The sequence below is a fragment of the Burkholderia sp. Bp8991 genome, from assembly GCF_003853795.1.
Taxonomy (GTDB): Bacteria; Pseudomonadota; Gammaproteobacteria; order Burkholderiales; family Burkholderiaceae; genus Burkholderia.
Genome location: NZ_QTQJ01000026.1, coordinates 1 through 105,072, shown reverse-complemented (window position 1 = coordinate 105,072; position 105,072 = coordinate 1). Strand labels below are relative to the sequence as shown.

Sequence of the window (105,072 nt, the reverse complement as noted above, 5' to 3'; positions counted from 1 at the left end):
AACGCGCGGCTCGCGCTGCAAGCGGCCGACCGCGGCTACGTGATGGATTCCGGCACGGTCACGATGGAAGGCGACGCCAAGCAGATGCTCGACGATCCGAAGGTGCGGGCTGCGTATCTGGGTGAGTAAATGAGCGGGCCCGGCGCGGCGGCGGATGCCGGCGTGCCGCGCAAGGGCTTTCGAAAGGCTGTCACGGGATACCGTGACAGCCTTTTTTTCGTGCGGCGCGCCCGGCGGCGAACTGCGCACGCGGATGCGACTCCATGCATTCGACCGTGACGCCGACCATGCGGTGCGGGACACGGTAGCACGAACGCCGTCCGCTACCTGCCGTCCACCAACCGTCACGCAGGCTGCGTAGCATGGTCGGTTCATCGGGACACGGAGAGCACCCATGAGTCTGGATTACGGTTTCGTGAAGGCGAAGGTGACGTCGGTGGCGCAGCTGAAAGGCTCGCCACACGGCAGCGAGATCCAGTATCACATCCACCTGACGCTCGCATTGCCGTCCGGCGACTGGGACGTCGCGATCAACGTCGGCACCAACGACGCGGACGACCTGCTGAACTACAAGCTCGTCTACGATTTCCATCATCCGGTCACGGCGACGCTCGCGGCCGCGGCCGAAGGCTATACGGATCTCACCGGGCAAACCGCGCTGCCGGCGCTCGACTATCTGCGCAGCGACATCCTGAACGAGACGGGCGCATGGCGTGCCAGCGCGGTGATGGACGGCACCGAGAACGCGGAGCCGATCCCGTCGCTGCTGCGACTCGTCAATGCCGCGCAGTCGCAGGGGCTCGACGTCGTCGTGTTCGGCCGCACGTATAGGGAGGGCAACGGCATCCACGACACGCACATGAACCAGGGTTCGACAGGCTCGAACTACCTGCATCGCGCGGGCAACGACCACAACGATCACAACGACGTGTGGCAGGACGGCGCGTTGATCGTGCGCGTGAGCGAGTCGCAGTGGGCCGCGTATTTCGCGGCGTTCGAGCAGCAGGCCGTGCCGACCGACGCGCTCGGCAATCCGCTGTCGGACGCGGGGCCGATCACGCGCTGAACGTGGCGGCTACCGGCGGCGTCACGCGGCCGGCAGCGTCTTGCCGAACGAGATGCGTTCCTCGACGCGATAGCCGAGCGCCGCATAGAAGCGGCATGCATCGTCGTTGCCGGGCAGCACCTGCAGGTTGATCTTCAGGCAGCCGCGCGCGGCGAGCGCGCGTTCCGCATGCGCGATCAGCGCGCGGCCGATGCCGAGCCGCCGCGCGTCGTTCGACACGCCGAACGAGTAGAGCCAGCCGCGATGTCCGTCGAACCCCGCCATCAGCGTGCCGACGACCCGCGTGCCGCACGTCGCGACGAAGAACAGCTCCGGCTGCGTCGCGAGCTTCAGCTCGATCGAGCGCAGCGGATCGCGGTGCGGCGGCGCGCCGGCTTCGTCGTACTGCGGGAACGCATCGCGCCACACGGCCAGCACGGCATCGGTGTCGGTGCGTTCGAACGGGCGGATCGCGACAGCATCGGCGGCGGCATTCATCGCGGTGGTTTCCTTAGAGCGTGTCGAGGATCGACCGCAGCATCGCCATCATCTGGTCGATTTCCTCGGTCGTGACGTTCAGCGCGGGCATGAAGCGCAGCAGGTTCGGGCGCGCAGCGTTCAGCAGCAGGCCGTCGGGCTGCATGTCGCGGGCCTTCTCGACGATCTGCGGGCCGATGTCCTTGCCGAGCAGCAGCGCGCGCAGCAGGCCTTCGCCGCGTTCGCCCTCGAAGCCGCGTTCCTCCGACAGTTCGAGCAGCCTGCGCTTCAGGTATTCGGCGCGCTCGCGCACGCCGTCGAGGAAGCCGGGCGCGACGAGCTGCGAGATCACCGAATAGCCGACCGCCGTCATCAGCGGGTTGCCGTTGTACGTGCCGCCCTGGTCGCCGGCCTCGAACACCGCGACGTCGGCCTTCGACAGCAGCGCGCCGAGCGGTGCACCGCCGCCGATGCCCTTCGCGAGCGTCATGATGTCCGGCTCGATACCGGACAGCTCGTACGCGAACAGCGTGCCCGCGCGGCCGCACCCGCTTTGCACTTCGTCGACGATCAGCAGCAGGTCGTGCTGCTTCGTCAGCGCGCGCAGCGCCTGCATGAATTCACGCGTGGCCGGGATCACGCCGCCTTCGCCCTGGATCGGCTCGAGCATCACCGCGACGGTCTTGTCGGTGATCAGCTTCTCGACCGAGTTGATGTCGTTTAGCTCGGCCTTCGGGAAGCCCGGCACCTGCGGTGCGTAGATCGTGTCCCAGCCCGGCTTGCCGCTGGCCGACATCGTCGCGAGCGTGCGGCCGTGGAAGCTGTGGTCGAACGTGATGATCTCGTACGCGCCGTTCTTGAACTTGCGGCCCCACTTGCGCGCGAGCTTGATCGCGCCTTCGTTCGCTTCCGCGCCGCTGTTCGTGAAGAATACCTTGTCGAACACGCTGTGCTGCGTGAGCAGGCCCGCGAGCTTCGCCATCGGTTCGTTGTAGAACGCGGGCGACGGGTTCAGCAGCTTCTCCGCCTGCGTCTTCAGCGCTTCGACGATGCCGTCGTTGCAGTGGCCGAGGCTGTTGACGGCCCAGCCCTGAATGAAGTCCAGATAGCGCTTGCCCGTGTGATCGTAGAGCCACGAACCCTTGCCGTGCGTAAACACGATGTCGGGGCGGTTCGTGATGTACATCAGCGAGTCGATCGGGTAATCGTTCAGGGGCATGGCAGCAGACTCCAGCGGACGTTGAAAGGAAAACGGGCAATAAAAAAGCCACGGAAGGCCGTGGCTGGTGGGTCGAACAGCTTGTGCGTAACCGGTGAAGCGGAGGAGTAGGTTACGCGCGAGTCCGTGACGAGCCGGCGGCATCCGGGCGGAGCGGCGAGCGGCGACGTCGAAGTGCGGACAGGAAGCGGTTCATGTGCGCAAGCATAAGGCATCCCGCGCCCCACTGTAAACCGCCGCGATGCCACGGATGTGACACGGCGGCGCGCAGCGGGGCGCGCGGGCGCGCCCGGGGCTCAGACCGGATGCGCGAGATCGGCGGCGCTCGTGAACGAGTCCGCGTAGAACTCGTCGGCCGGCAGCGCGTGGTGCTGCGTGAAGTCGCGCTGTGCGGATTCGACCATCACCGGCGCGCCGCATGCGTACACCTGGTGGCCCGACAGATCGGGCAGGTCCTCGATCACCGCGCGATGGACGAAGCCGGTGCGGCCGGTCCACTGGTCGGCGTCGTCCGGCTCGGACAGCACCGGCACGTACTTGAAGTTCGGGATCTCGCGCGCCCATTGCTCGGCGAGCTCGCCGAGGTAGATGTCCTTCTTGCGGCGTGCGCCCCAGTAGAGCGTCATCGGGCGCGTGATGCCCCGGTGCTTCACGTGCTCGACGATCGCCTTGATCGGCGCGAAGCCGGTGCCCGATGCGAGCAGCACGATCGGCTTGTCGGAGTCCTCGCGCAGGAAGAACGTGCCGAGCGGGCCTTCGAAGCGCAGGATGTCGCGTTCCTTCATCGCGCCGAACACGTGGTCGGTGAACTTGCCGCCCGGCATGTGGCGGATGTGCAGCTCGATCGGGCCTTCCTCGTGCGGCGCGTTCGCCATCGAGTAGCTGCGGCGCGAGCCGTCCTTCAGGATGAACTCGACGTACTGGCCGGCGAGGTATTGCAGCCGTTCGTTGGCGGGCAGTTGCAGCTTCACGACCATCACGTCGTCGGCCTTGCGTTCGAGCGCTGCGATCCGGCACGGCAGCTTCTTCACCTGCACGCCGTCGACGCCGGCGATTTCACGCACGTCGATCTCGAGGTCGCATTGCGCCTTCGAGCAGCACAGCAGCGCGAGGCCGCGCGTGCGCTCGTCGTTGGACAGTGCCGACGCGGCGTGCGGGCCCTGTTCGATCTGGCCCGACACGATCTGGCCCTTGCAGGAGCCGCACGCGCCGTTCTTGCACCCGTACGGCAGATGGACGTTCTGGCGCAGCGCCGCCGCCAGCACGGTTTCGTCCGACTCGACCTGGAACTGCCGGCCGCTTTGCTTGAGAGTAACGTTGAATGCCATAGAACCAAATAGAACAAAATGTGGGGACCGTGCATATCGCGCACGGCAGCTACAATGCAAACCCGTTGCGCGCCGCGCAACGGTGGCTACTGATTTCGCAACCAACATGATCGCGACTCGAATCCTGCGCCGGCCGTGCGTCCTGATCGTCGGCTGCGGCGACGTCGGCCTGCGCTGCGTCGCGCAATGGCGCGATGCGCGCCGCAACCTGCGCATCGTCGCGCTGACGAGCCATCCGGGCCGCCGCGACGAACTGCGCGCGGCAGGCGCGACGCCGCTCGTCGGCGACCTCGATCGCCGGGCGACGCTCGGACGTATCGCGGGCCTCGCCCGCACGATCCTGCATCTCGCGCCGCCGCAATCCGACGGCCGCGACGATCGCCGCACCCGTGCGCTGATCGCCGCATTGTCCGTGCCTGCACGGCGGCCGTCCGCACCGGCGGTGTCGTCGGTCGGCCGGCTGCGCACGCTGCGCGCCGCGACCCGACAGGCCGGCGTGCCGGTGCGGGAAGCGCGTATTGTACCCGACGCCCTTCGCGCGCCGACGCTCGTCTACGCCAGCACGACGGGCGTCTACGGCGACTGCGGCGGCGCCCGAATCGACGAAACGCAGCCGCTGCGCCCCGCGAATCCGCGCGCGTTCCGGCGCGTCTCGGCCGAGCGTCAACTGCGGGCGGCGACGGTGCGCGGCGTGCTGTCCGCGCGCATCGTGCGCATTCCCGGCATCTACGCGGCGAACCGGTTGCCGCTCGCGCGGCTCGAGCGCGGCACGCCGGCACTCGACGCGGCCGACGACGTCTACACGAACCACATCCACGCCGACGATCTCGCGGCGATCCTGCGTCGCGCGGCCGTGCGCGGCAAGCCGGCGCGCGCCGTGCACGCGTCGGACGACAGCGAACTGCGGATGGGAGAGTATTTCGACCGGGTCGCGCAGGTGTTCGGCCTGCCGCCGCCGCCGCGGATCAGCCGCGCGGACGCCGAGCAGCAACTCGAGCCGGCGCTCCTGTCGTTCATGCGCGAGTCGCGGCGCCTGTCCAATGCGCGGCTCAAGGCCGAATTGTGCGTGACGTTGCGCTATCCGACCGTAGACGAATTCCTTCAAACGCTCGCGCCGCGCGGCGCGTCAGGTCAGCGCCGGTAATGCCTCGATCAGCAGGAAGCACAACAGCGCGCCGATCAGCGCGCCGATCAGGTTCGGATGGTATTTGTGCTTCATGTGCATCATGGCCAGCAGCGCGCCGATCACGATGGCGCCCACGACCGCGAACGCGATCGTCACGTACGACAGTTCGAAAGAATGGTTGAAGTTCATGATGTCTCCCCTGCATTGCTGCTCGTACAGCTTGTGATTTCAGTATAGCGGGGGATCGGGCGGCCGCGACGCGGCCCGACATCGAACGATCGTGCGGATTTTCCCTTACAGGGTTTTGACGGGATTGCGCAGGGCTGAAAGGTCGCTGTCGTTAAGCCAGCGCCACGCGCCCGGCGCCAGGTCGTCCGGCAGCGTGAACCCGCCGATGCTTTCGCGGTGCAGCGCCTCGACGCGATTGCTCGCGGCCGCGACCATGCGTTTCACCTGATGATATTTGCCTTCGAGGACGGTCAGCGCGAGCGCGTGCGTGTCGCGCGCGTCGGCGGCGACCGCCGCGATCGGCTTCGGCTCGCCGTGGAGCTGCACGCCGGCGCGCAGTGCGTCCAGCTGGGCGTCGTCGAGCGGGTGGCGCACGGTGGCGACGTAGGTTTTCGGCACCTTGCGCTTCGGCGACGTGTACGCGTGCACGAACTGGCCGTCGTCGGACAGCAGCAGCAGGCCCGTCGTGTCCTGGTCGAGGCGGCCGACGCATTGCACGCCGCGTGCGACGAGCGGCGCGGGCAGCAGGCTGAACACGCTCGCGTGGTGTTGCGGCTCGCGCGAACACTCGTAGCCGGCCGGCTTGTTGAGCGCGAGATACGCGCGGGCGTGGAACGGCCACGCGGTGTCGTCGACCGTGAACACGAGGCCGGCGGTGTCGAACGACGCGTCGGGGTCGGTTGCGCTCGCGCCCGCGACGGTGACGCGGCCCGTTTCGATCAGGCCGCGGCACTGGCGGCGCGAGCCGAAGCCCTGCGTGTAGAGAATGCTTTCGAGATCCATAGCGCGCGCATTCTATCAAGCCACGCGCCGGCACCGGCACGAACCCGCCCGCGCTGGTAAGCTGCCGGAGCGCCGCGCCGCACGTTTGTTCTTCACGGAAAGTGGACGTCGCATGCAAGGGGCGTACGGCTTCAGCGTGAAGTCGCGCCACGACGGCGGCACGCCCGTACCCGGGCTATCGCCGTCTCCATCCGACACGGAGTTCGCCGCATGAATCCGACGACGCTCGATGCACTCGCCGATTTCCCCCGTCAGCTCGAAGCCCATTTCGCCGCCGTGCCGGACGGCTACGCGCGCTGGACCCCCGACGACTGGAGCGGGATCCCGAGCGAGCATTTCTCGCCGCTCGGGCAGCTCTGCCACGTGCGCGACATCGAAATCGACGGCTACCACGTGCGGCTGCGGCGGATGCTCGACGAAGATCACCCACTGCTCGTGTCGGTCGACGGCGATGCGCTCGCGCTCGAGCGCCGCTACGACGCCGCGTACGCGTCCGACGTGCTCGCGGCGATTCGCGACGCGCGGCGCGAGACGCTCGACCTCGTGTCGCGCCTCACGCCCGCGCAGTTTGCGCGCACCGGGGAGTTCGAAGGCTACGGCGCGCTGACCGTGCGCGGTCTCGTCCATTACCTGTGCAGCCACGACCAGCAGCATCTGGCCGGCATGCAGTGGCTGCTCGGCAAGATCGACGCGGCGCTGTACGCGCGCTGAACCGCACGGCCCGGCGGCCGTGCATCGTGTCGCGTCGAGCGGATTTCGTCGCGTTCGTCGGTGGGGCAGCCCACCGTTCCGGATGCCTGATTGGATCGTTTTTCTGGATAATTCATCCAGCCGTGCCCGGCTGACCGGCACGTCGCGCGTGCCTACACTCCTAGCTTCATTCAACGGAAACAGGAGTCAACCGTGGCTACTCATACGCTCGCAGACAAGGTCGTCCTGATCGCAGGCGGCGCCAAGAATCTCGGCGGGCTGATCGCCCGGGACCTGGCCGGCCACGGCGCGAAGGCGGTGGCGATTCACTACAACAGCGCGGCATCGCAGGCGCAGGCCGAAGAGACGGCCGCTGCCGTGCGCGCGGCCGGCGCGGATGCCGCGACGTTCCAGGCCGACCTGACGACGGCCGCCGCGGTCGAGAAGCTGTTCGGCGATGCGAAGCAGCGCTTCGGCAAGATCGACATCGCGATCAATACCGTCGGCAAGGTGCTGAAGAAGCCGTTCACCGAAATCACCGAGGCCGAGTACGACGAGATGTTCGCGGTGAACAGCAAGTCGGCGTTCTTCTTCATCAAGGAAGCGGGGCGGCACCTCGAGGATCACGGCAAGCTCGTCACGCTCGTGACGTCGCTGCTCGGCGCGTTCACGCCGTTCTATGCGGCCTACGAAGGATCGAAGGCGCCGGTCGAGCACTTCACGCGCGCGGCGTCGAAGGAGTACGGCGCGCGCGGCATCTCGGTGACGGCGGTCGGGCCCGGCCCGATGGATACGCCGTTCTTCTACCCGGCCGAAGGCGCCGACGCGGTCGCGTATCACAAGACGGCCGCCGCGCTGTCGCCGTTCAGCAAGACGGGCCTCACCGACATCGAGGACGTCGTGCCGTTCATCCGTCATCTCGTGACCGACGGCTGGTGGATCACCGGGCAGACGATTCTGATCAACGGCGGCTATACGACCAAGTAACCGACGCGGTAACGGGCCGTGCCGGCGGTCGTCGTGTGCGCGGCGACCCGCAATGGACCGTTTGCATGGACAATGGACGGGCGCGCGGACACAACGCCGCGCGCCCGTTTCATCTGTGCCGCCGGAATCGGCCGCGACGCGCGGCGCCTGCCGGCCGCGGTCGTCCGAACCCACGTTCTCTGCCTGCCGATGGACAAGCTGGATCAGGTCAGAATCTTCCTTCAGGTTGCCGAGATGGGCAGCTTCATCAAGGCCGCCCACGCGCTCGACGTGCCGCGCGCGACCGTGTCGGCCGCCGTCCAGCAGCTCGAGACCGCGCTCGGCACGCGCCTGTTGCACCGTACGACGCGGCAGGTCCAGCTGACTGCGGACGGTGCGCTGCTGCTGGAGCGTGGCCGGCGCCTGCTCGCGGAAGCCGACGAGCTCGACCGGCTGTTCCGGCGTCGCGATCGCGACGTGATCGGGCGGCTGAACGTCGATGCGCCGAGCCGGATCGCGCGCCGCGTGATCGCCCCCGCGCTGCCGTCGCTGTTTCGCCGCTACCCGAAGCTGCAACTGTCGCTCGGCTCGACCGACCGCTCGATCGATCTCGTGCAGGAGGGTGTCGACTGCGCGATCCGGGTCGGGCGGCTCGCGGACAGCAGCCTCGTCGTGCGGCCGCTCGGGCAGTTCGCGCTGATCAACTGCGCGAGCCCCGACTACCTGCGCGAATGCGGCGTGCCCGAGCATCCCGATGCGCTTGCGCACGGGCACTGGGCGATCGGCTATGCGTCGCCGACGACCGGCCGCGAGCTCGGCTGGGAATACTGCGCGGACGGCGGGCGGCATACGCTGACGCTGCCGAGCCGCGTGATCGTCAACAACGCTGAAACCTATATCGCGAGCTGCATCGCAGGCATGGGGCTGATCCAGATTCCGCGCTTCGACGTCGTGCATCTGCTCGACAGCGGGGCGCTGGTCGAGGTGATGCCCGGCCATCGGGCCGCGCCGATGGACGTGTCGGCCGTATATCCGCATCGGCGGCACCGGTCGAGGCGGCTCAACGCATTCGTCGAATGGTTCGGGGCGTTGATGGCGGATGCATTGAACGACACGGGCGCGGCCGGCAGCGGCGACTGAAAGCGGCGTCGTGGCCGCAACTGCGGGCCGCCCGCCATTCGCCGGCCGGTGACGCCGATCGATCGGCGTCGGTGCGACGCGGCATGCGCGGTACGTCCGGCACGTGCGGCCATCGCGTCGCGCACTCAGGCGGCGAACTGCCGCGTGCGCCCGGTCGCCCGCACCGCGTCGATCAGCGCGGCGCAGGCGCCGTCGGGCTTCGACGCGAACGCGTAAAAGCACGCGGCCGGCAACGCCGGCAGGCCGTCATTCACCCCACATGCGCGCAGGCCGTCGCGCAGCTGGCTGCGCGCGAGCGCCGTGACCGCGAAGCCGGCCAGCGCGGCCGATATGCAGCCGGCCATGCTGGCGCTTTCGAACAGCACGCGAAACGGCCGCAGCGCGGCGGCGAGCGAGGACACCGCGGCTTCCCGGTACACGCACGGCTCCGGGAACAGCGCGAGCGGCACATCGCCTTCGGTGTCGATTGCCATATCCGACGCGAACGCCCATACCAGTGGTTCTTCCCACAGCAGTTCGCCCGGCGCGTCGACCTGCCTGCATTGCTTGCCGAACACGACGTCGAGCCGGCCCAGCGTCTGCTCGCGCAGCAGCGCCGCGGTGATCCCGACCTTCAGTTCGATCGATGTGCGCGGATGACTGTCGCGAAACGTGCGCAGCACCTGCGGCAACCATGCGCCCGCGAAATCCTCCGACGCGCCGACCCGCAGCCGGCCATGCGCCGGCGCGCCGCGCAGCCTCGCGCGCACTTCGCGCTCCATGTCGACGATGTTGCGCGCGTACGCGTACAGCGTGTCGCCGGCCGGCGTGAGCGCGATGCGGCGCGTCGTGCGCGCGAGCAGCACCGTGCCGGCCGCCTGCTCGAGCCGCTTGATGTGGCCGCTGACCGCGGACGGCGTCAGCGCGAGGCGCTCCGCGGCCGGCGCGAAGCCGCGGCTGTCGACGACTTCGAGGAAGGTACGCAACAGCGCGATGTCGAGCGCGGTCGACGCGGGATCGGTCAGCGGTTCCATCGGTTGATTCACCACGATACTTGAAGAATGAGTCATGATACGCCGCGAATCGTGATCAGAGACGGGCCTACCATCGGGCATTCAGGCTGACCAACCGGAGTGCACATGACCGCTTACCGCTATGCGACAACCGCGTCGCTCGAACTCGCCTATCTCGAATGGAACCCGCGCGGCGAACGCGTGGCCGTGCTGCTGCACGGCTGGCCGGACAGCCCGGTCGGCTGGGAGGCCGTGGCTCGAACGCTGGCCGCACGCGGCTACCGCGTGCTCGCGCCCGCGCTGCGCGGTTTCGCGCCGACCCGCTTTCGCGATCCCGCGACGCCGCGCAGCGGCCGGCTCGCAGCGCTTGGCCGCGACTTGCTCGAATTCATCGACGCGCTCGGCATCGAGCGGCCCGTGCTGGTCGGGCACGACTGGGGTGCGCGCGCGGTTGCGAACGCGTGCGGGTTGCGCGACGGCGCGGCCTCGCATCTGGTGATGCTGTCGGTGGGATACGGCACGAACGACCCGGCCCAGCCGTTGTCGCTGCCGCAGGCGCGCAACTACTGGTACCACTGGTTCCCCGCGACGCCGCGCGGGGAGCAGGCGCTGCGCGACGATCGCCGGGCGTTCGCGCGCCTGATGTGGGATACGTGGTCGCCGGCCGGCTGGTACGACGCCCGCGACTTCGACGCGGCCGCGACTGCCTTCGACGGCCCGGACTGGATCGACGTGGTGCTGCACTCGTACCGTTATCGCTGGGGATTCGTCGACGGCGGGGCCGCGTATGCGGAAGACGACGCGCAACTGACACCCGCACCGGTGCTGTCGGTGCCGACGCTCGTGCTGCACGGCGGCGCGGACGCCTGCAACGGGCCCGAGACTTCGGCCGGGCGCGAGCGGTTCTTCACCGGCCGCTACGAGCGCGCCGTGCTGGACGGTGTCGGGCACTTTCCGCAGCGTGAGGCGCCGGCGGTCGTTGCCGACGCGATTCTGCGGTTCTGCGAGCGCGGTTGACGGGCCGGCCGGCGCGGCGCGCAAACGGCGCTCAACCGCCGACCCGGGGCGCGAGCAGATCGGCGAGCCCGATATTTCTGAACATTTCGCGGCGGATTCGATCGCCGATGCGGAACACTTCCTCCGCGCCGTCCTGCGACGGATCGACGAATACGCGGTAGGGGCGCTTGCCGGGCTGCGCCGCGACGAGCTCGACAATCGCCGTCGCGACGGCGCCGGCGTCGGCGTCCGCCGGTTCAAGCGCGGCGAGGCCGCTCAACGCCTGATCGGCGACGCCCGCGTACGGCCCGCTGTCGTAGGCAGCCTGCACGGCGGTATCGGCCGGCTTGCCCGCATGGAGGAAGTGATTCGTGCCGCGGGTGAACGCGCCCGGCACGACGATCGATGTTTCGATACCCCAGCGGGCGAGTTCGGCGGCGTAGGACACCGCGAGCGAGTCCATCGCGGCTTTCGCGGCGAAGTAAGGGGCAAGGAATGGCGGGGTGCCGCCGCGCGCCGACGACGACGAAACCCACACGAGCAGACCGCGGCCCTGACGGCGCAGGTGCGGCAGCGCCGCGCGGTTGACGCGCTGGGTCGACACGACGTTGACGTCGTAGAGCTGCGTGAGCTGCTCGGGCGTGAATGCTTCGGCCGGCCCGAACGCCATGTGGCCGGCGTTGTGAATGACGACGTCCAGACGATCGTTGTCGGCGATCACGCGGTCGATTGCTGCGCCGACCGATGCGTCGTCGCCGACGTCGAGTTCGAGGCTGCGCAGGTCGACGCCGTGTTCCTGCGCATAGGCAGCGATGGCGGCGACGCGCGGCGCATTGCGCCCGGCGCTCTCGCGCATCGATGCATAGACCGTGTGACCGGCGCGGGCGAGCGCCTGGGCCGTCAGCAAGCCGAAGCCGCTGGACGCGCCGGTGACGAGGACAACTTGCTTCATGAGCGATCTCCTGGAGGAAAGCGAGGCGGCTGCGAGCGGTCCGTCAGCACATCCCGCCGTTGGCGCGGAGGATCTGGCCGTTGATCCACGCGCCGTCCGGGCTGGCGAGGAAGGCGACGACGCGCGCGATGTCGTCGGGCTGGCCCAGCCGCTCGAGCGGGTTCAGCTTCGCGAGCCGATCGACCAGCTCGGGGCTCTTGCCCTGCAGGAACAGTTCGGTGGCGACCGGCCCCGGCGCGACGGCGTTCACGCGGACACCGCGCCCGCGCATTTCCTGCGCGAGTACCTGCGTGAGGCTTTCGACCGCCGCCTTGCTTGCCACGTACACGCCGTAAGTCGGCATGCGCATGCCGATCACGCTGGTCGACAGGTTGATGATGCGTCCGCCGTCGCGCACGCGCCTTGCCGCTTCGCGGCATACGTTGAACGCGCCTTTCACGTTGATGGCGATTGTTTCGTCGAAGAGCGCATCGTCGCAGTCGGCGATCGCCGCCAGCTTCATCACGCCCGCGGAATTGACCACCACATCCAGGCCGCCGAATGCCTCGTGGGCGGCGTCGAACAGCGCGGCCACGGCCGCCGGGTCGGCGACGTTCGCCTGCACGGCGACGGCATGGCCGCCGTCGGCGAGGATCGCATCGACGACTTCGCGGGCCGGCCCGGCGCCGCCGGCATAGTTGACGACGACCCGGAAGCCGTCCCGGGCGAGCTGGCGGGCGATTTCCGCACCGATGCCGCGCGACGAACCTGTGACGAGGGCGACCTGTTCCGATGTGCTCATTTCCTGCTCCTGATGAGGGTTGAATGCCGTTCCATCCGGCGACAGGACTAATGTAGGCTTCTTCGATCAATAAAAATAATGAATAATGGTCAGTCAATGAATGACTGGAAGTATGTCTTATGGGGTTCGACAGCAGGCTGCTCAGCGGTATCGGCGTGCTCTCCGCGGTGATCGAGGCCGGCACTTTCGCGCGGGCAGGCGAGGCGATGGGACTGACCCAACCGGCAGTGAGCCGCGCCGTCGCCCGACTGGAACAACGCGTCGGCATCCGCATCTTCAACCGGACGGCGCGTGCGATCACGTTGACCGACGAAGGGCGACGCTTTTACGAGGCGGTCGCGCCGCTGCTGGCCGGCATCGAGGAGGCGGCGCTCGACGCCGGCCAGTCGAAGGCGCGCGTGAGGGGGCGGCTGCGCGTGAACGTGGACGGCACGTTCGGCCACTACGTGCTCGCGCCGCGGATGGCGGAATTCCTCGACCGCTTTCCCGACCTGTCGGTCGAGATCAGCGCGCGGGATCGGATGGGCGACCTCGTCGCCGACGGATTCGATGTGGCAGTGCGCTTCGGCATCCCGGAGCCGTCGTCATATCGTGCGCGACTGCTGCTCGAGACGCGCGTGCTGACCTGCGCGTCGGCCGCGTACGTCGCGCGTCATGGCGAACCGCGACACCCGCGGGATCTCGCGGCCGGTCACCGGTGCGTGTTGATTCGCGATCCGGTGACGGGGCGACCGTACGAATGGGAATTTCATCGCGGCAAGGAAGTCGTGCCGGTCGACGTCGCCGGCAGACTGATGGTGAATGACACCGGCGGGTTGCTCGGCGCGTGCGTTGGCGGCGTCGGCATTGCGCAACTGCTGGAACTCTATGCCCGCGACGTCGTGGCCGAAGGGCGGTTGGTCCAGCTGCTGCCGGAATGGGCGGACGAGACGTTCCCGCTTTATGCGTATCACCATGCGTCGAACCTCGTTGCCGCGAAAGTGCGGGTGTTTCTGGAGTTCGTCCGCGAGTTGATGGCCTGAGTGCGTCGGGCGGCGGGGCGCCATCGGTTCACTCGGTGCGGTGCGGGATGCTGTCCGGGAACGGGTAGGGCGCGTGCGGCCCTGGCCAGTCGGGCACGGGCGGCTCGCGCAGCAGGTCGCATCCGCCCAGCATGATCGACAACAGCGCGGCAAGCACGCAGCGGCGGATCGGGCTCGAAAAGAAGACGCGCGTGGACATGAGCGGCCTCCGTGCTTGCGTGTCCTGATGCTTGGACCGCGGGGCAAGGGCGTGCGTTGCGGCGTGCGTGGCGCGCGCAACAAACAAAAAACCAACAAAAAACCCGCGAAGCGGCGAGCTTGCGCGGGTTTCGACAGTGCAGCGCATTGACGCTGCGAAAGACTGGTGCCCAGGGCCGGAATCGAACCGGCACGCCTTGCGGCGGGGGATTTTGAGTCCCCTGCGTCTACCAATTTCACCACCTGGGCTTTGATCCTGGCCGCGCATGCGATTCGTACTGATTGTGCGCGGCGAAACGCGAATTATGGCGGAAAACGGGGCACCGGGCAAGCTGTCCGGCGACCGCCCGTGCGTTACTGGCTCAGATAGACGAATCGGCCCTGCTTCACGATCCCCATCACGCTCGCGCGCTGATCGAGCCCCACGTGATCCTTGTCGCTGGTGTTGACGACGCCGTTCGGCACGACGAGTTCGTGCGCGCGTTCGAGTTCGCGCCGCAGCGCCGCGCGGAAGCCCGGCGTGCCGGGCTGCGCGGCCTTGAGCGCGCGGCCGACCGCGTCGGCGAGGCGCGGGTACACGCCCGCCGCGTCGCCCGCGAACTGGGTGACCGTGCCGGCGCCGTATTTCGCTTCATACGCATCGACGAACGCGAGCGCGGCCTTGCGGGCCGGATGGTCGGCAGGCAGCGTGCGCGCGACGACCACCGGCTGGGTCGGGAACAGCGTCCCGTCGACGTCCTTGCCGCCGAGCTTGATGAATTCCGGCGTGGCGATCCCGTGCGTCTGGTAGATCGCGCCCTTGTAGCCGCGCTTGATCAACGTGCGTTGCGGCAGCACGGCCGGCGTGCCCGAGCCGGCGATCAGGATCGCGTCGGGCTTCGCGGCGATCAGCTTCAGCGCTTGGCCGGTGACGCTCGCGTCGGTGCGGTTGAAGCGTTCCGTCGCGATCACGCGGATCTTGCGGACTTCCGCGAAGCGCGTGAATTCGTTCAGCCAGCTGTCGCCATAGCTGTCCGCGAAGCCGATGAAGCCGACCGTCTTCACACCGTGGTTGGCCATGTAGCGCGTCATCACGTCGGCCATCGCGCTGTCGCTCTGCGCCATCTTGAATGCCCAGGTCCGCGCGCCTTCCTGCGGCTCGACGATCGCGCCGGAGCCGACCAGCGTGATCATCGGCGTCTGGGCGGCGGCTACCGCGTCGAGCGCCGCGAGCGCGGCCGGCGTGATGTTCGGCCCGACCACGACGTCGACGCGATCCTCGTCGACCAGCTTGCGGATGTTGCGCACGGCCGCGCCCGGGTCGGACGCGTCGTCGAGCACCGTCACCTGCACCGGCTGCCCGGCGATCGTCTTCGGCCACATCAGGATTGCGTTCTTGCTGGTGATGCCGATCGCGGCGGCCGGGCCGGTCGACGACAGGTCGACGCCGACCTTCAGGTCGGCATGCGCGGCCGCGCAGGCGAGCACGAGGGCGGCGCCGGCGGCGCGGCGCAACAGGGCGGGAAGCGTCATGCGGAAATCTCCGTCGGGCAATAAAAAGGGGCGCGATTTGCGCCCCTGTCGTTATACCTGTCTGTCAAAGCTCGTACGATTCGGATTCGCCCTTGAGCGCCTGCTCGATCAGCTTGCGGTTCAGCGTCGGCGACAGCAGCTCGACGAGCGTATACACATAGCTGCGCAAATAGGCGCCCTGCTTGAGCGCGACACGCGTCACGTTGCTGCCGAACAGGTGGCCGACCGGAATCAGCCGCAGGTTGCGGTCGCGCTCCGGGTTGAATGCGATGTCGGCCATGATCCCGACGCCCAGGCCGAGTTCGACGTAGGTCTTGATCACGTCGGCGTCGATCGCCTCCAGCACGATGTCCGGCGACAGCCCGCGCAGCGCGAACGCGTGGTTGATCTTCTTGCGGCCGGCGAACGCGTCGTCGTACGTGATCAGCGGGTACTGCGCGAGATCGTCCAGCGTGACCGGCTTGCGTTCGAGCAGCGGATGGTCGGCCGGCACCACGGCCGCGTGATGCCACTGGAAGCAGGGCAGCGACACGAGTTCCTTGTAGTCGGCGATCGCCTCGGTCGCGATCGCGAGATCGGCCTGGTCGTGGATCACCATCTCGGCGACCTGCGTCGGGCTGCCCTGCAGGATCGACAGGTGCACCTTCGGGAAGCGCTTCTTGAACTCGGCGATGGCGGCCGGCAGCGAGTAGCGGGCCTGCGTGTGGGTGGCGGCGATCGTCAGGTTGCCCTGATCCTGTGCCGCGTAATCTTTTCCGACCCTTTTGAGGCTTTCAACTTCCTGCAGGATCCGCTCGACCGATGCGAGGATGATCCTGCCCGGCTCGGTGAGCGAGCGCACGCGCTTGCCGTGCCGCGTGAAGATCTCCACGCCGAGCTCGTCCTCGAGCTCGATGATCGCCTTCGACACCCCCGGTTGCGACGTGTAGAGCGCCTTGGCGGCCTCGGTGAGGTTGAAATTCTGCCGGACGGCCTCGCGCACGAAGCGAAATTGGTGCAGGTTCATTTATAACCCTTCCGCATATCAACAGAATTTTTTAGTCGTTTGAAATATAAGGCGAGTTTATTACGATTCACCGGAGTTTTTCAAATATGGATATCTGTTTTCGTCATTAGCAATCCAGCCGGGCCGCGCAAGGCCGGCGATGGCGGCGGAACGGAGATTCGGGCGCGACGTGGCTAGGACGTCGCGCGGTCACCACGAAAACCCCTGGGGTCCCCGAATGTATCAGTACGACCAATACGACCAGACGATCGTCGACGAGCGTGTCGCGCAGTACCGCGATCAGGTGCGCCGCCGGCTGTCGGGCGAGTTGAGCGAAGAAGAATTCCGTCCGCTGCGCCTGCAGAACGGCCTGTACATGCAGCGCCACGCATACATGCACCGCATCGCGATTCCGTACGGCAACCTGCGCAGCGACCAGTTGCGGATGCTGGCGCGCATCGCCCGCGAACACGACCGCGGCTACGGCCACTTCTCGACCCGCTCGAACATCCAGTTCAACTGGATCCAGCTCGAGGAAACGCCGGAGATCCTCGCGAAGCTCGCGTCGGTGCAGATGCACGGCATCCAGACCTCGGGCAACTGCATCCGCAACATCACGGCGGACCAGTTCGCGGGCGTCGCCCAGGACGAGGAGATCGATCCGCGTCCGTGGTCGGAAATCCTGCGCCAGTGGTCGACGTTCCATCCCGAATTCGCGTGGCTGCCGCGCAAGTTCAAGATCGCGGTGTCGGGCTCGACGCACGACCGCGCGGCCGTGCAGATCCACGATCTCGGCGTGTACCTGAAGAAGAACGCGCAGGGCGAGGTGGTCGCGAGCATCCTCGCGGGCGGCGGCCTCGGCCGTACGCCGATCATCGGCGCGGTGATCAAGGAAGACCTGCCGTGGCAGCACCTGCTCACCTATTGCGAAGCCGTGCTGCGCGTATACAACCGCTACGGCCGCCGCGACAACCTGTACAAGGCGCGTATCAAGATCCTCGTGAAGGCGCTGTCGCCCGCGAAGTTCGCGCAGCAGGTCGAGGAAGAGTGGCAGCACCTGAAGGACGGCCCGTCGACGCTCACGCAGGCGGAAGTCGACCGCGTGTCGCAGTACTTCCAGCCGCCCGTCTACGAGAAGCTGGCCGACACCGACGCGTCGTTCGAACAGCACCTGCTCGAGAACAAGGCGTTCGCGCGCTGGGTCGAGCGCAACGTCGCGCCGCACAAGGTGCCGGGCTATGCCGCGGTCACGCTGTCGCTGAAGGACCACCGCGTCGCCCCGGGCGACGCGACCGACGCGCAGATGGACCTGGTGGCCGACTGGGCAGACGCGTACTCGCTTGGCGAACTGCGCGTGTCGCACGAGCAGAACCTGATCCTCGCGAACGTGAAGAAGCGCGACCTGTTCACGGTGTGGGAAAAGGCGAAGGCGGCCAGCTTCGCGACGCCGAACGTCGGCCTGCTGACCGACATCATCGCGTGCCCGGGCGGCGATTTCTGCTCGCTCGCGAACGCGAAGTCGATCCCGATCGCGCTGGCGATCCAGCAGCGTTTCGAAGATCTGGACTACGTGTACGATCTCGGCGACCTGTCGCTGAACATTTCCGGTTGCATGAACTCGTGCGGTCATCATCACGTGGGCAACATCGGCATCCTCGGCGTCGACAAGGACGGTGCCGAGTGGTACCAGGTGTCGCTCGGCGGCGAGCAGGGCACGGGCCGCAACGGCGCGCGCCTCGGCCGCGTGATCGGGCCGTCGTTCTCCGCGGAGGAAGTGCCGGGCGTGATCGCGAAGCTGATCGACACGTTCGTCGAGGCACGCATCGACGGCGAGCGCTTCATCGACACGTACGACCGCATCGGCATCGCTCCGTTCAAGGAGCGCGTGTATGCGGCGCGCCAGGCAGTCAACGCGTAACCAACCGGGTAGAAGGAATTTGCAGATGGCTTCGATTATCAAGAACCGCGCAGTGATCGACGACGCATGGCAGGTCGTGCGCGCGGCGGACGACGGTGCGCTGCCCGCGGTCGACGCATTGCCGGCCGGCAAGGTGCTGGTGCCGTTCACCCTGTGGCAGGCCGAGCGCGCGGCGCTCGTCGCCGCGAAGACGAAGGACGAACTCGGCGTGTGGCTCGCGCCGGACAGCGAGCCGGCCGATCTCGTGGCCGACTTCGGTGCGATCTCGCTGATCGCCGTCGATTTCCCGCGCTTCGCGGACGGCCGCGGCTACAGCATCGCGCGCCTGCTGCGCGAGCGCCACGGCTGGACCGGCGAGCTGCGCGCGATCGGCGACGTGCTGCGCGACCAGCTGCTGTACATGTCGCGTTGCGGCTTCGACGCGTTCGCGGTGCGTGCCGACAAGGACATCCACGATGCGCTGAACGCGTTCGGCGAATTCACGCAGCGTTACCAGGGCGCATTCGACGAGCCGGCGCCGCTGTTCCGCCGCCGCGCGGCCGCGGCCGACGCGAAGGTGAGCGCATGAGCGCCGCGACCGCACTGACGCCCGAACTGGCCGCGAAGGTCGAGCGCCTCGACGCGCTGCTCGCGCAGATCGGCGCGCGCCACGAGAAGGTGAAGTTCGCGAGCAGCCTCGCCGCGGAAGACATGCTGCTCACGCACGCGATCCTGTCGAAGGGCGTGTCGATCGGCATCTTCTCGCTGAACACCGGCCGCCTGCATGCGGAAACGTTGGGCATGATCGACCGCGTGCGCGAGCGCTACGGCTACGAGATCGAGCAGTTTCATCCGCAGCAGGACGCGGTCGACCAGTACGTCGCCGAGCACGGCCTGAACGCATTCTACGAAAGCGTCGAGCTGCGCAAGTCGTGCTGCCACATCCGCAAGGTCGAGCCGCTGAACCGCGCGCTGGCCGACGTCGGCGCGTGGGTCACAGGCCAGCGTCGCGAGCAGTCGGTCACGCGTGCGGAGCTGCACGAGGAAGAACAGGACGAAGCGCGCGGGATCGCGAAGTACAACCCGCTCGCCGACTGGACGGAAGCCGACGTGTGGGCGTACCTGAAGGCATTCGACGTGCCGGTCAATCCGCTGCACGCGCGCGGCTATCCGAGCATCGGCTGCGAGCCGTGTACGCGCGCGATCCGCCCCGGCGAGGACAGCCGGGCGGGCCGCTGGTGGTGGGAGTCGCGCGACACGAAGGAATGCGGGCTGCACATCACGATCACGCCGATTCCCGCGAACGCCGAAGCCGGCGCCGCGCACTGAAAGCCGACAAGAAACCGAATATTGCGCCGCCCGCGACAGCGGGCGGCACGAACCCAGAAGAGAAGGACTGAAATCATGAGCACGACGCTCGAGCAATCCGCCTTTGCCCCGCCCACCGGTGCCGACGACCGCATGGGCCACCTCGACTGGCTCGAAGCCGAGTCGATCCACATCCTGCGCGAACTCGTTGCCGAATGCAGCAAGCCGGCGCTGTTGTTCTCGGGCGGCAAGGACTCGGTCGTCGTGCTGCACCTCGCGCTGAAGGCGTTCGGCCTCGGCGCGAACCGCAAGACGACGCTGCCGTTCCCGCTCGTGCACATCGACACGGGCCACAACTACGAGGAAGTGATCGACTTCCGCGACCGCCGCGCGCAGGAGCTCGGCGCCGAGCTGGTGGTCGGCCACGTCGAGGATTCGATCAAGCGCGGCACCGTCGTGCTGCGCCGCGAAACCGATTCGCGCAACGCCGCGCAGGCCGTCACGCTGCTCGAGACGATCGAACAGCACGGCTACACGGCGCTGATCGGCGGCGCGCGCCGCGACGAAGAGAAGGCGCGTGCGAAGGAGCGGATCTTCTCGTTCCGCGACGAATTCGGCCAGTGGGATCCGAAGGCGCAGCGCCCGGAACTGTGGAGCCTGTACAACGCACGCCTGCACAACGGCGAGCACCTGCGCGTGTTCCCGATCTCGAACTGGACGGAACTCGACGTGTGGCAGTACATCGCGCGCGAAAACCTCGAACTGCCGTCGATCTACTACGCGCACCAGCGCGAGATCGTGCGTCGCAACGGGCTGCTCGTGCCGGTCACGCCGCTCACGCCGATGCGTGACGGCGAGACGAGCGAACTCGCGCAGGTGCGCTTCCGCACGGTCGGCGACATCAGCTGCACGTGCCCGGTCGAGAGCGACGCGGACGACGTCGAGAAGATCATCGCCGAGACGGCGGTGACCGAGATCACCGAACGCGGCGCGACCCGGATGGACGACCAGGCATCCGAAGCCGCGATGGAACAGCGCAAGAAGCAAGGTTATTTCTGAAGCACACGAGGACATTCACATCATGAGCATCATCGAGAACACCGAAGACCTCGGCGTGTTGCGTTTCATCACGGCGGGCAGCGTCGACGACGGCAAGAGCACGCTGATCGGCCGCCTGCTGTACGACAGCAAGGCCGTGTTGTCGGACCAGCTGTCCGCGCTGTCGCGCGCGAAGAACAAGCGCACGGTCGGCGACGAGATCGACCTCGCGCTGCTGACGGACGGGCTCGAAGCCGAGCGCGAGCAGGGCATCACGATCGACGTCGCCTACCGCTATTTCGCGACCGCGAAGCGCAAGTTCATCATTGCCGACACGCCGGGCCACGAGCAGTACACGCGCAACATGGTGACGGGCGCATCGACCGCGCATGCGGCGATCATCCTGGTCGACGCGACGCGCGTGACGATCGAGAACGGCGTGGCGGAACTGCTGCCGCAAACGAAGCGTCACAGCGCGATCGTGAAGCTGCTCGCGCTGCAGCACGTGATCGTCGCGATCAACAAGATGGACCTGATCGACTACAGCGAAGCACGCTTCAACGAGATCCGCGACGCGTACGTCGCGCTCGCGAAGCAGCTCGGCCTGAAGGACGTGCGTTTCGTGCCGGTGTCGGCGCTGAAGGGCGACAACATCGTCGGCGCGAGCGAGCGCATGCCGTGGTACGCGGGCGAGCCGCTGCTCGACGTGCTCGAATCGCTGCCGGTCGAGACGCAGGCGCATGACGCGCTGCGCTTCCCGGTGCAGTGGGTCGCACGCCAGGACGGCAGCTCGGCCGACGATTTCCGCGGCTACATGGGCCGGATCGAATCGGGCGAGGTGAAGGTCGGTGACGAAATCGTCGTGCTGCCGTCGAACCGCACTGCGACGGTCGCCGAGATCATCGCGCCGGTGCCGGGCGGCACGGCGGCGGTCGCGCACGCGTTCGCGGGCCAGACGGTGACGATTCGCCTCGAACAGGACGTCGACGTGTCGCGCGGCGACATGTTCGTCACGACCGCCGAGACGGTCGCGCCGGCGAAGAAGCTCGAGGCGGACCTGTGCTGGTTCGACGAGACGCCGCTGTCGCCGCAGCGCAAGTACCTGCTGAAGCAGACCACGAGCACGGTGTTCGCGAAGATCGGCGCGGTCAAGGAAGTGCTCGACGTGCATACGCTGTCGCACGCGACCGACCGCCAGGAACTGAAGATGAACGACATCGGCCGCGTCGCGCTGACGCTGCAGAAGCCGATCGTCTGCGACACCTACGATGCGCACCCGGGTACGGGCGCGTTCGTGCTGATCGACGAGGCGACGCACCACACGGTCGCCGCCGGCATGATTCGGGCGTTCTCGGCGTAACCGGCTTAACCGGCGGTCAGCGCCGCCCTCGCGGCGGCGCGGGCCGGCCGCCGTCCGCACGAGCAGGACCCCAAGCGAAGCGACAAACATGGGCAAGGTATATCTGATCGGAGCAGGGCCGGGCGCCGCGGACCTCATCACGGTGCGCGGCATGCGGCTGCTCGAACAAGCCGACGTCGTGCTGCACGACGCGCTCGTCGAGCCGGCGATGCTCGACTACGCACCGAACGCGCGCAAGATCGCGGTCGGCAAGCGTTGCGGGCAGCGTTCGACCGCGCAGCATTTCATCAACAAGCAGATCGTCGACGCGGCGCGCGAGCACGCGTGCGTGGTGCGCCTGAAGGGCGGCGACCCGATGCTGTTCGGTCGCGCCGAAGAGGAAATGCGCGCGCTCGAAGCGGCGGGCATCGATTTCGAGGTCGTGCCGGGCATCACCGCGGCGCTGGCCGGCGCGGCGACGCTGAAGCGCTCGCTGACGTTGCGCGGCGTGTCGCGCAGCGTCGCGTTCGCGACGCACAGCCGCGCACCGGGCAGCGACGAGATTCGCGAGGCCGCGCGCGCCGATTCGATCGTCTACTACATGGGCCGCGACAGTGCGCCGGGCATCGCGCAGGAACTGATCGACGCGGGCCGTGCGAGCGCGACGCCGGTGGCGATCGTCGAGGCTTGCAGCACCGCGCGCGAGCGCACGCTGACGCTGACGCTCGGGCAGATGGCGGCGGGCGGTGCGCAGGCGTGGCTCGACCCGGCGGAACCGAGCCTGCTGATGATCGGCGATGCGTTCGCCGAACGCGTGCGGCACGCGAAAGAGGGCGATGCGTTGCAGGATGCGGCCTGAGTCGAACGTGCGATCCGCAGGCAAAAAAAGCGCCGGCTTTCGAAGCCGGCGCTTTTTCGTTTGGGCTCGCAGCTTCGGCCAGCGATGCGCTTACGCGTCGCGGCCGACCTGGTCGATGCAGTAGCGCGCGATCGCATCGAGCACGCCGTCGTCTTCCCCGACAGCCGTCGCGCAACGGATCTCGACGCCCGGATGCGTGGCCCGGCATGCATCGACGAGCTGCGGCAGGTCGCGGCGGACATGTCCGCCCTGACCGAAGAACACGGGCACCACGGTGATGCGCGTGCAGCCGGCCGCGACTTGCGCGGCGACGGCCGTATCGAGCGACGGCGTCATCAGTTCGAGAAACGCGAGCGACACGTGCGGAGCAGGGGAGCCGGCCCCGCGCAGCCGCGCGGCGAGCCGCTCGAACGGCTCGGCCCAGCGCGGATCGCGTGCGCCGTGGCCGAACAGGACGATGCCGTGCGAACTCATGTCGAAGCCTCCGTCGTGACGGCGCTCAGTGCCGGTCGACCCACTTGAGCGCGAACAGGCCGAGCGCGAGATAGATGAGGCCCGGCGTCGCCGCGGTCAGCGGCGCGGGCCACGTGTTCAGCGTGCCGATGTGCGAGAACAGCGTGTTGAGCAGCTGGAAGCTCATGCCGAGCATGATGCCGCCGAACACCTTCACGCCGACCACGCCGGCACGCGTGTGCAGGTACGCGAACGGCAGCGACAGCACGAGCATCACGAACACCGCGAACGGGTAGAGCAGCTTGCGCCACAGCGCGATGTCGTAGCGCTGCGTGTCCTGCTGGTTTTCGCGCAAGTGCTGGATGTAGCGGAACAGGTTGATGAGCGACATCCGTTCCGGCGACACGAGCAGCACCGACAGGATCTGCGGCGTCAGGTCCGAGCGCAGCCGGTATTCGGGCAGCGTCACCTGCTGTGACCGGTACACGGGGTTCAACGCGTCGGCCGGTTCGCCGCCGATTGGCTTGATCGGCGTCAGTTCGGTTTCCGTGACGCCCTTGAGCAGCCAGTGGCCGGGCGGCTCGTAGCGGCCCGTCTGCGCGATCCGCACGTTCTGCAGCTGGAATTTCGAGTCGAACTCGTAGATGCGCACGTTGCTGATCGTCGAGTCGGGCGACAGGCTGCCGACGTTCACGAAGCGCGTGACCTGCTCGCCGTTCTCGCGGGCCGCGAGCGTGTCCTTCACCCACACGCCCGACTGGAAGTTCGACGACACCGATGCGCCGAGCGCCTGCAGCCGCACGCGTTCGGACAGCTGGTCGGCGTACGGGCCGACGAACTCGCCGATCAGGTAGGTGATGATCACGAGCGGGACGCCGATCTTCAGCAGCGAGCGCAGCGCCTGGTTGGTCGCGAGGCCCGACACGCGGAAGATCGTGAATTCCGAGTTCGCGGCCATCTGCGCGAACACGTAGATCGCGCTGATCAGCGCGGCGACCGGGATGATCTCGTAGAAGCGCGACGGGGTCTGCAGCGCGACGCGCAGCACCGCGTAGCCGAACTTGTAGTTGCCGTGCCCGACCGAGTTCAGTTCGCTGATCAGGTCGAAGAAGAAGAACAGGCCCGAGAACGCGAACAGGATGAAGATGAACGTGACGTAGATCTGCCGCGCGAAGTATTTTTCATAGAGCCGCATCGATCATGCTCCCGAGCGGCCGAACAGCGCGCGTGTAAACAGCGGACGATTGCGCACGCGCAACCAGAAGATGAACGCGACGATCGCCGCGACGACCAGGTGCAGGCCGACGAGGCCGACGCCGAACGACATCTTGCCCTGCTCGATCTGTGCCTGCACGACGTTCAGCAGGTTCGAGTACGTCAGGTAGATCAGCACGGCCATCACGAGGTTGATCGTGCGGCTGCGGCGTGGGTTCTGGTAAGACAGCGGAATGCCGAGCACCATCAGGTTGATCGCGATCAGCGGCAGCCCCGCGCGCCACGCGAATTCCGCGAGGTTGTCGCGCGTCGGGTTGCGCAGCAGGTCCGGTGTCGGCGTGCTGTTGGTGGTCGGCACGTTGGTGACCGGGGTGCTCGTGATCTTCACGCCGTAGCGCTGGAACTCCATGATCTTGAAGTTCGGCTGGCCGGGCGTGCCGTCGTAGCGGCGGCCGTCTTCCAGTACGACGAAGCGATCGCCGTCCTTCGTTTCGGTATGGCCGGTGTGCGACACGACGACGTTGACCTTGCCGTTCTCGGTCGACGTGACGAACACGTTCTGCACCTTGCTCTGGTCCGGCGACATCTTCTCGATGAAGAACACGCGATGGTTCGAGGCCGATTCGCGGAACTGGCCCGGCGCGAGCAGCGAGATCTCGTCGCGCTGCTGGAAGCGCGCCTTGATCATCTTGCTCTGCTGGTTCGACCACGGCCAGCCGACGAACGCGAAGAACGCGATCAGCAGGACGATCGGCGTGGCGAACACGCCGATCGGCTTGATCAGGCGCGTGAGGCTCACGCCGGATGCAAGCCAGACCACCATTTCGGAGTCCCGGTACCACCGGGTCAGCACGAACAGGATCGACACGAACAGCGTGACGACGAGCATCACGGCGAGGTAGCCGATCACGGTCAGGCCGATCAGCACGAGCACGTCGCGCGGATCGATTTCGCCGGACGCGGCATAGCCGACGATGCGGATCATCATCGTCGTGAGCATGATCGTGAGCAGCACCATGAACACGGCGCCAGCCGTATACGCAAGCTCGCGCTGGAGGGAGCGTTCGAAGATCATTCTTGATGAGAAGAGGGCGGGAGGCTGCGCACGCGTGGTGGAGCGCTCGCGCCGCCACGGGAAAAATAGCGGATAATTGCGGCTTTCATCCTTAGCCCAGATTTTATCCGAGGACAAGCGCGATGGACTTTAGCATAAAAGGCTGTGATTGGAGCAAAGGCGAGGCCAAGGGGTTCCTGACCGGGAAGTCCGACTGCATCGTGCTCGGCATCTTCGAGGCGCAGACTCTCTCGGGCGCGGCGCTCGACATCGACACGGCCACCAAGGGGCTGATCTCGCGCGTGGTGAAGGCCGGCGACATGGACGGCAAGCGCGGCAAGACGCTGTTCCTGCACGAAGTGTCGGGCATCGGCGCATCGCGCGTGCTGCTCGTCGGCCTCGGCAAGCAGGATGCTTTCAATCAGAAAGCCTACAACGACGCAGTGACGGCCGCATGGCGCGCGCTGCTCGCGACCAAGGTCAGCCAGGTCACGTTCTCGCTCGCGCAGCTGCCGGTCGACGAGCGCGGCTCCGACTGGGGTGTGCGGGCGGCGATTCTCGCGCTGCGCAACGAGACCTACCGCTTCACGCAGATGAAGAGCAAGCCGGAACCGGCGTCGCACACGCTCAAGCGCGTCGTGTTCAGCGTCGATCCGGCCGATGAGAAGGCCGCCAAGCTGGCGGTCAAGCAGGCCGTCGCGCTGGCGAACGGGATGGATCTCACGCGCGACCTCGGCAACCTGCCGGGCAACGTGTGCACGCCGACCTATCTCGGCAACACCGCGAAGAAGATCGCGAAGGATTGGGGTCTGAAGGTCGAGGTGCTCGGCCTGAAGCAGATCCAGGCGCTCAAGATGGGCTCGTTCCTGTCGGTCGCGCGCGCGTCGGTCGAGCCGCCGCAGTTCATCGTGCTGCACTACCAGGGCGCCGCCGCAAAGGCCGCGCCGGTCGTGCTGGTCGGCAAGGGCATCACGTTCGACACGGGCGGCATCTCGCTGAAGCCGGGCGAGGGCATGGACGAGATGAAGTACGACATGTGCGGCGCGGGTTCGGTGCTCGGCACGATGCGTGCGGTCGCCGAAATGGGCCTGAAGATCAACGTCGTCGCGATCGTGCCGACCTGCGAGAACATGCCGGGCGGCAACGCGACCAAGCCGGGCGACATCGTCACCAGCATGAAGGGGCTGACGATCGAGGTGCTCAACACCGACGCCGAGGGCCGCCTGATCCTGTGCGACGCGCTCACTTATGCGGAGCGCTTCAAGCCTGCCGCGGTGATCGACGTGGCGACGCTCACGGGCGCCTGCGTGATCGCGCTCGGCGCCCACAACAGCGGCCTGTTCTCGAAGGACGACGCACTCGCTGGCGAACTGCTCGACGCATCGCGCGAAGCGAACGATCCGGCATGGCGCATGCCGCTCGACGACGAGTACCAGGATCAGCTGAAGTCGAATTTCGCGGACATCGCGAACATCGGCGGGCGTCCGGCCGGTGCCGTGACGGCGGCGTGCTTCCTGTCGCGCTTCACCGACAGCTATCCGTGGGCGCACCTGGACATCGCGGGCACCGCATGGAAGGGTGGCGCGGCGAAGGGCGCGACCGGCCGTCCGGTGCCGCTGCTCGCGCAGTTCCTGATCGACCGCGCCGGCCAGTGATGGCAGGTCTCACGACGATGCGGGTACGCGGGCAATGACGCGAATCGATTTCCATTCGAACGTCGGCGATTCGCTCGCATACGCATGCCGGCTGCTGCGCAAGGCCTACCAGGCCGGGCAGCCGGTCGTCGTGCTCGCGGAGCCCGCGCGCCTGCGTGCGCTCGACGAGCGGCTCTGGACGTTCTCGCCGCTCGATTTCATTCCGCACTGCGGCGTCGACAGCGCGCACGCGGCCGGCACGCCGATCGTGCTGGCCGCCGATCTCGACCAGGCGCCGCATCATCATGTGCTGCTGAACCTCGGCGCGGCCGTACCCGCGCAGTTCGCCCGCTTCGAGCGCCTGCTCGAAGTGGTCGGCAATGCGCCGGACGAGCTGGCCGCGGGCCGCGACCGCTACCGCTTCTATCGCGATCGCGGCTACGCGCTGAACAACTACAAGCAGGGCAGTTAGCCGAAACCGTCGACGGAGCGTTCCCGTGACACAAGCCGAATCCTCTTCGATCCCGACGCTGACCGACGTGCTGGTGCCGGGCAAACCGGTGCCGGCGCGTTCGTCCGCGGCCGACGCGCCGCCGCACGACGTTGCCGCGGTGCCGGTGCTGTCCGACGTGCTGGTATCAGGCCATCCGGCTCGGGCGTCCGCCGCGCCGGAGCAGCCGGGCACCGACCCCGAGTTCGTGGTGGTCGAGCCGGTGCCGACGCCGGACATCCCGACCGTCGAATTGCCGGGCGACAGCGATGCGCCGGCGCAACCCGGTGCCGCCGGGCACGTCGTCGCCGAGGAGTCGGCCGCGGCGCAGGCGCCGCTGCGCTCCGCGCTGGCCGCCGACGACGCGCGGCAGGCCGGCGTTGCCGCGATGCCGCGCGATGCTGGCGAAGCGATGCTGTCCCACGCGATTGCACCGGCTGCCGGCGGGCTGGCTACCGCTCAACTCACCGGCGCGTCGCAACCGGACGCGCATGTAGCCGCCGCGCTGACGGTGGAGGACACGCAGCATATCGCCGAGCGTCTGCGCAATCGGCTGACGAATTATCTGACCGGGGAAGGGCGCGAGGCCATCGAGGCCCGCTGTCGCGACGCGTTGCACGACCATACGGCCTGGCTCGTCGGCCAGATCACGCGCGAAGTGGCGCTGGCGCTCGAAACCGAAGTGATGGAGTGGGTTCGCGACGCGGTCGATGCGGAGATCGCCCGCCGCCGGACCGGTCATTCAGGCTGAGCCCGCCGCACGTTTCGTGCGCAGGGGCCGCGGGCGCGGCTCCAGTCATCGTCGCTGACGATTGCCGGCCGGTTGCAACGACAAGCGCGGAACGCTGCCGGGCGCAAGGCGCGGCGCGCGGTGCACGCATCCGGTCATCCGGTTCAGCGCAGCGACAGCACCCATTGCGAGAGCGTGTGCGCTTCTGCGCTCGTCAACTGCGTATTGGCGGGCATCGGCACGCCACCCCACACCCCGACGCTGCCTTTCACGATCGATTGCGCGAGGTAATCGACGGCGTCGGTGCGCGCCACGTACTTGCCGGCGATGTCGTGGAACGACGGGCCCATCAGCGGCTTGCCGACCGCATGGCAGGCCATGCAGTTCTTGCGCTGCGCGAGCGCGAACCCGTCGCCGGCCGAGTCGGCGTGTGCCGCCGCCGCGCTGCCGGTCAGCAGCGCCACGAGCAGCGCGCGCAATATCGTCTGTTTCATGCGGTTCTCCGCCGGCGGAGACGGCCGGCTTCACGGTCCGCGCATTATAAAAGCAAAGGGAAAGCGCGTTTTGCGCGTTTCCCCGGCGGCCGTTCGCAATGGGGTCGCATGCCCCGCGCGCCGCATCAGCCGGTGACGGCGCCCTGGTTCGCCGGACGCGCGAGCGCCGCGAACTTGGCGAGCACGCCGCGCGTGTAGCGCGGCGCCGGCTGCTTCCACGCGGCGCGCCGGCGCGCGAGTTCCGCATCGTCGACGTTCAGCTGCAGCACCAGCCGGTGCGCGTCGATCGTGATCGAGTCGCCTTCCTGCACGAGCGCGATCGTGCCGCCGACGAACGCTTCGGGCGCGACGTGCCCGACCACCATCCCCCAGGTGCCGCCCGAGAAGCGGCCGTCGGTGATGAAGCCGACCGATTCGCCGAGCCCTTTGCCGATGATCGCCGACGTCGGCGCGAGCATTTCCGGCATGCCGGGGCCGCCTTGCGGGCCGAGATAGCGCAGCACCAGCACGTCGCCCGCGCGGATCCGGTCGCCGAGGATCGCGTCCATCGCGCTTTGCTCGTCGTCGAACACGCGCGCCGGGCCCGTGATCACCGGGTTCTTCAGACCGGTGATCTTCGCCACCGCGCCGTCTTCCGCGAGATTGCCCTTCAGGATCGCGAGATGGCCTTCCCTGTACAGCGCGCGATCGATCGGGAAGATCACCTTCTGGTCCGCGCGCGGCACGCCCGGCACGTCCTTCAGCTCCTCGGCGATCGTGCGGCCGGTGATCGTCATGCAGTCGCCGTGCAGCAGCCCCGCATCGAGCAGGATCCGCAGCACCTGCGGGATGCCGCCGGCCTGGTGCAGGTCGGTCGCGACGTACTGGCCCGACGGTTTCAGGTCGCAGATCACCGGCACGCGCTTGCGGATGCGCTCGAAGTCGTCGATCGTCCAGTCGACCTCGGCCGCGTGCGCGATCGCGAGATAGTGCAGCACCGCATTGGTCGAGCCGCCGGTCGCCATGATCAGCGATACCGCGTTCTCGATCGACGCCTTGGTGATGATGTCGCGCGGCTTCAGGTCGCGCTTCACGGCCTCGACCAGCACGCGTGCCGATTCGGCGGCCGAATCGACCTTCTCCTGATCGGGGTTCGCCATCGTCGACGAGTACATCAGCGACATGCCGAGCGCCTCGAACGACGAGCTCATCGTGTTCGCGGTGTACATCCCGCCGCACGAGCCCGACGTCGGGCACGCGTTCTTCTCGACCCCTTCGAAGTCTTCCTGCGACATCCGGCCCGCGGTGAACTCGCCGACCGCCTCGAACGACGACACGATCGTCAGGTCGCGGCCCTTCCAGTGGCCGGGGCGGATCGTGCCGCCGTACACGTAGATGCCCGGCACGTTCAGGCGCGCGAGCGCGATCATCCCGCCCGGCATGTTCTTGTCGCAGCCGCCGACCACCACCACGCCGTCCATCCACTGGCCCTGTACGCAGGTCTCGATGCAGTCGGCGATCACCTCGCGCGACACCAGCGAGTACTTCATCCCCTCGGTGCCCATCGACATGCCGTCCGAGATCGTCGGCGTGCCGAAGATCTGCGGGTTGGCATCGGCCGCCTTCACCGCCGCGACGGCGGCATCGGACAGCCGCTGCAGGCCCGAGTTGCACGGCGTGATCGTCGAGTGGCCGTTCGCGATGCCGATCATCGGCTTGTCGAAATCGTCCTTCTGGTAGCCGAGGGCGTAATACATCGAGCGGTTCGGCGAACGGGCCACGCCTTGCGTGATGTGCTTCGAGCGACGGTTGTACGGCATGGGGGACTCCATCGTTGTATTGGCGACGCCCGCGATCGGCGCACCGGTTCGGATCAATCAAGCATGGAGTTTCCGGTTTGGGATGTCCAATATATTATTTGTCGCTTATTAAGTCGTTTTACGAATGAGTGAGACATGGCCGAACCGACGCCGGACCTGCGCCAGTGGCGCTATTTCGTGACCGTGGCCGACGAGCGCCACTTCGGCCGCGCGGCCGAGCGCCTGTCGATGACGCAGCCGCCGCTGTCGCAGGCGATCCGGGCACTGGAGGACACGCTCGGCGTCGCGCTGTTCGCGCGCACCAAGCGCTCGGTCGCGCTGACGGCGGTCGGTGCGGCGCTGTTGCCCGACGTGCGCCGGCTGCTCGCGTCGGCCGACGCGCTGCCGCCGCTCGCACGGCGCCTCGCGCGCGGCGAAGCCGGTTCGCTGTCGCTCGCGTTCGTGTCGACCGCCGATTACGGGCTGCTGCCGTCGCTGCTGCGCGCGTTCGGCGCGCGTTATCCGCAAGTGCGGCTGCAGCTCGCGGAGGCGACGAGCGACGTGCAGATCGACGAACTCGTCGCGGGCCGCATCGACGCGGGGCTCGTGATTCCGCCGGTGCCGCCGCGCCACGCGGCTGGGCTGTCGTACCTGCCGGTCGTGCGCGAGCCGCTGGTGGTCGCGATGCCGGCGGCCGCGGCGCACGGCGTGTCCGAAGACGAACCCGTGCATCTGGCCGACCTGGCCGCGCTGCCGCTCGTGATCTTCCCGCGTCGTTTGGCGCCCGGCTTTTATGACATCATTACGGGCTGCTACGGCGCGGCGGGGGAAACCCCGCGCATCGGCCAGGAGGCGATCCAGATGCAGACGATCGTCAGCCTCGTGTCGGCCGGCATGGGTGTCGCACTGGTGCCGCAGTCGCTGCGTAACCTGCGGCGCACCGGCGTGGTCTACCGGCCGCTCGCCGGCGACGCGCCGGTCGTCGAAACCGGCCTCGTGTGGCGCACGGGCGACGTCAGCCCCGTGCTCGCCGGCTTCATCGACGTCGTGCGCGCGCAGGGGCTGGCCACGTGACGCGAACGATGGCGCGCCGGCGCCGTCCAATGCGCGGTGCGGCGCCGGTGCGAGCGCCGTACCGCATTCGAAAACTTCATCGCTAACCCATGATCATTCACCCGAATTTCGACCCCGTAGCGATCCACCTCGGGCCGCTGGCCGTGCGCTGGTACGGCCTCATGTATCTCGTCGGCTTCATCGCGGCGATCGTCGTCGGCCGGATCCGCCTGAAGCTGCCGCACGTCGCGGCGCAGGGCTGGACCGCGAAGGACATCGACGACATGATGTTCTACGGCGTGCTCGGCACCGTGCTCGGCGGCCGGCTCGGCTACGTGCTGTTCTACAAGGCCGACTTCTACTTCTCGCATCCGCTCGACGTGTTCAAGGTGTGGGAAGGCGGGATGTCGTTCCACGGCGGCTTCCTCGGCGTGACGCTCGCGATGGCGCTGTTCGCATGGCAGCGCAAGCGCCACTGGCTGCAGGTCACCGACTTCGTCGCGCCGATGGTGCCGACCGGGCTCGCGGCCGGGCGGCTCGGCAACTTCATCAACGGCGAGCTGTGGGGCCGCGTGACCGATCCGAACGCGCCGTGGGCGATGCTGTTCCCGGGCGCGATGCGCGATGACGCGGCATGGCTGCCGAAGCATCCGGCGCTCGTCGAGAAGTGGCATCTGGCCGACGTGTTCATGCAGTACCAGATGCTGCCGCGCCATCCTTCGCAGCTCTACGAAATCGCGCTCGAAGGCATTGCGCTGTTCTTCGTGCTGTTCTTCTTCTCGCGCAAGCCGCGGCCGATGGGTGCGATCTCCGCGCTGTTCCTGATCGGCTACGGGCTCGCGCGTTTCACGGTCGAATTCGCGCGCGAACCGGACGACTTCCTCGGCCTGCTCGCGCTCGGCCTGTCGATGGGGCAGTGGCTGTCGTTGCCGATGATCCTCGCGGGCGTCGCGTTGCTGGTGTGGGCGTATCGCCGTCGCGCGGCGAATGCGGTCGCGTGATGTCGTGGCGTGATGCGGTTGCGTCACGCGCGAGTCGTGTGATGCATGGCACGTGATGCGTGATGCCTGATGCGATGCGGACGCGCACGATCGGCGTGCGCGTCGATCGCAGGATCGCAAACGAAAAACGCCGGCCCTCGGGCCGGCGTTTTCACATCTGCCGCGTGTTGCGCAATGCGCGTTACTTCATCTGCACCGAGCCGTTGACCGTGACCGACACGGTCGCCTTGCCGCCTTCGACCGAAATCGGCGCGCTCATCTTCGCGCTGTCCATCGGTGCGGCGGCCATCGCCATCATGCGCGGGTACGGCTGCACGTTGCGGCTGCCGCCGACGTTCACGTCGCGAATCGAGTAGCTGTTGTAGCCGAACGCCTTCGCGGCTTCGTCCGCGCGTGCGCGGAACGACTTGATCGCTTCGGTCGTGAGCTTCTGCTCGGCCGCGCGCTGCGCTTCGGGTGACAACGAGAACTCGACGTTCGCGATCTGCATCTGGTTCGACAACTGGCCCGCGAGCTTCGACGCCGCCGCGAAATCGCGCGATTCGAGCACGACTTCGGTACGACCGCGCCATGCGGAGATCTTCCCGTCGCGATCGGTGCTCGGATAGACGGAGAACGCGCCTGTGTGCGCGGTGACGCCCGACACGCCCTTCGCCTGCGCGAGCGCCGCGTCGGCGCGCTGGTTCAGCGCCGACGTCAGGCTGCCCGGGTCTTTCGCCTGCTGTTCGTAGAACAGCGTGATGTGGATGATGTCCTGCGGCACGTCGGCGCTGGCCTGCGACGACAACGACAGCACGCCCGTCGGCTCCGGGAAGTGCGGGTTCGCGGTCTGCGCGTGCGCGGCGGGCGACGCGAGCGTCAGCGCGACGGGCACGACGGCGGCGAGGGCGAGCGACAGCGCGAGTGCGGATTTCTTGGTCATTGTTGGACTCCTTGTGCGAGGGCGCGCACGCGGATCACGCGTGCGCGACGCGGGCGTACCGCGCGACGAAAAACGGCCGCCGCTCGATCGCGGCGACAGCGGTTGCTTAGGCTGCGCGAACGCGCCGCGAGTTCCGTGGCGGTGGCGCGTGTTGACCGGATTTGACCTTTGGCGTGTGCTTGCTGCGTACGCCTACTTCATCAGCTTTTCGGTGATGAAGCGCCACTCGGCACGCGTGACGGGCGTGATCGACAGCCGGTTGCCGCGTGCGAGCACGCGCATGTCGGCGAGTTCGTCGTGTTCGCGCAGCGCGGCGAGCGGCACGAGCGGCGACTTCTTCACGAAGCGCACGTCGACGAGCAGCCAGCGCGGTGCCTCCTGCGTCGACTTCGGATCGTAATACGGGCTTGCCGGATCGAACTGGGTGGGGTCGGGGTAGGGCGTCGACGAGACTTCGGCGAGGCCCGCGATGCCCGGTTCCGGGCAGCTCGAATGATAGAAGAGCACGCCGTCGCCGATCTTCATCGTGTCGCGCATGAAATTGCGCGCCTGATAGTTGCGCACGCCGGTCCACGGCAGCGAGCGCTGCGGCGCGTGCGCGAGATCGTCGATGCTTGCTTCGTCCGGTTCGGACTTCATCAGCCAGTATTGCATGGATCGTGATCGACGCAGAAAGGGCTGCTGCAAAAGGAAACGGCATCGGGACTTCCCGATGCCGTTGAATAGGCCCCCGCCTTGGCCGCTAGGCCGGCATCCTGAACCTGGGGTTCAGAATTGGTCGCAGTTAGCAGCACTTCGGGTACATCAGACAGAGTGACGCGCGCGCCCGTGCTACAAATTTCCGCAACCGTGCACATGGCATTGGTTCAAGGAATATATGACCTTGGCGAACCAGGCAGGGAAGCTGACTGAACTGTGTTTCGTTGCGCCAATTTGACCACCGTTGATCGCCGAGATCAAGGGGAATCGACGCATCGATCAAACGTTACTGCGTCTCGTGCTGTGCGAGCACCGCGCCGAGTTGTTCGTTCATCTGGTGCATTGTACGACGGATTTCTTCCGCCGGAAATGCTTCACCGTGACGCACGCTCGTTTGCAGCCGCAGCAATTCGGACGCGAGCGACAGCGCGGCCATGACCGCGATGCGGTCGGTGCCGCGCACCGAGCTGTTCGCGCGGATCTTCGACATTTCTGCGTCGACGCGTGCGACGGCCTCGAGCAGCGCCGCTTCGGTCTCGGCCGAACAGGCGAGCCGATAGGGCTGACCGAGAATCGAGACTTCGATCTGCTTGGTGCTCATGCATGTTCTCCGTGGCTGGCCGCGTCGTCGCTGTCCGTGCGCGCCTGCGCATCCAGCAGGTCGAGCTGGTTGTCGGCTTGCTCCGCGCTCTTCGTGCGCGGCAGCTTTTCGAGAATCGCATTCAGTTTGACCTGGGCGTCGTCGATCTTTGCCGACAGCGTGTCGCGCTCGGCCGCGAGCGCATTGCGTTCGTCGCGCAGTTGCGCGAGTTCCGCGCGGACCGTGTCCGCTTCCGCGCGCAATTGCGCGACCTGCTCCTCGAGCGCGAGCCGTTCCGAGTGATAGCGCTTGTTCAGCGAGATCAGACGGCCAATATTTTGAGATAAAGTTTCGAGTTCGTTGAGCATTTGCTGCGTCCTCTAAAGACCCAGCATTTTAGCGCGGAATAACGCGCATTCCGACATCTGTAACGTTTCCAGTCGTAACACCCCCGCTTCTTGCCGCGAATACACGGGTCCGGCACGTGTTCCGCATGCGTCCGGACGCTTCCTTGACGCTCGCGCGGCCCGCTCCTAAACTGGCGCCGCCTCGGTGCTCGCGCGTGCGTCGCGCGGTTAAACGGGAAGCAGGGCGCGTGCTCCGCCCGGAGTTCGCCAACCTGCGCTGCCCCCGCAACGGTAAGCGGCCGCGTCGCATGACGCAGGCCGGCTCGGGCGCGTTTCGCGTGCAGGTCGCACGCTGGCGCGGGCCACTGCGCGTGATACGCGCGGGAAGGCGAGCCGGTACGCCGCCAGCCCGGATACCGGCCGAGGCGAGGAGCCTGCACGGCTTCATGACGCACGGCCCGCGGGGAAGCGGGGCGCGCAGTGCTTCACGGGACTTGTCTTCGATGCTGACCCCAATCGTCCGCACGGCGTGCGGCGCACGCTGCGCAATGTCGCCTGCCGCCATCGCGCGGAGCGCAGCGCACGCCGATTCGTCCGGATCGGCGACGACGCCGGTCGTCGCGGCACCGCGCCCGGTCGCGTGGCGCGACGCTGTCCCCTTGCTGCCGGCCGCCGTGGTTGCCGCACCGAGCGTGCCTGACGGTGACGCAAGCGCGATGCCGATCGACCCGCTGCGGCGGCTTCCACTATATTGCGCAGAACGTGGGCCGCGCGAGGATGCGGCTCGACGGATCGCGCGCGTGTCACGTCGGTGCGACCGGCACACGGCCGGCCGCCGCATCGCGGGTCCCGGGCGACGAAATGCGGAATCCGGGTGCCGATCGTCGCGCGCGGTATGGGGCGTCGCCGGCCGTGAATCATGCGTCATGCCGCGCATGGCATCCTGACCGTGCGTGCGATGACATCACCGGGCACGGTTCGTCCGTGCACGCATCAACAACCTGTTCGACGAGGATGACGAGCTTGCGTATGCCTACGACACGCCGGAGCGCGACGCCGGTGCCGCGCCCGGCCGGCCATGACGGTCAGCGAAAGCGTCACGCGTCATGCGCGATGCCGTGCGGCGCATGAGCGCCGCGCGTGCCGCCGCGATCTGGGTCGCGCTCGCGGCCGTGGTCGCGTTGCTGTTCGTCGCGTCGCTGTCGATCGGCAGCGTGCCGATGTCGCCGTGGCAGGCGCTCGCGTCGCTCGTGCCGCACGGCGGCGACGCACTGCTCGCCGACATCGTGCGCACGTTGCGGCTGCCGCGTGCGCTCGCGGGCTTCGCGTGCGGCGCGCTGCTCGCGCTGGCCGGTGCGCTGCTGCAGGTGCTGTTGCGCAATCCGCTCGCGGAACCGTACGTGCTCGGCGTGTCGGGCGGCGCGGCCGGCTTCGCGCTCGTCGCGATGATCGCGGGCGCCGCGTGGTGGCTCGTCGATGCGGCCGCGTTCGCCGGCGCGCTCGTGTCGGTCGCGCTCGTGCTCGGGCTTGCGCGCCGCGAACTGTGGCGCGGCGATGCGCGCGACGCGTCGCCGCGGCTGCTGCTCACGGGGGTCGTGATCGCGGCCGGGTGGGGCGCGCTCGTCACGCTGCTGCTGTCGCTCGCGCCCGACGCGCGGCTGCGCGGCATCATCTTCTGGCTGACGGGCGATCTGAACGGCGTGACGGCGCCCTGGTTCGCATGGGGCGCGCTGCTGCTGGCCGCCTGCGTCGCGCTGCCGGCCGCGCCGCAGCTCAACGTGCTGCTGCGCGGCGACGCGACCGCGCTCGCGCTCGGCGTGCCGGTCGCGCGGCTGCGCATGCGGATCTACCTCGTCGCGTCGCTGGCCGCCGCGGCCGCGGTGACGACGGCCGGCACGATCGGTTTCGTCGGCCTCGTCGTGCCGCACGCGCTGCGGCTCGCATTCGGCAACGACCAGCGCATGCTGCTGCCCGCCGCGATGCTCGCGGGCGGCGGCGGCGTGATGGCGGCCGACCTGCTCGCGCGCACCGCCATCGCGCCCGCGCAATTGCCGGTCGGCGTGATGACCGCGTTGATCGGTGTGCCGGTGTTCCTGTGGATGTTGCTGAGGAGACCGATGCGATGACGCATGCCGCACCGCACACCGCCGGCGACGTGACCTATGCGGCGCTCGACCTCACGCTGAGGGCCGGCGCACGGACCCTGCTCGACGGCTTCACGCAGGTGTTCCGGCCCGGCGAGATCTGGTGCGTCGCGGGGCCGAACGGCGCCGGCAAGACGACGCTGCTCGCGACGCTCGCGGGCCTGCAGCGGCCGGCCGGCGGGCAGGTCGAGATCGACGGCCGGCCGCTCGCCGCCTGGCCGCCCGAACGGCTCGCACGGCGCCGCGCGCTGATGCCGCAGCAACTGCACGACGCTTTCAGCGCGACGGTATTCGACACTGTGCTGCTCAACCGCTTTCCGTATCTCGGCGGCTGGGGCTGGGAGCGCGAGGCAGACCGCGCGGCCGCGCGCGACGCGCTCGCGACGTTCGGGCTGAGCGCGCTCGCGTCGCGCGACGTGCTGTCGCTGTCGGGCGGCGAGCGGCAGCGTGTCGCGCTGGCCGCGACGCTGTGCCAGGACGCGCCGCTGATGCTGCTCGACGAACCGCTCGCCCATCTCGACCTGCATCACCAGATCGACGGCCTGACCGCGTTGGCCGCGTGGCTCGACGCGGGCCCGCGCACGGTGCTGTTCTCGTGTCACGACCTGAATCTTGCGCGGCGTTTCGCGACGCACGCGCTGTTGCTCGACGGCCGCGGCCACGCGTGGGCGGGCCCCGTGCTCGACGTGCTGACGCCGGCGCGCGCGAGCGACGCGTTCGGCTATCCGCTCGTGCTGATCCGCGAGAACGGTCGCGATGCGCTGCTGCCCGCGTGGCCCGAGCGACGATGAACTTCCTTCTTTCGATGCGCGGCAGCGGCCGCACCAACGAGGCAACCTTCCGATGACGAACCCGACCGACTTCCCGCCCGCGATCGCGCCGCTCGACGACACGCTGCGCAAGCGTCTGCAGCATGTGATCGATCACAAGACCAAGCCGCCCGGCAGCCTCGGCCAGCTCGAGGCGCTCGCGCTGCAGATCGGCCTGATCCAGCGCACCGAGCGGCCGCACGTGCAGCGTCCCGTGACGATCGTGTTCGCCGGCGACCACGGGATCGCGGCCGAGGGCGTGAGCCCGTATCCGCAGTCGGTCACCGCGCAGATGGTCGCGAACTTCCTGGCCGGCGGCGCGGCGATCAATGCGTTCTCGGGCGTCGCGCAGAGCGTGCTCGAGATCGTCGATGCGGGCGTCGCGTCGCCGCTGCCGGTGTCCGACCGGCTCGTGTCGCTGCCGGTCGCGCGCGGCACGCGCAATTTCGCGGTCGAACCCGCGATGACGCACGACGAGGCGAAAACGGCGCTCGCCGCGGGTGCCGCGCGCGTGCGCGTGCACGCGTCGCTCGGCACGAACGTGATCGGCTTCGGCGAAATGGGGATCGCGAACACGTCGTCGGCCGCGTGCCTGATGAGCCGTCTGCTCGACGTGCCGATCGACGCGTGTGTCGGGCGCGGCACGGGTCTCGACGACCAGGGGCTCGCGCACAAGCGCGCGGTGCTCGGCCGCGCGCTCGTCCGGCATTCGCATGCGATCGCGCCGCTCGACGTGCTCGCGACGTTCGGCGGCTTCGAGATCGCGATGATGACGGGCGCGTATCTCGCGGCCGCGAGCGAGCGGATGACGATCCTCGTCGACGGCTTCATCGCGACGGCCGCGTTGCTCGTCGCCGAGCGCATCGCGCCCGGCGTGCGCGACTACTGCGTGTTCTCGCATGCGTCGCACGAGGCCGGGCACCGGCGCATGCTCGAGCATTTCGGCGCGAAGCCGCTGCTCGCGCTCGACCTGCGGCTCGGCGAAGGCACGGGCGCCGCGCTCGCGCTGCCGCTGGTGCGCGCGGCGGCCGCGTTCCTCACCGAGATGGCGAGCTTCGAATCCGCGGGCGTCGACAATCGTGACGCCTGAACGCGCGCAGGGCGTACGCGCCGAACTGCGCTACTTCTTCGTCGCGCTCGGCTATTTCACGCGCGTGCCGGTGCCGCGCGCGATCGGCTACGCGGCCGGCGATCTCGATCAGGCCGCACGCTACTTCCCGCTGGTCGGTGCGTGCGTCGGCGCATGGGGCGCGCTCGTCTATCTCGCGGCGCTGCGCGTGCTGCCGGCGTCGATCGCGGTCGGGCTGTCGATGGCCGCGACGCTGCTCGCGACCGGCGCATTCCACGAGGATGGCCTGGCCGACAGCTGCGATGCGTTCGGCGGTGGCTACGCGCGCGACGACGTGCTGCGGATCATGCACGATTCGCGCATCGGCACGTTCGGCGCGGCCGCGCTCGTGATCGCGCTCGGCCTGAAATGGCAGGCGCTCGCGGCCATGCCGCCGCTGCGCGCCGCGTGGACGATGATCTCCGCGCATGCGGCGAGCCGCGCGGGGGCCGTGAGCCTGCTGATGTCGCTCGACTACGTCCGGCCGGAAGGCAAGGCAAAACCGGTTGCACAGCGCATGGGCGCGCGCGCGGCCTGCGTCGTGGCCGCATTCGGGTTGCCGTGGCTGTTCTGGCCGGACTGGCGCGCGGGCGTCGCGGCCGTCGTCGCGCTCGTGCTCGTGCGCGCATGGGCGGCCCGCTATTTCGTGAAGCGGATCGGCGGTTATACGGGCGACTGCCTCGGCTTCGCGCAGCAGTTGAGCGAGCTGGCGATCTATCTCGTGGTGCTCGGATGGATCTCGTCCTGATTCGCCATCCGGCCGTCGCAGTCGAGGCGGGCGTGTGCTACGGACGCAGCGACGTGCCGCTCGCCGCACCGGCCGAGGCGGGGGCGCGGACCATGCGCGAGCGTCTGGCGGCGCTCGGGGCGCCGTTGCCCGCGCAGGTCTGGACGAGTCCGCTCACGCGTTGCGCGTCGGTCGCCGAGCGGCTTGCGCACGCGTTCGACGTGCCGCTGCGGCGCGACGCGGGCTGGCAGGAAATGGACTTCGGCGCGTGGGAACTGCAGCGTTGGGACGACATCGACCGCGCCGCACTCGATGCGTGGGCGGCTGACCTGATGCATGCGTGCGCGCATGGCGGCGAGAGTGTCGCGCAGTTCGTCGAGCGCGTGGCGCGCGTGGCCGGCGAGGTCGCACAGGCCGACGCGCCGCAATGGGCGATCACGCACGCGGGCGTGATTCGCGCCTTCGCATCGCATGCGCTGCGCGTGCCGCTCGATACGCTGCTGTCACGACCGGTGCCGACGAGCGGCGTCGTCTGGTTGCGGATGGAGGATGCCGCCCGCACGTGGGAAGTCGTCCACTGGGACGCGTAGGCAGTCGCGTGCTCGTCTGACGCGGGCGAGCGCATCAAGGCCCGAAATCAGCGCGCCGGCCGCCGCGTCCGCGCCGCGTCGAGATCCTCGCACAGCGCGGCCGCGCCTTGCGCGATCCGCGGCGACGGCCGCGTCAGCAGATCGCCGTCGATCGCGAACAGGTTGTTGCGCGCCACGGCCGTCAGCGCGGGCCATGCACGCCAGCGCGCGAGGCTCGGCAGCGGCGCGTCCGAGCGTGTCGCGCCGGCGCTCGTCGTCACGATCGCTTCCGGATTCGCCGCAAGCACGGCCTCGTCGGTGACGGTCGGCGCGAGCGGCTTCAGCGCCGCGAACACGTTACGGCCGCCGCACAGCGTGACGACGTCGTTGAACAGATGCGCGCCGTTGAGCGTCGTCAGCGGCCGGTCCCATACCTGGAAGAACATCGTGACGGGCGGGCGCGCCGCGTAACGCGCGCGCAGCGCCGCGATGTCGCGCGAAAACGATGCCGCGGCCGCGTCGGCGACCGGTTCCGTGCCGAGCAGCGTGCCGAGACGGCGCAGCGACGTCGCGACGTCGTCGAGATGCTTCGGTTCGCTGAAGAACAGCGGAATGTGCAGCGCACGCAGCGCATCGGTCTGCCGCTCGGCATTGCCGTGCCGCCAGACGACGATCAGGTCGGGCTTCAGTGCGGCGATCCGCTCGAGGTCGAGCGCCTTGTTGTCGCCGACGCGCGGCACGGCCTGCGCGGCGGGCGGGTAGTCGCTGTACGTGACCGTGCCGACCAGCTTCGTGCCGCCGCCGGCCGCATAGACCAGTTCGGTCGCATGCGGCGCGAGGCTGATCACGCGTTGCGCCGGTGCGGGCAGCGTGACGGCATTGCCTGCATCGTCGCGGGTCGTGATGTCGGCGTGAGCGAAGGGCGCGAGCGCGACCAGCATCGCGAGCGCCGGCAACCGGCGCAACGGGCGGGCGTTCATGCGGATGCCCGTTGCAGCGTCGGCACGCACTGCGCGAGCGCGTCGGCGACGCGCAGCCATTCGGCTTCGTTGCCCGGCAGGCCGACGCGCACGCTCGACGGTTGCGCGAAGTGCCGCGTCCAGATTCCGTGCGTGGCGAGTGCCGTATGCAGCGCGGCGGCGCGCGGGTCGTCTGTCCAGCTGAACAGCGGCGTCGCGTGCACCGCGAAGCCGTGTGTGCGCAGCAGCGCGGCGAGGCGTGCGCCGTCGGCCGCGAGCCGCTCGCGCGCGGCGGCCTGCCATGCGCGGTCGGCGAACGCGGCGGCGACCGCGTGACGCGCGGGGCCGCTGACGGTCCACGCGCCGAGCATGTCGCGCAGCGCGGCGATCAGCTCGGGACGCGCGAGCACGAAGCCCGCGCGAATGCCGGCGAGCCCGAAGAACTTGCCGACCGAGCGCAGCACGACGAGGCCCGGACGATCGGCGTACTGCGCGAGCGATGGCGTGGCGCCCGTATCCGCGAAGGCCTCGTCGACGATCAGCGTGCCGCCGCGTGCCGACAGTTGCGCATGCCAGCCGAGCAGCCGTTCGGTCGGAACGAACTCGGCAGTCGGATTGTTCGGATTCCCGACGATGACGTGACGCAGCGTCGCAGGCAACGCGTCCGAGGCGATGTCGAGCGGGACGACACGATGGCCGTGGCGCGCGAAGGCAGGCGCGTATTCGCCGTACGCGAGCGGCGCGACGCCGGCGTCGCCGGCCGGCAGCAGCGCGGGCAACGCGCGGATCGCGGCCTGGCTGCCGGCGACCGGCAGCACGTGCGCGGCATCGGGTGCGCCGTAGTAGCGGGCCGCGCATGCGGCGAGCGTGTCGCCGTCGTCGGGCAGCCGGCGCCATGCGTCGGCCGGGACCGGCGGCACCGGATAGCCGACCGGATTGATGCCGGTCGACAGGTCGAGCCAGGCGTCATACGGAATGCCGTGTCGGCGCGCGGCTTCGTGCAGGTTGCCGCCGTGCGGGATGCGTGCGTCAGACATGATGGGTTGCGAGGATGAGTGCGCCGCTCGCGACGAGCAGTGCGAGCCACAGCGCGAGCGTGCGCGTGACGAGCGACAGCGCGGCGACGACGTGCGCGGCCGTCGCCGGTGCGCCGGTGCCGAGCGCGGGACGGTCTTCGATTTCGCCGTGATAGACGGCCGGGCCGCCGAGCTGCACGTTCAGGCTGCCGGCGCCCGCGGCCATCACGGGGCCCGCGTTCGGGCTGTCCCAGTGGCGCGCCTGCGTGCGCCAGCAGCGCCACGCGGCGGCCGTGTCGCCGAGCAGCGCGTAGCTCGCGGCCGTGAGGCGTGCGGGAATCCAGTTGAGCGCGTCGTCGAGTCGCGCGGCGGCCCAGCCGAAGGTCAGGAAGCGCGGCGTGCGATAGCCCCACATCGCGTCGAGCGTGTTCGCGAGCCGGAACAGCAGCGCGCCGGGGCCGCCGGCGACGACGAACCAGAAGAGCGCGCCGAAGATCGCGTCGTTGCCGTTCTCGAGGGCCGATTCGACGGCCGCGCGCGACAGCGCGCCTTCGTCGGCTGCGCTCGTGTCGCGCGACACGATCCGTGCGGTCAGCGCGCGTGCGGCATCGAGATCGTGCCGCAGCAGCGCGGCGGCGATCGGCGCGACATGGTCGGCGAGGCTCTTCGCGCCGAGCGCGAACCACAGCAGCGCGACGTGCAGCGCGGCCGCGAGCGGCCAGGGCAGCACGGCCGCGAGCCACGCGGCGACGGCCACCGGCGGCACCACGGCCGCGACCCATGCGGCGACGCCGACCACGCGGCCGCGCCGGCCCGTGTTCAGCGCGCCTTCGATGCGCGCGGCAAGCCGGCCGAACGCGACGAGCGGATGCCAGCCGGCCGGTTCGCCGATCACACGATCGACGATCGCGGCCGCGACCGCGAGCATCGCGACGAGCGGCAGCGACAGCATCAGCATGACGGCGCTCCGGCCTTGAGTTCGAGCGGCAGCCCGGCGACCAGCAGCGTCACGCGCGTCGCGAGCGCGGCGACGCGCTGGTTCAGGCGCCCGAGTTCGTCGACGTAGCGGCGCGTGACCGACCCGAGCGGCACGACGCCGAGCCCGATTTCGTTGCTGACGACGATCACCTTCGCACGCGCGCCGCGCAATGCGTGCTCGAGCCGCCCGACCTGCGCCGCGTACTGCGCATCGTCGAGCGGTTCGCCGTCGAGCGGGCACAGCAGGTTCGTGAGCCACAGCGTCAGGCAGTCGACGAGCAGGCACGCGTGCGGATCGTCGAGCCGCGCGAGCGTGCCGGCGAGGTCGACGGGCGCGTCGGCGAAACCCCAGTCGGCCGGCCGGCGCGCGCGGTGATGCGCGATGCGCCGTTCGAATTCGGCGTCGGCGGCCGTCGCGGCCGCGGTCGCGATGTAGGTGACGGGGCGGCCGCTGTCGGCGGCGAGCCGCTCGGCGTGCGCGCTCTTGCCCGAGCGCGCGCCGCCGAGGACGAAGGTGAGGTCGTGCGGAATCATCGCGTGATTGTAACGGCGCGGGCGGCCGCACGCGGGCGATAATGCGCGTTTGCTTCGCCACGACTTTGCACACGATGAACGCACCCGAACCGCAGCCGCACGGCACGTTGATGATCCAGGGCACGACGTCCGACGCGGGCAAGAGCACGCTCGTCGCGGGCCTGTGCCGCCTCGCGCGCCGCGCGGGCGCGCGGGTCGCGCCGTTCAAGCCGCAGAACATGGCACTGAACAGCGCGGTGACGGCCGACGGCGGCGAGATCGGCCGTGCTCAGGCGCTGCAGGCGCTGGCCGCCGGCGTCGCGCCGCATACGGATTTCAATCCGGTGCTGCTGAAGCCGACGAGCGACCGCGGCGCGCAGGTGATCATTCACGGCAAGGCGCGCATGAACCTCGACGCGCGTGCTTACCACGACTACAAGCCGGTCGCGTTCGACGCGGTGCTCGAGTCGTACGCGCGGCTGCGCGCCGGCTACGACACGGTGCTCGTCGAAGGCGCGGGCAGCCCGGCCGAAATCAACCTGCGCGAAGGCGACATCGCGAACATGGGCTTCGCCGAGCGCGTCGACTGCCCGGTCGTGCTGGTGGCCGACATCGACCGCGGCGGCGTGTTCGCGCACCTGGTCGGCACGCTCGCGTGCCTGTCGGACAGCGAGCGCGCGCGCGTGCGCGGCTTCGTCATCAACCGCTTTCGCGGCGACATCAGGCTGCTCGAACCGGGCCTCGACTGGCTGCGCGCGCAGACGGGCAAGCCGGTATTCGGCGTGCTGCCGTACCTGCACGGGCTGATGCTCGATGCCGAGGACATGCTGCCGTCGCAGGCGCGCAGCGCCGCCGCGCGCGGCGATGCCGGCGTGCTGCGCGTGGTGGTGCCCGCCTTGCCGCGGATCAGCAACCATACCGATTTCGACCCGCTGCGTGCGCATCCGCAGGTCGAGTTCACGTACTGGAAGAGCGGCCCGGTGCCGGACGCCGACCTGCTGATCCTGCCCGGCTCGAAGAGCGTGCAGCGCGATCTCGCGTGGCTGCGCGACGCGGGCTGGGACGCGGTGATCCGCCGGCACCTGCGCTATGGCGGCAAGGTGATCGGCATCTGCGGCGGGATGCAGATGCTCGGCCGCACGCTGGACGATCCGCTCGGCCTCGAAGGGGCGCCCGGCAGCGTGGCGGGGCTCGGGTTGCTCGATTTCGACACGACGCTGCAGCCGGACAAGACGCTGAAGAACGTGACCGGGCAGCTCGCGCTGCCGGGCGCGGCCGCGGTGCACGGCTACGAAATCCACATGGGCGACACGCGCGGGCCCGCGCTCGCGGCGCCCGCGCTGGAACTGGCGACGGGCGACGCACCGGGCGGCGTGCGCCCGGACGGCGCACGGTCGGCCGACGGGCAGATCCTCGCGACCTACGTGCACGGGCTGTTCGACGCGCCCGACGCGTGCGCGGCACTGCTCGCATGGGCGGGGCTCGACGGCGCGGAACGCATCGACTATCCGGCGCTGCGCGAGGCGTCGCTGGAGCGGCTGGCCGATTCGTTCGCCGAGCATCTCGACCTGCGCGCGCTGTACGCCGAGTTCCGCTGACGCATGGCGTGCCGGCCTGGCATTTTGCAGCGGATCGCGTACAACTCAGATGGGCGGAGGTCCGCCCGAAGGAGCGCGACGATGAAGGGTCGATGGTGGTTGAGTGTGCTGCTCGCGGTGCTGCTGGGCGCGTCGGCATTTGCGCACGCGTGCGATTCGTATGCGCCGGGCGGCGGGCCGGCCGGCTCGGGCGACGCCGCCCAGGGCAAGAGCGGCGGCTGAGGTTCGCGGCGGGGTGCTGGCATCGGGGCATGATCGGTCATGCCCTTTTTCGTGATCCGATTCGTTCCATTCGGGAATCAGTTAAAGCCGAAATGCGTGTTTATTGGTCGAATCGATTCGAATAGAGTGCGATCCATTCTCATCCACTCACGAAGGAATTCGCCATGAACCCCAATCGCCTGAACGATCTCGGCGCGACGCTGCTGCGTGTCGCGCTCGGCGTGCTGTACCTCGCGCACGTCGCGCAGAAGGTGTTCGTCTTCACGCTGCCCGGCACCGCGCAGTTTTTCGCGTCGATCGGCCTGCCGGGCTGGCTCGCGTATGTCACCACCGTCGTCGAACTGGCGGGCGGCCTCGCGCTGCTCGCGGGCTTCCGCGTGCGGATCGCCGCACTCGTGCTGCTGCCGTTCATGCTCGGCGCGGTGTCCGCGCATCTGCCGAACGGCTGGAGCTTCGCGTCGCCGAACGGCGGCTGGGAATACCCGGCGTTCTGGGCCGTCACGCTGGCCGTGCAGGCGCTGCTGGGCGGCGGTGCGTTCGCGCTCGGCGCACCGCGCGCCGCGACGCGCACCGCATAAACGGGGCGGGCTTCGGCGCAACCCGTTCCGGTGACACCCCGTTTGCCGATATCATCGCTCCCTGTATCCGCAATCGAGCGGCGCCTGCCAGGGCGGCAGGCGCCGCACGGCTTTTTCGGGGGAATTCATGACGGTCATCGTGGTGGCGAATCCGAAGGGCGGCGTGGGGAAGAGCACGCTGTCCACCAATCTTGCCGGCTATTTCGCGGCGCAGGGCGCATGGGTCGCGCTCGCCGATCTGGACCGGCAGCAGTCCGCGCATGCGTGGCTCGACCTGCGGCCGGCCGGCCTGCCGCCGATCGAGGCGTGGGAGCTCGACCCGGATGCGCCGTCGAAGCCGCCGCGCGGCCTCGAATATGCGGTGATCGACACGCCGGCCGGGCTGCACGGCAACCGGCTCAACGTCGCGCTGCAGCTCGCCGACAAGGTGATCGTGCCGCTGCAGCCGTCGATGTTCGATATTCTCGCGACCCAGCAGTTTCTGGAGCGCCTCGCCGGCGAGAAGGCCGTGCGCAAGGGCAGCGTCGAGGTCGGGATCGTCGGGATGCGGGTCGACGCGCGCACGCGCTCGTCCGACCAGCTGCACCGTTTCGTCGAAGGGCTCGGGCTGCCGGTGCTCGGCTACGTGCGCGACACGCAGAACTACGTGCAGATCGCCGCGCACGGCCTGACGCTGTGGGACGTCGCGAAGAGCCGCGTCGAGAAGGATCTCGAGCAGTGGCGGCCGATCGTCGAATGGGCCGAGCGCCGCGCGCCGAAAGCGGAGAAGGTCGCGAAGGCGTCCTGAGCGCGCGAGGCGGATGCGCGAGGCGAACCCGCGCGGCGCAACCGGTCGAATTCGGTCGGTTCCCGCTCCAATGAAGAAGGGCCTGATGCGGCAGCGTGCCGGATCAGGCCCTTCGTACGTATGCGGCTGCGCGGCTTCGGCCGCCCCGGCGCGCGGGGCGCCGCGGCAGCGATCCGGCGCGCCGCGATACGCCGGCCGGCCGCGTGAATCAGGTCCAGTTCTGCGTCGGCACGTGGTCGCGGTGGCCCTTGATCTTGTTGCCTTCGTCGATGAACACGAGCTTCGGCTTCCAGCCGGCCTGCAGCTCGGCTTCGTCGACCATCGCGAACGCAGCGATGATCACGAGGTCGCCGAGTTGCGCGCGGCGCGCGGCCGAGCCGTTCAGCGAGATCATCCCGCTGCCGCGCTCGCCCTTGATCGCGTAGGTCGAGAAGCGCTCGCCGTTGTTGATGTTCCAGATGTCGATCCGTTCGTTTTCGATCAGGCCCGCCGCTTCGAGCAGGTCTTCGTCGATCGCGCACGAGCCTTCGTAATGCAGCTCGCAGTGCGTGACGGCCGCGCGGTGGATCTTCGATTTGAGCATGTGGCGCTGCATGGTATCTCCGTGATGCGTGTGAGGCGAGGGCGGGCGGCCCGTCAGATTTCCAGGTTGTCGATCAGGCGCGTCGCGCCGAGCTTCGCGGCCGCGAGCACGACGAGCGGCTCGCCGGCTTCGAGCTCGGCGGCGCTCGGCGCGATCAGGTTCGCGCGGCGGCGGATCGCGATGTAGTCGGGCGCCCAGCCGCGCTCGGCCAGATGCGTGCGCGCGTGCTGCTCGAGCGTGCCGAGGTCGCGCTCGCCGCCGAGCACGCTGTCCCGCACGCGTTGCAGCGTCTTCGCGAGCTCGGGCGCTTCCTTGCGCTCGTCGGTCGTCAGGTAGCGGTTGCGCGACGACAGCGCAAGGCCGTCCTCGTCACGCACGGTCTCGGCCGCGATGATCTCGACCGGCAGCGCGAGCTGCTGGCACATGCGGCGCACGATCATCAGCTGCTGGTAATCCTTCTTGCCGAACACGGCGACGCGCGGCTGCACGCAGGACATCAGCTTGGTGACGACCGTGCACACGCCGGCGAAGAAGCCGGGGCGGAACTCGCCCTCGAGAATCCCGCCGAGGTCGTCGGGCGGCAGCACGCGGTACTCCTGCGGCTCCGGATACATGTCGCGCTCGGTCGGCGCGAACAGCACGTAGACGTTTTCCTTCTGCAGCTTCTCGATATCGTCCTGCAGCGTGCGCGGATATTTGTCGAAATCCTCGTTCGGGCCGAACTGCAGCCGGTTGACGAAGATGCTCGCCACGACCGGGTCGCCGTGCTGGCGCGCGAGGCGCATCAGCGACAGGTGACCTTCGTGCAGGTTGCCCATCGTCGGCACGAACGCCGTGCGGTTCTGTCCGCGCAACTGGTCGCGCAGTTCCTGGATCGAGCTGATGACTTTCATGATCGGGTAGCGGGTTCCTCGCGCAGGCGCGCGTTGGCGCCGCAACAGCGGCGTCGGGGTCGAAGCGGAGAACGCCGGCGCGCGGGCGGCGCATCGGGCGTCGGCGGATTGTAGAGGATTTGGCCGCCGGACGCATCGAAAAAAGTACGATCGTTCACTTTTTGCGCGGGCGCGCCGCAGGCAGCCCGCGCGGGCGGGCCCGGCGGCGGGATGCGGCGTGTTTCGGTGTGCGGGGTGAGGCGGGGGCGGCGGGCGCCTTATGCGGGCAGGTACGCGAGGCGCACGTAGATCGGCGCGAACGGTTCGGGCTGCGTGATCTCGACGAGCGATTCGCGCGCGAGTTCGAGCATCGCGATGAAGTTCACGACCACGACCGGCACGCCGCGCGACGTGTCGAACAGGTCGGCGAACTCCATGAAGCGTGCGTTCTGCAGCTTGCGCAGGATCAGGCTCATGTGTTCGCGCACCGACAGCTCCTCGCGGGAGATCTTGTGGTGCTGGACGAGCTTCGCGCGCTTGAGCACGTCGGCCCACGCGGCGCGCAGGTCGTCCGAGTTCACGTCGGGAAAGCGCGGCGTGATGCTCTGCTCGATGTAGACCTCGGCGCGCAGGAAGTCGCGGCCGAGCTGCGGCAACTGGTCGAGACGTTGCGCGGCGAGCTTCATCTGCTCGTATTCGAGCAGGCGGCGCACGAGTTCCGCGCGCGGATCCTCGGCTTCCTCGCCCGTGTCGGCCTTCTTGACCGGCAACAGCATCCGCGACTTGATCTCGATCAGCATCGCGGCCATCAGCAGGTATTCGGCGGCCAGCTCGAGGTTCGACGTGCGGATCTGGTCGACGTAACCCAGATATTGCGCGGTGACCTGCGCCATCGGGATGTCGAGCACGTTGAAGTTCTGCTTGCGGATCAGGTACAGCAGCAGGTCGAGCGGGCCTTCGAACGTCTCGAGGAACACCTCGAGCGCATCGGGCGGGATGTAGAGGTCCTGCGGCAGCTTGAAGAGCGGCTCGCCGTACAGGCGTGCGAACGCCGCGACACCGTCGACCGTGTCGGGCGTCGAATCGGCGCCCGCGGGCGCGGCGATCGCGTCGTCCTGCCGGGCGGCGCTGGCCTCGTCGGCGGCGCTCACGTCGTCAGAAGTTCTGGTAGTAGACGTAGGACGTTTGCTTCACGCGCGATTCCTGCTGCTCGGCACGCTCGTCGAGGTCGATCGGCTGCTTGTCCCACAGCAGGGAGCGGCCCTTGCGCTGCTCTTCTTCGAGCGTCGGCTTCTGTTGCTTGAGCTGGTTCAGGAATTGCGTGACGTCGGACTGGTACGGCATGGCTTGGCTTTCCGTTTCGGGCGGCGCACGATGCGCCGGATTCGCGATGGCGGGATTTTACCGCATCGCGGGGAACAGCCGGCGGCAATCGCGCGTCGAATCCGCTGGCCGGTGCCCGCGGCGCGGCCGGCCGGGCCCGTGCGCGCGTCGTTGCGCGCAAGCGTCAAAGCGGGGCCCGCGCGGGCACGGCCGCCGCCTTGTGGTCAAATACAGGGTTTTCCACGGAATCACGACAACCGAGGGTGAGGTCATATTTGGCGGGTCACGCGAACCAGCAAGCACACACGACGCATGAGACGAGCCCGCGCGCGGCCCGACACCCCGGTCGTCGCGCACGGCGCGGCGCCGGTGCGGCGGCCCGGGCAGTCCTCGTCGGCTGTCTCGCCGCGTTCGTCGTGCTGCCGGCCTACGCGAAGTACGACGTCGACATCGACGCGCCGCGCTCGATCCGCAAGCTACTCAAGACCCATCTCGACATCGCGCGCTTCGCAAAGCGCGACGACATCAGCGACGACCAGTTCGACTTCCTCGTGACCGCGACACCGCAGCAGGTGCGCGACCTGACCGCGACGGCCGGCTATTTTTCGCCGGTCGTGCGCACCGACGTGCGCACGCGCGACGGCAAGCGTGACGTGCGCGTCGCCGTCGATCCGGGGCCGCAGACCGTCGTGTCGACGGTCGACCTGACGTTCAAGGGCCCCGTCGGCACCGAGGATCCGAAGCAGGAGGCCGCGACCCGCTTCGCGTTTTCGCTGAAGCCGGGCGACCCGTTCACGCAATCGGACTGGGACGTCGCGAAGGGCGCGGCGCTCAGGCAATTGCAGGCGCGCCGCTACCTGGGCGCGAAGATCGCGTCGTCGGAGGCGCGCATCGACCCGCGCACGCAGCGCGCGACGCTGGCCGTCACGTTCGACAGCGGCCCGACATTCACGATCGGCAAGGTCGATGTCGATGGCGTGCGCCGCTACCCGGAGAAGATCGTCACGAACGTCAATCCGCTGTCGGAAGGCGAGATCTACGACGTGCAGCGGATCACCGAGCTGCAGCGGCAACTGCAGAACACGCCGTACTACGCGAGCGTCGCGATCGACGTCGGCGACGATACGTCGAAGCCCGAGCGTACGCCCGTGCACGTGAAGGTCAGCGAGTTCCCGTACAACAACATTCGCGGCGGCGTCGGCTACGCGACCGATACGGGCCCGCACGTGCAGGGCTCCTACACGTATCTCGACACGTTCGGCGCCGCGTGGCCGTTCACCGTGTCGGGCCGGCTCGACCAGATCCAGCAGTACGGCCAGGTCCAGCTGTCGATGCCGCCCGGCGCGAAAGGGTGGACCAACAGCGTGCTCGCGTCGTACACGAACACCAACGTGTCGGACACGCGCATCTACAGCGCGCGGGTCGGCGTGCAGCGCACGCGCACCGGCCAGTTCATCGACTACGCGTACTCGCTGATGTTCTACCAGGACCGGCTCGACCAGAACGGCGCCGGCCCGACCACGAGCCGCGCGCTGGTGCCGCAGTGGGCATGGACGCGCCGCAACGTCGACGATCCGCTGTTCCCGCGCTCGGGCAACCTGATCCACGCGGAGGCTGGCTTCGCGATCAAGGGCGTGTTGACCGACCAGACCTTCATCCGCGGTTACGCGCGCGGCCAGCAGTACGTGCCGATCGGCAAGCGCGACCTGTTCGTGTTCCGCGCGGAGCTCGGCGGCGTGTTCACGAGCGGCAGCTCGACCGGCGTGCCGGCATCGCTGCTGTTCCGCGCGGGCGGCTCGAACTCGGTGCGCGGCTACGGTTACCAGAGCATCGGCAACAGCGTCGCCGGCTCCGTGCTGCCGACCAAGTACCTGATGACGGGCACCGCCGAATACCAGCACTGGTTCAACCGCGACTGGGGCGCCGCGACCTTCTTCGACATCGGCACCGCGACCGATGCGTGGGGCGAGCGCGTGTTCTACCCGGGCGTCGGCATCGGCGCGCGCTGGCGCAGCCCCGTCGGCCCGATCAACGTCGACGTCGCGTACGGACTGCGTAACCACAGCGTGCGCCCGTACCTGACGCTCGGCATCGCCTTCTGACCTTGTTGCACGAGCCACGACGAACCGCATGACGAAGGACCCGAACGACACGCCGCCGCCGAACGATCCGGACTCGCCCGAGCGCGCGCCCGGTGCGCCGCCGCGCGGGCCGCGGCGCGGGCGTGCGGGCCGGATCGTCGCGTGGACGCTCGTGACGGCCGTGCTGCTCGTCGTGCTGGCGGCCGGGCTCGTGCTGGCCGCGGCGACGACCGAGCGCGGCACGCGGCTCGCGTGGCAGACGGCCGTGCGCGTACTCGGCGGCCGGCTGGCGGGCACGCTGGACGGCGGCGCGCTCGCGACCGGCGTGCGGCTGCGCGGCTTCGCATGGACGAGCCCCGGCGGCACGAGCACCGAAGTGCGGATCGACCGGCTCGACGGCCGCTGGGTGCTGACCCGCGCGCCGTGGCGGCTGTCGGTCGCTTACCTGCGCGCGGGCACGGTCGACGTGCGGATCGTGCCGGGGCCGTCGAAGCCGGCCGCGACGCCGCAGGACCTGAGCCTGCCGCTGCAGTTGCGGATCGACGACCTGCGTGTCGACCACCTGGCGATCCACGAAGGCGGCTCGACGACGCAGCTCGACCATCTCGCGCTGAACGGCCGCAGCGACGGCCGTCACCATGAACTCGCGCTCGATGGCGTCGACACGCCGTACGGCGCGCTGACCGCGCGCGCTAAGCTCGACGGCGTGAAGCCGTTCGCGTTGACGGGCACCGCGACCTACGTGGGCAAGCTGGCCAACGAAGCGGTCAACGCGAGCGCGAACGTATCGGGTTCGCTCGAAGCGCTCGTCGCCGACGTGACCGCGAGCGGGATGAAACTGAACGGCCGCGCGCACGTCGAGGCCGCGCCGTTCGGCACGGTGCCGCTCACGCGCGCGTCGCTCGCGTTCGATCACGTGAACCCGCAGGCGATCGCGCCGGGCGCGCCGGCCGCCGATCTCGCGGTGCGCGCGGAGCTGGCGCCCGTGACCGCGCCGGCCGGCACTGCCCCGGCGAAGGGGTTCGCGGTGACCGGCCCCGTGTCGATCGTCAACGCGAAGCCCGGCACGCTCGGCGAGCACCTGCTGCCGGTCGTCGACGCGCATGCGACCGTCCATCTCGACGCGCACGCGCAGCGAATCGACGGCCTCGCGCTGAAACTCATCCGCGACGGCAGCGTGACCGGCAACGGCACGCTGACGGGCGGCAAGGGCCGCTTCGACCTGAAGGTCGCGAATCTCGACCTGAACGCCTTCATTGCCGAGTTGCGGCCGATGCGCCTGGGCGGGCCGCTCGGCGTGACGCTCGCCGGCGACGTGACGACCGTCGATTTCGACCTGAACGATCCGAAGCTCGCGCTCGGCGCGCGTGCGAAGGTCGCCCTGACGCCGCAGCAGACGGTGCTGACCGATGCACGCGTGACGGCGGGCAAGGGCCGTATCGACCTGACCGGCGTGTTCCGTCACGATGCGCATTCGAGCTACGACGCGAAGGCGACGCTGACCGCGTTCGATCCGCTGCTGCTCGCGGCGATGGGCGCGCCGAAGGCCGGTAGCGGCAAGCCGGCGGCAAAAGTGGCCAAAACGGCGACCAAAACAGCGACCAAAACCGCCGCCGCGGCCAAGGCGCCGGCCAGGCGCGGCGAGACGCGCGTATCGGGCACGCTGACGGCATCCGGCGCGTTCGCGCCGCAGGTGTCGACGAAGGCGACCTTCAAGCTCGGCGACAGCCTGTACGACGGCGTGCCGCTGACCGGCGCGGGCGTCGTGCAGTTCGCCGGCTCGCGGATCCTGCCGAGCAATGCGACGCTGTCGATCGCGGGCAACCACGTCGACCTGCGCGGCAGTTTCGGCGCGCCGGGCGACCGGCTGCGCTTCGTCGTCGACGCGCCGGAACTCGACCGGCTCGGCTTCGGCGTGCAGGGGCTCGTGCAGGCGCAGGGCGAGCTGACCGGCAGCTTCGCGCATCCGAACGTGACGGCCACCTACAAGGCCCAGCACGTCGTGGTCGGCTCGAACCGGATCGGTGCCGCGCAGGGTCGCGCCGACATCCGCGACGGCGCGCACGGCGCGCTCGTGTTCACGGCCGACGCGACCGACATCGCACTCGGCTCGCTGCAACTGAAATCGCTGCGCGCGAACCTCGACGGCACGCGCGCGAAGCACACGCTCGACGCGTCGGCGATGGGGACGGCCGGCGGCCGCGTGATCGACCTGACGCTCGCGGCGAACGGCGGCGTGGTCGAGAGCCGCGACGGAACGCGCTGGGACGGCACCGTCACGCGCCTCGCGAACCGCGGCACGCCGGCGGTGGCGCTGCAGGCGCCGCTTGCGGTGTCGGCCGGCGCCGGCCGCGTGACGCTCGGCGCGACGCGGCTCACGCTCGAAGGCGCGGCGATCGACCTGAAGTCGTTCGTGTTCGACCACGGCCAGATGCGCTCGGCAGGTGCCGTGCGCGATGCATCGGTCGCCCGTTTCCTCGAGATCCGCCAGGAACTGACGGGCCAGCGGCCGCCGGTGCGCACCGACGTCGTGCTCGATGCCGACTGGGATTTCTCGCTCGGCGCGAACGCGACGGGCTACGTGCAGGTGAAGCGGCGCGGCGGCGACGTGACGATCGAGACCGGGCGCGGTATTGCGTCGCTCGGGCTGACCGACCTGTCCGCGCGCGCGAGCTTTGCACCCGGCAACCGGCTCAACGTGGTGGCGCTCGCGAAGGCGAACCGGGTCGGCACGCTCGACGCGAACGTCACCGTGCCGTTCGCGCTGCGCGACGGCGTGTTCGGCGTCGTCGACGACGGCCCGCTGTCGGGCCGCATCGACGCCGACATTCCGTCGCTGAAGGCGACCGGCAACCTGTTCGGGCCGAGCTACCTGCTCGGCGGGCGCGCGGCGTTGAAGCTGACGGTCGCGGGCACGCCGGTGAAGCCGAACGTGTCGGGGATGCTGACCGGCGACGACCTGTCCGCGACGCTCGTCGATCAGGGCGTGCAGCTGAAGGACGGCATCGTGCGCGTGAAGCTCGCGGAGAACCTCGTCGAATTCCAGCAGGTCGAGTTCCACGGCGGCGACGGAACGCTGCGCGCGATCGGCCGCGTGCGTCTCGACGGCGAGGCGCCCGACCTGACCGCGAGCATCGTCGCGGACAAGCTCGAGCTGTTCGCGGCGCCGGATCGCAAGCTGTCGCTGTCGGGCAAGGCGACCGTCGCGAACGACGGGCCGCGCGGCGCACTGTCGATCGACGGCAAGTTCGTCGTCGACCGCGCGCTGTTCGACCTGCCGGAGGAGTCGGCGCCGCACCTGTCCGACGACGTCGTGATCGTGCGCCCGGACGGCACGGTGCGCGGCGACGTGCAGACCGGTACGGCGGTCGCGAAGCCGCAGAAGGTCGAGGACAAGCCGGCGCCGTCGCTCGCGCCGCGCGCGAACATCGACATCGGGCTCGGCAACAACTTCCGCTTCAAGGGGCACGGCGCGGATCTCGGCCTGCGCGGCACGATCACCGTGATGAGCGCGCCCGGCGTGCCGCTGCGCGCGGTCGGCAACGTGCGCGTGACGGAAGGCTCGACGTATACGTCGTTCGGCCGCAAGCTCGCGGTCGAGAACGGCTTCTTCACGTTCAACGGCCCGGTGTCGAATCCGGGCGTGAACATCCTCGCGATGCGGCGCAACCAGGAGGTCGAGGCCGGCGTGCAGGTCACCGGCACGATCCAGTCGCCGACGGTCAAGCTCGTGTCCGAGCCGAACGTCACCGACAACGAAAAGCTGTCGTGGCTGCTGTTCGGGCACGGCACCGACCAGGGCAACAACGTCGGCCAGCAGAACGCGATGACGGCCGCACTCGGGCTGCTCGGCAGCGCGACCGGCAAGCGCGTCGCGCAGAGCATCGGTCTCGACGAATTCTCGATCGGCCGCAGCGACGTCGGCCTGACCGATGCGCAGGTCGTGCAGATCTCGAAGGCGATCAACGAGCGCTTCGTGCTCGGTTACGAGCAAGGGCTGCAATCGGCGAGCAATGCGTTCAAGGCGACGATCAACCTGACGCGCTTCTGGTCGGTGTCCGCGTATGGCGGCACGTTCCAGGGCGTCGACCTGAACTACACGCGGCGTTTCGATCGCTGGTTCGGCCAGCGGTGACGAAGCGGGCGCCTGGCCGGTCGGCCACGCGCGCCGGCGCTCCGGTTCGCGCGTGCGCACGCGCCGAAGCCTGCCCGCGTAGCGGCGAGCGTCACGCCGACCTGCAACCACCGGCCGCGGCGCCGCTCGCTGCCGCCCATGAAAAAGCCCCGCACGTGGTGCGGGGCTTCTTGTGCAAGCAGCGGCGCGTGCGGCTTACTTCACGCGCATGCCGGGCTTCGCGCCGCTGTGCGGCTCGAGGATGTAGAGGCCCGGCTCGGCCTTCTCGTCGGCCGCCGACGCGGCGAGCACCATCCCTTCGGACAGCCCGAACTTCATCTTGCGCGGCGCGAGGTTCGCGACCATCACCGTCAGCTTGCCGACGAGCTGCTCGGGCTGGTACGCGGACTTGATGCCCGAGAACACGTTGCGGGTCTTTTCCTCGCCGACGTCGAGCGTGAGCTGCAGCAGCTTGTCGGAGCCCTCGACGGCCTGGCACGCGACGATCTTCGCGATGCGCAGGTCGATCTTCGCGAAATCGTCGATCGAGATCGGGCCGTCGTCGGCACCGTTCGCCGCAGCCACCTTCGCGTTCGCCTTGGCGTTTTTCGCGTCCTTCGCGGCGTTGGCGGCGGTTGCCCCCGCGGCAGCCGCGCCGGCGGCCTCGGCCTGCAGCGAATCGCGGTTCGCGGCGAGCAGCGCGTCGATCTGCTTCGGATCGACGCGCGTCATCAGGTGCTGGTACGCCTTGATCGGCTGCGCGGACGACAGCGGCTTCGCGGCGTCGGCCCACGTGAGCGGCGCGATCCCGAAGAAGGCCTCGACGGCTTCGGCCACGCGCGGCATCACCGGCTTCAGCGCGAGCGACAGCAGGCGGAACGCCTCGAGGCTCACGCTGCAGGTTTCGTGCAGCGCGACCGCGTTGGCCGGATCCTTCGCGAGTTCCCACGGCTTCGCGCCGTCGACGTACGCGTTCACTTCGTCCGCGAGCTCCATCGTCTGGCGCAGCGCGCGGCTGTATTCGCGCGCTTCGTAGTGCGCGGCGATCGCCGGAATCGCGTCGCGCAGCGTCGCGACGAGCGGATGGTTCATCGCGCTGTCCTGCACGCGGCCGTCGAAACGCTTGAGCAGGAAGCCGGCCGCGCGGCTCGCGATGTTCACGTACTTGCCGACGAGGTCGCTGTTCACGCGCGCCTGGAAATCGTCGAGGTTCAGGTCGATGTCTTCCATCGTCGCGTTCAGCTTCGCGGCGAAGTAGTAGCGCAGCCATTCCGGGTTCAGGCCCGTGTCGATGTAGCTCTGCGCGGTGATGAACGTGCCGCGCGACTTCGACATCTTCGCGCCGTCGACCGTCAGGAAGCCGTGCGCGAACACGTTGGTCGGCGTGCGATGGCCCGAGAACTCGAGCATCGCCGGCCAGAACAGCGTGTGGAAATACAGGATGTCCTTGCCGATGAAGTGGTACTGCTCGGCCTTCGTGCCCGGGCGGATCCACGCATCGACGTCGATGCCGTTGCGGTCGCACAGGTTCTTGAAGCTCGCGTAGTAGCCGACCGGCGCGTCGAGCCACACGTAGAAGTACTTGCCGGGCGCGCCCGGGATCTCGAAGCCGAAGTACGGCGCGTCGCGCGAGATGTCCCAGTCGGCGAGCCTGGCCTCGCCGGCGTCGCCGAGCCATTCACGCATCTTGTTGGTCGCTTCGGGCTGTGCGAGGCCGCTGACCCATTCGCGCAGGAACGACTCGCAGCGCGGGTCCGACAGGCGGAAGAAGTAGTGCGTCGACGTCTTGCGCACCGGCGTCGCACCGGACACGACCGAGTACGGGTTCAGCAGTTCGGTCGGCAGGTAGGTCGAACCGCACACTTCGCAGTTGTCGCCGTACTGGTCCTTCGCGTGGCACTTCGGGCATTCGCCCTTGATGAAGCGGTCCGGCAGGAACATTTCCTTGACCGGGTCGTACGCCTGTTCGATCTCGCGCTCGGCGATCAGGTCGTTTTCCTTCAGCGCGAGGTAGATCTTCTCGCTCAGCACGCGGTTCTCGTCCGAGTCGGTCGAGTAGAAGTTGTCGAACGACACGCCGAAGCTGTCGAAGTCGCGCTTGTGCTCGGTCCACACGCGCTCGATCAGCTGCTTCGGCGTCAGGCCTTCCTTCTCCGCGCGCAGCATGACCGGCGTGCCGTGCGTGTCGTCGGCGCCGATGTAGTAGACCTCGTGACCGTGCATTCGCAGCGTCCGCACCCAGATGTCGGTCTGGATGTACTCGACCAGGTGGCCGATGTGGATCTGGCCGTTGGCATAGGGCAGTGCGGACGTAACGAGGATCTGGCGGCTGCCTTGCGGCGCCGCAGCCTGCACGGAAGTGAGGTCGGATGCGGACATAGGGTCTGTAGAAGAACGGCGGAAACGACGGAAACTGCGATTCTAGCAGGGGCGCGGGCAGGGCAGCCGGCGCGGGCGCCCTGGATCGGGCGCCGGAAGGGGCGGGGCCGCGGCGGCGGCGTGCCAGGCGGTGCGATGCTGCGATGCAGCAGGCGAATTCCGGGCAAAAAAAACCGGGGCGAATTCGGCCCCGGAGCAACAACGACAAGAGGAGAATGGTGACGCGCCGGCAGCGCCAGCCGCGTACCGTAAAGACAGACCGCGGGTCGCGACAGAAGTTCGAAATTTTTTTCGATTTGTTACGGAGCCCGCTGAAAGCCTTGTGCGGCGGGGGCGCGCGCCCGGCGCGCGACCCCGTTTCCTCTCGCGACGATGCTTACTGCTGGGCTGCGCGCAGGTAGATCTCGACGCGGCGGTTTTGTGCGCGGCCGGCTTCGGTCGCGTTGTCCGCGATCGGGTTCGACGGGCCCATGCCCTGTGCCGACAGGCGGCCGCCGGCGACGCCGCGCTGGACCAGCGCGTTGACGACGCTCTGCGCACGGTTCTGCGACAGCGTCTGGTTCAGCTGCTGCGAACCCGTGCTGTCCGTGTAACCGACGATCGACGCCGTCACTTGCGGGTTCTGGTTCAGCGTCGTCGCCAGGTCGTTCAGCAGCGGCGTGAAGGCCGGCGTGATCGCGTACTGGTTGGTCGCGAACGTCACCGAGCTCGGCACGTTCAGCTTCAGCGAGCCGTCCGGCTGCTCGGTCACCTGCGTGCCCGTCTTGGCCGCCGACGGCGCGAGCTTGTTCTTGATCGCCTGCCAGTTGTAACCCGTCACGCCGCCGACCAGTGCGCCGACGCCCGCGCCGATCGCCGCGCCCTTGCCGCCGCCGGCCAGCGCGCCGATGCCTGCGCCGAGCGCTGCGCCCGTGCCGGTCCCGACGGCCGTGTTGTTGCCTTGCTGCGTGGCGCAGCCTGCCAGCAGTGCGCCGGCCAAGGCGAAGACGGACAGGCGAGTCGCGATTTTCATGTTCATCTTGAATTCCTCTCTTGGTTGAACGAGTCGACAACGACGACAAACAACAGTTATGGCTCCCGGCACGGACGCCCGAAAAAGGTGGGCAGGCCCGTGCCCGCGGCAGCCGCCGAGGCGGCTGCATGCCCTGTTCGCCAGCGTGGCTGTTCCGGACAGGGTGATGCGTCAGCCTCTACAATATAGGCGGTTCGTGGCCGATTTGGCCCCATAGCATGCCGCACGCGAAGATTGCTCCGCCGCGCGCGTTCGCGCAATGGCGTGCAACAGATTCTTTCACTTTTCCCGATTTTCGCAGCGTTATTTGATATTTCTTGACGTTTGCGCGAGAGAAAAACGTTTTCACGGAGTTTCGATGAGCATTGACCGGGCACAAGTCGACGCCGCATTGGCGGCTGTCGTCGACCCCAATACGGGCCGTCCTTACGCGGCGAACAAAGGCGTGCGCAACGTCGCGATCGACGGCGACGCCGTGGCGGTCGACGTGGTGCTCGGCTATCCCGCGCGCAGCCAGCACGACGACGTGCGCGCGCGCATCGCCGCTGCGCTGAAGGCCGTGCCGGGCGTGCGCGATGCACGTGTCGCCGTGTCGCAGGAGATCGTCGCGCACACGGTGCAGCGCGGCGTGAAGCTGCTGCCGAACGTGAAGAACATCGTTGCGGTCGCGTCGGGCAAGGGCGGCGTCGGCAAGAGCACGACGGCCGTCAACCTCGCGCTCGCGCTCGCCGCGGAAGGCGCGTCGGTCGGCATTCTCGACGCCGACATCTACGGTCCGTCGCTGCCGACCATGCTCGGCATTCACGGCCAGCGGCCCGAGTCGCCCGACAACCAGTCGATGAACCCGCTGGTCGGCCACGGGCTGCAGGCGAACTCGATCGGCTTCCTGATCGAGGAAGACAACCCGATGGTGTGGCGCGGCCCGATGGCGACGTCGGCGCTCGAGCAGCTGCTGCGACAGACCAACTGGCGCGAGCTCGACTACCTGATCGTCGACATGCCGCCGGGCACGGGCGACATCCAGCTCACGCTCGCGCAGCGCGTGCCGGTGACCGGCGCCGTGATCGTGACGACCCCGCAGGACATCGCGCTGCTCGACGCGAAGAAGGGCCTGAAGATGTTCGAGAAGGTCGGGATTCCGATCCTCGGTATCGTCGAGAACATGAGCATCCACGTGTGCTCGAACTGCGGCCACGAAGAGCACATCTTCGGCGCGGGCGGTGCCGAGCGGATGGCGCAGGACTACGGCGTGACCGTGCTCGGCAGCCTGCCGCTCGACATCGCGATCCGCGAGCGCGCCGACAGCGGCACGCCGACGGTCGCGGCCGAACCGGACGGCGCGCTGGCGCGGCGCTATCGCGACATCGCGCGCGGGGTCGCGCTGGCGATCGCCGAGCGCGCACGCGACATGACGTCGAAGTTCCCGTCGATCGTTGTTCAAAATACGTAAAACCCTTGCGGGGCGGGGCCTCACGCTGTTTACGGCGCCGCGAGGCGCGGTATCATGGCGACTTTTCCCGGGTCCCTTTACCCGCCCGGCATGGCCGCCGTGTCGAACGGCCGCCAGCCGGCATGAGGATCGAATGAACCAACGACATCACGGCGTGCGCGCCGGCCGCGCGCGGCGCGCGCTGCTGGCCGCCGCCGCGCTGGGCCTGCTGGCCGGCTGTACCTCTTTTTCCTCGTCGCACGAAAAGCGTGCCGACGCGCAGTTGCAGCCGACCGTCGGCTCGCAGGCGCGCGGCGCGGTGACGTTCGTCGAACGCCCGGATGGCGTCCAGGTCACGTACAACCTGGCCGGCCTGCCGCCGAACAGCGATCACGCGCTGCAGGTGCACGAGCGCGGCGACTGCAACGCGGGCGACGGCTCGAGCGCCGGCCAGGTGTTCGCGCCGGCCGCCGACCGGCTGCGCGCGGGCGCGCGCGTCGCCGGCGATCTCGGCAACATCCATGCGGATGCGAACGGCGTCGCGGCCGGTTTCATCGTCGCGCCCGATCTGGCCCTCGACGGCGTGCGCTCCGCGCTGAACCGCGCGGCGCTGGTCCACCGCGACCCGAGCGATCCGGCGTTTCCGCAGCATGGCGCGGGACCCGCGCTCGCCTGTGGCGTGATCCGTTGACGGCCGCCGCGTACGCGAGCCGATGATCGCGTAAAATGTGCGCCTTTCCGGGTCGCCGCGTCGCGAGCGACCCTTCCTGACTGTCACGCAGCGTTTCCTGGCGCCCCGATATGAAACGACCCCAACGCTCACTTCGTCCGCTGTCCCCCGCGGGGACGGCCAGCCTTCTTGGGACGGCCCGGCGGAGGCTGGCATGAGCATCAAGTCCGACAAGTGGATTCGGCGCATGGCCGAAGAACACAAGATGATCGAGCCGTTCGTGCCCGATCAGGTCCGCGCGTCCGAGGACGGCCGCCGGATCGTCAGCTACGGCACGTCGAGCTACGGCTACGACATCCGCTGCGCGGACGAATTCAAGATCTTCACGAACATCAACTCGACGATCGTCGATCCGAAGAACTTCGACGAGGGTTCGTTTGTCGATTTCAAGGGCGACGTGTGCATCATCCCGCCGAACTCGTTCGCGCTGGCCCGCACCGTCGAATATTTCCGCATCCCGCGCACCGTGCTGACCGTCTGCCTCGGCAAGTCGACGTACGCGCGCTGCGGGATCATCGTCAACGTGACGCCGTTCGAACCCGAGTGGGAAGGCTACGTCACGCTGGAATTCTCGAATACCACGCCGCTGCCCGCGAAGATCTACGCGAACGAAGGTGTCGCGCAGGTGCTGTTCTTCGAAAGCGACGAAGTGTGCGACGTGTCGTACGCCGATCGCGGCGGCAAGTATCAGGGTCAGCGCGGTGTCACGCTGCCGAAAACCTGATCTGGTTGCATAACGTCTCACCAGTTTCCGGGTGACCGCTGCGCGTGACGCGCCGCGGTCGTTCTTTTTGGAGAATCGCCCATGAAGTTTCGTTTCCCCGTCGTCATCATCGACGAAGATTTCCGCTCCGAGAACATCTCGGGCTCCGGCATCCGGGCGTTGGCCGAAGCGATCGAGAAGGAGGGCGTCGAAGTCCTCGGCCTCACGAGCTACGGCGATCTGACGTCGTTCGCGCAGCAATCGAGCCGCGCGTCGTGCTTCATCCTGTCGATCGACGACGACGAACTCATGCTCGGCGAAACGGGCCCGGACGGCGAACTGCCCGAGCTCGCGACCGCGATCATCGAGCTGCGCGCGTTCGTCACCGAAGTGCGCCGCCGCAACGCGGACATCCCGATCTTCCTGTACGGCGAGACGCGCACGTCGCGGCATCTGCCGAACGACATCCTGCGCGAACTGCATGGCTTCATCCACATGTTCGAGGACACGCCGGAGTTCGTCGCGCGCCACATCATCCGCGAGGCGAAGGTCTATCTCGACTCGCTCGCGCCGCCGTTCTTCAAGGAACTGGTGAAGTACGCGGACGAAGGCTCGTACTCGTGGCACTGCCCGGGCCACTCGGGCGGCGTCGCGTTCCTGAAGAACCCGCTCGGCCAGATGTTCCACCAGTTCTTCGGCGAGAACATGCTGCGCGCCGACGTCTGCAACGCGGTCGACGAACTCGGTCAGTTGCTCGATCACACGGGCCCGGTCGCGGCGTCCGAGCGCAATGCGGCGCGCATCTTCAGCGCGGACCACCTGTTCTTCGTGACCAACGGCACGTCGACGTCGAACAAGATCGTCTGGCACGCGACGGTCGCTCCCGGCGACATCGTGCTGGTCGACCGCAACTGCCACAAGTCGATCCTGCACGCGATCACGATGACGGGCGCGATCCCCGTGTTCCTCACGCCGACGCGCAACCACTTCGGCATCATCGGGCCGATCCCGCGCGACGAATTCAAGCCGGAGAACATCCGCCGGAAGATCGAGGCGAACCCGTTCGCGCGCGAGGCGATGCGCCAGAACCCGGACATGAAGCCGCGCATCCTGACGATCACGCAGAGCACGTACGACGGCGTCGTCTACAACGTCGAGATGATCAAGGACCTGCTCGGCGACCTGCTCGACACGCTGCACTTCGACGAAGCGTGGCTGCCGCACGCGACGTTCCACGACTTCTACCGCGACATGCACGCGATCGGCGACGGCCGCCCGCGCACGGGCGCGCTCGTGTTCGCGACGCACTCGACGCACAAGCTGCTCGCCGGCATCTCGCAGGCGTCGCAGATCGTCGTGCAGGATTCCGAGAACCGCACGTTCGACAAGCATCGCTTCAACGAGGCGTACCTGATGCACACGTCGACGAGCCCGCAGTACGCGATCATCGCGTCGTGCGACGTCGCGGCCGCGATGATGGAGCCGCCGGGCGGCACCGCGCTCGTCGAGGAATCGATCGCCGAGGCGATCGACTTCCGCCGCGCGATGCGCAAGGTCGACGCCGAGTACGGCGACGACTGGTTCTTCAGCGTGTGGGGTCCGGACGACCTGTCGGAAGAAGGCATCGGCTCGCGCGACGACTGGATGCTGAAGCCGAACGACCACTGGCACGGCTTCGGCCCGCTGGCGGAAGGCTTCAACATGCTCGACCCGATCAAGGCGACGATCATCACGCCGGGGCTCGACGTCGACGGCGAGTTCGGCGAGACGGGCATTCCGGCCGCGATCGTCACGAAGTACCTGGCCGAGCACGGCATCATCGTCGAGAAGACCGGCCTGTACTCGTTCTTCATCATGTTCACGATCGGCATCACGAAGGGCCGCTGGAACTCGATGGTGACCGAGCTGCAGCAGTTCAAGGACGACTACGACAACAACCAGCCGCTGTGGCGCGTGCTGCCGGAATTCGTCGCGCAGCATCCGCGCTACGAGCGCGTCGGCCTGCGCGACCTGTGCACGCAGATCCACGACGTGTACCGCGCGAACGACATCGCACGCCTGACGACGGAGATGTACCTGTCGGACATGGAGCCGGCGATGAAGCCGTCGGACGCGTTCGCGAAGCTCGCGCACCGCAAGATCGACCGCGTGCCGCTCGACGAGCTCGAAGGCCGCGTGACGAGCATCCTGCTCACGCCGTACCCGCCAGGCATTCCGCTGCTGATCCCGGGCGAGCGCTTCAACAAGACGATCGTGAACTACCTGCGGTTCGCGCGCGACTTCAACGAACGCTTCCCGGGCTTCCACACCGATATCCACGGCCTCGTCGCGGAAGAGGTGAACGGGCGCGTCGAGTACTTCGTCGACTGCGTGCGCGACTGATGGCGACGCAGGGACGAATCCGGACGATACGCGCGGCGCTGGCCGCGCTCGTCGCCTGGGCGAGCTGGTCGGCAGGGCCGGCTGGGCTGAACGTCGCGCATGCGGAAGTGGCGGCGGCCGACCCGATCGACGTCGCGATGCGGCAGTGTCTCGCGCGGCGCGACCGGTCGTCGACGGCCGGCCAGATCCAGTGCATGGGCGAAGCGCAGCAGCAGTGGCAGGCGGTGATGGACGGCGCGTACCAGCGCCTGTCGAACGACGCGCCGGCCGACGCGAAGCGCGGCTGGCAGGACAGCCAGCGCCGCTGGGTCACGTGGCGCAAGGATGAAATTCATCTGCTGAAGGCCGTGTACGACACGACGCGCGGCACGTCGTACGCGATGTCGAGCGCCGACATGCAGCTGCAGCCGGTGCGCGATCGCGCGTTGGCGCTGCGCGCGGCGGCCGACCGTTATGCACCGCCGCCTGCCGCCGTGCCGGTGGCGGCCACGAGCGGTGCGCAGGGCGGTACCCGCGGCGCGGCGGTCGCGGCGCCAAGCGCCGCCGCGGCAGCCGGCGGCAAGCCGGCGAACGCGCCGCGCGATCCGGCGGTCCGCCGCGTGCGGCCGTGCGTGCAGGATGCCGCATGCGAGCACGCGCTGTTCGACTTGAACCGCTATTACCAGAAGCTGCGTCGCAAGATGCCTGCGCATTCGGCCGCGACGCTCGTGCGCGCGCAACGCGCGTGGGAGGCGTTCCGCGATTCGACTGCGCCGCTCGTCGGCGAGGACGGCCGCGTCGACCTGATCGGCGCGCGCATCGCGACGATGAAGCGGCTGTCGGAGACGGCCGGCAACGACTGAGGATCGCCGCGATGCCGGTCATCCGGCGCGGCAACGCAAAACGGGCACCCGCGGGTGCCCGTTTGCATGTGCGCGCCACGTGGCGCTTATGCGGACTGCTGCGTGTCCAGACGGCCGAACCACGACGGCACGAGCGCGACCGCATCGTCGAGCGACGCGAGCACGTGCAGGCTCAGCGCGACGATCTCGGGCGTCGGCGCCTTCAGGTCGGGCACGGTGACGACCGATGCGCCGGCGCCGGCGGCCGATTGCGCGCCGAAGTCGCTGTCCTCGAACGCGACGCACGCGTGTGCCGGCACGCCGAGGCGTTCGGCCGCGAGCCGGTACACGGCCGGGTCGGGCTTGCCGCGCGCGACTTCGTCGCCGCCCGCGATCGCGCGGAAGAACGGCAGTACGCCGACCGCGTCGAGCCGCGCACGGATCACGTCGCGCGCGGACGACGACGCGACCGCGCACGGAATGCCGGCCTGCGCGAGCGTCTCGAGCAACGCCAGCGCGCCGGACTTCAGCGGAAACTTCGGATGGGGTTCGGGCGCGGCGAGTTGCTCGCGCACGCGGATGCGCACGGCGTCGAACGTGTCGGGATGGCCGATCAGCCGCGCGAGAATCACCTGGCCTTCGGCGAACGAGCGGCCGACGATCTGCAGGTAGTCGATCTCGGTCAGCACGACGCCGTGCGCGTTCGACACGTCGATCCACGTGTTCATGATGGTCCGCTCGGAATCGACGAGCAGGCCGTCCATGTCGAAGAGCGCGGCGGAGAAGGTCATCGGCGGTGTCCGGAAAGCGGGAAAACGGAACAGCGGGGAAGGCGTCGGGTGGCGCGACGGCCGCCCGAATGAAGAACGGACGCCGAAGGCGTCCGTCCGCGACGGCAGGCTTACTTGCCGAGCGCGGCGCGCGCGGCCTTGACCGCCGCACGCACCTGATCGGGCGCGGTGCCGCCCGGGTGGTTGCGGCTCGCGACCGACCCTTCGAGCGTCAGGTAGCCGAACACGTCGTCGCCGATCAGGTGCGCGACGTTCGGCAGTTCCTGCTTCATTTCGTCGAGCGTCAGGTCGGCGAGATCGATCCCGCGGTCGTCGCAGATCTTCACCGCGTGCGCGACGGCTTCGTGCGCATCGCGGAACGGCAGGCCGCGCTTCACCAGGTAGTCGGCGAGGTCGGTGGCGGTGGAGAAGCCCTGCAGCGCGGCCGCGCGCATCGCGTCCGGCTTCACGGTGATGCCCGCGACCATCTCGGCGAAGATCCGCAGCGTGTCGGCGACGGTGTCGACCGTGTCGAACAGCGGTTCCTTGTCTTCCTGGTTGTCCTTGTTATACGCGAGCGGCTGGCCCTTCATCAGCGTGAGGAGCGCCATCAGGTGGCCGTTCACGCGGCCCGTCTTGCCGCGCGCGAGCTCGGGCACGTCCGGATTCTTCTTCTGCGGCATGATCGAGCTGCCGGTGCAGAAGCGGTCGGCGATGTCGATGAAGCCGACGCGCGGGCTCATCCACAGCACGAGTTCCTCGGAGAAGCGCGACACGTGCGTCATCACGAGCGCGGATGCCGCCGTGAATTCGATCGCGAAGTCGCGATCCGACACCGCGTCGAGCGAGTTCGCGCAGATGCCGTCGAAGCCGAGCGTCTTCGCGACCGCGTGGCGGTCGATCGGATAGCTGGTGCCGGCGAGCGCGGCCGCGCCGAGCGGCAGGCGGTTCACGCGGGTGCGGCAGTCGCGCATGCGCTCGGCGTCGCGCGTGAACATCTCGACGTACGCGAGCAGGTGGTGGCCGAACGTGACCGGTTGCGCGACCTGCAGGTGCGTGAAGCCCGGCATGATCGTGTCCGCGTTCTGCTCCGCGAGGTCGATCAGCGCGCCACGCAGGTCGTTCAGGAGGCCGCCGATGCGGTCGATCTCGCCGCGCAGCCACAGACGGATGTCGGTCGCGACCTGGTCGTTGCGCGAGCGGCCCGTGTGCAGGCGCTTGCCGGCGTCGCCGATCAGCGCGGTGAGGCGCGCCTCGATGTTCAGGTGGACGTCCTCGAGATCCAGCTGCCATTCGAATTCGCCGCGCTCGATCTCGCCCTTGATCTGCGTCATCCCGCGTTCGATCGCGGCGAGGTCGTCGGCGCTGATGATCTTCTGCGCCGCGAGCATGCTCGCGTGCGCGAGCGAGCCGGCGATGTCGACGAGCGCGAGGCGCTTGTCGAAAAATACCGACGACGTGTAGCGCTTGACCAGCTCCGACATCGGTTCCGAGAAGCGGGCCGACCAGGCCTCGCCCTTTTTGTGCAGTTGGGACGTCATGGCGATTCTTCGAAGGGGAGTTGGGCGGCGTGCGCCGCCGAGGGAATCCCGCAATTCTAGCATTCGTGGGGCGGGCGGCCGACGCGTGCGCCGGCCGCGAACGGGCGCGGCTCACGGGGGGCTGCACGTCAGCGGTCCGATCCGCGGCAGCGTGCCGTCGTCCGGGCGCCGATACGCGAATGCGACGGCGCAGCCGCGGCCGTCGCCGGAGATTTCGAGGTGATTGTTCGCGACGAGGCCGTCGACGAAGGTCAGGCCGTCATAGCCGACGATCGTGCGCTGGCCGCTTTCGACGTGGCGAACCTCGAGCCCGGGCGGCAGCGGCGTGCCGTCCGGCGCGCGCAGCGCGATCGACGCGGCGCTGTAGCGGGTCACCGCGAAGTGCGCGAGCACGCCGGAGCGCGCCTGTGGCACGACGTCGAGCGTCGTGTCGGCGATCCGTGCGTCGGCGGGCAGCGCGGTGCCGTCGATCGCGACGCGATTGCTCTGATAGGCATTCAGGTCGGGCACGAGCAGGTAGCCGGCCCGGTCCGTCTCGCCGATCAGCCGGTTCTGGTGCAGCACGGGGACGCGCCCGGTGTCGGTCGAGACGAGCGCGAAACCGTCGTCGACGCGGCGCGCCGTCATCAGCCGGCCGTCCATCAGCACGAGCGCGCCCGTGACGTCGACCGACGCGTTGCCGCGTCCGTCGAACGATTGCGCGAGCAGCGCGACCTGGCCGGCGCGGCCGAGATACTGCAGTTGCCCCTGCGCGTAGCGGACGCCCGCGTTGGCGCCCGCCTGCACGTTCCAGCCGACGCCGCCGCCGTAGTCGGGCGGCCGTGTCGCGTTCAGCGTGTAGGTCGAATCGCCGTTCTGCCGTCCGGCGTTCGTCGAGACCGACGTGTTGCCGTCGAGCCCGACGCTCAGGCTCACGAAGAAGCCGCGTGCGTCGTGCTGCCGGAAGTCCTGGAAGCCGCTGAACGTGATCGATGTCAGCCCGCCGAGATTGACCAGGTATGCGATCGAGCCGATGCGCGACGCGGCGACGCCGGGATACTTGAGGGCGAGATAGCTGAACGACAGGGTCTGCGCGCGCAGGAACGGGAACGAGATCGTGACGCGGTCGGTGACGCGCGAGACCGGCACGCCTTCGCGGCTGCCGAGGTCGCTGTAGTCGCCGAAGGCGCGCAGCGTCTGCGCATCGATCGAGAAGCGCGGCGTCACGTACTGGTAGCCGACGCCGGCCTGCACGCCCGCGCGGCCCGGGGCGCTGACCGCGAGCGACGCATTCGCCACGCCGCGTTCGCCGAGGCGCGCGAGCGCGCCGGCACCTGCGTTGTAGACGCCGGCCGTCGCTTCCGCATGCGCCTCGACGGTCAGCCGCTCGCTGATGCCGTAGCGCAGCGAGCCGCTCGCCGCCGGTGTGCGCGCATAGTCGAACGAATCGTCGCCATAGGCGCGGCGCAGGAACCCGGCTTCCGCCGAATAGCTGGCGAGGCCGGGCGCGAGCAGGCGTGTATCGACGTACAGCGGAATGGACGTCGCGATCGAGCGGCCGAGCGCGTCGCGCGTGACGACCGTCGCGTTGCCGGCGCCGGTGATCCCGGGCACGCTGTTGATCACGAACGGCCCGCTCGGCACGTCGCCGCTGAACTGGCGCACGTTGTTCACGTACAGGTCGACCGAGGTCGGCACGACCGCGCTGCCGGACAGCGCGGGCACCGGAAACGTGACGAGGTCGGGGCGCAGGCCGAAGTTGCTGCGCCACTGCACGCCGCCGAGGCGCAGCGAGCGCGTCCATGACAACGACGACGAGATCGTGTCGCCGATCTGGGTCGTCGTGAGCGTGCCGGGGTTCGAGTGGCTCCACGACGTGTCGTAGCGCACGTAGCGCCGGCGGTCGTCGTACAGGTACGCGATGCCGGTGCTGCTGAATACGCCGGCCGGATCGAAATAGCGCGCCTCGCTCCAGACCGCGAGCGGCGCATGGGCGACGGTCTGCGCGTAGGCGTCGTAGTTCAGCACGAAGCCGCGGCCGGAGGTGGCGGGCGGCGCGGCCGCGAGCGCGCGCGTATCGAACGTGTGCGGGATGCGCAGCGCGTCGGGCACGCGCAGGTCGAGCGTCTGCCGGCCCGCGTCGTAGTCGTAGCGCAGCCCCGCGAGCGTGTCGAGCGCGACGGGCGTGTTCGACGGCGCGGTCGCCCGGTCGCCGGTCGCGATGCCCAGGTCGTTCAGGTCGGCGGACGCCGCGTACAGCCGGCCGTCGATTTGCTGGAAGCGTGCGATCCGGTGCGTCGGTTCACCGTTGAGCGACACGTCGAGAAACAGGGTGTCCGGAGCAGGCGCGGGGGCGGCTGCCGCTGCCGCCTGCGGCGCCGTCTGTGCGCATCCGGCGCCTGCGTGCACGGCCAGCGTGAGTGCCAGTGAAAACGCCAGCGAAAGCGCAGCAGCGGCGGGCCGGGCATGTCGCGCGGGGCAGGCAGCCCGGAGGGCCGTGCTCGTCGTCGGAACGGGCAACGTCGTGCGATCCTCCGGCGTGGATCAGGGCGATGTCAGCCGGGCCTCGACCGGCTGCGCGTTGACGGTCGCCTGGATCCTGACGAATCCCGCCGCGCCCGCATCCAGCTTGAGCGGCCAGCGTCGCGTGCTGCCCGCGAGCGCGTAGCCGAGCAGGCCGCGCGTGACGTCGTGCACGGTGCCGCGCGCGTCGACGAGCCGAACCGCGGCAATCTGCGCACGGCGTTCGCCGCGGTTGGCGACCGCGAGCCGCGTGCCGGATCCGTCGCGCTCGACGCGCCAGTCGAGGCGCGGCGCTGCCCGGGCGCCTTCGGGCTCGACGAATACGGGCACGGAATAGCGCAGCCGGATCGTGATGCCGTTCTCGACCGGCGTACCGGGCGACGGCAGTTCGTCGATCAATACGCGATAGCTTTCCTCGGCGGCCGGCGCGCCGCGCCCCGTGCGTACGAGCCGGATCAACTGCTCGGCGTTCGCGCCGATTTGCAACAGCGGCGGCGAGGCGGCGAGCGCATCGGTCGGCGTCATCACGTCGTCGCCGTTTTCCTGCGTCCAGCGATAGGCGCGGACTTGGCCGTAGATCGGCTGTCCGCCAGGATTGCTGAGCGTCATGCTCGCCGCGGCGGCCGAGGGCGGCAGTTCGATCGTCACGGGCATGATCTGCAGCGTGGCGGCGGATGCGGCCGCGCACGCCGACGCGACGCACAGCGCGACCAGGGCGCGCGGGAACGATGCCACGGCGCGTCAGAAGTAGACGGTGGCGGTGACGGCGGCCTGATAGGTGTCCGGCTTCGGCGTCGCTTGCGTCGGTACCTGGCCGTACACGTTCAGCAGTTGCGCGGAACCGGTGCCGGTGCCGCCGACCGTGTCGGTGCCTTGCGTGTTGCCCCAGATCGTCGTGTGGCCCGAGTCCTGGTAGAGCTGGTAGCCGACCGTCGTGCCGGTATTGCCGCTCGTCGTCCCGCCCATCAGCCGGCTGGCGACCGTCGAGCCGCTGACCGAGCCGGCGTCGAGTCCGATGTTGTATGGCGTCGAGTTCGAGCAGGTGACGGAGACCGTGGTCTGCTGGTTGAGTGCCGATGTGAGCACGCCGGACGTGCCGAATGCAAGCGGGTTCGCGGAGATCGCGCAGTTGGCCTGGATCGTGAGCGTGACGTTGAACTGGGCGGTGGCGGTGCCGTTCGAATAGACTGCGGCAACGGTGACGGGCTGCAGCGCGGGCGCGAATGCGAAGGTGGCCGCGAGCATGGCTGAAAGAACACGACGTCGGGAATCGTTCATTATGATTGTCTCCTGCCGTTTAATGGGGTCGCCCGGCCGCGGAGTGCCTGCCGCGTGGTCTGTCGCCGGTCGCCGTTACCGCTCTGTCGTTGGTGCAAGACTACTCCACGGACTCGGTCGCGCGCATTGGAGAAAACGCCGATCCGGAGCGCATTGTCCGCGGTTCCTCGCGGAATGCCATCGGCGCTTTTGACATGGATCAAGCAACAATGCGAATGATCGCTGCGCGGACGGATACCATGGGGGCGCTGCCCGGGCTGGAAGCCGGGTCGAACGGGCGGGCAATTTCGGGGGAATGCATGGCGGATCAAGGAGTCGACACGGCGCGCCGCTGGATGCGCGCGCTATCGTGCCTGTTGCTGGCCGCGCTGCTCGGCATGCCGTGGCTGCCGGCTCGCGCGGACACGTGTTCGGTGACGCCGCCGGTGCCGAGCTTCGGCTCGGTCAGCCCGATTACGCAGCAGGCCTATACGACCAACAGCACGATGACCGTGAGTTGCACGTGGGACGTGCTGAGCCTGAACACCGGCGTGCTCGTATGCGTGAATCTCGGCGGCACGAGCCCGCGCTACCTGAGCAACGGGGCGAACCAGATGCAGTACGACCTGTATCAGGACGCGGGCTATTCGCAGCCCTGGGGCGCCGTCAGCACCGGCACGACGCCGATATCCGTCTCGTTGACGAAGCCGCTGCTCGGCACGTCCGCCAGTACGAACGTGACCATCTATGGCCGCATTGCGTCGAACCAGCCCACCGTGCCGACCGTGAACAATGCCAGCACGGTCTATTCGCAGAGTTTCAGCGGCAACCAGGCCGCCTACAGCTACAGTTTTTCGCTGCTCGGCGTGCTGCCGACGCCGTGCGCGTCGCAGTCGACGGCCGGCACGATGACCGTTACGGCCACGGCCACCGTCATCAACAACTGCATCATCAGCGCGACCGGCGTTGCGTTTCCGGCGTCGGGCGTGCTGGCGTCGGCGCTGACCGCGAGCGGCTCGATCAGTGCGCGGTGCACGAACGGCGATGCATTCCAGATCGCGTTGAACGGCGGCGCCAGCGGCAGTGTCACCGCTCGGACGATGCAGCGCACGGGCGGCGGCTCGGTCGCCTATCAGCTCTATCAGGACAGCGGCCACACGCAGCCGTGGGGCGACGGCACCGGCGGCACGACGATGGCGACCGGAACCGGCAGCGGATTCGCGCAGGCGATCGCGATATACGGCCGCGTACCTGCACAGGCGACACCGGCACCCGGCAACTACAGCGACACCATCACCGCGACGATCAGCTTCTGAGCCGCGTCAATCGCGCACGAGCACGACCAGCTTCAGGTCCTCGCGGTGCGCGGGTTTCAGCGTGATCTGCTGGTACACGAGGCGGCCGTCGGCCGGATGGTCGAATTCGCGCAGGCCGCCTTCGCGCTCGAACACGTCCTGCGACGCCCAGTACTGCGCGAAGGCATCGCTGCCGGCCATCAGCGCGTCGATCAGCGCGCGGGTCGGCGCATCGGCGAGGTGGCGGATCGAGTCGGCGCGGAATTCGGCCGCGAGCCGGCGCGCGCGGGTTTCCCAGTCGACGATCAGCGTGCGCGCGGCCGGCGCCATGAACGTGAAGCGCAGCAGGTTGCGGTCGTGCTCGTCGTCGAGCCAGCCCGTGAACAGCGCGGCGGCCGGCGCGTTCCATGCGAGCGCGTTCCATTGCCGGTCGAGCACGTACGCCGGCGTGGCGATCGCGGCGACGGTGGCGGCGAGCGTCGGCGGCAAGTCGCCGGCCGCGACGTCGGGTTCGGCCGGATCGCGCTGTGCGGCCAGTTCGAACAGGTACGCGCGTTCGGCTTTCGACAACTGCAGTGCGACGGCGATCCGCGCGAGCGCGTCGGCCGACGCCGACACCGGGCGGCCCTGCTCGATCCACGTGTACCAGGTCGGGCTGACGCCGCACAGCTGCGCGACTTCCTCGCGCCGCAGCCCCGGCGTGCGGCGGCGCGGGCCGGGCGGCAGGCCGACGGCCTGCGGCGACAGCCGCTCGCGGTGTGCGCGGATGAATTCGCCGAGCGCGCGGGCGGGCGTCGCATCGAGGGGCGGGGTGGGGGCGGACGACGGCTGGTTCATGCGGAAACGGCTGAAAAGGGGCGCTGAGTGCGCGGCAAGGATCAGGCAGGTGTAACAAATACCAGAATAACTGCTTAACTTGTACTGGTACAAGCGCGGCCCTATTGTAGCGATTCGCGCGCTGACAGGCAGCGAGCACCCCACCCAAGGAAGGAGCGAACGATGAAACACCACGACCAGGTCGCCGACGCATTCGGCACGACGGCCGCCGCCTACCTGACGAGCACGGTCCACGCGACGGGTGCCGATCTGCAGGCGCTGGCCGACGCCGTGCGCGCGACGCCCGAAGCCGCGGTGCTCGATCTCGGCTGCGGCGCCGGCCACGCGAGCTTCGCGGTTGCTCCGCACGTGCGCGACGTGGTCGCGTACGATCTCGCCGCGCCGATGCTCGCGACCGTCGATGCCGCCGCGCGCACGCGCGGGCTCGCGAACATCCGCACGCAGCAGGGCCCCGCCGAGCAACTGCCGTTCGACGCGGGCACCTTCGACTGGGTGGTCAGCCGGATGAGCGCGCACCACTGGCACGACGTGCGCGCGGCGCTTGCCGAGGTGCGCCGCGTGCTGAAGCCCGGCGGCCGCGTGCTGATGATCGACATCGCGGGCAACGACCATCCGCTGCTCGACACGTATCTGCAGGCCGCGGAAGTACTGCGCGATGCGTCGCACGTGCGCGACTACCGTGCCGACGAATGGCTCGCGATGTTCCGCGGCGCCGGGTTCGACGCGCACGTGCAGAGCCGCTGGCGCCTGCCGATCGAATTCGCTACGTGGGTCGAGCGGATCCGCACGCCGGCCGACAGCGTCGCGGGCATTCGTGCGCTGTGGGCGCATGCGCCCGACGAGGTGCACGGCTACTACGCGGTGCAGCCTGACGGCTCGTTCGAGCACGACGCGTTGCTGATCGACGCGCAATGAGCGCGAGGGACGGCACGGCGGCCGGTGCCGTCGCGCCGTTCGATGAAAAAAGCCGCGATACGCGTGGTCGCGTATCGCGGCTTTCGTTTTGCGGCTGTCGTTTCGCGATGACGGCGCGGCGCGGGGCAGGCCCGCACCGCGCTCGGATCAGCCCGTGTTGCGCAGGCCGGCCGCGATCCCGTTGATGGTCAGGTGAATCCCGCGGCGCAGCCGCGCGTTCGAGTCGCCCGCGCGGTGACGCTTGATCAGCTCGACCTGCAGGTGGTTCAGCGGATCGAGATACGGGAAGCGGTTCTTGATCGAGCGCGCGAGCAGCGGGTTGGTCGCGAGGCGGCCTTCGTGCCCGGTGATTTCCGCGAGCGCCTGCGACGTGCGCTCCCATTCCGCGACGATCCGCTCGAACACGTGCTTGCGCAGCTTGCGGTCGGCGACCAGCTGCGCGTAGCGCGACGCGACCGCGAGATCGGTCTTCGCGAGCACCATGTCCATGTTCGACAGCAGGTTCGCGAAGAACGGCCAGGTCTTGTTCATCTTCCTGAGCAGCGCGACGCGCTTCGTGCGCTCGGCCGCGTCCTGCGCGCCGTCGAGATACGCGCTCACCGCGCTGCCGAAGCCGTACCAGCCCGTCAGCAGCAGCCGGCACTGGCCCCACGAGAAGCCCCACGGGATCGCGCGGAGATCCTCGATCCTGCGGTTCTTCGGATCCTGCAGCTTGCGCGACGCCGGGCGGCTGCCGATGTTCAGCTCGGCGATCTCGGTGATCGGCGTCGACGAGAAGAAGTAGTCGGTGAAGCCGGGCGTTTCATAGACGAGCGCGCGATACGACGCCATCGCGGCGTCGGACAGCGTCTGCATCGCGGCTTCGAACGCGGGCAGTTGCGCGGGCGCGTTCGATTGCGGCAGCAGCGACGCCTCGAGCGTCGCGGCGACCACCGTCTCGAGGTTGCGCCGGCCGATCTCGGGGTTCGCGAACTTGCTCGCGATCACCTCGCCCTGTTCGGTCAGGCGGATCTGGCCGTTCACGGTGCCCGGCGGCTGCGACAGGATCGCCTGGTAGGTCGGGCCGCCCCCGCGGCCGACCGTGCCGCCGCGGCCGTGGAACAGGCGCAGCGTGATCTTGCGTTCGCGGAACAGGTCGACGAGCGCGAGTTCCGCGCGATACAGCTCCCAGTTCGACGTGAGGAAGCCGCCGTCCTTGTTGCTGTCCGAGTAGCCGAGCATCACTTCCTGTTCGGCGCCCTGGTGCGCGATCAGCGCGTCGATGCCCGGCAGTGCGAAGTATTCGCGCATGATGCGCGCGGCGTCGCGCAGGTCGGGAATCGTCTCGAACAGCGGAATCACCATCAGGCCGTTCTTCGCGTGGTGGCCGAGCGTGCCTTCGAGCAGGCCCGTTTCCTTCTGCAGCAGCAGCACCTCGACGAGATCGCTGACGGTTTCCGTGTGCGAGATGATGTAGTTGCGCACCGCACGCGCGCCGAACTGCGCGCGGACCTCGCGGGCTTTCTCGAACACGCCGAGCTCGCTCTGCGCGAGCGCCGAGTATTCGAGGTACTGCGAGCGCAGCGGGCGGGGATCGGCAAGCGCGGCCAGCAGCACGCGCAGCTTGTCTTCCTCGGCGAGCGCCGCGTAGTCGGCTTCGACGCCGGCGCGCGCGAACAGCTCGGCGACCACGGCTTCGTGGATGTCGGAGCTCTGGCGCAGGTCGATGCTCGCGAGATGGAAGCCGAACACTTCGGCCGCGCGCACGAGCGGCGCAAGGCGCGGTGCGGCGAGCGACGCGCCGTGATGCTCGTCGAGCGAGGCGGTCAGCACCTTCAGGTCGGCGACGAAGGCTTCGGAATCGGCGTACGGCACCGCGCGCACCGGCGGCGCGCCGCGGCCGGCGCTGCGTACCGGCACCGTGCCTTCGCCGAGCCGCACGCGCGCGCTTGCGGCGAGCCGCGTGTAGATGCCGATCAGCGCACGGCGATACGGTTCGTCGACGCGATGCGGCGACTGGTCGGGCGACGCGGCCGCGAGCGCCTTCACCGCGTCGTTCGCGCCGACCAGCAGGTTCGATACCGACAGCTCGGCGCCGAGCTTGTGCACCTGTTCCAGATAGTGTTCGAGGATCACCGCGGATTGGCGGTTGATCGCTTCTTCGAGGGTCGGGGCGGTCACGTTCGGGTTGCCGTCGCGATCGCCGCCGATCCAGCTGCCCATCTGGAAGAACGCCGGCACGCGCGCGGACAGGCCGTGCTCGGCGAGCGCGGCCTCGATGTCGCCGTACAGCGCGGGCAGTTCGTCGAGGAACGTCGCGCGGTAGTACGACAGCGCGTTCTCGATCTCGTCGCCGACCGTCAGGCGCGCGTCGCGCAGCATGCGGGTCTGCCACAGCGCGGTCACGCGCGCGCGCAGCATCGATTCGTTGTACTGGCGCTCGCGCGCGGTCAGCTCCTGGTCGCGCTCGGCGAGCAGGCGCGCGATGTCGTGCTGCGCGTCGAGGATGCTCTTGCGCTGCACTTCGGTCGGGTGCGCGGTCAGCACCGGCACGATCAGCGCATCGTCGAAGAAGCGCTGCAGCAGGCGCTTCGACGCGTTGCCGGTCGTCTTCAGCTGCTCGAGCGCGTATGCGACGGTGCCGGGCTGCGGCGCGGAGCCGGCCAGCGCGTGGATGCGGCGGCGGCGGTTGTGGTGGCGGTCTTCCGCGATGTTCGCGAGGTGCGAGAAATAGCTGAACGCGCGCACGACGCTCACCGTCTGCTCAGGCGTCAGCTTGCGCAGCTTCTTCTCCAGCGTTTGCGCGGCCTCGCTGTCGTCCTCGCGGCGAAACTTCACCGCCGTCTGGCGAATGGTCTCGACGACGTCGAACACGGTGTCGCCTTCCTGTTCACGCACCACGTCGCCGAGCAGGCGGCCGAGGTAGCGGATGTCCTCGAACAGCGGACCGTCCTTGTCCTCGCGCGTGCGGGCGCCGGGCTTCGCCGCGCCGGCCTTGCGGGCGGCCGGGGCGGCGGATTTGATCGCGCGTTTTGTCTGACGTATCGGGTCTTTCGGTTTCGTTGCCGTTTTCGCACGGCCGTTCGCGGCGGTGGCGATGGTGCCCGTCGGGGCATCGGAGGAGGGCAGGGCAGCATTGCGGCGCGCCGTACGCGCCGATCCGGAAGACTTCACGATGGGTTTCCTTGGGAAAGCTCGAGTCAAAAGGGACTGCGGGGACTGCGGAAACTACGGGAACTGCGGTCAAGCAACCAGCTACGTGCGGCACATCCGCGCATCGGTGTCGCCGCCTGCGCCGAAGCGCGGCGGGCGCAGGCTCCGGGCCCGGGCGGGCCGGGGCGTGCGTGCTACCATTGTTCGATCTTCAATCCCGTCCTTCGATGTTCCAGCAATGAATTCCGAGACTCTTGCGGCACAAGCTCCCGCGACGCTGACGATCGCTTCGCGCGAGAGCCGCCTGGCGATGTGGCAAGCCGAACATGTGCGTGATGCGCTGCGCAAATTATATCCAGCTTGTGACGTGAAAATCCTCGGGATGACGACCCGTGGCGATCAGATTCTCGATCGCACGCTGTCGAAGGTCGGCGGCAAGGGCCTGTTCGTGAAGGAGCTGGAGAATGCGCTCGCCGACGGCCGTGCCGACCTCGCCGTGCATTCGCTGAAGGACGTGCCGATGGCGCTGCCCGACGGTTTCGCGCTGACCGCGATCATGGAGCGCGAGGATCCGCGCGACGCGTTCGTGTCGAACGACTACGCGTCGCTCGACGCGCTGCCGGCCGGCGCCGTCGTCGGCACGTCGAGCCTGCGCCGCGAGGCGATGCTGCGCGCGCGCTATCCGCACCTCGACGTGCTACCGCTGCGCGGCAACCTCGACACGCGCCTGTCGAAGCTCGATCGCGGCGATTACGCGGCGATCATCCTCGCGGCCGCGGGCCTGAAGCGTCTCGGCCTCGAAGCGCGGATCCGCGCGCTGATCGACGTCGAGGACAGCCCGCCGGCCGCCGGCCAGGGCGCGCTCGGCATCGAAATCGCCGCGCACCGCAGGGACGTCGCCGGATGGCTCGCGCCGCTGCACGACCCGCAGACCGCGCTCGCGGTCGAGGCCGAGCGGATGGTGTCGCGCGCGCTCGGCGGCAGCTGCGAGGTGCCGCTTGCCGCGCACGCGGTGTGGCGCGCGGGCGAGCTGTACCTGACGGGCCGCGTGTCGACGACCGACGGCCGGCGCGTGCTGACCGCCGAGGAGTGCGGCGCAGTGATGACCGTCGCCGATGCGCTCGCGCTCGGCCGCGCGGTGTCCGACGAGCTCGAGGCGCAGGGTGCGCTCGACATCGTCAACGCACTGCTCGCCGGCTCGCAGGCCGGCAAGGGCGACGCCTGATGGCAGGCGGCGCGCGTGCGTTCACCGCCGTCCTGACGCGCCCCGACGGCCAGTCGGCCGCGCTGGCGGCCCAACTGGCCGAGGCCGGCTGCGACGTGCTCGAATTCCCGCTGATCGACATCGCGCCGGTCGACGATCCGGCGCCGCTCGATGCCGCGTTCGCGGCGCTCGCGGACTACGCGCTCGTGATCTTCGTATCGCCGAACGCGATCGACCGCGCACTCGCGCAGTACGGCGCGATCTGGCCGAATGCACTGCCGGTCGGCGTCGTCGGGCCCGGCAGCGTCGCGGCGCTCGAGCGCCACGGCATCGCGGCGCCCGCGCATCGCGTGATCGCGCCGCAGGCGCCCGCCGACGGCGGCGTCCCGCATTACGATTCGGAAAACCTGTTCGCGAGCATCGAGGCCGCGTTCGGCGGCGCACAGGCGCTGGCGGGCGAGCGCGTGCTGATCGTGCGCGGCGACGGCGGGCGCGAATGGCTCGCCGAGCGGCTGCGCGAAGCCGGCGCGGACGTCACGCTGGTGGCCGCGTACCGGCGCGTCGTGCCCGAGCCGCGCGTCGGCGCGTGGGAGCGCGTGCATGCGCTGCTCGCCGGCGCGCCGCACGCGTGGCTCGTCACGAGCTCGGAGGGCGTGCGCAACCTGCACGAACTCGCGCGCACGCACCTGAACGACGCCGAGATCGAGGCGCTGAAGCACGCGCCGCTCGTGACGCCGCACCCGCGCATCGAGCAGACCGCGCGCGCACTGGGTTTTGATAGGATTACGCTGACCGGCGCGGGCGATGAGCGCATCGTCCGCGCGTTTCGAACGATGGCCGACGAGGCCGTCCAACCGGCGACAGCCGCACCGGTGACTAAACGCATGACAGATACCAACGATTCCAAAAGCGTCGCTTCCCAGCCGGCCGCTGCTTCCGCACCGCCGTCCCGTCCCGCCTATATGGCGTCCGAACCGCCTGCGCGCCGCGGCGGCAGCGCGGTGCTGTGGTTCGTCGTCGTCGTGCTCGGCTGCGCGGCGGGCGCCGGCGGCTATGCGCTGAACCGCAAGGTCGACCGGCTCGACGATTCGTTCGTCGCACGCCAGAAGGCGCTCGATGCGCAGACGGCCGAGATCCGCATGAAGACCGAGCAGGCGCTCGCGGGCACGCACCAGGTCGACACGCAGCTCGCGCAGCTCGACGGCAAGCTCGCCGACGCGCAGAGCGCGCAGCAGGCGCTGCAGCAGCAATACCAGGACCTGTCGCGCAACCGCGACGCGTGGATGCTCGAGGAAGTCGATCAGATGCTGTCGAGCGCGAGCCAGCAACTGCAGCTCACCGGCAACACGCAGCTCGCGCTGATCGCGCTGCAGAATGCCGACGCGCGACTCGCGACGTCGCAGAGCGCGCAGGCCGTCACGGTGCGCAAGGCGCTCGCGCAGGACATCGAGAAGCTGAAGGCCGCGCCGTCGGCCGACCTAACGGGCCTCGCGATCAAGCTCGACGACGCGATCGCGAAGATCGACGCGCTGCCGCTGTCGGGCGAGGCGCTGGTTCCGCACGCGTCGCCGAAGGCCGCGCCAGCCGAGGCCGCGTCGCCGGTGGCAGCCGACACGCCGCGCTGGAAGGTGTGGTGGCATGACTTCTCGGCCGGCCTCGGCGAGCAGCTGAAGGGCCTCGTGCAGGTGCGCCGGATCGACAATGCCGACGCGATGCTCGCGTCGCCCGACCAGGGCTACTTCGTGCGCGAGAACGTGAAGCTGCGCCTGCTCACGGCGCGCCTGTCGCTGCTCGCGCGCAACGACGGCGCGATGAAGGCCGACCTGCACGCCGCGCAGGCGTCGCTCGGCAAGTATTTCGACCAGGCATCGAAGGACACGCAGACCGTCGAGGATCTGCTCAAGCAGGTCGACGGTGCATCGCTGACGGTTGCGGTGCCGAACCTGAACACGAGCCTGAACGCCGTTCAGCAGTTCAAGAGCCGGGGGTAACGATGACGCTTCGAGGAATCGTCTGGCTCGCGATCCTGTTCGCGATCGCCGCGGCACTCGCCACCGTCGGCCATTTCGACGCGGGGCAGGTGCTGCTCGTCTATCCGCCGTACCGGGTCGACGTGTCGCTGAACCTGTTCGTGATCTCCATCGTCGTGCTGTTCATCGTCGTGTACGCGCTGCTGCGCATCGTGCGCAACATCTGGCGCATGCCGCAGCGGGTCGCCGCGTATCGTGCGCGTTCGCGCAACGAGAAGGCACAGGCGTCGCTGCGCGACGCGATCGCGAACCTGTATGCGGGCCGCTTCTCGCGCGCCGAGAAGGCTGCGCGCGACGCGCTCGCGGTCGATGCGAACCAGGGCGCCGCGAGTCTCGTCGGGGCCACCGCTGCGCACCGGATGCACGAGTACACGCGCCGCGACGACTGGCTGTCGAAGGTCGACGCGCCGGAATGGCAGGACGCGCGGCTGCTCGCCGCGGCCGACATGCGCGCGGATGCGCGCGATGCCGACGGCGCGCTCGCCGCGCTGGCCGACCTGCAGGCGGGCGGCAAGCGCATCCATGCGCAGCAGGTCGCGCTGCGCGCGCAGCAGCAGTTGAAGAACTGGGCCGAGGTGCTGAAGCTCGCAAAGGCGCTCGAGAAACGCGAGGCGCTGCATCCGGCCGCGGCCGTGCGGCTGCGCCAGCAGGCCGCGGAGAACCTGCTGCGCGAACGCCGGCACGACCCGGACGCGCTGCTCGAGGTGTGGCAGTCGCTGTCGCCGCTCGAGCGCCAGTCGCCGCGCCTGGCCGATCTCGCGGCCGAGCTGCTGGTGACGCTCGAGCGCCGCACCGAAGCGCGCCGCATCGTCGAGGACGCGCTCGCGCACAACTGGGATGCGCGCCTGCTGCGCCGCTATCCGGACACGGCCGGCGGCGATGCGCTGCCGCTGATCCAGAAGGCCGAAGGCTGGAGGAAGGATCACCCGGACGACGCCGACCTGCTGTTCGCGCTCGGCCGTCTCTGCCAGCAGCAGCAGCTCTGGGGCAAGGCGCAGTCGTTCCTCGAAGCCGCGCTGAAGCAGGCCGACAACGAGGCGCTGAAGGTGCGTGCGCACCGTGCGCTCGCACGCCTGTTCGAGCACCTCGGCGAAACCGACAAGGCGGCGAAGCACTACCGCGAAAGCGCGCTCGCGATCACCGTGGTCTGACGCGGCGGCGCTCGCCCGCCGCGCGTAAAAAAGCCCCGAACGCCGGATGGCCTTCGGGGCTTCTCTTATGCGCTCTCGCCTCGCCGGACGCGCTACGCGCGGAGCCGGCGCGGCAAGTCGTCTTCGCCCGCGACGAACCGCATCGCGGCGCGCCGCGTCACGTCACTTGTCGACGAGCCGCTTCGGCACCGACAGCGCGAGCAGCCCGCCAAGCACGAGGAACCCGGCGAGCATGTACATGCCCGCGTCGTTGGCGCCCGTCGCCTGCTTGAGCCAGCCCATCATGTACGGGCTCAGGAAGCCCGCGAGGTTGCCGATCGAGTTGATCATCGCGATGCCCGCCGCGGCCGCCGCGCCGCCGAGGAACGCGGTCGGCAGGCTCCAGAACAGCGGCAGCGTCGTCAGGATGCCCATCGTCGCGAGCGTGAGGCCGAGCATCGCGAGCGCCGTCTGGTGCGCCCAGATCACCGAGAGCACGAGCCCGAGCGCGCCGAACGCGGCCGGAATCGCCAGGTGCCAGCGTCGTTCGCGGCGCTTGTCAGCGCTGCGCGCGATCAGGATCATCGCGACCACCGCCGCCGCATACGGAACCGCCGACAGCAGCCCGATCATGAACGTGTCGGTCACGCCGGTCGCCTTGATGATCGTCGGCAGCCAGAAGCCGACGCCGTACAGCCCCATCACGAACGAGAAGTAGATGAGCGCCATCAGCCACACGCGCGGGCTCGCCATCACCGCGCCGAGCGGCAGGTCTTCCTTGGTCGCTTCCTCCGCGTCGACGTTGCGCGTGAGCAGCGCCTTTTCGTCGTCGGTGAGCCATTTGGCCTTCGCGATCCGGTCGTCGAGCGCGAAGAACACCAGCACGCCGGCCAGCACCGACGGGATCCCTTCGAGCAGGAACAGCCATTGCCAGCCGTGCCAGCCGCTCACGCCGTTGAACGCCTTCAGGATGAAGCCGGAGATCGGCCCGCCGATCACCCCGGACAAGGCGACTGCCGTCATGAAGAACGTCGTCATCCGGCCGCGCCGGTGCGCGGGATACCAGTAGGTGAGGTACAGGATCACGCCAGGGAAGAAGCCGGCCTCGGCGACGCCGAGCAGGAAGCGCATCACGTAGAACATCGCGGGCGTCGTGACGAACATCGTCAGGATCGAGATCACGCCCCACGTCGCCATGATGCGCGCGATCCAGACGCGTGCGCCGACCTTGTGCAGGATGATGTTGCTCGGCACTTCGAACAGGAAGTAGCCGAAGAAGAAGATCCCGGCGCCGAGCCCGTAGACGGTATCGCTGAGATTCAGGTCGCTCGCCATCTGCAGCTTCGCGAAGCCGACGTTCACGCGGTCGAGATACGCGACCACGTAGCACAGCAGCAGGAGCGGCGTGAGCCGCCAGGACACCTTGCGGTAGGTTGCTTCCTCGAATGCGCCGGACGAGCCCGGCAGCGACTGCGTCGATGTTGCCATGTTGTCTCCTGTCCTTTCTTGTGGTGGCCGGAGCCGGCGCGGCGGCGCCCGATCCGGTGTCGTGCGAAGCAATGACGATGCGTGGATGCGGCGCCGGCCGGCGCTGCCGGCGCGGCGCCATCACGGCCGTGCGGCTAGATGCAGCGCCCGCCGTCGACTTCGAGACAGACGCCGGTGATGAACTCGGCTTCGTCGGATGCGAGGTACAGGGCCGCGTTCGCGATGTCCTGCGGCGTCGAGAAGCGGCCGAGCGGAATCGTCGCGAGGAACCGGCGACGATTCTCCGGCGTGTCCTCGCAGCCCATGAACTCCGTCATCAGGCCCGTCTCGCCGAGCACCGGGTTGATGCAGTTCACGCGGATCCGATCGGCGCCGAGCTCGGCCGCGAGCGACTTGCTCGCGGTGATCATCGCGCCCTTCGTGCTGTTGTACCAGACGAGGCCCGGGCGCGGCCGCACGCCGGCCGTCGACGCGACGTTTACGAACACGCCGCCGCCCTGCGTGCGGAAATACGGAACGAAGGTCTGCACGCTCCAGAACAGGCTCTTCATGTTGACGGCGTACACGCGGTCGAACTCGGCTTCCGTCACGTCGAGCACCGGCTTGTTGCGATGGGTGGTGCCGGCGTTGTTCACGACGATCTGCACCGAATGGAAATCGTCGAGCGCGGCCTGCAGCAGCGCGCGCCAGTCGGCGTCCTTCGACACGTCGCCCGCGACCGCGATCGCCTTGCCGCCCGCCAGCGCGATCTCGCTCGCGACGCGCTCGGCCGCCGCACCGTTCAGGTCGTTGACGACGACGTTCGCGCCTTCGCGCGCATAGGTCTTCGCGATGCCTTCGCCGAAGCCCGAACCGCCGCCCGTGACGAGGGCCGTCTTGCCGCTCAACCGCATGGTGTGTCTCCTGTGCTGGATGCGTGCAGGGTGCTGCGGGACACGGCCGGTCCGTTGCCGGCCGCGTTCGTCTGGTTCAGCCGTGCCGGATCGCGATCGTCTTCAGCGTCGTGAAACCGTACAGCGCCTCGAAGCCTTTCTCGCGGCCATGGCCCGAGTGGCCGACGCCGCCGAACGGCAACTCGACGCCGCCGCCCGCGCCGTAGTTGTTGATGAACACCTGGCCGGCACGCAGGCGGCGCGCGAGACGCAGCTGGCGGGCACCGTCGCGGGTCCAGATGCCCGCGACGAGGCCGTACGGCGTGCCGTTCGCGAGTGCGACCGCTTCGTCTTCGTCGACGAAGCGCATCGCGGCGAGCACCGGGCCGAACACTTCCTCCTGCGCGAGCCGGTGCGACGCCGGCACGTCGCGCAGCAGCGCAGGCGCCTGGTAGAAGCCGCTTTCGGGCGCGTCGGCGACGACCTGGCCGTGCCCGGCCATCGGAATGCCGTCGTGCTGCGCGTCGGACAGGAAATCCCACACGCGCTGCTGCTGCTTCGCGTTGATCAGCGGGCCGCAGTCGAGATCGGCGCGGCTCGGGCCGACCCGCAGCCCGTTGAACGCGGTGGCGAGCCGTTCGACGAGCGGCTCGTAGACCGCGCGCTCGATCAGCACGCGGCTGCCGGCCGAGCAGGTCTGCCCGCCGTTCTGCACGATCGCCGACACGAGCACGGGCAGCGCCGCGTCGAGATCGGCGTCGGCGAACACGATCTGCGGCGACTTGCCGCCGAGTTCGAGCGTGACGGGCACGTGGTTCTCGGCGGCCATCTGCGTGACCAGCTTGCCGGTCGCGGGCGAGCCGGTGAACGAGATGTGGTCGATGCCGGGATGGCGCGCGAGTGCCGCGCCCGCTTCATGGCCGTAGCCGGTGACGATGTTCAGCGCACCGGCCGGCAGCCCGGCTTCGGCGGCGAGTTCGGCCACGCGCAGCACCGACAGGCACGCATCCTCGGCCGGTTTCACGACGCATGCGTTGCCGGCCGCGAGCGCCGCGCCGACGCTGCGCCCGAAGATTTGCATCGGGTAGTTCCACGGCACGATGTGGCCGGTGACGCCGTGCGGCTCGCGCACCGTCAGTACCGTGTAGCCGGCCTGATAGGGGAGGGTTTCGCCGTGCAGCTTGTCGGCGGCGCCCGCGTAGAACTCGAAGTAGCGGGCGAGCGCGGCGGCGTCGGCACGCGCCTGCTTCAGCGGCTTGCCGGTGTCGCGTGCCTCGATCGCGGCCAGTTCCTCGAGATGGTCGGCGACGCGCGCGGACAGCCGCATCAGCACGCGGCCGCGCTCGGCGGCGCTCGCCGCGCCCCACGGGCCCGCGAACGCGTCGCGGGCGGCGGCGACCGCGCGTTCGATGTCGGGCGCGGTGCCGCGCGCGATCGTCGCGAACGGCTGGCCGTCGGACGGGTCGACGACCGGAATCGTCTCCAGTTGCGCGGGCAATGTCCATTCGCCTGCGATGAAGTGCTTCGCTTCTTCCATGCGTGCTCCTGTCGACCCGAGTTGGCGCTTCAGCGCCTACTCGGGTCCCATGCTTCGCGGTCGATCCGAGTTGGTGCTTTAGCGCTTACTCGGGTCCCATGCTTCGCGGTCGACCCGGCTTGGCGTTTCAGCCCGTGCTCGGCTTCCATGCAACATCACCCGGGGTTCGATGGCCGGACATCCGGAACGATTATCGCGCCGATCGTCATCCGGACGCCACCGGTCGATTGGCTATAATGGCGCATTCCCTGCGGGGACGCCCGCGGCGGTGCAACGGCCGCGGCGCCCCTCTCCCGAATTCCATCGACCAACAGAGAGCGCTATGAGCTTCAATCATGTTCCGGCCGGCAAGGACCTGCCGCACGATTTCAACGTGATCATCGAGATCCCCGCGCAAAGCGATCCGGTGAAGTACGAGGCGGACAAGGAGCTGGGTCTCCTCGTCGTCGACCGCTTCATCGGTACCGGCATGCGCTATCCGGTGAACTACGGCTACATCCCGCAGACGCTGTCGGGCGACGGCGATCCGGTCGACGTGCTGGTGATCACGCCGTTCCCGCTGCTGGCCGGCTCGATCGTGCGTTCGCGCGTGCTCGGCATGCTGCAGATGACCGACGAGTCGGGCGTCGACGCGAAGCTGGTTGCGGTGCCGCACGACAAGGTCTGCCCGATGACGGCGAACCTGAAGTCGATCGACGACGTGCCCGAGTACCTGAAGGACCAGATCAAGCACTTCTTCGAGCAATACAAGGCGCTCGAGAAGGGCAAGTGGGTGAAGGTCGAAGGCTGGGCCGGCATCGACGCCGCGCACAAGGAAATCGCCGACGGCGCCGCGAACTACAAGAAGTAAGCCGGCTGGCCGGCCTCGCGGCCGGTTCGTTCGGAACGCAAACCGCGCGTGTCTCCTCAGGAGGCCGCGCGGTTTTGTTTTGTGCGCGGTTTGGCACCGGTGGTGGTGTTCTTTCGCGTGCGGGCGGGCGCGGGCGGGGAGCCGGCGTTCGGCGAGGTTTTCGTACGCTTCGCTCGCGTTGAGTCGGTTGAGCGAATTGCGCCCGTTGCGCCGCGCTCGGTGGTGGCCGGAGCAGCGGCTTCGACGGCTTCGGTTCTGGCCTTTCCGGCCGCCGACGTACCGCGGCGCCCCGGCGATGTCGAAGCGCTGCCGGCGCGTGCCTTCGCGACGGACTTGCCGTCGGCCGCCGGCGCTTTCCGTTTCGGCGTCGAGTTGACGGCAGGCTCGTCCTGCTTTGCCGCCGTGCTGCGCGACGCGGCCTTTTTTGCTTCGGCGGCGTCGCCGTTCGTCGCACGCTTGCTGGCTGGAGCTGCCTTCGTCTTCGCACGGGCCTGAGCGCTTTGCCCGGACTTCGAGGTCTTGCCGGACCGCGATGCTTTCCCGTCACTACCGGCCTTCGCAGCTTTCTTCACGGGTTGTTCCGTTTCGGCCGCCTGCATCGTGATTTCGGCGGGCTGCGGCGCCTTCTTCACTTTCTTCCGCCGCCGCGTGCCGGCCTTCAAACCGTCCGCATCGACTTCCCCGTCGATCGTCACCACAGCCGGCACCACCGATTCCAGCGTCCGCAATCCTGCCGCCAGTTCGCGTTTCTGCGCCGCGGTCAGCCGCTTCACCCAGTATTCGGCGCGCGACGCGATCGAGCGGTCGGGCAGCGGGAACGACGCGAGCACCGCGCGCGGCTTGCGCGAGCGCGTATAGCGCGCGCCCTTGCCGGATGCGTGCTCGTCGAAGCGCGCAGCGACGTCGGTCGTGATGCCGGTGTAGACGCTGTCGTCGGCACACTCGATCAGATACAGAAACCAGGACATGGGGAGGCGGCGGGATGCGAAGCCGTCAGTGTCTCAGAATTGGCGCGTGCCGCCGCAAGCGACATGATTCGCGCCCGCCGTCACGGCCCCCGCCGGAACGGATCGTGCTCGCGCAGCTCGTCGACGTACGCGTGGATATGCTCGGTCTCGCGTTCGAGAAAGCGCGCGACCGCATCGGAGAACGCCGGGTGCGCGAGCCAGTGCGCGGAATGCGTGACGGTCGGCAGGAAGCCGCGCGCGAGCTTGTGCTCGCCCTGCGCGCCGCCCTCGAACGTGTCGAGCCCGGCCTCGATGCAGAATTCGAGCAACTGGTAGTAGGCCGTTTCGAAATGCAGGCAGGGCACATGTTCGAGCGCGCCCCAGTAGCGGCCGTACAGCGTGCCGCCGCGGCCGTGCGCGCCGCGCCGGTAGACGGCGAGCGAGCTCGCGATCGGTTTGCCGTCGGCTTCGGCGATCACGAGCAGCAGGTTCTCCGGCATCGTCGCGCCGATCGCGCGGAAGAAGTCGAGATTCAGGTACGGGCTCGAATAGTGCTCGCGATAGGTCTGCCGGTAGCAGCGCGAGAAGAAGCGCCAGTCGGCGTCGGTGATCTGATCGCCGGCGAGCCGCCGGAACGTGACGCCGGCATCGCGCACCTTGCGACGTTCCGCGCGGATGTTCTTGCGCTTCTTCTGCTCGAGCGTGCCGAGGAAGTCGTCGAAGTCGCGGTAGCCGTCGTTGAGCCAGTGGAACTGCACGCCTTCGCGCAGCATCATCCCCATCGACTCGAGCAGCCGCGCCTCGTCGCCGGTCGGGAACAGCACGTGCAGCGACGACACGTCGCTTTGCTCGGCGAACGCGAGCAGCGTGGCCGCGAGCCGGCGGCGCGCGTCGTCGTCGGCCGCGAGCAGGCGCGTGCCCTGCACGGGCGTGAACGGCACCGCGCACAGCAGCTTCGGGTAGTAGGACAGCCCGTTGCGCTGGTACGCGTCGGCCCACGCCCAGTCGAACACGTATTCGCCGTACGAATGCTGTTTCGCATAGACGGGCGCGGCCGCCGCGAGCCGGCCGGTGCGCGCGTCGGTCAGCGTGACGAAGTGCGGCGACCAGCCGGTGTCGTCGACCGCGCAGCGCGCGACGTGCAGCGCGTCGAGGAATTCGTGGCGCAGGAACGGCGTCGGCTGCGCGTCGCGCTCGAGCAGCGCGTTCCATTCGTCGGCCGGCACCTCCGCGGGGGACGACAGGATGCCCGTGCGATAATCGATGCGTTCGTGTTTCAAGCGTGAATCCGTACAGTTGGATGCCGCCGGATGCGTGCCGCCGTGGCCTGCTTCCGAGGCGTTTTCGTCAGCCGTTCAGGGCGCGCCGCCGGGCTGCGCCGATCCCGTCATGAAGACCCGACTCGCTCTCGCCCAGATCAACGTCACCGTCGGCGATTTCGCCGGCAACGTCGCGCGGATCGTCGCGGCCGCCCGCGCCGCGCACAACGATGGTGCGCGCCTGATGATCGCGCCCGAACTCGCGCTGTCCGGCTATCCGCCGGAAGACCTGCTGCTGCGGCCCGCGTTCTACACGGCGGCGGCCGCCGCGCTCGACGCGCTCGCCGATGCGCTGCGTGCGTTCGACGGGCTCGCGGTGCTGGTCGGCCATCCGTTGCGGAGCGCGGGCGGCGGTCCGTCGGGCGGCGCTCCGCACGCGCCAGCCGTCGATGGTAATGCAAACCGCCCGATCGAGCGCGGCGTGCCGCCGGCCGACACCTACAACGCGGTGTCGCTGATCGTCGGCGGCGAGATCGTCGGCACCTACCGCAAGCAGGATCTGCCGAACGCCGACGTGTTCGACGAGAAGCGCTACTTCGCGACCGACACCGAGCCGCTCGTGTTCGAGCTCGACGGCGTCAGATACGGCGTGATCATCTGCGAGGACGCATGGCATGCGTCGGCCGCGCAGATCGCGAAGGCCGCCGGCGCGCAGGTGCTGCTGATCCCGAACGGTTCGCCGTACCACATGAACAAGGAAGCGCTGCGCATCGACATCCTGCGCGCGCGGATCCGCGAAACCGGGCTGCCGATGGTGTACGTGAACCTCGTCGGCGGCCAGGACGAGCTCGTGTTCGACGGCGGCTCGTTCGTGCTCGACGGCGAGGGCGCGCTCGTCGCGAAGATGCCGCAGTTCGACGAAGGGCACGCGATTGTCGAGTTCGACGGCGCGCGCCCGCTGCCGGGTGCGATCGCGCCCGAGCTGCCGGTCGACGCGCAGGTCTATCGCGCGCTCGTGACCGGCGTGCGCGACTACATCGGCAAGAACGGTTTCCCCGGCGTGCTGATCGGGCTGTCGGGCGGCGTCGATTCGGCGCTGGTGCTCGCGGTCGCCTGCGACGCGCTCGGGCCCGAGCGCGTGCGCGCGGTGATGATGCCGTCGCGCTACACGGCCGACATCTCGACCACCGACGCGGCGGAGATGGCGCGGCGCGTCGGCGTGCGCTATGACGAGATCGCGATCGCGCCGATGTTCGACGCGTTCCGCGCGGCGCTCGCGGGCGAATTCGCGGGCCGCGCGGAGGACGCGACGGAAGAGAACATCCAGGCGCGCATCCGCGGCACGCTGCTGATGGCGCTGTCGAACAAGTTCGGCTCGATCGTGCTGACGACCGGCAACAAGAGCGAGATGGCGGTCGGCTACTGCACGCTGTACGGCGACATGGCCGGCGGCTTCGCGGTGATCAAGGACATCGCGAAGACGCTGGTCTACCGGCTGTGCCGCTATCGCAACGCCACTGCGGACTACGGGCTGCGCGACGTGATCCCCGAGCGGATCCTGACGCGCGCGCCGTCGGCCGAGTTGCGCGAGAACCAGACGGACCAGGACAGCCTGCCGCCGTATGACGTGCTCGACGCGATCATGCGGATGTACATGGAGGAGGACCGGCCGCTCGCGGAGATCGTCGCGGCCGGCTATGCGGAGGCCGACGTCGCGCGCGTGACGCGGCTCATCAAGATCAACGAATACAAGCGCCGCCAGGCGCCGATCGGCATTCGCGTCACGCATCGCGCGTTCGGGCGCGACTGGCGCTATCCGATCACGTCACGCTTTACCGAACGTCTCGACTGAGCCGTGCCGTGCCGTGCGCGGCCGGCCGGCTTACGGCTTACACTTACGGCTTAAAATCGGGATTGCGATTTTTCATCCAAACGAGCATTGAGGGACAACCATCATGAAACGCATCACCGCCATCATCAAGCCGTTCAAGCTGGACGAAGTCCGCGAAGCGCTCGCCGAAGTGGGCCTCACCGGCCTGACCGTGACGGAAGTGAAGGGCTTCGGCCGCCAGAAGGGGCACACCGAGCTGTATCGCGGCGCCGAATACGTGGTCGACTTCCTGCCGAAGATGAAGATCGAGGTGGTCGTCGCGGAAGCGCAGGTCGACCAGGTGATCGACGCGGTGATCGGCGCGGCGCGCACGGGCAAGATCGGCGACGGCAAGATCTTCGTGTCGGACGTCGAGCGCGTGATCCGCATCCGCACCGGCGAAGAGAACGAAGCGGCGGTCTGAGCGCCGCATCCGGCCCGTTCGACAGATCGGGCAGATCGGGCCGCGGATCGCACGATCCCGGACCGCCAATAAAAAACGGTGCGGATACCCGGGAGGGTACCGCACCGATACGCGCCTCTCGCAGCAGCGTGGAAAGTGTTGTCGAATCGTTCTCTGGACGGCGCCTGATCAGAACAGGTGCTGGATGCCGGCGTAGACGCCGGTCTGGCTGCCGCCCGGATGCGGGTTGCCCGTCGACACGGCGGTGCCTGCACCGTTCGCGTTCAGGCCGAAGTTGGCCGTCGAGCTGTTGCGCACCGTCGCGACCTGCACGTCGAACAGCGTGCGCTTCGAGATGTTGTACGAACCGCCGACCGTGTAGATGTTCGCGTTGCCGCCGCCGTGGTTGGCGTTCACGTGGTACACGGCCGCGATCAGCGCTGCCGCCGGCGTGGCCTGCCACGTCACGCCGCCCCAGACCTGCTGGGTGCCGGTGATGCCGTTGTTGACGGCCGGGCCGCCGCTGCCGTCAGCATGCGACGACTGGTAAGCCGCCTGCAGCTTGAACTGGCCGAGGAACACGTTCAGGCCCGCGAAGTATTCACGCGAGTAGTTGAACACGTCCGAGAAGCGGCCGTTGCTGTCGCGCGTTTCGTCGTAGATGCCGCGCAACTGGAACAGCGAGTTCGTGTACGTGACCTGTGCGCCGGCTGCACGGCCAGGCTGGCCGGCCGTCGTGTTGCCGTTGAAGCTGGTCGAGTTCGAGAACGCGAACTGGCCGTAGAAGTCGAGGCCGTAGAACTGCGGCGACTGGTACGACACGTTGTTGCTGGTCTTGTTCCAGTTGCGGCCGCGCACGAGCGATGCCGACGACCAGCTCGACTGGCCCAGCGGATCGAAGTCCCACACGCCGTTCGCGATCGCGAGTTCGCGACCCAGCAGCAGCGTACCGTAGCGGTCGTTGGAGATGCCGACGGTCGCGAAACGATCCCAGATCGAGCCGCTGAAACCGCCCGTCATCGTGTTGAACGCGCCTTCGAGGTGGAACAGGACCTTGTTGCCGCCGCCGATGTCCTCGCTGCCCTTCAAGCCCCACAGGCTCGTGCCCCAGTCGCCGCTTTCCGCGCGCACTTGGTGGCCGTTCTGCAGGCCGTTCAGGTACTCGAGGCCGGCATCCAGGCGACCATACAGCGTGACGCTGCTCTGCGCGTGCGCCGTAACCACCCCAGCAGCCATCAGCGCGGCCGCGACCAAAGCTTTCTTCATCATCTCCTCCATACCCTGTCAAAAAGTCAACCCAGACTGCACGAGATGCCCGGAGCAGCGAGCGCCGGGCAAAAGCGAAAAGCGGGATAACCAGGGAGACCTCGTGCAGGGCCGGTAAGCGCGGCACGCGGGCAAGCGGACGGAAAACCGTTGAGCGGTCCCGCGCGGCCGGGTCGGCTTGCGGGGTCTCCTTGTTGTGTCGTGAAGCTAAACTACATTTCACGAACTTCGTTTTGCTACTTTGGTTACTAATTTAGCAAAAATACAATTTTGTGGCGATGGAAATCGTTGTTTGACTAACACGTGTCGCCAATTTGCCATGCAACACAGTGCGCAGCGGGTGCCCAAGGGGCCGTCGATTCCCCGAAAACCCTTGTGAGACAAGGGAGACACGGATTCGGCGCCGGTGGGTCAAGGATTGTCACTATTGACGTTGCCGGGGCACGAGCGTAAGCGCCGGACGCGAGGAATTGGTAAGTATTTCGTAATGAATTGGCGGTGGTCCGCCGCCGCCCGGGCGCCGGAAACGCTGGTGCGGCGGGGCGCTCCGCGCGCCGCACCGGAGCGTCGAACTCAACCGCCCGCCGGCCGGACGTCGAGCAGCTGCGCGCGCAGCCACCGGTGCGCGTCGGTGCGCGCATGCTTCGCGTGCGAGTAGACCTTCACCGTGTAGCGCGGGATCTCGAACGGCGCGGGGAAGATGCGGATCGGCGCCGCGTGGCGCAGCGCCTGCGCGGCACGGTTCGGCACCGTCATCAGGAGTGCCGATTCCGAGATCACGAACGGTGCGGCCAGCACGCTCGGCAACTGCACGGCGACCTGCCGCGCGAGGCCGAGCCGGTCGAGCACGTAGTCGACGACGCCGCGCGACTCGTTCCACGGCGTGACGACGACGTGGCGTGCCGCGAGGTACTGTTCGAGCGTCAGCCGGCGGCGGATGTCCGGATGCGTGGCGCTCGCGATCACCACGTAGTCGTCCGAGAACCAGTCGAAATCCTCGATGCCCGGCGCGTCGGCGGCCGACTCCTCGTGATAGCCGAGCGCGAAGTCGATGCGGCCGGCCGCGAGTTCGTCGATCGAGATCTTCCGGTCGGAGTGGACGACGCGGATCCGCAGCCGCGGCGCGACCTGCTCGATACGCGCGAGCAACGCCGGCAGCACGGCGAACGCCGTGTAGTCGCTCGCGGCGAACACGAACGTGCGGTCGCTTTGCGCGGGATCGAAGCGGCGTGCGCGGGCGAGCCCCTTCGACATCGTGTCGAGCGCATCACCGGCCCAGGTGGCGATGTCGTCGGCGCGCACGGTCGGCTGCATCTCGTTGCCGAGGCGCACGAACAACGCATCGCCGATCGCTTCGCGCAACCGGGCGAGCGCGTGACTGAGCGCGGACGGGCTCATCGCCAGCTCGTGCGCGGCCGCCGCGACCGAGCGGTGGCGGTACAGCGCGTCGAACGCGAGCAGCAGGTTCAGGTCGAGACGGCGCAGCTCTGGGTGCATCATGTTCATGTCAGGATGAAGAAACTGCACTTCCTGCAGTTGTATCGTGAACGTAGCATGTCGATCCGGGCGGCGTCACGCGCGATTGCGCGAGCGAGCGCCGCCGCATTCCGTTTTCAGTCCGGGCCGAAGGAGGGCTCCCCACCGTGCAAATCGACATCCGTTCGGCCACCGTCGCCGACGTGCCGCAGATCCTGCGTTTCATCACCGAGCTGGCCATCTACGAGAAGGCGGAGCATGAAGTGGTCGCGACGCCTGCATCGCTCGAGCGCAGCCTGTTCGGCGAAGGTTCGCCCGCGCGTGCGCTGATCTGCGAGGTCGACGGCGAGCCGGCCGGCTTCGCCGTGTATTTCTTCTCGTATTCGACGTGGCTCGGCCGTCAGGGCCTGTATCTCGAGGATCTGTACGTGTCGCCGCGCTTTCGCGGCGCGGGCGCCGGGCTGCGGCTGCTGAAGGCGCTCGCGCGCGTCGCGGTGGATACCGGCTGCGGGCGTTTCGAATGGAGCGTCCTCGACTGGAACGAGCCGGCGATCCGCTTCTACGAAAGCGTCGGCGCCGCGCCGCAGAGCGAATGGGTGCGCTACCGACTCGCGGGCGACGCGTTGCGCGCATTCGCCGACGGCGCGCCGGTGGACGTCGCGTAAACGCAAGACGGGCGCCGCATGGCGCCCGTTCGTGCAGTGCGACGCGGAGGAGCGCGCGTTACTTGAGGCTGCCCGACAGGAACCCGCGCAGGCGTTCGCTCTTCGGGTTCGCGAACACCTCGGACGGCACGCCTTCTTCCTCGACGCGCCCCTGGTGCAGGAACATCACGTGGTTCGACACGTTGCGCGCGAAGCCCATCTCGTGCGTGACGACGATCATCGTGCGGCCTTCCTCGGCCAGCTTCTGCATCACCTTCAGCACTTCGCCGACCAGTTCCGGGTCGAGCGCCGACGTCGGCTCGTCGAACAGCATCACGTCCGGATGCATCGCCAGCGCCCGCGCGATCGCGACACGTTGCTGCTGGCCGCCCGACAGGTGCGACGGATACTGCTTCTCGACGCGCGGCGCGAGACCAACCTTCTCGAGATACTCGCGCGCGCGGTCTTCGGCTTCCTTCTTCGGGATGCCGAGCACGTTGACGGGCGCTTCCATCACGTTCTCGATCACGTTCATGTGCGACCAGAGATTGAAGTGCTGGAACACCATCGACAGCTTGGTGCGCACGCGCTGCAGCTGCTTCGAATCCGCGGCGCGCAGCGCGCCCGTCTTGTCGAGCGCGGTGCGCACTTCCTCGCCGTCGACGAAGATGCGGCCGGAGTTGGGCTGTTCGAGGAAGTTGATGCAGCGGAGCATCGTGCTCTTGCCGGAACCGGACGAGCCGATCACGCTGATCACGTCGCCCGAGTTCGCCTTCAGCGATACACCCTTGAGCACCTCGTTGTCGCCGTACCGCTTGTGCAGATCGTCGACGAAAAGCTTCTGAGTCTGGGAATTCATGAATAGTCCTGCGGAAACTTACTTGCCTTGCGGGCGCAGATACGCGAGCCAGCGACGCTCGGCCTGGCGGAACAGCCACACGAGCGCGAACGAGATCACGAGATAGAGCAGGGCGGCGATGCCGAACGCGTGGAACGACATGTAGGTCGCCGAGTTCACGTCGCGCGCGATCTTCAGGATGTCCGGCACGGTCGCGGTGAACGCGACGGTGGTCGCGTGCAGCATCAGGATCACTTCGTTGCTGTAGAGCGGCAGCGCGCGGCGCAGCGCGGACGGCAGGATCACGCGGCGATACATCGTGAAGGTGGACATCCCGTACGCGCGCGCGGCCTCGATCTCGCCGTACGACGTCGCCTTGATCGCGCCCGCGAAGATCTCGGTGGTGTACGCGCAGGTGTTCAGCGTGAACGCGAGCAGCGTGCAGTGCATGCCGTCGCGGAAGAACGCGTCGAGCAGCGGCGTGCCGCGCACGACCTGCAGGCTGTAGAGGCCGGTGTAGCAGAGCAGCAGCTGCACGTAGAGCGGCGTGCCGCGGAACACGTACGTATAGAGCCACACGGCGCTCGACAGCCACTTCCTCTTCGACACGCGGGCCACCGCGAGCGGCACCGACAGGCAGAAGCCGAGGCCGATCGACACGACCAGCAGCCACAGCGTGATCGCGACGCCGGTGATCCGGAAGCCGTCGGTGTAGAGGTAGTTGCGCCAGTATTCTTGGATGAGTTCGATCATAGGTCAGCCTTGCGGACACCGGTCGAGTAGCGCTTTTCGAGCCACATCAGCACGAAGTTCGAGATCGTCGTGATGGCGAGGTAGACCGCACCGGCGATCAGCGTGAAGAAGAAGAACCGCAGCGTGCCCTTGCCGGCGTCCTGCGACGCCTTCACGACGTCCGCGAGGCCGATGATCGACACCAGCGCGGTCGACTTGACGAGCACCTGCCAGTTGTTGCCGATGCCGGGCAGCGCGAAGCGCATCATCTGCGGGAACATGATCCGCGTGAACACCTGCCAGTTGGTCATCCCGTACGCGCTGCCGGCCTCGAGCTGGCCGCGCGGCACCGACAGGAACGCGCCGCGGAACGTCTCGGTGAAGTACGCGCCGTAGATGAAGCCGAGCACGAGCACGCCGGCGAGGAACGGGTCGATGTCGATCTGGTCCCAGCCGAGCGCGTCGGTCGCCATGTTCAGCCAGATCTGCAGGCTGTAGAACAGCAGCAGCATCAGCACGAGGTCGGGCACGCCGCGGATCAGCGTCGTGTAGACGGTGCCGGCGCCGTTCGTGAAGCGGTTGCGCGACAGCTTCGCGCCCGCGCCGAGCAGGCCCAGCAGGAACGACAGCGCGAGCGAAAGCACCGCCAGCTTGACGGTTTGCCAGGTGCCGGCGAGGATCAGCGGGCCGTAGCCTTGTAGAAACATATGTGGTCCCTGGTGTGGTCCCGGACGGCGCACGCGGTGCGCCGCGAAAGACGCGCCCGCCAAGCTGCGCGGAACGCCCCGTACGTATCATGACCGTCCGCCCCGGCAACGGTGCCGGGCCAGCCCGTCGCGCGAGCGGCGGGCGAGGGGGCGGGCGGCGCGTGGTTGACTGCCTGTCGTGCCGGACGCGGGGCCGCCCCCGCATCCGCTTCCCGGTATTGTCGGCGCTCAGCGCGCCGAGTAGACGCTGAACGAGAAATACTTGTGCGACAGCCGGTCGTACGTGCCGTCCTTGTGCATGTCGGCCAGCGCCTTGTTGATCTTGAGCTTCAGGTCCGTGTCGTCCTTGCGCAGGCCGATCGCGGTGCCGTCGCCGATCGTCTTCGGATCCTTCACCTCCGGGCCGGCGAACGCGAAGCCCTTGCCGCGCGGCGTGCGCAGGAAGCCGTAGTCGGCCTGCAGTTCATCCTGCAGCGTCGCGTCGAGGCGGCCCGAGCCGAGATCGGCATAGACCTGGTCCTGGTTCTGGTAAGGAACGATCGTCACGCCCTGCGGTTCCCAGTACGCCTTCGCGTAGGATTCCTGCGTCGAGCCCTGCTCGACGCCGACGTGCTTGCCCTTGAGCGACGCGACCGTCGGCAGCAGCGGCGAGCCGGCCTTCGCGATCATCCGCGCGGGCGCGTCGTACACCTTGTCGGAGAAGTCGATCTGCTCGCGACGCTTGTCCGTGACGGTCAGCGACGACACGATGACGTCGTACTTCTTCGCCTTCAGTGCGGGGATGATTCCGTCGAGATCCTGCGCGACCCACACGCATTTCACGTTGATCCGCTTGCAGATTTCCTTGGTGAGATCGACGTCGAAACCGACGATCTCGCCGCTCGGCGCGGTCGACTCGAACGGCGGGTAGCTGGCATCGACACCGATCCGCACGGTCTTCCACTCTTTCGCGAAGGCGCTGCCCGCCACGAGGGCGAGGGCGGCGCACAGGGCGGCCTTCTTCATTTCCATCCTTTTGTCGCTCACTTCCGGGGAGGCGCTCGCGGCCGGTCGGGCCGGGCGCCGCGGCGTATTCTAGACGGCCAAAATTCGTGTTTCGGCGCGCAGGCAACGGCGCTCGCCGGACGGGCGAACGCCAAAAGGGCGGTATTTTACCCGAACGCGATACCCGGAAAACGGCAATCCGGCGCGACCGATCGATTCTTCGATTCGGGCGTTGCGGCAATCGCGGTATTCGCAACGAGCATTACGCCGATTGGGTTCGCGGGTGCAACGATGCGGTGCGCGGGCGGCGGATTGTGGCGCGCCCGGCACGCCCCTACAGTGCAGGTAAACCCGAAGAAAGAATATCTGCCTGCCGGAGTGCCCGCCCCATGTTCCAGATCCGCCGCGCCGCCGACCGCTGCCACACGCGCCAAGGCTGGCTCGAATCGAGCCACAGCTTTGCGCTTGCCGGCGCCGCCGGGGCCGCGCATCCGCCGTTCGGCGCGCTGCGCGCGCTGAGCGAGGACCGGATTGCGCCGACGCGCGGCTTCGGGATGCAGCCGCGCCGCGACCTCGAAATCGTCACCTGCGTGCTCGACGGCGCGCTCGCGCATCGCGACAGCCTCGGCAACGGCGCCATCGTGCGGGCCGGCGGCGTCCAGCGGATGAGCGCCGGCACGGGGCTGATGCACAGCGAAACCAATGCGTCGCGCGACCGGGTGCTGCATCTGCTGCAGATCTGGCTGCAGCCGGCGGAGCGGGGCGGACGGCCCGGCTACGCGGAGCGGCATTTCGCCGACGACGAGAAGCGCGGCCGCCTGCGGCTCGTCGCGTCGCCGGACGGCGACGACGGTGCGCTGTCGATCCGTGCGGATGCGCGGATCTTCGCGGGGCTGATCGATGGCGACGAGGCGGCGGCATTGGCCGTGCCGGCCGGGCGCAGCACCTATGTGCACGTGGTGCGCGGCGACGTGGAGATCAACGGCCACGCGCTGGCCGCGGGCGACGGCGCGCGGATCGCCGGGGTAGAAGCGGTCGCGTTCGCACGCGGCCGGGCGGCCGAGGTGCTGCTGTTCGACGTCGCCTGAAATGAAACGGGGGACGCGGGCCGGGTGCCCGCGTCCCCCGCGATGCCGCCCGGGGAGGCGGCCCGCCGGCTTACTGCGCCGGTGCCGACGCGCCCTTGGCCGCGCGGTGCTGCTCCCAGCGTTCCTTCATCTTCTCGTGACGCTGCTCCATCCGCGCGAACTGCTGCTTCAGCGCGGTGCTGACCGTCGTCTTCTGCTGGTCGTTCAGCCCGTTGTAGAACGCGAGCCACGCGGCCGAGCTCTGCTCGCGCAGCTGCGCGTTCTGCTGCTCGGCCTGCTGACGGGCGGCGTGCATCGCGTTCAGGTCGAGGATCGGCTGGTTCTGCTGCGCCTTGAACTGCTCGCGCATCTGCTCGTGGCTCTTGCGCATCGCTTCATGGTTCTGCTTCATCGTGTTGACGGCCGTCTGCCACTGCTGTTCCTGCGACGCGTTGAGCTTGAGCTGGTCGTGCAGCTTCATGATCACGCCGAACGGGCCGCCGTCATGGCCGCCGTGCATCTGGTGCATGCCGGGGCCGCCCGGCGGCGGCATGTCGTTGGGCTGCGCGGCATGTGCGGTGCCGAATGCGAGAGCGAGCACGGTGGCGGCCGCAATGGCCACGCGGGAAGTGTTCTTATACATTTCAGAAACTCCTTGTATCCAAAGGGTCCGGCGATGCGGCGCGCGGAGTGACCCGGGTGCCGCATCCGGTAAGACGCAGGTTAGCGGCGCGTGCTCGGGCCGGTGTTACGCGGGATGGCTGCCGGGTTACGGCGCATTACAGTTCCCTTGCGTCGTAACCCGCAGTAACCCTTTCGCCCCTTTGTTTCGTTCTTCGACTCCGCGCTCGCGCGCTAAACTTCGAGCCATGACTACCCAGATCCTCATCGTCGACGACGACCAAGAACTCCGAGACCTGCTGCGCGACTATCTCGTGCGCCAGGGGATGGAAGTGTCCGTGCTGCACGACGCGGCGACGCTCGAGAAGCGCCTCGAGCGCGAGCGGCCCGACCTGATCGTGCTGGACCTGATGATGCCGGGCGTGGACGGCCTGACCGCGCTGCGCCAGCTGCGCGCGGCCGGCGACGACATCCCCGTGATCATGCTGACCGCGCGCGCGGACGACGTCGATCGCATCGTCGGGCTCGAGCTCGGCGCGGACGACTACCTCGGCAAGCCGTTCAACCCGCGCGAGCTGCTCGCGCGCGTGCAGGCCGTGCTGCGCCGCCGCCGCGCGACGCCGTCGGCGGCGGCGCCCGAGCAGCGCGAGCCGTTCGCGTTCGGCCGCTTCGTGCTCGACTTCCAGGCGCGCACGCTGTCGGTCGACGGCAAGCCGGCGACGCTGTCGAGCAGCGAATTCGCGCTGCTGAAGATCTTCGTGAATCACGCGCTGCGCACGCTCACGCGCGAACGGCTGCTCGAGCTGCTGCACGGGCCCGAGTACGACGGCACCGACCGCGGCATCGACGTCCAGGTATGGCGCCTGCGCCGCATCCTGGAAACGGATCCGTCGACGCCGCGCTTCATCCAGACGGTCCGCGGGCGCGGCTACGTGTTCGTGCCCGACGGCGAGGCCCATGCGCAAGCCCATTGATTCGCTGTTCGGGCGGCTGGCGCTGCTGGTCGTCGGCGTGTTGCTCCTGTCGCATTTCGCGTGGTTCTTCGCGATGCGCCTCGAGCGCAACCAGATGCAGACGCGTTATGCCGTCGAGGAGGCCGCGTTCCTCGTCGACGCCGTGCGCCAGCACGTCGAGCGCACGCCCGACCAGCCGCTGCCGTCGCGGGTGCGGCTGGTGTCGCCGGACAGTCCCGATGTGCCGAAAGACGCCGATTCGAACCTGGCGGCGCCGCTCAAGCGTTTCCGTGACGACGTGAGCGAGCGGATGCCGCCCGGCACGCTGGTCGAGATCGGCGCGCCGGGCCATCCGCCGGTGCTGTGGGTCAAGGAGCCGAGCGACCGCAACTGGATCGTGGTGCCGGTGCAGCCGTTGCGCCCGCCGCGCTCGCTCGACCGGATGCTGTTGTGGCTCGGCACGATTTTCTCGGCCGGCGTGATCGCCGCGCTGTTCGCGGCCTGGCAGCTGCAGCAGCCGCTGCGCTCGCTGGCGCGCGCGGTCGCGCGCTTCGGCCGCGGCCAGCCGGTGCCGCCGTTGCGCGAGCGTGGCCCGCGCGAGCTGCGCCAGCTCACGCACGGCTTCAACCAGATGGTGGAACAGGTGTCGCAGGCCGAGAGTGACCGCGCGGTGATGCTGGCCGGCGTCGCGCACGACCTGCGCACGCCGCTCGCCCGGATGCGCCTGCGCGCGGAAATGATGGACGACGCGCGGCTGCGCGACGGCGTGGTGCGCGATGTCGACTCGATGTCGCACATCGTCGACCAGTTCCTCGTGTTCGCGCACGGCGGGGCGGACCGCAGCGAGCCCGTGCCGGTCGACCAGACCTGCGAGCGGATCGCCCGCAGCTATCGCGCGGTCGCACCGAACGCGCCGGCGGTCCAGACGCATCTGGCCGCCGACGAAGGCTTCCGCCTGCCGACCGCGACGCTCGACCGGATCCTGTCGAACCTGCTGGACAATGCGCATGCGTACGGCGCGCCGCCCGTGCTCATCGAGACGGCGCGTACGCCGGCGGGTTACGTGCTGTCGGTCAGCGACAGCGGCGGCGGGATTGCGCCGCGCGATCTGGCGGCCGCGACGCGGCCGTTCGTGCGGCTCGACCCCGCGCGCGGCGGGAACGGCCACAGCGGGCTCGGGCTGGCGATCGTCGAGCGGCTGGTGCTGCGGCTGGGCGGGGCGTGCGAGATCGGCAATCGTCCCGAGGGCGGCCTGCGCGTGGCGATGACGTTCCCGTTCGACGTGGTGCCGAAGGACGAACTTCACGCCCAGGCCGCGTAAGCGGCGCATGCGGCGCCTGCCGTGCAGGCGCCGCGCGGCATCATTCGCCGAACAGCGTGCCGAGCGTCTCGGCGGCGTTGCTGTCGATGGTGTTGTAGGTCACGCTCGTGGCCTCGAAGATATAGACGGTCGTATAGCGGCCGAGGCGCTCCAGGATCTCCTCCTGCAGCGATTCCGGCACGACGTTCATGTTCAGGTACCACGCCGTCGACGACAGCCGGGTCTGGAACGACCCGTACTCCTGCATCAGCTCGTAGAACGCATCGGCGTCCTGATCGCGGCAGACGATCACCAAGTTTCCTGCCATTCGCTTCCTCCCGCTGGTCGGTCGATCCCTGGCGGCTATGGGGCTAGCGACGCCAGGGGCTAGCCCCGATCATACCTGCTTCGCCGCAATCGTCCGCTGACGTCCTGCATGGTTTGTGTCCGTGTGCGGCGGGCGGGTTCCCGGCCGGCCCGGATCACGGCATAATTCGGGGCCTGCATGCCGGCCGCACGACCGCGGCCGGGCTGCTCCGCACCGCACGCCTGCCGTTCGCCCGCGTGCCGGGCACGATCCGTGCGCCGCCCGCGCGCCGCGCCGAGCCGAGCCGGCCCCGGACGGTTGAACCTGAAATACAGGTTGGTGTAGTGTCGTGCCGTCGCGGCCCGACTCGCCGCGCCCGGAGGGCGCAGCTTGCACGCACGGCGCCTCGCGCCGGCGTGAAATCGTGAATCAATCGAATTACCGCGTCGAATTACCGCGCCCGTGCGCTTTGCCATGAATCAACATCGTCTGCCGGCTTCGTTCGGCCTTACCGGGGAGGGCGCCTGATGGACGTCGGATTCTTCAATCCGAACCGGACCGCCAACGCGTCCGCGTGGCGCGTCCTGCCGAACCGGTGGGACTTCATCGCGTTTCCGCTGATCATCTGCCTGATCGCGATGGCGGTCGTCGGCTTTCATGAAACGATGGCGCCGATCGGGACCCTTCAGACCCAGAAGATCTCGCTCGACCCGTCGAACCTGCCCGAATACGCGTTGCGCACCACGCTGCGGATGCTCGCCGCGATGGTCGCGTCGCTCGCGTTCACGCTGGTGTACGGCACGCTCGCCGCGAAAAGCCGCCGCGCCGGCATGGTGCTGATCCCGATCCTCGACATCCTGCAGTCGGTGCCGGTGCTCGGCTTCATCTCGTTTACGGTCACGTTCTTCCTCGCGCTGTTCCCGAGCCGCGTGCTCGGCGCCGAGCTCGCGGCGATCTTCGCGATCTTCACGAGCCAGGCGTGGAACATGACGTTCAGTTTCTACCAGTCGCTGCGCACGGTGCCGCGCGACCTGGACGAAGTGTCGCGCGGCTTCCACCTGACGTCGTGGCAGCGCTTCTGGAAGCTCGAGGTGCCGTTCTCGATGCCGGGGCTGATCTGGAACATGATGATGTCGATGTCGGGCGGCTGGTTCTTCGTCGTCGCGTCGGAGGCGATTACCGTCGGCAACCAGACCATCACGCTGCCGGGCATCGGCGCGTATCTCGCGCAGGCGATCTCGGACAAGAACCTCGGCGCGATCGGCTGGGTGATCCTGACGATGACGGTCGTGATCCTGGCCTACGACCAATTCCTGTTCCGCCCGCTGATCGCATGGGCCGACAAGTTCCGGATGGAGAACACCGCATCGGGCGATGCGCCGCAATCCTGGCTGCTCGACCTCGTGCGCCGCACGCGCCTGATTCACCAACTGCTCGTGCCGGCCGGCTGGTTCTTCGCGAAGGCGGCGCGGATTCCGCTGCGCCTGCCGCTGTCGGGCGCAATGCGCTTCTCGCTGCCGAAGGTCGAGAAGAAGGCATCGCGCACGGTCGACATCGCATGGGCGGCGCTCTTGCTGCTCGGCACGGCCTATATCGTGTGGCGCGTTGTCAGCTTCGTGTCGACCGGCGTGACGATGGGGGAGGTCGGGCACGTCGTCGCGCTCGGGCTCATCACGCTGCTGCGCGTGGTCGTGCTGATCTCGATCGCGTCGGTGATCTGGGTGCCGATCGGCGTGTGGGTCGGGCTGCGCCCGAAGCTGGCCGAGAAGCTGCAGCCGCTCGCGCAGTTCCTTGCCGCGTTCCCGGCGAACCTGCTGTTCCCGGTGTTCGTGATCGTGATCGCGCGCTTCCACCTGAACCCCGACATCTGGCTGTCGCCGCTGATCGTGCTCGGCACGCAGTGGTATATCCTGTTCAACGTGATCGCGGGCGCCACGTCCTATCCGAACGACTATCGCGAAGCCGCGACGAACTTCCGGATCCGCGGCTGGCAGTGGTGGCGCCAGGCGATCCTGCCCGGCATCTTCCCGTACTACGTGACCGGTGCGATCACCGCCTCGGGCGGAGCATGGAACGCGAGCATCGTGTCGGAAGCGGTGCAGTGGGGCTCGACCAAGATCGAGGCGCACGGCCTCGGCGCGTATATCGCGCAGACCACCGCCGCCGGCGACTTTCCGAAGATCATCCTGGGCATCGCCGTGATGTCCCTGTTCGTCACCCTGTTCAACCGCCTGCTGTGGCGCCCGCTGTATGCCTTCGCCGAAGCGAAGCTGCGGCTCGACTGAGACCGATTGAGAGCGAAACGCGATGCACAATCCGAATGCTGTAAACGCCCCCGTCCAGACGTCCCAGCCGCCGCGCCTCGGTGAGGAAATCCTGCGCGTCGATCACGTCTGCCGCGGCTTCAACAAGACGCAGGGCGAGTTGCTCGTGCTCGACGACGCGAACCTGTCGCTGCGCGAGGGCGAGATCGTGGGGCTGCTCGGCCGTTCGGGCTCGGGCAAGTCCACGCTGCTGCGGATCATCGCCGGGCTGATCGAGCCGACCGGCGGTGACGTGACCTATCTCGG

The 105,072-nt window shown here is 68.6% G+C and carries 98 protein-coding genes, 1 tRNA gene, 1 other RNA gene, 1 pseudogene and 1 riboswitch; of the genes and pseudogenes, 49 read left to right on the top strand and 52 right to left on the bottom strand.

Annotated features, from left to right (window positions below; genetic code table 11):
* Both DIE02_RS26080 and DIE02_RS26075 read left to right on the top strand, forming a co-directional pair.
* Nucleotides 1-129, top strand: a pseudogene (locus tag DIE02_RS26080) (ABC transporter ATP-binding protein); the annotation flags it as partial.
* A 265-nt stretch (nt 130-394) separates the two neighbouring features.
* Nucleotides 395-1,066: a DUF2278 family protein gene (locus tag DIE02_RS26075; protein WP_124488491.1), complete on the top strand. Its 672-nt coding sequence runs from the start codon at nt 395-397 to the stop codon at nt 1,064-1,066.
* 21 nt (nt 1,067-1,087) lie between these two features.
* On the opposite strand, the gene DIE02_RS26070 is transcribed toward DIE02_RS26075, so the two are convergent.
* The 3 genes from DIE02_RS26070 to DIE02_RS26060 all read right to left on the bottom strand — a co-directional run bounded on the left by DIE02_RS26070 (nt 1,088) and on the right by DIE02_RS26060 (nt 4,069).
* Nucleotides 1,088-1,543, bottom strand: coding sequence for a GNAT family acetyltransferase (locus DIE02_RS26070; RefSeq protein WP_124488490.1), 456 nt, complete (start codon nt 1,541-1,543; stop codon nt 1,088-1,090).
* A 13-nt stretch (nt 1,544-1,556) separates the two neighbouring features.
* Entirely contained in the window at nt 1,557-2,741 is a 1,185-nt protein-coding gene (locus tag DIE02_RS26065; RefSeq protein ID WP_124488489.1) for an acetylornithine transaminase, read from the bottom strand.
* Nucleotides 2,742-3,037: 296 nt separating this feature from the next.
* Nucleotides 3,038-4,069: a CDP-6-deoxy-delta-3,4-glucoseen reductase gene (locus tag DIE02_RS26060; RefSeq protein WP_124488488.1), complete on the bottom strand. Its 1,032-nt coding sequence runs from the start codon at nt 4,067-4,069 to the stop codon at nt 3,038-3,040.
* A 106-nt stretch (nt 4,070-4,175) separates the two neighbouring features.
* Between DIE02_RS26060 and DIE02_RS26055 the strand changes: the two genes are divergently transcribed.
* Nucleotides 4,176-5,213 (top strand): NAD-dependent epimerase/dehydratase family protein, encoded by a 1,038-nt coding sequence (locus tag DIE02_RS26055; RefSeq protein ID WP_124488487.1) that lies wholly within the window; start codon nt 4,176-4,178, stop codon nt 5,211-5,213.
* On the opposite strand, the gene DIE02_RS26050 is transcribed toward DIE02_RS26055, so the two are convergent.
* Both DIE02_RS26050 and DIE02_RS26045 read right to left on the bottom strand, forming a co-directional pair.
* The gene (locus tag DIE02_RS26050; protein ID WP_044845610.1) at nt 5,196-5,384 is read right to left on the bottom strand and encodes a hypothetical protein; all 189 of its coding nucleotides are present in this window, start codon (nt 5,382-5,384) and stop codon (nt 5,196-5,198) included. The genes DIE02_RS26055 and DIE02_RS26050 overlap by 18 nt on opposite strands.
* 105 nt (nt 5,385-5,489) lie before the next feature.
* On the bottom strand, nt 5,490-6,206 hold the full coding sequence (locus tag DIE02_RS26045; RefSeq protein ID WP_124488486.1) for a pseudouridine synthase: 717 nt from the start codon (nt 6,204-6,206) through the stop codon (nt 5,490-5,492).
* A gap of 210 nt (nt 6,207-6,416) precedes the next feature.
* Between DIE02_RS26045 and DIE02_RS26040 the strand changes: the two genes are divergently transcribed.
* The 3 genes from DIE02_RS26040 (at nt 6,417) to DIE02_RS26030 (ending at nt 9,002) form a co-directional block, all read left to right on the top strand.
* Complete coding sequence (locus DIE02_RS26040) at nt 6,417-6,917, top strand: DinB family protein (RefSeq protein ID WP_124488485.1); 501 nt, start codon at nt 6,417-6,419, stop codon at nt 6,915-6,917.
* A gap of 192 nt (nt 6,918-7,109) precedes the next feature.
* Nucleotides 7,110-7,883 (top strand): SDR family oxidoreductase, encoded by a 774-nt coding sequence (locus DIE02_RS26035; protein WP_124488484.1) that lies wholly within the window; start codon nt 7,110-7,112, stop codon nt 7,881-7,883.
* 189 nt (nt 7,884-8,072) lie between these two features.
* On the top strand, nt 8,073-9,002 hold the full coding sequence (locus tag DIE02_RS26030; RefSeq protein WP_124488483.1) for a LysR family transcriptional regulator: 930 nt from the start codon (nt 8,073-8,075) through the stop codon (nt 9,000-9,002).
* 125 nt (nt 9,003-9,127) lie between these two features.
* Here the strand turns inward: DIE02_RS26030 and DIE02_RS26025 are convergent, their stop codons facing one another.
* Entirely contained in the window at nt 9,128-10,015 is an 888-nt protein-coding gene (locus DIE02_RS26025; protein WP_124488482.1) for a LysR family transcriptional regulator, read from the bottom strand.
* Between the two features lie 105 nt (nt 10,016-10,120).
* Here DIE02_RS26025 and DIE02_RS26020 point away from each other — a divergent pair, with 105 nt between their 5' ends.
* Nucleotides 10,121-11,011: an alpha/beta fold hydrolase gene (locus tag DIE02_RS26020; protein WP_124488481.1), complete on the top strand. Its 891-nt coding sequence runs from the start codon at nt 10,121-10,123 to the stop codon at nt 11,009-11,011.
* Nucleotides 11,012-11,042: 31 nt separating this feature from the next.
* Here the strand turns inward: DIE02_RS26020 and DIE02_RS26015 are convergent, their stop codons facing one another.
* Both DIE02_RS26015 and DIE02_RS26010 read right to left on the bottom strand, forming a co-directional pair.
* On the bottom strand, nt 11,043-11,942 hold the full coding sequence (locus DIE02_RS26015) for an SDR family oxidoreductase (RefSeq protein WP_124488480.1): 900 nt from the start codon (nt 11,940-11,942) through the stop codon (nt 11,043-11,045).
* 43 nt (nt 11,943-11,985) lie between these two features.
* Nucleotides 11,986-12,723, bottom strand: coding sequence for an SDR family oxidoreductase (locus DIE02_RS26010; protein ID WP_124488479.1), 738 nt, complete (start codon nt 12,721-12,723; stop codon nt 11,986-11,988).
* 119 nt (nt 12,724-12,842) lie between these two features.
* On the opposite strand from DIE02_RS26010, the gene DIE02_RS26005 reads away from it, so the two are divergent.
* Nucleotides 12,843-13,745, top strand: a complete 903-nt coding sequence (locus DIE02_RS26005) for a LysR family transcriptional regulator (protein ID WP_124488478.1) — start codon at nt 12,843-12,845, stop codon at nt 13,743-13,745.
* A gap of 28 nt (nt 13,746-13,773) precedes the next feature.
* Here DIE02_RS26005 and DIE02_RS35650 read toward each other — a convergent pair whose 3' ends face one another.
* The 4 genes from DIE02_RS35650 to DIE02_RS25990 form a co-directional block, all read right to left on the bottom strand.
* Nucleotides 13,774-13,944, bottom strand: a complete 171-nt coding sequence (locus tag DIE02_RS35650) for a hypothetical protein (RefSeq protein WP_185500424.1) — start codon at nt 13,942-13,944, stop codon at nt 13,774-13,776.
* Nucleotides 13,945-14,107: 163 nt separating this feature from the next.
* Nucleotides 14,108-14,192, bottom strand: a tRNA-Leu gene (locus DIE02_RS26000).
* A 105-nt stretch (nt 14,193-14,297) separates the two neighbouring features.
* Entirely contained in the window at nt 14,298-15,455 is a 1,158-nt protein-coding gene (locus DIE02_RS25995; RefSeq protein WP_124488477.1) for an ABC transporter substrate-binding protein, read from the bottom strand.
* A gap of 64 nt (nt 15,456-15,519) precedes the next feature.
* Complete coding sequence (locus DIE02_RS25990) at nt 15,520-16,461, bottom strand: CysB family HTH-type transcriptional regulator (protein ID WP_009689198.1); 942 nt, start codon at nt 16,459-16,461, stop codon at nt 15,520-15,522.
* 217 nt (nt 16,462-16,678) lie between these two features.
* Here DIE02_RS25990 and DIE02_RS25985 point away from each other — a divergent pair, with 217 nt between their 5' ends.
* From DIE02_RS25985 to cobA, 6 genes are all read left to right on the top strand, one after another.
* On the top strand, nt 16,679-18,358 hold the full coding sequence (locus tag DIE02_RS25985) for a nitrite/sulfite reductase (protein WP_044845617.1): 1,680 nt from the start codon (nt 16,679-16,681) through the stop codon (nt 18,356-18,358).
* Between the two features lie 25 nt (nt 18,359-18,383).
* A complete protein-coding gene (locus tag DIE02_RS25980) occupies nt 18,384-18,926 on the top strand; it encodes a DUF934 domain-containing protein (protein WP_124488476.1) in 543 nt (180 codons plus the stop codon).
* Nucleotides 18,923-19,666, top strand: coding sequence for a phosphoadenylyl-sulfate reductase (locus DIE02_RS25975; protein ID WP_044845619.1), 744 nt, complete (start codon nt 18,923-18,925; stop codon nt 19,664-19,666). Before DIE02_RS25980 ends, DIE02_RS25975 begins: the two co-directional genes overlap by 4 nt.
* A 75-nt stretch (nt 19,667-19,741) precedes the next feature.
* Nucleotides 19,742-20,704, top strand: coding sequence for a sulfate adenylyltransferase subunit CysD (gene cysD, locus DIE02_RS25970; protein ID WP_044845620.1), 963 nt, complete (start codon nt 19,742-19,744; stop codon nt 20,702-20,704).
* A gap of 22 nt (nt 20,705-20,726) precedes the next feature.
* On the top strand, nt 20,727-22,043 hold the full coding sequence (locus tag DIE02_RS25965) for a sulfate adenylyltransferase subunit 1 (protein ID WP_124488475.1): 1,317 nt from the start codon (nt 20,727-20,729) through the stop codon (nt 22,041-22,043).
* 88 nt (nt 22,044-22,131) lie between these two features.
* Complete coding sequence (gene cobA / locus DIE02_RS25960) at nt 22,132-22,881, top strand: uroporphyrinogen-III C-methyltransferase (RefSeq protein ID WP_124488474.1); 750 nt, start codon at nt 22,132-22,134, stop codon at nt 22,879-22,881.
* A 90-nt stretch (nt 22,882-22,971) separates the two neighbouring features.
* Here the strand turns inward: cobA and DIE02_RS25955 are convergent, their stop codons facing one another.
* The 3 genes from DIE02_RS25955 to lptF are packed head-to-tail and all read right to left on the bottom strand — an operon-like array spanning nt 22,972 to nt 25,624.
* On the bottom strand, nt 22,972-23,355 hold the full coding sequence (locus DIE02_RS25955) for a sirohydrochlorin chelatase (RefSeq protein ID WP_124488473.1): 384 nt from the start codon (nt 23,353-23,355) through the stop codon (nt 22,972-22,974).
* Nucleotides 23,356-23,380: 25 nt separating this feature from the next.
* Complete coding sequence (lptG, locus tag DIE02_RS25950; protein ID WP_124488472.1) at nt 23,381-24,529, bottom strand: LPS export ABC transporter permease LptG; 1,149 nt, start codon at nt 24,527-24,529, stop codon at nt 23,381-23,383.
* A gap of 3 nt (nt 24,530-24,532) precedes the next feature.
* A complete protein-coding gene (gene lptF, locus DIE02_RS25945) occupies nt 24,533-25,624 on the bottom strand; it encodes an LPS export ABC transporter permease LptF (RefSeq protein ID WP_044845625.1) in 1,092 nt (363 codons plus the stop codon).
* Between the two features lie 122 nt (nt 25,625-25,746).
* On the opposite strand from lptF, the gene DIE02_RS25940 reads away from it, so the two are divergent.
* From DIE02_RS25940 to DIE02_RS25930, 3 genes are read left to right on the top strand one after another with little or no spacing between them, the layout of a single operon-like run.
* Complete coding sequence (locus DIE02_RS25940) at nt 25,747-27,258, top strand: leucyl aminopeptidase (RefSeq protein ID WP_124488471.1); 1,512 nt, start codon at nt 25,747-25,749, stop codon at nt 27,256-27,258.
* 34 nt (nt 27,259-27,292) lie between these two features.
* Complete coding sequence (locus DIE02_RS25935) at nt 27,293-27,709, top strand: DNA polymerase III subunit chi (RefSeq protein WP_006757287.1); 417 nt, start codon at nt 27,293-27,295, stop codon at nt 27,707-27,709.
* A 25-nt stretch (nt 27,710-27,734) separates the two neighbouring features.
* Nucleotides 27,735-28,478, top strand: a complete 744-nt coding sequence (locus DIE02_RS25930; protein ID WP_124488470.1) for a DUF2486 family protein — start codon at nt 27,735-27,737, stop codon at nt 28,476-28,478.
* Between the two features lie 143 nt (nt 28,479-28,621).
* On the opposite strand, the gene DIE02_RS25925 is transcribed toward DIE02_RS25930, so the two are convergent.
* Both DIE02_RS25925 and ilvD read right to left on the bottom strand, forming a co-directional pair.
* Nucleotides 28,622-28,951, bottom strand: coding sequence for a c-type cytochrome (locus tag DIE02_RS25925; RefSeq protein ID WP_124488469.1), 330 nt, complete (start codon nt 28,949-28,951; stop codon nt 28,622-28,624).
* A 125-nt stretch (nt 28,952-29,076) separates the two neighbouring features.
* Nucleotides 29,077-30,750: a dihydroxy-acid dehydratase gene (ilvD, locus tag DIE02_RS25920; protein ID WP_124488468.1), complete on the bottom strand. Its 1,674-nt coding sequence runs from the start codon at nt 30,748-30,750 to the stop codon at nt 29,077-29,079.
* 135 nt (nt 30,751-30,885) lie between these two features.
* On the opposite strand from ilvD, the gene DIE02_RS25915 reads away from it, so the two are divergent.
* Entirely contained in the window at nt 30,886-31,803 is a 918-nt protein-coding gene (locus tag DIE02_RS25915; protein ID WP_044845631.1) for a LysR substrate-binding domain-containing protein, read from the top strand.
* Between the two features lie 89 nt (nt 31,804-31,892).
* Nucleotides 31,893-32,783: a prolipoprotein diacylglyceryl transferase gene (gene lgt / locus DIE02_RS25910; RefSeq protein WP_044845632.1), complete on the top strand. Its 891-nt coding sequence runs from the start codon at nt 31,893-31,895 to the stop codon at nt 32,781-32,783.
* Between the two features lie 181 nt (nt 32,784-32,964).
* Here the strand turns inward: lgt and DIE02_RS25905 are convergent, their stop codons facing one another.
* From DIE02_RS25905 to DIE02_RS25885, 5 genes are all read right to left on the bottom strand, one after another.
* Nucleotides 32,965-33,705, bottom strand: coding sequence for an SIMPL domain-containing protein (locus tag DIE02_RS25905; protein ID WP_124488467.1), 741 nt, complete (start codon nt 33,703-33,705; stop codon nt 32,965-32,967).
* A 192-nt stretch (nt 33,706-33,897) separates the two neighbouring features.
* Nucleotides 33,898-34,359, bottom strand: a complete 462-nt coding sequence (locus DIE02_RS25900) for an EVE domain-containing protein (protein WP_124488466.1) — start codon at nt 34,357-34,359, stop codon at nt 33,898-33,900.
* A 69-nt stretch (nt 34,360-34,428) separates the two neighbouring features.
* A non-coding RNA gene (ssrS, locus tag DIE02_RS25895) (6S RNA) lies at nt 34,429-34,610 on the bottom strand.
* An 80-nt stretch (nt 34,611-34,690) separates the two neighbouring features.
* Nucleotides 34,691-35,005, bottom strand: coding sequence for a cell division protein ZapA (locus tag DIE02_RS25890; protein ID WP_011885730.1), 315 nt, complete (start codon nt 35,003-35,005; stop codon nt 34,691-34,693).
* Nucleotides 35,002-35,352, bottom strand: a complete 351-nt coding sequence (locus DIE02_RS25885; RefSeq protein ID WP_044845635.1) for an ATPase — start codon at nt 35,350-35,352, stop codon at nt 35,002-35,004. Before DIE02_RS25885 ends, DIE02_RS25890 begins: the two co-directional genes overlap by 4 nt.
* 165 nt (nt 35,353-35,517) lie before the next feature.
* Nucleotides 35,518-35,771, top strand: a riboswitch (cobalamin riboswitch).
* 687 nt (nt 35,772-36,458) lie between these two features.
* Here DIE02_RS25885 and DIE02_RS25880 point away from each other — a divergent pair.
* From DIE02_RS25880 to cobC, 5 genes are read left to right on the top strand one after another with little or no spacing between them, the layout of a single operon-like run.
* On the top strand, nt 36,459-37,457 hold the full coding sequence (locus DIE02_RS25880) for an iron ABC transporter permease (protein WP_124488465.1): 999 nt from the start codon (nt 36,459-36,461) through the stop codon (nt 37,455-37,457).
* Nucleotides 37,454-38,266 (top strand): ABC transporter ATP-binding protein, encoded by an 813-nt coding sequence (locus DIE02_RS25875; RefSeq protein ID WP_124488464.1) that lies wholly within the window; start codon nt 37,454-37,456, stop codon nt 38,264-38,266. Before DIE02_RS25880 ends, DIE02_RS25875 begins: the two co-directional genes overlap by 4 nt.
* 52 nt (nt 38,267-38,318) lie before the next feature.
* Nucleotides 38,319-39,374, top strand: a complete 1,056-nt coding sequence (gene cobT / locus DIE02_RS25870) for a nicotinate-nucleotide--dimethylbenzimidazole phosphoribosyltransferase (RefSeq protein ID WP_124488463.1) — start codon at nt 38,319-38,321, stop codon at nt 39,372-39,374.
* Nucleotides 39,364-40,140, top strand: coding sequence for an adenosylcobinamide-GDP ribazoletransferase (locus tag DIE02_RS25865; protein ID WP_124488462.1), 777 nt, complete (start codon nt 39,364-39,366; stop codon nt 40,138-40,140). The genes cobT and DIE02_RS25865 overlap by 11 nt, the downstream gene beginning before the upstream one ends.
* A complete protein-coding gene (gene cobC / locus DIE02_RS25860) occupies nt 40,125-40,709 on the top strand; it encodes an alpha-ribazole phosphatase (RefSeq protein ID WP_124488461.1) in 585 nt (194 codons plus the stop codon). The genes DIE02_RS25865 and cobC overlap by 16 nt, the downstream gene beginning before the upstream one ends.
* Before the next feature lie 47 nt (nt 40,710-40,756).
* Here the strand turns inward: cobC and DIE02_RS25855 are convergent, their stop codons facing one another.
* The 4 genes from DIE02_RS25855 to cobU are packed head-to-tail and all read right to left on the bottom strand — an operon-like array spanning nt 40,757 to nt 44,175.
* Entirely contained in the window at nt 40,757-41,668 is a 912-nt protein-coding gene (locus DIE02_RS25855) for a cobalamin-binding protein (protein ID WP_124488460.1), read from the bottom strand.
* Nucleotides 41,665-42,684 (bottom strand): threonine-phosphate decarboxylase CobD, encoded by a 1,020-nt coding sequence (gene cobD / locus DIE02_RS25850; protein ID WP_124488459.1) that lies wholly within the window; start codon nt 42,682-42,684, stop codon nt 41,665-41,667. Before cobD ends, DIE02_RS25855 begins: the two co-directional genes overlap by 4 nt.
* Nucleotides 42,677-43,621 (bottom strand): adenosylcobinamide-phosphate synthase CbiB, encoded by a 945-nt coding sequence (cbiB, locus tag DIE02_RS25845; protein WP_124488458.1) that lies wholly within the window; start codon nt 43,619-43,621, stop codon nt 42,677-42,679. Before cbiB ends, cobD begins: the two co-directional genes overlap by 8 nt.
* Nucleotides 43,615-44,175, bottom strand: a complete 561-nt coding sequence (gene cobU, locus DIE02_RS25840; protein WP_124488457.1) for a bifunctional adenosylcobinamide kinase/adenosylcobinamide-phosphate guanylyltransferase — start codon at nt 44,173-44,175, stop codon at nt 43,615-43,617. The genes cbiB and cobU overlap by 7 nt, the downstream gene beginning before the upstream one ends.
* Before the next feature lie 74 nt (nt 44,176-44,249).
* On the opposite strand from cobU, the gene DIE02_RS25835 reads away from it, so the two are divergent.
* From DIE02_RS25835 to DIE02_RS25825, 4 genes are all read left to right on the top strand, one after another.
* A complete protein-coding gene (locus DIE02_RS25835) occupies nt 44,250-45,752 on the top strand; it encodes a cobyric acid synthase (RefSeq protein ID WP_124488456.1) in 1,503 nt (500 codons plus the stop codon).
* A gap of 81 nt (nt 45,753-45,833) precedes the next feature.
* A complete protein-coding gene (locus DIE02_RS35645) occupies nt 45,834-45,974 on the top strand; it encodes a hypothetical protein (RefSeq protein WP_185500425.1) in 141 nt (46 codons plus the stop codon).
* Nucleotides 45,975-46,138: 164 nt separating this feature from the next.
* Nucleotides 46,139-46,552 carry a DoxX family protein gene (locus DIE02_RS25830; RefSeq protein WP_044849223.1) on the top strand — a complete coding sequence of 138 codons (414 nt, stop codon included), beginning with the start codon at nt 46,139-46,141 and terminating at the stop codon, nt 46,550-46,552.
* Nucleotides 46,553-46,679: 127 nt separating this feature from the next.
* Nucleotides 46,680-47,339, top strand: a complete 660-nt coding sequence (locus DIE02_RS25825) for a ParA family protein (RefSeq protein ID WP_044849222.1) — start codon at nt 46,680-46,682, stop codon at nt 47,337-47,339.
* 208 nt (nt 47,340-47,547) lie between these two features.
* On the opposite strand, the gene panD is transcribed toward DIE02_RS25825, so the two are convergent.
* The 4 genes from panD to DIE02_RS25805 all read right to left on the bottom strand — a co-directional run bounded on the left by panD (nt 47,548) and on the right by DIE02_RS25805 (nt 50,138).
* Nucleotides 47,548-47,934, bottom strand: a complete 387-nt coding sequence (panD, locus tag DIE02_RS25820; RefSeq protein ID WP_006484038.1) for an aspartate 1-decarboxylase — start codon at nt 47,932-47,934, stop codon at nt 47,548-47,550.
* A 41-nt stretch (nt 47,935-47,975) separates the two neighbouring features.
* Nucleotides 47,976-48,815: a pantoate--beta-alanine ligase gene (panC, locus tag DIE02_RS25815; RefSeq protein WP_044849221.1), complete on the bottom strand. Its 840-nt coding sequence runs from the start codon at nt 48,813-48,815 to the stop codon at nt 47,976-47,978.
* 257 nt (nt 48,816-49,072) lie between these two features.
* Nucleotides 49,073-49,945: a ScpA family protein gene (locus DIE02_RS25810; RefSeq protein WP_044849220.1), complete on the bottom strand. Its 873-nt coding sequence runs from the start codon at nt 49,943-49,945 to the stop codon at nt 49,073-49,075.
* 4 nt (nt 49,946-49,949) lie between these two features.
* Nucleotides 49,950-50,138 carry a DUF3460 family protein gene (locus tag DIE02_RS25805; protein WP_044849219.1) on the bottom strand — a complete coding sequence of 63 codons (189 nt, stop codon included), beginning with the start codon at nt 50,136-50,138 and terminating at the stop codon, nt 49,950-49,952.
* 254 nt (nt 50,139-50,392) lie between these two features.
* Between DIE02_RS25805 and DIE02_RS25800 the strand changes: the two genes are divergently transcribed.
* Nucleotides 50,393-52,219 (top strand): autotransporter assembly complex family protein, encoded by a 1,827-nt coding sequence (locus DIE02_RS25800; RefSeq protein WP_124488493.1) that lies wholly within the window; start codon nt 50,393-50,395, stop codon nt 52,217-52,219.
* Nucleotides 52,220-52,247: 28 nt separating this feature from the next.
* Complete coding sequence (locus DIE02_RS25795; protein ID WP_124488455.1) at nt 52,248-56,333, top strand: translocation/assembly module TamB domain-containing protein; 4,086 nt, start codon at nt 52,248-52,250, stop codon at nt 56,331-56,333.
* Between the two features lie 195 nt (nt 56,334-56,528).
* Here DIE02_RS25795 and metG read toward each other — a convergent pair whose 3' ends face one another.
* Nucleotides 56,529-58,691 (bottom strand): methionine--tRNA ligase, encoded by a 2,163-nt coding sequence (gene metG / locus DIE02_RS25790; RefSeq protein ID WP_124529806.1) that lies wholly within the window; start codon nt 58,689-58,691, stop codon nt 56,529-56,531.
* A gap of 376 nt (nt 58,692-59,067) precedes the next feature.
* Nucleotides 59,068-59,709 (bottom strand): OmpA family protein, encoded by a 642-nt coding sequence (locus tag DIE02_RS25780; RefSeq protein ID WP_124488454.1) that lies wholly within the window; start codon nt 59,707-59,709, stop codon nt 59,068-59,070.
* Nucleotides 59,710-60,061: 352 nt separating this feature from the next.
* On the opposite strand from DIE02_RS25780, the gene apbC reads away from it, so the two are divergent.
* The 5 genes from apbC to DIE02_RS25755 all read left to right on the top strand — a co-directional run bounded on the left by apbC (nt 60,062) and on the right by DIE02_RS25755 (nt 65,789).
* Nucleotides 60,062-61,153 carry an iron-sulfur cluster carrier protein ApbC gene (gene apbC, locus DIE02_RS25775; protein WP_044847723.1) on the top strand — a complete coding sequence of 364 codons (1,092 nt, stop codon included), beginning with the start codon at nt 60,062-60,064 and terminating at the stop codon, nt 61,151-61,153.
* A gap of 133 nt (nt 61,154-61,286) precedes the next feature.
* A complete protein-coding gene (gene sodC / locus DIE02_RS25770) occupies nt 61,287-61,823 on the top strand; it encodes a superoxide dismutase [Cu-Zn] (protein WP_044847724.1) in 537 nt (178 codons plus the stop codon).
* Between the two features lie 193 nt (nt 61,824-62,016).
* Nucleotides 62,017-62,586, top strand: coding sequence for a dCTP deaminase (gene dcd, locus DIE02_RS25765; RefSeq protein WP_006398615.1), 570 nt, complete (start codon nt 62,017-62,019; stop codon nt 62,584-62,586).
* Nucleotides 62,587-62,667: 81 nt separating this feature from the next.
* Nucleotides 62,668-64,947 carry an arginine/lysine/ornithine decarboxylase gene (locus tag DIE02_RS25760; RefSeq protein WP_044847725.1) on the top strand — a complete coding sequence of 760 codons (2,280 nt, stop codon included), beginning with the start codon at nt 62,668-62,670 and terminating at the stop codon, nt 64,945-64,947.
* Complete coding sequence (locus tag DIE02_RS25755) at nt 64,947-65,789, top strand: lysozyme inhibitor LprI family protein (RefSeq protein WP_124488453.1); 843 nt, start codon at nt 64,947-64,949, stop codon at nt 65,787-65,789. The genes DIE02_RS25760 and DIE02_RS25755 overlap by 1 nt, the downstream gene beginning before the upstream one ends.
* 86 nt (nt 65,790-65,875) lie before the next feature.
* Here the strand turns inward: DIE02_RS25755 and DIE02_RS25750 are convergent, their stop codons facing one another.
* The 5 genes from DIE02_RS25750 to DIE02_RS25730 all read right to left on the bottom strand — a co-directional run bounded on the left by DIE02_RS25750 (nt 65,876) and on the right by DIE02_RS25730 (nt 71,859).
* Nucleotides 65,876-66,559, bottom strand: coding sequence for an HAD family phosphatase (locus DIE02_RS25750; protein WP_124488452.1), 684 nt, complete (start codon nt 66,557-66,559; stop codon nt 65,876-65,878).
* A gap of 110 nt (nt 66,560-66,669) precedes the next feature.
* The gene (argH, locus tag DIE02_RS25745) at nt 66,670-68,079 is read right to left on the bottom strand and encodes an argininosuccinate lyase (protein WP_044847728.1); all 1,410 of its coding nucleotides are present in this window, start codon (nt 68,077-68,079) and stop codon (nt 66,670-66,672) included.
* A gap of 111 nt (nt 68,080-68,190) precedes the next feature.
* Entirely contained in the window at nt 68,191-70,578 is a 2,388-nt protein-coding gene (locus DIE02_RS25740; RefSeq protein WP_124488451.1) for a fimbria/pilus outer membrane usher protein, read from the bottom strand.
* Between the two features lie 24 nt (nt 70,579-70,602).
* A complete protein-coding gene (locus tag DIE02_RS25735) occupies nt 70,603-71,316 on the bottom strand; it encodes a molecular chaperone (RefSeq protein ID WP_124488450.1) in 714 nt (237 codons plus the stop codon).
* Between the two features lie 6 nt (nt 71,317-71,322).
* On the bottom strand, nt 71,323-71,859 hold the full coding sequence (locus DIE02_RS25730; protein WP_124488449.1) for a spore coat U domain-containing protein: 537 nt from the start codon (nt 71,857-71,859) through the stop codon (nt 71,323-71,325).
* A 299-nt stretch (nt 71,860-72,158) separates the two neighbouring features.
* On the opposite strand from DIE02_RS25730, the gene DIE02_RS25725 reads away from it, so the two are divergent.
* Nucleotides 72,159-73,154 (top strand): spore coat U domain-containing protein, encoded by a 996-nt coding sequence (locus DIE02_RS25725; protein WP_124488448.1) that lies wholly within the window; start codon nt 72,159-72,161, stop codon nt 73,152-73,154.
* 6 nt (nt 73,155-73,160) lie between these two features.
* On the opposite strand, the gene DIE02_RS25720 is transcribed toward DIE02_RS25725, so the two are convergent.
* Complete coding sequence (locus tag DIE02_RS25720) at nt 73,161-73,970, bottom strand: helix-turn-helix transcriptional regulator (protein WP_044847729.1); 810 nt, start codon at nt 73,968-73,970, stop codon at nt 73,161-73,163.
* 162 nt (nt 73,971-74,132) lie between these two features.
* On the opposite strand from DIE02_RS25720, the gene DIE02_RS25715 reads away from it, so the two are divergent.
* On the top strand, nt 74,133-74,885 hold the full coding sequence (locus DIE02_RS25715; RefSeq protein ID WP_124488447.1) for a class I SAM-dependent methyltransferase: 753 nt from the start codon (nt 74,133-74,135) through the stop codon (nt 74,883-74,885).
* A 147-nt stretch (nt 74,886-75,032) separates the two neighbouring features.
* Here the strand turns inward: DIE02_RS25715 and ppc are convergent, their stop codons facing one another.
* A complete protein-coding gene (gene ppc, locus DIE02_RS25710) occupies nt 75,033-78,038 on the bottom strand; it encodes a phosphoenolpyruvate carboxylase (protein ID WP_124488446.1) in 3,006 nt (1,001 codons plus the stop codon).
* Between the two features lie 217 nt (nt 78,039-78,255).
* Between ppc and hemC the strand changes: the two genes are divergently transcribed.
* Genes hemC through DIE02_RS25695 form a run of 3 tightly spaced genes read left to right on the top strand, consistent with a single transcriptional unit; the run spans nt 78,256 to nt 82,402 of the window.
* Entirely contained in the window at nt 78,256-79,242 is a 987-nt protein-coding gene (gene hemC / locus DIE02_RS25705; protein ID WP_124488445.1) for a hydroxymethylbilane synthase, read from the top strand.
* Nucleotides 79,242-81,212, top strand: coding sequence for a fused uroporphyrinogen-III synthase HemD/membrane protein HemX (gene hemDX / locus DIE02_RS25700; protein WP_124488444.1), 1,971 nt, complete (start codon nt 79,242-79,244; stop codon nt 81,210-81,212). The genes hemC and hemDX overlap by 1 nt, the downstream gene beginning before the upstream one ends.
* Nucleotides 81,213-81,214: 2 nt before the next feature.
* Complete coding sequence (locus DIE02_RS25695) at nt 81,215-82,402, top strand: heme biosynthesis protein HemY (RefSeq protein ID WP_124488443.1); 1,188 nt, start codon at nt 81,215-81,217, stop codon at nt 82,400-82,402.
* 162 nt (nt 82,403-82,564) lie between these two features.
* Here the strand turns inward: DIE02_RS25695 and DIE02_RS25690 are convergent, their stop codons facing one another.
* The 3 genes from DIE02_RS25690 to DIE02_RS25680 form a co-directional block, all read right to left on the bottom strand.
* Nucleotides 82,565-83,869 carry an MFS transporter gene (locus DIE02_RS25690; RefSeq protein WP_124488442.1) on the bottom strand — a complete coding sequence of 435 codons (1,305 nt, stop codon included), beginning with the start codon at nt 83,867-83,869 and terminating at the stop codon, nt 82,565-82,567.
* A 134-nt stretch (nt 83,870-84,003) separates the two neighbouring features.
* Entirely contained in the window at nt 84,004-84,762 is a 759-nt protein-coding gene (locus DIE02_RS25685; protein WP_044847736.1) for an SDR family oxidoreductase, read from the bottom strand.
* 76 nt (nt 84,763-84,838) lie between these two features.
* Nucleotides 84,839-86,278, bottom strand: coding sequence for an aldehyde dehydrogenase family protein (locus DIE02_RS25680; protein ID WP_124488441.1), 1,440 nt, complete (start codon nt 86,276-86,278; stop codon nt 84,839-84,841).
* Nucleotides 86,279-86,600: 322 nt separating this feature from the next.
* Between DIE02_RS25680 and ppa the strand changes: the two genes are divergently transcribed.
* On the top strand, nt 86,601-87,128 hold the full coding sequence (ppa, locus tag DIE02_RS25675) for an inorganic diphosphatase (protein ID WP_011885693.1): 528 nt from the start codon (nt 86,601-86,603) through the stop codon (nt 87,126-87,128).
* Between the two features lie 56 nt (nt 87,129-87,184).
* Here ppa and DIE02_RS25670 read toward each other — a convergent pair whose 3' ends face one another.
* Both DIE02_RS25670 and DIE02_RS25665 read right to left on the bottom strand, forming a co-directional pair.
* A complete protein-coding gene (locus DIE02_RS25670; protein ID WP_124488440.1) occupies nt 87,185-88,096 on the bottom strand; it encodes a GIY-YIG nuclease family protein in 912 nt (303 codons plus the stop codon).
* A gap of 80 nt (nt 88,097-88,176) precedes the next feature.
* Nucleotides 88,177-89,355 carry a GNAT family N-acetyltransferase gene (locus tag DIE02_RS25665; protein WP_124488439.1) on the bottom strand — a complete coding sequence of 393 codons (1,179 nt, stop codon included), beginning with the start codon at nt 89,353-89,355 and terminating at the stop codon, nt 88,177-88,179.
* 109 nt (nt 89,356-89,464) lie between these two features.
* Between DIE02_RS25665 and DIE02_RS25660 the strand changes: the two genes are divergently transcribed.
* Nucleotides 89,465-91,186, top strand: coding sequence for an NAD+ synthase (locus DIE02_RS25660; protein ID WP_124488438.1), 1,722 nt, complete (start codon nt 89,465-89,467; stop codon nt 91,184-91,186).
* A 103-nt stretch (nt 91,187-91,289) separates the two neighbouring features.
* Complete coding sequence (locus DIE02_RS25655; RefSeq protein WP_006398637.1) at nt 91,290-91,628, top strand: P-II family nitrogen regulator; 339 nt, start codon at nt 91,290-91,292, stop codon at nt 91,626-91,628.
* 168 nt (nt 91,629-91,796) lie between these two features.
* Here the strand turns inward: DIE02_RS25655 and DIE02_RS25650 are convergent, their stop codons facing one another.
* Nucleotides 91,797-92,876 (bottom strand): porin, encoded by a 1,080-nt coding sequence (locus DIE02_RS25650; RefSeq protein ID WP_044847749.1) that lies wholly within the window; start codon nt 92,874-92,876, stop codon nt 91,797-91,799.
* A 570-nt stretch (nt 92,877-93,446) separates the two neighbouring features.
* Entirely contained in the window at nt 93,447-94,373 is a 927-nt protein-coding gene (locus DIE02_RS25645) for a LysR family transcriptional regulator (protein WP_124488437.1), read from the bottom strand.
* 143 nt (nt 94,374-94,516) lie between these two features.
* Between DIE02_RS25645 and DIE02_RS25640 the strand changes: the two genes are divergently transcribed.
* Nucleotides 94,517-95,014 (top strand): GNAT family N-acetyltransferase, encoded by a 498-nt coding sequence (locus DIE02_RS25640; RefSeq protein ID WP_124488436.1) that lies wholly within the window; start codon nt 94,517-94,519, stop codon nt 95,012-95,014.
* 58 nt (nt 95,015-95,072) lie between these two features.
* Here DIE02_RS25640 and DIE02_RS25635 read toward each other — a convergent pair whose 3' ends face one another.
* The 4 genes from DIE02_RS25635 to DIE02_RS25620 all read right to left on the bottom strand — a co-directional run bounded on the left by DIE02_RS25635 (nt 95,073) and on the right by DIE02_RS25620 (nt 98,275).
* Nucleotides 95,073-95,852: an ABC transporter ATP-binding protein gene (locus DIE02_RS25635; RefSeq protein ID WP_044847741.1), complete on the bottom strand. Its 780-nt coding sequence runs from the start codon at nt 95,850-95,852 to the stop codon at nt 95,073-95,075.
* A gap of 18 nt (nt 95,853-95,870) precedes the next feature.
* Nucleotides 95,871-96,584: an ABC transporter permease gene (locus DIE02_RS25630; protein WP_044847742.1), complete on the bottom strand. Its 714-nt coding sequence runs from the start codon at nt 96,582-96,584 to the stop codon at nt 95,871-95,873.
* The gene (locus tag DIE02_RS25625; RefSeq protein WP_044847743.1) at nt 96,581-97,270 is read right to left on the bottom strand and encodes an ABC transporter permease; all 690 of its coding nucleotides are present in this window, start codon (nt 97,268-97,270) and stop codon (nt 96,581-96,583) included. Before DIE02_RS25625 ends, DIE02_RS25630 begins: the two co-directional genes overlap by 4 nt.
* 228 nt (nt 97,271-97,498) lie before the next feature.
* Entirely contained in the window at nt 97,499-98,275 is a 777-nt protein-coding gene (locus DIE02_RS25620) for an ABC transporter substrate-binding protein (protein ID WP_044847744.1), read from the bottom strand.
* 368 nt (nt 98,276-98,643) lie between these two features.
* Between DIE02_RS25620 and DIE02_RS25615 the strand changes: the two genes are divergently transcribed.
* Nucleotides 98,644-99,342 (top strand): pirin family protein, encoded by a 699-nt coding sequence (locus tag DIE02_RS25615; protein WP_124488492.1) that lies wholly within the window; start codon nt 98,644-98,646, stop codon nt 99,340-99,342.
* A gap of 70 nt (nt 99,343-99,412) precedes the next feature.
* Here the strand turns inward: DIE02_RS25615 and DIE02_RS25610 are convergent, their stop codons facing one another.
* Nucleotides 99,413-99,964: a Spy/CpxP family protein refolding chaperone gene (locus DIE02_RS25610; RefSeq protein WP_044847746.1), complete on the bottom strand. Its 552-nt coding sequence runs from the start codon at nt 99,962-99,964 to the stop codon at nt 99,413-99,415.
* Between the two features lie 226 nt (nt 99,965-100,190).
* Here DIE02_RS25610 and DIE02_RS25605 point away from each other — a divergent pair, with 226 nt between their 5' ends.
* On the top strand, nt 100,191-100,916 hold the full coding sequence (locus DIE02_RS25605) for a response regulator (RefSeq protein WP_006755678.1): 726 nt from the start codon (nt 100,191-100,193) through the stop codon (nt 100,914-100,916).
* Nucleotides 100,900-102,216: an ATP-binding protein gene (locus DIE02_RS25600; RefSeq protein ID WP_124488435.1), complete on the top strand. Its 1,317-nt coding sequence runs from the start codon at nt 100,900-100,902 to the stop codon at nt 102,214-102,216. The genes DIE02_RS25605 and DIE02_RS25600 overlap by 17 nt, the downstream gene beginning before the upstream one ends.
* 40 nt (nt 102,217-102,256) lie before the next feature.
* Here the strand turns inward: DIE02_RS25600 and DIE02_RS25595 are convergent, their stop codons facing one another.
* Nucleotides 102,257-102,523, bottom strand: a complete 267-nt coding sequence (locus tag DIE02_RS25595; protein ID WP_027786765.1) for a hypothetical protein — start codon at nt 102,521-102,523, stop codon at nt 102,257-102,259.
* A 506-nt stretch (nt 102,524-103,029) separates the two neighbouring features.
* Between DIE02_RS25595 and DIE02_RS25590 the strand changes: the two genes are divergently transcribed.
* Nucleotides 103,030-104,787 (top strand): ABC transporter permease subunit, encoded by a 1,758-nt coding sequence (locus DIE02_RS25590; RefSeq protein WP_124488434.1) that lies wholly within the window; start codon nt 103,030-103,032, stop codon nt 104,785-104,787.
* Nucleotides 104,788-104,809: 22 nt separating this feature from the next.
* A partial coding sequence (locus DIE02_RS25585; protein WP_124488433.1) for an ATP-binding cassette domain-containing protein occupies nt 104,810-105,072 on the top strand: 263 nt, incomplete at its 3' end.

Coding starts and splice junctions, on each gene's coding strand:
- DIE02_RS26075 (WP_124488491.1), top strand. CDS start 395: ATGAGTCTGGATTACGGTTTCGTGAAGGCGAAGGTGACGTCGGTGGCG.
- DIE02_RS26070 (WP_124488490.1), bottom strand. CDS start 1,543: ATGAATGCCGCCGCCGATGCTGTCGCGATCCGCCCGTTCGAACGCACC.
- DIE02_RS26065 (WP_124488489.1), bottom strand. CDS start 2,741: ATGCCCCTGAACGATTACCCGATCGACTCGCTGATGTACATCACGAAC.
- DIE02_RS26060 (WP_124488488.1), bottom strand. CDS start 4,069: ATGGCATTCAACGTTACTCTCAAGCAAAGCGGCCGGCAGTTCCAGGTC.
- DIE02_RS26055 (WP_124488487.1), top strand. CDS start 4,176: ATGATCGCGACTCGAATCCTGCGCCGGCCGTGCGTCCTGATCGTCGGC.
- DIE02_RS26050 (WP_044845610.1), bottom strand. CDS start 5,384: ATGAACTTCAACCATTCTTTCGAACTGTCGTACGTGACGATCGCGTTC.
- DIE02_RS26045 (WP_124488486.1), bottom strand. CDS start 6,206: ATGGATCTCGAAAGCATTCTCTACACGCAGGGCTTCGGCTCGCGCCGC.
- DIE02_RS26040 (WP_124488485.1), top strand. CDS start 6,417: ATGAATCCGACGACGCTCGATGCACTCGCCGATTTCCCCCGTCAGCTC.
- DIE02_RS26030 (WP_124488483.1), top strand. CDS start 8,073: ATGGACAAGCTGGATCAGGTCAGAATCTTCCTTCAGGTTGCCGAGATG.
- DIE02_RS26025 (WP_124488482.1), bottom strand. CDS start 10,015: ATGGAACCGCTGACCGATCCCGCGTCGACCGCGCTCGACATCGCGCTG.
- DIE02_RS26020 (WP_124488481.1), top strand. CDS start 10,121: ATGACCGCTTACCGCTATGCGACAACCGCGTCGCTCGAACTCGCCTAT.
- DIE02_RS26015 (WP_124488480.1), bottom strand. CDS start 11,942: ATGAAGCAAGTTGTCCTCGTCACCGGCGCGTCCAGCGGCTTCGGCTTG.
- DIE02_RS26010 (WP_124488479.1), bottom strand. CDS start 12,723: ATGAGCACATCGGAACAGGTCGCCCTCGTCACAGGTTCGTCGCGCGGC.
- DIE02_RS26005 (WP_124488478.1), top strand. CDS start 12,843: ATGGGGTTCGACAGCAGGCTGCTCAGCGGTATCGGCGTGCTCTCCGCG.
- DIE02_RS35650 (WP_185500424.1), bottom strand. CDS start 13,944: ATGTCCACGCGCGTCTTCTTTTCGAGCCCGATCCGCCGCTGCGTGCTT.
- DIE02_RS25995 (WP_124488477.1), bottom strand. CDS start 15,455: ATGACGCTTCCCGCCCTGTTGCGCCGCGCCGCCGGCGCCGCCCTCGTG.
- DIE02_RS25990 (WP_009689198.1), bottom strand. CDS start 16,461: ATGAACCTGCACCAATTTCGCTTCGTGCGCGAGGCCGTCCGGCAGAAT.
- DIE02_RS25985 (WP_044845617.1), top strand. CDS start 16,679: ATGTATCAGTACGACCAATACGACCAGACGATCGTCGACGAGCGTGTC.
- DIE02_RS25980 (WP_124488476.1), top strand. CDS start 18,384: ATGGCTTCGATTATCAAGAACCGCGCAGTGATCGACGACGCATGGCAG.
- DIE02_RS25975 (WP_044845619.1), top strand. CDS start 18,923: ATGAGCGCCGCGACCGCACTGACGCCCGAACTGGCCGCGAAGGTCGAG.
- cysD (WP_044845620.1), top strand. CDS start 19,742: ATGAGCACGACGCTCGAGCAATCCGCCTTTGCCCCGCCCACCGGTGCC.
- DIE02_RS25965 (WP_124488475.1), top strand. CDS start 20,727: ATGAGCATCATCGAGAACACCGAAGACCTCGGCGTGTTGCGTTTCATC.
- cobA (WP_124488474.1), top strand. CDS start 22,132: ATGGGCAAGGTATATCTGATCGGAGCAGGGCCGGGCGCCGCGGACCTC.
- DIE02_RS25955 (WP_124488473.1), bottom strand. CDS start 23,355: ATGAGTTCGCACGGCATCGTCCTGTTCGGCCACGGCGCACGCGATCCG.
- lptG (WP_124488472.1), bottom strand. CDS start 24,529: ATGCGGCTCTATGAAAAATACTTCGCGCGGCAGATCTACGTCACGTTC.
- lptF (WP_044845625.1), bottom strand. CDS start 25,624: ATGATCTTCGAACGCTCCCTCCAGCGCGAGCTTGCGTATACGGCTGGC.
- DIE02_RS25940 (WP_124488471.1), top strand. CDS start 25,747: ATGGACTTTAGCATAAAAGGCTGTGATTGGAGCAAAGGCGAGGCCAAG.
- DIE02_RS25935 (WP_006757287.1), top strand. CDS start 27,293: ATGACGCGAATCGATTTCCATTCGAACGTCGGCGATTCGCTCGCATAC.
- DIE02_RS25925 (WP_124488469.1), bottom strand. CDS start 28,951: ATGAAACAGACGATATTGCGCGCGCTGCTCGTGGCGCTGCTGACCGGC.
- ilvD (WP_124488468.1), bottom strand. CDS start 30,750: ATGCCGTACAACCGTCGCTCGAAGCACATCACGCAAGGCGTGGCCCGT.
- DIE02_RS25915 (WP_044845631.1), top strand. CDS start 30,886: ATGGCCGAACCGACGCCGGACCTGCGCCAGTGGCGCTATTTCGTGACC.
- lgt (WP_044845632.1), top strand. CDS start 31,893: ATGATCATTCACCCGAATTTCGACCCCGTAGCGATCCACCTCGGGCCG.
- DIE02_RS25905 (WP_124488467.1), bottom strand. CDS start 33,705: ATGACCAAGAAATCCGCACTCGCGCTGTCGCTCGCCCTCGCCGCCGTC.
- DIE02_RS25900 (WP_124488466.1), bottom strand. CDS start 34,359: ATGCAATACTGGCTGATGAAGTCCGAACCGGACGAAGCAAGCATCGAC.
- DIE02_RS25890 (WP_011885730.1), bottom strand. CDS start 35,005: ATGAGCACCAAGCAGATCGAAGTCTCGATTCTCGGTCAGCCCTATCGG.
- DIE02_RS25885 (WP_044845635.1), bottom strand. CDS start 35,352: ATGCTCAACGAACTCGAAACTTTATCTCAAAATATTGGCCGTCTGATC.
- DIE02_RS25880 (WP_124488465.1), top strand. CDS start 36,459: ATGAGCGCCGCGCGTGCCGCCGCGATCTGGGTCGCGCTCGCGGCCGTG.
- DIE02_RS25875 (WP_124488464.1), top strand. CDS start 37,454: ATGACGCATGCCGCACCGCACACCGCCGGCGACGTGACCTATGCGGCG.
- cobT (WP_124488463.1), top strand. CDS start 38,319: ATGACGAACCCGACCGACTTCCCGCCCGCGATCGCGCCGCTCGACGAC.
- cobC (WP_124488461.1), top strand. CDS start 40,125: ATGGATCTCGTCCTGATTCGCCATCCGGCCGTCGCAGTCGAGGCGGGC.
- DIE02_RS25855 (WP_124488460.1), bottom strand. CDS start 41,668: ATGAACGCCCGCCCGTTGCGCCGGTTGCCGGCGCTCGCGATGCTGGTC.
- cobD (WP_124488459.1), bottom strand. CDS start 42,684: ATGTCTGACGCACGCATCCCGCACGGCGGCAACCTGCACGAAGCCGCG.
- cbiB (WP_124488458.1), bottom strand. CDS start 43,621: ATGCTGATGCTGTCGCTGCCGCTCGTCGCGATGCTCGCGGTCGCGGCC.
- cobU (WP_124488457.1), bottom strand. CDS start 44,175: ATGATTCCGCACGACCTCACCTTCGTCCTCGGCGGCGCGCGCTCGGGC.
- DIE02_RS25835 (WP_124488456.1), top strand. CDS start 44,250: ATGAACGCACCCGAACCGCAGCCGCACGGCACGTTGATGATCCAGGGC.
- DIE02_RS35645 (WP_185500425.1), top strand. CDS start 45,834: ATGAAGGGTCGATGGTGGTTGAGTGTGCTGCTCGCGGTGCTGCTGGGC.
- DIE02_RS25830 (WP_044849223.1), top strand. CDS start 46,139: ATGAACCCCAATCGCCTGAACGATCTCGGCGCGACGCTGCTGCGTGTC.
- DIE02_RS25825 (WP_044849222.1), top strand. CDS start 46,680: ATGACGGTCATCGTGGTGGCGAATCCGAAGGGCGGCGTGGGGAAGAGC.
- panD (WP_006484038.1), bottom strand. CDS start 47,934: ATGCAGCGCCACATGCTCAAATCGAAGATCCACCGCGCGGCCGTCACG.
- panC (WP_044849221.1), bottom strand. CDS start 48,815: ATGAAAGTCATCAGCTCGATCCAGGAACTGCGCGACCAGTTGCGCGGA.
- DIE02_RS25805 (WP_044849219.1), bottom strand. CDS start 50,138: ATGCCGTACCAGTCCGACGTCACGCAATTCCTGAACCAGCTCAAGCAA.
- DIE02_RS25795 (WP_124488455.1), top strand. CDS start 52,248: ATGACGAAGGACCCGAACGACACGCCGCCGCCGAACGATCCGGACTCG.
- metG (WP_124529806.1), bottom strand. CDS start 58,691: ATGTCCGCATCCGACCTCACTTCCGTGCAGGCTGCGGCGCCGCAAGGC.
- DIE02_RS25780 (WP_124488454.1), bottom strand. CDS start 59,709: ATGAACATGAAAATCGCGACTCGCCTGTCCGTCTTCGCCTTGGCCGGC.
- apbC (WP_044847723.1), top strand. CDS start 60,062: ATGAGCATTGACCGGGCACAAGTCGACGCCGCATTGGCGGCTGTCGTC.
- sodC (WP_044847724.1), top strand. CDS start 61,287: ATGAACCAACGACATCACGGCGTGCGCGCCGGCCGCGCGCGGCGCGCG.
- dcd (WP_006398615.1), top strand. CDS start 62,017: ATGAGCATCAAGTCCGACAAGTGGATTCGGCGCATGGCCGAAGAACAC.
- DIE02_RS25760 (WP_044847725.1), top strand. CDS start 62,668: ATGAAGTTTCGTTTCCCCGTCGTCATCATCGACGAAGATTTCCGCTCC.
- DIE02_RS25755 (WP_124488453.1), top strand. CDS start 64,947: ATGGCGACGCAGGGACGAATCCGGACGATACGCGCGGCGCTGGCCGCG.
- DIE02_RS25750 (WP_124488452.1), bottom strand. CDS start 66,559: ATGACCTTCTCCGCCGCGCTCTTCGACATGGACGGCCTGCTCGTCGAT.
- argH (WP_044847728.1), bottom strand. CDS start 68,079: ATGACGTCCCAACTGCACAAAAAGGGCGAGGCCTGGTCGGCCCGCTTC.
- DIE02_RS25730 (WP_124488449.1), bottom strand. CDS start 71,859: ATGAACGATTCCCGACGTCGTGTTCTTTCAGCCATGCTCGCGGCCACC.
- DIE02_RS25725 (WP_124488448.1), top strand. CDS start 72,159: ATGGCGGATCAAGGAGTCGACACGGCGCGCCGCTGGATGCGCGCGCTA.
- DIE02_RS25720 (WP_044847729.1), bottom strand. CDS start 73,970: ATGAACCAGCCGTCGTCCGCCCCCACCCCGCCCCTCGATGCGACGCCC.
- DIE02_RS25715 (WP_124488447.1), top strand. CDS start 74,133: ATGAAACACCACGACCAGGTCGCCGACGCATTCGGCACGACGGCCGCC.
- hemC (WP_124488445.1), top strand. CDS start 78,256: ATGAATTCCGAGACTCTTGCGGCACAAGCTCCCGCGACGCTGACGATC.
- hemDX (WP_124488444.1), top strand. CDS start 79,242: ATGGCAGGCGGCGCGCGTGCGTTCACCGCCGTCCTGACGCGCCCCGAC.
- DIE02_RS25695 (WP_124488443.1), top strand. CDS start 81,215: ATGACGCTTCGAGGAATCGTCTGGCTCGCGATCCTGTTCGCGATCGCC.
- DIE02_RS25690 (WP_124488442.1), bottom strand. CDS start 83,869: ATGGCAACATCGACGCAGTCGCTGCCGGGCTCGTCCGGCGCATTCGAG.
- DIE02_RS25685 (WP_044847736.1), bottom strand. CDS start 84,762: ATGCGGTTGAGCGGCAAGACGGCCCTCGTCACGGGCGGCGGTTCGGGC.
- DIE02_RS25680 (WP_124488441.1), bottom strand. CDS start 86,278: ATGGAAGAAGCGAAGCACTTCATCGCAGGCGAATGGACATTGCCCGCG.
- ppa (WP_011885693.1), top strand. CDS start 86,601: ATGAGCTTCAATCATGTTCCGGCCGGCAAGGACCTGCCGCACGATTTC.
- DIE02_RS25670 (WP_124488440.1), bottom strand. CDS start 88,096: ATGTCCTGGTTTCTGTATCTGATCGAGTGTGCCGACGACAGCGTCTAC.
- DIE02_RS25660 (WP_124488438.1), top strand. CDS start 89,465: ATGAAGACCCGACTCGCTCTCGCCCAGATCAACGTCACCGTCGGCGAT.
- DIE02_RS25655 (WP_006398637.1), top strand. CDS start 91,290: ATGAAACGCATCACCGCCATCATCAAGCCGTTCAAGCTGGACGAAGTC.
- DIE02_RS25650 (WP_044847749.1), bottom strand. CDS start 92,876: ATGATGAAGAAAGCTTTGGTCGCGGCCGCGCTGATGGCTGCTGGGGTG.
- DIE02_RS25645 (WP_124488437.1), bottom strand. CDS start 94,373: ATGATGCACCCAGAGCTGCGCCGTCTCGACCTGAACCTGCTGCTCGCG.
- DIE02_RS25635 (WP_044847741.1), bottom strand. CDS start 95,852: ATGAATTCCCAGACTCAGAAGCTTTTCGTCGACGATCTGCACAAGCGG.
- DIE02_RS25630 (WP_044847742.1), bottom strand. CDS start 96,584: ATGATCGAACTCATCCAAGAATACTGGCGCAACTACCTCTACACCGAC.
- DIE02_RS25625 (WP_044847743.1), bottom strand. CDS start 97,270: ATGTTTCTACAAGGCTACGGCCCGCTGATCCTCGCCGGCACCTGGCAA.
- DIE02_RS25620 (WP_044847744.1), bottom strand. CDS start 98,275: ATGAAGAAGGCCGCCCTGTGCGCCGCCCTCGCCCTCGTGGCGGGCAGC.
- DIE02_RS25615 (WP_124488492.1), top strand. CDS start 98,644: ATGTTCCAGATCCGCCGCGCCGCCGACCGCTGCCACACGCGCCAAGGC.
- DIE02_RS25610 (WP_044847746.1), bottom strand. CDS start 99,964: ATGTATAAGAACACTTCCCGCGTGGCCATTGCGGCCGCCACCGTGCTC.
- DIE02_RS25605 (WP_006755678.1), top strand. CDS start 100,191: ATGACTACCCAGATCCTCATCGTCGACGACGACCAAGAACTCCGAGAC.
- DIE02_RS25600 (WP_124488435.1), top strand. CDS start 100,900: ATGCGCAAGCCCATTGATTCGCTGTTCGGGCGGCTGGCGCTGCTGGTC.
- DIE02_RS25595 (WP_027786765.1), bottom strand. CDS start 102,523: ATGGCAGGAAACTTGGTGATCGTCTGCCGCGATCAGGACGCCGATGCG.
- DIE02_RS25590 (WP_124488434.1), top strand. CDS start 103,030: ATGGACGTCGGATTCTTCAATCCGAACCGGACCGCCAACGCGTCCGCG.